This is a genomic window from Pseudomonas sp. MWU16-30323 (assembly GCF_020515595.1).
In the GTDB taxonomy this organism is placed as follows: Bacteria; Pseudomonadota; Gammaproteobacteria; order Pseudomonadales; family Pseudomonadaceae; genus Aquipseudomonas; species Aquipseudomonas yamanorum.
In genome coordinates this window covers 1-96,688 of the sequence record NZ_JAIWYM010000024.1, presented here as the reverse complement: position 1 = coordinate 96,688, position 96,688 = coordinate 1, and the positions used below count along the sequence as shown (strand labels likewise).

At 62.1% G+C, this 96,688-nt stretch carries 67 protein-coding genes; 30 read left to right on the top strand and 37 right to left on the bottom strand.

What is annotated here, in order from left to right:
• The first annotated feature begins 254 nt into the window (after positions 1-254).
• The 4 genes from LIY45_RS23250 to LIY45_RS23235 all read left to right on the top strand — a co-directional run bounded on the left by LIY45_RS23250 (position 255) and on the right by LIY45_RS23235 (position 28,053).
• Complete coding sequence (locus LIY45_RS23250) at positions 255-13,184, top strand: non-ribosomal peptide synthetase (protein WP_226477741.1); 12,930 nt, start codon at positions 255-257, stop codon at positions 13,182-13,184.
• On the top strand, positions 13,181-24,598 hold the full coding sequence (locus LIY45_RS23245) for a non-ribosomal peptide synthetase (RefSeq protein ID WP_226477740.1): 11,418 nt from the start codon (positions 13,181-13,183) through the stop codon (positions 24,596-24,598). The genes LIY45_RS23250 and LIY45_RS23245 overlap by 4 nt, the downstream gene beginning before the upstream one ends.
• A 341-nt stretch (positions 24,599-24,939) precedes the next feature.
• A complete protein-coding gene (gene macA / locus LIY45_RS23240; RefSeq protein WP_226477739.1) occupies positions 24,940-26,091 on the top strand; it encodes a macrolide transporter subunit MacA in 1,152 nt (383 codons plus the stop codon).
• Between the two features lie 3 nt (positions 26,092-26,094).
• Positions 26,095-28,053: a MacB family efflux pump subunit gene (locus LIY45_RS23235; RefSeq protein WP_226477738.1), complete on the top strand. Its 1,959-nt coding sequence runs from the start codon at positions 26,095-26,097 to the stop codon at positions 28,051-28,053.
• Positions 28,054-28,178: 125 nt separating this feature from the next.
• Here LIY45_RS23235 and LIY45_RS23230 read toward each other — a convergent pair whose 3' ends face one another.
• Together LIY45_RS23230 and LIY45_RS23225 are read right to left on the bottom strand one after the other, a co-directional pair.
• Positions 28,179-28,880 carry a helix-turn-helix transcriptional regulator gene (locus LIY45_RS23230; protein ID WP_226477737.1) on the bottom strand — a complete coding sequence of 234 codons (702 nt, stop codon included), beginning with the start codon at positions 28,878-28,880 and terminating at the stop codon, positions 28,179-28,181.
• A 185-nt stretch (positions 28,881-29,065) separates the two neighbouring features.
• Positions 29,066-30,310: a methionine gamma-lyase gene (locus LIY45_RS23225; protein WP_226477736.1), complete on the bottom strand. Its 1,245-nt coding sequence runs from the start codon at positions 30,308-30,310 to the stop codon at positions 29,066-29,068.
• 124 nt (positions 30,311-30,434) lie between these two features.
• Between LIY45_RS23225 and LIY45_RS23220 the strand changes: the two genes are divergently transcribed.
• From LIY45_RS23220 to LIY45_RS23190, 7 genes are all read left to right on the top strand, one after another.
• Positions 30,435-30,905 (top strand): Lrp/AsnC family transcriptional regulator, encoded by a 471-nt coding sequence (locus LIY45_RS23220; RefSeq protein WP_017479794.1) that lies wholly within the window; start codon positions 30,435-30,437, stop codon positions 30,903-30,905.
• Between the two features lie 878 nt (positions 30,906-31,783).
• Positions 31,784-33,013, top strand: a complete 1,230-nt coding sequence (gene fmdA, locus LIY45_RS23215) for a formamidase (RefSeq protein ID WP_226477735.1) — start codon at positions 31,784-31,786, stop codon at positions 33,011-33,013.
• A gap of 2 nt (positions 33,014-33,015) precedes the next feature.
• Entirely contained in the window at positions 33,016-33,363 is a 348-nt protein-coding gene (locus LIY45_RS23210) for a zinc ribbon domain-containing protein (RefSeq protein ID WP_226477734.1), read from the top strand.
• A 15-nt stretch (positions 33,364-33,378) separates the two neighbouring features.
• On the top strand, positions 33,379-34,422 hold the full coding sequence (locus LIY45_RS23205) for an aliphatic amidase (RefSeq protein WP_226477733.1): 1,044 nt from the start codon (positions 33,379-33,381) through the stop codon (positions 34,420-34,422).
• Between the two features lie 3 nt (positions 34,423-34,425).
• Positions 34,426-35,382, top strand: coding sequence for an AAA family ATPase (locus LIY45_RS23200; protein WP_226477732.1), 957 nt, complete (start codon positions 34,426-34,428; stop codon positions 35,380-35,382).
• A 50-nt stretch (positions 35,383-35,432) separates the two neighbouring features.
• On the top strand, positions 35,433-35,996 hold the full coding sequence (locus LIY45_RS23195; RefSeq protein ID WP_226477731.1) for a DUF2239 family protein: 564 nt from the start codon (positions 35,433-35,435) through the stop codon (positions 35,994-35,996).
• A 22-nt stretch (positions 35,997-36,018) separates the two neighbouring features.
• A complete protein-coding gene (locus LIY45_RS23190) occupies positions 36,019-37,374 on the top strand; it encodes an MATE family efflux transporter (protein ID WP_017479799.1) in 1,356 nt (451 codons plus the stop codon).
• 306 nt (positions 37,375-37,680) lie between these two features.
• Here the strand turns inward: LIY45_RS23190 and LIY45_RS23185 are convergent, their stop codons facing one another.
• The 4 genes from LIY45_RS23185 to LIY45_RS23170 form a co-directional block, all read right to left on the bottom strand.
• The gene (locus LIY45_RS23185) at positions 37,681-38,373 is read right to left on the bottom strand and encodes a serine hydrolase family protein (protein ID WP_226477730.1); all 693 of its coding nucleotides are present in this window, start codon (positions 38,371-38,373) and stop codon (positions 37,681-37,683) included.
• A 67-nt stretch (positions 38,374-38,440) separates the two neighbouring features.
• Entirely contained in the window at positions 38,441-39,097 is a 657-nt protein-coding gene (locus tag LIY45_RS23180; RefSeq protein WP_226477729.1) for a YbhB/YbcL family Raf kinase inhibitor-like protein, read from the bottom strand.
• Positions 39,098-39,218: 121 nt separating this feature from the next.
• Positions 39,219-40,118 carry a LysR family transcriptional regulator gene (locus LIY45_RS23175; protein WP_226477728.1) on the bottom strand — a complete coding sequence of 300 codons (900 nt, stop codon included), beginning with the start codon at positions 40,116-40,118 and terminating at the stop codon, positions 39,219-39,221.
• 117 nt (positions 40,119-40,235) lie between these two features.
• On the bottom strand, positions 40,236-41,006 hold the full coding sequence (locus LIY45_RS23170) for a helix-turn-helix transcriptional regulator (RefSeq protein ID WP_226477727.1): 771 nt from the start codon (positions 41,004-41,006) through the stop codon (positions 40,236-40,238).
• 116 nt (positions 41,007-41,122) lie between these two features.
• On the opposite strand from LIY45_RS23170, the gene LIY45_RS23165 reads away from it, so the two are divergent.
• Positions 41,123-42,007, top strand: a complete 885-nt coding sequence (locus tag LIY45_RS23165; RefSeq protein WP_226477726.1) for an EamA family transporter — start codon at positions 41,123-41,125, stop codon at positions 42,005-42,007.
• Here LIY45_RS23165 and LIY45_RS23160 read toward each other — a convergent pair.
• The gene (locus tag LIY45_RS23160) at positions 41,985-42,542 is read right to left on the bottom strand and encodes a GNAT family N-acetyltransferase (protein ID WP_177036032.1); all 558 of its coding nucleotides are present in this window, start codon (positions 42,540-42,542) and stop codon (positions 41,985-41,987) included. The two genes, LIY45_RS23165 and LIY45_RS23160, sit on opposite strands and share 23 nt — an antisense overlap.
• Before the next feature lie 146 nt (positions 42,543-42,688).
• On the opposite strand from LIY45_RS23160, the gene LIY45_RS23155 reads away from it, so the two are divergent.
• The 5 genes from LIY45_RS23155 (at position 42,689) to LIY45_RS23135 (ending at position 49,432) form a co-directional block, all read left to right on the top strand.
• Complete coding sequence (locus LIY45_RS23155) at positions 42,689-43,189, top strand: sigma-70 family RNA polymerase sigma factor (protein WP_226477725.1); 501 nt, start codon at positions 42,689-42,691, stop codon at positions 43,187-43,189.
• 32 nt (positions 43,190-43,221) lie between these two features.
• Entirely contained in the window at positions 43,222-44,196 is a 975-nt protein-coding gene (locus LIY45_RS23150; RefSeq protein ID WP_226477742.1) for a FecR family protein, read from the top strand.
• A gap of 96 nt (positions 44,197-44,292) precedes the next feature.
• Positions 44,293-46,698 carry a TonB-dependent receptor gene (locus tag LIY45_RS23145; RefSeq protein ID WP_226477724.1) on the top strand — a complete coding sequence of 802 codons (2,406 nt, stop codon included), beginning with the start codon at positions 44,293-44,295 and terminating at the stop codon, positions 46,696-46,698.
• Between the two features lie 216 nt (positions 46,699-46,914).
• Entirely contained in the window at positions 46,915-47,898 is a 984-nt protein-coding gene (locus LIY45_RS23140) for a type III secretion protein (protein WP_226477723.1), read from the top strand.
• A gap of 919 nt (positions 47,899-48,817) precedes the next feature.
• Positions 48,818-49,432 carry a type III secretion effector protein gene (locus tag LIY45_RS23135; RefSeq protein WP_226477722.1) on the top strand — a complete coding sequence of 205 codons (615 nt, stop codon included), beginning with the start codon at positions 48,818-48,820 and terminating at the stop codon, positions 49,430-49,432.
• Between the two features lie 45 nt (positions 49,433-49,477).
• On the opposite strand, the gene LIY45_RS23130 is transcribed toward LIY45_RS23135, so the two are convergent.
• Both LIY45_RS23130 and LIY45_RS23125 read right to left on the bottom strand, forming a co-directional pair.
• A complete protein-coding gene (locus LIY45_RS23130; protein ID WP_017476180.1) occupies positions 49,478-50,629 on the bottom strand; it encodes an MFS transporter in 1,152 nt (383 codons plus the stop codon).
• Positions 50,630-50,907: 278 nt separating this feature from the next.
• Positions 50,908-51,153, bottom strand: a complete 246-nt coding sequence (locus tag LIY45_RS23125) for a hypothetical protein (protein ID WP_226477721.1) — start codon at positions 51,151-51,153, stop codon at positions 50,908-50,910.
• 92 nt (positions 51,154-51,245) lie between these two features.
• On the opposite strand from LIY45_RS23125, the gene LIY45_RS23120 reads away from it, so the two are divergent.
• A complete protein-coding gene (locus tag LIY45_RS23120) occupies positions 51,246-52,067 on the top strand; it encodes a helix-turn-helix transcriptional regulator (protein ID WP_226477720.1) in 822 nt (273 codons plus the stop codon).
• Here the strand turns inward: LIY45_RS23120 and fucP are convergent.
• The 7 genes from fucP to LIY45_RS23085 are packed head-to-tail and all read right to left on the bottom strand — an operon-like array spanning position 52,009 to position 58,206.
• Complete coding sequence (gene fucP, locus LIY45_RS23115) at positions 52,009-53,229, bottom strand: L-fucose:H+ symporter permease (protein WP_226477719.1); 1,221 nt, start codon at positions 53,227-53,229, stop codon at positions 52,009-52,011. The genes LIY45_RS23120 and fucP overlap by 59 nt on opposite strands.
• Before the next feature lie 51 nt (positions 53,230-53,280).
• Positions 53,281-53,628 (bottom strand): L-rhamnose mutarotase, encoded by a 348-nt coding sequence (locus tag LIY45_RS23110; protein WP_226477718.1) that lies wholly within the window; start codon positions 53,626-53,628, stop codon positions 53,281-53,283.
• Complete coding sequence (locus LIY45_RS23105; RefSeq protein ID WP_226477717.1) at positions 53,625-54,398, bottom strand: SDR family oxidoreductase; 774 nt, start codon at positions 54,396-54,398, stop codon at positions 53,625-53,627. Before LIY45_RS23105 ends, LIY45_RS23110 begins: the two co-directional genes overlap by 4 nt.
• Positions 54,395-55,255 (bottom strand): amidohydrolase family protein, encoded by an 861-nt coding sequence (locus LIY45_RS23100; protein WP_226477716.1) that lies wholly within the window; start codon positions 55,253-55,255, stop codon positions 54,395-54,397. Before LIY45_RS23100 ends, LIY45_RS23105 begins: the two co-directional genes overlap by 4 nt.
• A gap of 38 nt (positions 55,256-55,293) precedes the next feature.
• The gene (locus tag LIY45_RS23095) at positions 55,294-56,571 is read right to left on the bottom strand and encodes an L-fuconate dehydratase (protein WP_226477715.1); all 1,278 of its coding nucleotides are present in this window, start codon (positions 56,569-56,571) and stop codon (positions 55,294-55,296) included.
• A 20-nt stretch (positions 56,572-56,591) separates the two neighbouring features.
• Positions 56,592-57,437, bottom strand: a complete 846-nt coding sequence (locus tag LIY45_RS23090) for an ureidoglycolate lyase (protein ID WP_226477714.1) — start codon at positions 57,435-57,437, stop codon at positions 56,592-56,594.
• A gap of 28 nt (positions 57,438-57,465) precedes the next feature.
• Positions 57,466-58,206, bottom strand: coding sequence for an SDR family oxidoreductase (locus tag LIY45_RS23085; RefSeq protein WP_226477713.1), 741 nt, complete (start codon positions 58,204-58,206; stop codon positions 57,466-57,468).
• A gap of 234 nt (positions 58,207-58,440) precedes the next feature.
• On the opposite strand from LIY45_RS23085, the gene LIY45_RS23080 reads away from it, so the two are divergent.
• From LIY45_RS23080 to LIY45_RS23055, 6 genes are all read left to right on the top strand, one after another.
• A complete protein-coding gene (locus LIY45_RS23080; RefSeq protein ID WP_017476170.1) occupies positions 58,441-59,202 on the top strand; it encodes a FadR/GntR family transcriptional regulator in 762 nt (253 codons plus the stop codon).
• Complete coding sequence (locus LIY45_RS23075; RefSeq protein ID WP_226477712.1) at positions 59,199-60,188, top strand: diaminopimelate epimerase; 990 nt, start codon at positions 59,199-59,201, stop codon at positions 60,186-60,188. Before LIY45_RS23080 ends, LIY45_RS23075 begins: the two co-directional genes overlap by 4 nt.
• Before the next feature lie 311 nt (positions 60,189-60,499).
• Entirely contained in the window at positions 60,500-62,542 is a 2,043-nt protein-coding gene (gene tssI / locus LIY45_RS23070; protein WP_226477711.1) for a type VI secretion system tip protein TssI/VgrG, read from the top strand.
• Positions 62,542-63,384: a DUF4123 domain-containing protein gene (locus tag LIY45_RS23065; protein WP_226477710.1), complete on the top strand. Its 843-nt coding sequence runs from the start codon at positions 62,542-62,544 to the stop codon at positions 63,382-63,384. Before tssI ends, LIY45_RS23065 begins: the two co-directional genes overlap by 1 nt.
• Before the next feature lie 7 nt (positions 63,385-63,391).
• The gene (locus LIY45_RS23060; RefSeq protein WP_017476166.1) at positions 63,392-64,015 is read left to right on the top strand and encodes a hypothetical protein; all 624 of its coding nucleotides are present in this window, start codon (positions 63,392-63,394) and stop codon (positions 64,013-64,015) included.
• Between the two features lie 25 nt (positions 64,016-64,040).
• Entirely contained in the window at positions 64,041-66,191 is a 2,151-nt protein-coding gene (locus LIY45_RS23055; RefSeq protein ID WP_226477709.1) for a lipase family protein, read from the top strand.
• Between the two features lie 2 nt (positions 66,192-66,193).
• Here the strand turns inward: LIY45_RS23055 and codA are convergent, their stop codons facing one another.
• The 6 genes from codA to LIY45_RS23025 form a co-directional block, all read right to left on the bottom strand.
• Positions 66,194-67,429 carry a cytosine deaminase gene (gene codA, locus LIY45_RS23050; protein ID WP_017476162.1) on the bottom strand — a complete coding sequence of 412 codons (1,236 nt, stop codon included), beginning with the start codon at positions 67,427-67,429 and terminating at the stop codon, positions 66,194-66,196.
• 27 nt (positions 67,430-67,456) lie between these two features.
• Positions 67,457-68,674, bottom strand: coding sequence for a PucR family transcriptional regulator ligand-binding domain-containing protein (locus LIY45_RS23045; protein WP_226477708.1), 1,218 nt, complete (start codon positions 68,672-68,674; stop codon positions 67,457-67,459).
• Positions 68,671-69,939 (bottom strand): cytosine permease, encoded by a 1,269-nt coding sequence (codB, locus tag LIY45_RS23040; RefSeq protein WP_226477707.1) that lies wholly within the window; start codon positions 69,937-69,939, stop codon positions 68,671-68,673. The genes LIY45_RS23045 and codB overlap by 4 nt, the downstream gene beginning before the upstream one ends.
• A gap of 202 nt (positions 69,940-70,141) precedes the next feature.
• Positions 70,142-70,765, bottom strand: coding sequence for an NUDIX hydrolase (locus LIY45_RS23035; RefSeq protein WP_017476159.1), 624 nt, complete (start codon positions 70,763-70,765; stop codon positions 70,142-70,144).
• Between the two features lie 103 nt (positions 70,766-70,868).
• A complete protein-coding gene (gene queD / locus LIY45_RS23030; RefSeq protein WP_003190259.1) occupies positions 70,869-71,225 on the bottom strand; it encodes a 6-carboxytetrahydropterin synthase QueD in 357 nt (118 codons plus the stop codon).
• A gap of 77 nt (positions 71,226-71,302) precedes the next feature.
• Positions 71,303-72,382, bottom strand: a complete 1,080-nt coding sequence (locus LIY45_RS23025) for a patatin-like phospholipase family protein (protein WP_226477706.1) — start codon at positions 72,380-72,382, stop codon at positions 71,303-71,305.
• A gap of 159 nt (positions 72,383-72,541) precedes the next feature.
• Between LIY45_RS23025 and LIY45_RS23020 the strand changes: the two genes are divergently transcribed.
• Genes LIY45_RS23020 through LIY45_RS23005 form a run of 4 tightly spaced genes read left to right on the top strand, consistent with a single transcriptional unit; the run spans position 72,542 to position 75,154 of the window.
• Positions 72,542-72,850, top strand: a complete 309-nt coding sequence (locus tag LIY45_RS23020) for a PepSY domain-containing protein (protein ID WP_008432789.1) — start codon at positions 72,542-72,544, stop codon at positions 72,848-72,850.
• Complete coding sequence (locus LIY45_RS23015; RefSeq protein WP_063031437.1) at positions 72,850-73,173, top strand: PepSY domain-containing protein; 324 nt, start codon at positions 72,850-72,852, stop codon at positions 73,171-73,173. The genes LIY45_RS23020 and LIY45_RS23015 overlap by 1 nt, the downstream gene beginning before the upstream one ends.
• Positions 73,173-73,841 (top strand): response regulator transcription factor, encoded by a 669-nt coding sequence (locus tag LIY45_RS23010; protein WP_017476155.1) that lies wholly within the window; start codon positions 73,173-73,175, stop codon positions 73,839-73,841. Before LIY45_RS23015 ends, LIY45_RS23010 begins: the two co-directional genes overlap by 1 nt.
• On the top strand, positions 73,838-75,154 hold the full coding sequence (locus LIY45_RS23005) for a sensor histidine kinase (protein WP_226477705.1): 1,317 nt from the start codon (positions 73,838-73,840) through the stop codon (positions 75,152-75,154). Before LIY45_RS23010 ends, LIY45_RS23005 begins: the two co-directional genes overlap by 4 nt.
• Positions 75,155-75,196: 42 nt before the next feature.
• Here the strand turns inward: LIY45_RS23005 and LIY45_RS23000 are convergent, their stop codons facing one another.
• Positions 75,197-77,344, bottom strand: coding sequence for a methyl-accepting chemotaxis protein (locus LIY45_RS23000; RefSeq protein ID WP_226477704.1), 2,148 nt, complete (start codon positions 77,342-77,344; stop codon positions 75,197-75,199).
• A 247-nt stretch (positions 77,345-77,591) separates the two neighbouring features.
• On the opposite strand from LIY45_RS23000, the gene LIY45_RS22995 reads away from it, so the two are divergent.
• The gene (locus LIY45_RS22995) at positions 77,592-78,911 is read left to right on the top strand and encodes a Na+/H+ antiporter NhaC family protein (protein ID WP_167410187.1); all 1,320 of its coding nucleotides are present in this window, start codon (positions 77,592-77,594) and stop codon (positions 78,909-78,911) included.
• Between the two features lie 70 nt (positions 78,912-78,981).
• The gene (locus tag LIY45_RS22990; RefSeq protein WP_017476151.1) at positions 78,982-80,661 is read left to right on the top strand and encodes a methyl-accepting chemotaxis protein; all 1,680 of its coding nucleotides are present in this window, start codon (positions 78,982-78,984) and stop codon (positions 80,659-80,661) included.
• Between the two features lie 60 nt (positions 80,662-80,721).
• On the opposite strand, the gene LIY45_RS22985 is transcribed toward LIY45_RS22990, so the two are convergent.
• The 14 genes from LIY45_RS22985 to LIY45_RS22920 all read right to left on the bottom strand — a co-directional run bounded on the left by LIY45_RS22985 (position 80,722) and on the right by LIY45_RS22920 (position 96,248).
• Positions 80,722-81,036 carry a transcriptional regulator gene (locus tag LIY45_RS22985; protein ID WP_226477703.1) on the bottom strand — a complete coding sequence of 105 codons (315 nt, stop codon included), beginning with the start codon at positions 81,034-81,036 and terminating at the stop codon, positions 80,722-80,724.
• 263 nt (positions 81,037-81,299) lie between these two features.
• Positions 81,300-82,763 carry an NADH-quinone oxidoreductase subunit NuoN gene (gene nuoN, locus LIY45_RS22980; protein WP_017476148.1) on the bottom strand — a complete coding sequence of 488 codons (1,464 nt, stop codon included), beginning with the start codon at positions 82,761-82,763 and terminating at the stop codon, positions 81,300-81,302.
• 7 nt (positions 82,764-82,770) lie between these two features.
• Positions 82,771-84,303: an NADH-quinone oxidoreductase subunit M gene (gene nuoM / locus LIY45_RS22975; RefSeq protein ID WP_017476147.1), complete on the bottom strand. Its 1,533-nt coding sequence runs from the start codon at positions 84,301-84,303 to the stop codon at positions 82,771-82,773.
• 49 nt (positions 84,304-84,352) lie between these two features.
• Positions 84,353-86,206 carry an NADH-quinone oxidoreductase subunit L gene (gene nuoL / locus LIY45_RS22970; RefSeq protein ID WP_003219559.1) on the bottom strand — a complete coding sequence of 618 codons (1,854 nt, stop codon included), beginning with the start codon at positions 86,204-86,206 and terminating at the stop codon, positions 84,353-84,355.
• On the bottom strand, positions 86,203-86,511 hold the full coding sequence (gene nuoK / locus LIY45_RS22965; RefSeq protein WP_003219560.1) for an NADH-quinone oxidoreductase subunit NuoK: 309 nt from the start codon (positions 86,509-86,511) through the stop codon (positions 86,203-86,205). The genes nuoL and nuoK overlap by 4 nt, the downstream gene beginning before the upstream one ends.
• Positions 86,512-86,513: 2 nt before the next feature.
• Positions 86,514-87,017, bottom strand: a complete 504-nt coding sequence (nuoJ, locus tag LIY45_RS22960; protein WP_017476146.1) for an NADH-quinone oxidoreductase subunit J — start codon at positions 87,015-87,017, stop codon at positions 86,514-86,516.
• A gap of 9 nt (positions 87,018-87,026) precedes the next feature.
• Positions 87,027-87,575 carry an NADH-quinone oxidoreductase subunit NuoI gene (nuoI, locus tag LIY45_RS22955; RefSeq protein WP_003174725.1) on the bottom strand — a complete coding sequence of 183 codons (549 nt, stop codon included), beginning with the start codon at positions 87,573-87,575 and terminating at the stop codon, positions 87,027-87,029.
• Between the two features lie 11 nt (positions 87,576-87,586).
• On the bottom strand, positions 87,587-88,594 hold the full coding sequence (nuoH, locus tag LIY45_RS22950) for an NADH-quinone oxidoreductase subunit NuoH (RefSeq protein ID WP_003219563.1): 1,008 nt from the start codon (positions 88,592-88,594) through the stop codon (positions 87,587-87,589).
• On the bottom strand, positions 88,591-91,305 hold the full coding sequence (gene nuoG, locus LIY45_RS22945; protein WP_226477702.1) for an NADH-quinone oxidoreductase subunit NuoG: 2,715 nt from the start codon (positions 91,303-91,305) through the stop codon (positions 88,591-88,593). The genes nuoH and nuoG overlap by 4 nt, the downstream gene beginning before the upstream one ends.
• A gap of 135 nt (positions 91,306-91,440) precedes the next feature.
• Positions 91,441-92,796, bottom strand: a complete 1,356-nt coding sequence (gene nuoF, locus LIY45_RS22940) for an NADH-quinone oxidoreductase subunit NuoF (protein WP_093198717.1) — start codon at positions 92,794-92,796, stop codon at positions 91,441-91,443.
• Positions 92,793-93,290, bottom strand: a complete 498-nt coding sequence (gene nuoE, locus LIY45_RS22935) for an NADH-quinone oxidoreductase subunit NuoE (protein ID WP_003219568.1) — start codon at positions 93,288-93,290, stop codon at positions 92,793-92,795. Before nuoE ends, nuoF begins: the two co-directional genes overlap by 4 nt.
• Positions 93,291-93,292: 2 nt before the next feature.
• Positions 93,293-95,077, bottom strand: coding sequence for an NADH-quinone oxidoreductase subunit C/D (gene nuoC, locus LIY45_RS22930; RefSeq protein ID WP_003219570.1), 1,785 nt, complete (start codon positions 95,075-95,077; stop codon positions 93,293-93,295).
• Between the two features lie 72 nt (positions 95,078-95,149).
• A complete protein-coding gene (locus LIY45_RS22925; RefSeq protein ID WP_003219572.1) occupies positions 95,150-95,824 on the bottom strand; it encodes an NADH-quinone oxidoreductase subunit B in 675 nt (224 codons plus the stop codon).
• Between the two features lie 10 nt (positions 95,825-95,834).
• Positions 95,835-96,248, bottom strand: coding sequence for an NADH-quinone oxidoreductase subunit A (locus LIY45_RS22920; protein ID WP_003219575.1), 414 nt, complete (start codon positions 96,246-96,248; stop codon positions 95,835-95,837).
• Positions 96,249-96,688 lie beyond the last annotated feature (440 nt).

The window sequence follows — 96,688 nt, the reverse complement described above, 5'->3', positions numbered from 1 at the left end:
GTTACCTAAATAATGGATATGCCCCCCATCCAACCCACTCCAACAAATACGAAAGTTCCCCAACGCCAGCCGCTTTGTCCCCGCTTCCCATGTCACCCCCCACCCCCCGAATCCTCTAATTTCCCAACCCTGCGGGACGCCATCCGATCCTCGACCGCGCCCGCGCTTTAAGCCGGGCCTCCCAGGCACTTACGCGACAGCTGAAAACGGACTTTCTCCTCAACCGTATCCGACTCAAAAAAGCAGGTTACCCCATGCAGTTCAGCAAACTACTGGCAGCTCTTTCCACCCACCCGATCCGCCTGCAAATGGACGAAGGCGACCTGATCATCCTGGGTGACGACGACGCGCTGGATGACGCCCTATGGGACCAACTGATCGCCCACAAACCCCAACTGCTCGACCTCGTCGCCCAACACGGCGGCGACTGGCTCAGCCCGGCTTATCGCATCACCCCGGACATGCTGCCCCTGGTCAACCTCGACCAACCCGCCATCGACCGCATCGTCGCCAGCATCCCCGGCGGGGCGGCGAATGTGCAAGACATCTACCCCCTGGCGCCACTCCAGGAAGGCATGCTCTACCACCACCTGTCAGCCCACCAGGGCGACCCCTATGTGCTGCACGCCCAGTTCGTGTTCGACAGCCGCGCCCGTCTTGAAACTTTCGCCCAGGCCCTGCAATGGGTCATCGACCGCCACGACATCCTGCGCACCTCGATGGCCTGGGAACGCCTGGACGAACCCCTGCAAGTGGTCTGGCGCAAAGCCTCCCTGGTCTGCGAAGAAGCCCGCCTCGATGGCGATGCAATGACCCAACTGCAAGCCCTCTACGATGCGCGCAACTACCGCATGGACCTCGGCCAGGCCCCACTGCTGCGCCTGGTGTTCGCCGAAGACCCGCGCAACCAGCGCGTGGTCGCCATGCTGCTGTTCCACCACACCATCCTCGACCACACCGCCCTTGACGTAGTGCGCCGTGAAATCCAATTGCACCTCGCCGGCCAGACCGAACAGGCCGGCGCTCCGGTACCGTTTCGCAACTACATCGCCCAGGTTCGCCACGGCGTCAGCGAACAGGCTCACGAAGCGTTCTTCCGCGAAATGCTCGCCGACATCGATGAACCGACCCTGCCGTTCGGCCTCCAGGATGTGCAGGGTGACGGCCATGGCATCGATGAAGCCCGGATCGCCGTCGACAGCGATTTGAGCCGTCGCCTGAGGACCCAGGCCAGACCGTTGGGTGTCAGCCCCGCCAGCGTGATGCACCTGGCACTGGCCCAGGTGCTGGGCAAGGTCTCCGCTCGCGAGTCCGTGGTATTTGGCAGCGTGATGCTCGGTCGTATGGGCGCGGGCGAGGGCTCCGACCAGGCCCTGGGCATGTTCATCAACACCCTGCCGCTGCGGGTGGACGTGGGCGAGCAAAGCGTGCGCGACGGGGTACAAACCACCCATAAACGCCTGACCGAATTGCTCAACCACGAACACGCCTCCCTGGCCCTGGCCCAGCGTTGCAGCGGTGTGGCCGCACCCACGCCGTTGTTCAGTGCGATCCTCAACTACCGTCACAGCGATGCCTCGGACACCCAGGCGGTGATCGACATCGCCGAAGGCATCCAGGTGCTGGGCGCCGAAGAGCGCACCAACTACCCGTTGACGGTCAACGTTGATGACCTGGGCGAGGGCTTTGCCTTTACCGTGATGGTGGATGCCTCCATCGGCGCGGCACGTATCGCCGATTACCTGCACACCGCCCTGGACAACCTGGTACTGGCCCTGGAGCAAACGCCAGATGCAGCGTTGCACAGCCTGGGCATCCTGCCTGCCGCCGAACGCCAGCATCTGCTGCACGGCCTCAACGCCTGCACCCAGCACTACGCCGATTCAGCCCTGATTCACCAGCAAGTCGAAGCCCAGGCCGCCAGCCATCCCGAGGCCATCGCGCTGCGCTTTGAACACCAACATCTGAGTTACCGCGAGCTCAACGAACGCGCCAATCAGGTTGCGCACGGCCTGCTCAAGCATGGCATTCGCCCCGACGACCGGGTGGCGATCTGCGTCGAGCGCGGCCTGGAAATGATCATCGGCCTGCTGGGGATTCTCAAGGCCGGGGCGGGCTATGTGCCAATCGATCCGGCCTACCCCCAGGAGCGCATCGCCTACACCCTGCAAGACAGCGCGCCGCTGGCGGTGCTGGTGCAGGGCAACACCCGTCATCTGGTGGGCGATGTCACGTCGATCGACCTCAACAGCCTGCAACACGAGCCCATCGTTAATCCGAATGTTGCGATCAGCCCGTCCAGCCTCGCCTATGTGATCTACACCTCCGGCTCCACCGGCTTGCCCAAGGGAGTGATGATCGAACACCGCAACGTCGCGCGGTTGTTCAGTGCCACCGAGCACTGGTTCAAGTTCAACGCCAGTGATACCTGGGCGCTGTTCCACTCGTTTGCCTTTGACTTCTCCGTGTGGGAAATCTGGGGCGCACTGATGCACGGCGGGCAGTTGCTGGTGGTGCCGCAACTGGTCAGCCGCTCACCGGACGAGTGCTATGCACTGCTCTGTGAAGCCGGTGTGAGCATCCTCAACCAGACGCCGAGCGCGTTCCGCCAATTGATCGCGGCACAGGGCCGCAGCCAGCAACTGCATTCCCTGCGCCAGGTCATCTTCGGCGGTGAAGCCCTGGAACCAGGCATTCTCAAACCGTGGTACGCCCGGGTGACCAACTCGGGTACGCGGCTGGTCAACATGTACGGCATCACCGAAACCACCGTGCACGTGACCTATCGTGCCCTGGAGGCGGCGGACGCGCAGCGGGTGGGCGTGAGCCCGATTGGCGTGCGCATTCCGGATTTGCAGTTGTACGTGCTGGACGCCCGCCGCGAGCCGGTGCCGAGCGGTGTGGTCGGTGAGTTGTACGTCGGCGGCGCCGGCGTGGCGCGGGGTTATCTCAACCGTGATGAGCTGACCGCCGAACGTTTTCTGGCGGACCCCGTCACCGGCCTGCGCCTGTACAAGACCGGAGACCTCGGCCGGCTGCTGGCCGACGGCAGTGTCGAGTACCTGGGGCGCAACGACGACCAGGTGAAGATTCGCGGTTTCCGTATCGAACTGGGGGAAATCGAAGCGCGCCTGGCCAGCTGTGAAGGCGTGCGTGAGGCCGTGGTGATTGCCCGCGAAGACGAGCCGGGCGACAAGCGCCTGGTGGCCTACGTGATTGCCCAGCCTGATCACCTGCCCACCGCCGCCGAGCTGCGGGACCACCTGTTGCTGTCCCTGGCCGAATACATGGTGCCCAGCGCCTTTGTGCTGCTGGACGCGTTCCCGCTCACCACCAACGGCAAGCTCGACCGCAAGGCCTTGCCGGCACCCGATGCCGACGCCCTGGCCCGTCGTGGTTATGAAGCGCCACAAGGCGCGGTGGAAACCGCGATTGCCAGCCTTTGGCAAGACCTGCTGAAAATCGACCGGGTCGGGCGCCAGGACAACTTTTTCGAACTGGGTGGCCACTCCTTGCTGGCGGTCAAGCTGATGGAGCGCATGCGCCAGCTGGAGCTGAGTGCCGATGTGCGGGTGCTGTTCGGCCAGCCGACCTTGGCTGCGCTGGCCGCTGCGGTGGGCGGGCAGCAGGAAGTGCAGGTCCCGGCCAACCTGATCAGCGACGCGACCCGGCACATCACCCCCGACATGCTGCCGCTGGTGGACCTCGACCAGCAGGCCATCGACCATATCGTCGCCAGCGTGCCCGGCGGTATCGGTAACGTGCAGGACATCTACGGCCTGGCCCCGTTGCAGGCCGGCATCCTCTATCACCACCTGGCGACCACCGAAGGCGATCCCTATGTGTTGCAGGTGCAGTTCAGCTTCAGCGGCCATGAGCCGGTCGAGGCGTTTATCCGTGCGCTGCAAAGCGTGATCGAGCGCAACGATATTCTGCGCACCGGCATCATGTGGGAAGGCCTGGACGAGCCGGTGCAAGTGGTACTGCGCCAGGCACTGCTGGTGGTTGAGCAGGTCGACGTGGATCCACACAACGACGTTCTGGCACAACTGCAAGCACGCTTCGACCCGCGCCACTATCGCCTCGACCTGTCCCGTGCCTCGCTGATGCGCTTTGCCTACGCCGAGGATCAGGGCCGTCATGTCGGCATCCTGCTGCTACACCACATCCTGCTGGACCACACCGCGTTGCAGGTGCTGGTGGAAGAAATGAGCGCCAGCCTCGCAGGCCAAACCGGTTTGCTGCCGGACGCCGTGCAATACCGCAACTACGTGGCCCAGGCGCGTCTCGGTGTGAGCGCTGCGCAGCATGAAGCGTTCTTCAGCGAGATGCTCGGCGATATCGACGAGCCGACCCTGGCCTTCGGTTTGCACGACGTGAATCGTGACGGTAGCGGTGTGCGCGAAGCTCACTTGCCCGTGGACCCGGCCCTCAGCCTCGGCCTGCGTGAGCAAGCCCGCCAGCTCGGTGTCAGCGCCGCCAGCCTGGTGCACTTGGCATGGGCGCAAGTCCTCGGCCAGGTATCGGGCCAGGACGAGGTGGTATTCGGCACGGTATTGCTGGGCCGTATGCAAGGCGGCGAGGGCGCCGACCGGGCGCTGGGGATGTTCATCAATACCTTGCCGCTGCGGGTCAGCGTCGGCGCGGTGAGTGTGCAGGGCGGCGTGCGCGCCACCCATGCGCGGCTGGCACAGTTGCTGGGGCATGAGCATGCGTCCTTGTCCCTGGCCCAGCGTTGCAGTGGCGTGTCCGGTGCGCTGCCGCTGTTCAGCACCTTGCTCAACTACCGCCACAGTGCCCCGGGCGAAGCGCCAGGCGCCCGCCCGTTCGCCGACGCCGGGATCGAAATCCTCAGCTCCGAAGAACGCAGCAACTACCCGCTGGTGCTGAACGTCGACGACCTCGGTGTGGGTTTTGCGCTGACGGTGCAAGGCGTGGCCGAGGTGGATGTGCAGCGTGTCGGCGACTACATGCTCGGTGCCTTGCGCAACCTGGTGACGGCGCTGCAACAGGCGCCGACGACGCCGCTGCATCAAGTGTCGATCCTGCCGCCTGCCGAGCGGCATCAAGTGTTGGTGGGTTTCAACGCCACCGCCCGCGACTACCCGGCCGGGAAAACCGTTCACGCTCTCTTCGAAGCCCAGGCCCTGGCCAACCCGGAAACCGTGGCGGTGGTGCACGGCCATGCGTCGCTGAGTTACCGCGATCTCAACCTGCGGGCCAATCGCCTGGCCCACTATTTGATCGATCAAGGCGTGAAGCCGGGGGACAACGTGGTCATCGCGCTGCCACGCTCCATCGACCTGTTGGTCAGCCAGTTGGCGATCCTCAAGTGTGCGGCGGTCTATGTGCCGCTGGACATCAATGCGCCTGAAGAGCGCCAGGCGTTCATGGTGCAGGACAGCCATGCCAAACACGTGCTGAATGACCTCGCTGCGCTGAACCTCGGGACGCAGCCTGCGCATAACCCGAACCTCGCCCAGTCGGCGGAAAGCGTGGCGTACATCATGTACACCTCCGGTTCCACCGGGGCGCCCAAGGGGGTGCAGGTTCCCCATCGCGCCGTCTCCCGATTGGTGATCAACAACGGCTACGCCGACTTCAATCACCGTGACCGTGTGGCCTTCGCCTCGAACCCGGCGTTCGACGCCAGCACCCTCGACGTGTGGGCGCCACTGCTTAATGGCGGCTGCGTGGTGGTGGTCGAGCACGCCACCTTGCTGTCCCAGGCCGCTTTCGCCGCCCTGTTGCAGGAGCAATCCGTCAGCGTGTTGTGGATGACGGCGGGGCTGTTCCACCAATACGCCGATGGGTTGATGCCGATGTTCCGCCAGCTGCGCTACCTGATCGTCGGCGGCGATGTGCTCGACCCGCAGGTGATCGGCCGGGTGCTTGAGCACGGCGCGCCGCAGCATCTGCTGAACGGCTACGGCCCCACCGAAGCCACCACGTTTTCCACCACCTTCGAGATCACGTCAGTGGGTGAGGGCGGTATTCCGATTGGCCGACCCATTGGCAACAGCCGTGCCTACGTGCTGGATGCGCGGCAGCAGCCGGTGCCGCTGGGCGTCGTCGGCGAGCTGTACATCGGTGGCGCGGGCGTGGCCAAGGGGTACCTGAACCAGCCGCAACTGACCGCCGAGAAGTTTATCGTCGACCCGTTCGGCGACGGCCTGCTGTACCGCACCGGCGACCTGGCGAGTTGGCAGGCGGACGGTACCTTGCTGTACCAGGGCCGCAACGACCATCAGCTGAAAATCCGCGGTTTCCGTATCGAGCCCGGTGAAATCGAAAGCTGCCTGGCCAGCTATTCCGGTGTGAGAGACACGGTGGTGCTGGCCCGCGAAGATGAACCCGGCGACAAGCGCCTGGTGGCGTACTACACCGCCCAGGCGCCGCTGAGCATTGAAGCGTTGCGTGCGCACCTGCAAAGCCGGCTGCCGGACTACATGGTGCCGTCGGCCTATGTCTGGCTGGAACTGTTGCCGCTGACCGCCAATGGCAAGCTGGACCGCAAGGGCCTGCCGGCGCCGGATCAGGCGTCGCTGCTCAGCCGTGGTTTCGAAGCCCCCGAGGGTGAGGTGGAAACCCTGCTGGCGCAGATCTGGCAGGACGTATTGAAGGTCGAGCGGGTCGGGCGCTTTGATCACTTCTTTGAGCTGGGCGGCCATTCATTGCTGGCGGTAAGCCTGATCGAACGCATGCGCCAGGCTGGCCTGAGCGCCGATGTGCGGGTGTTGTTCAATCAGCCAAGCCTGGCGGCGTTGGCGGCCGCGGTGGGCAGTGGCCGGGAAATCGTGGTGCCGGCCAACGGCATTGCGCCGGATTGCCAACGCATCACGCCGTCGATGCTGACCCTGGTCACGCTGGATCAAGCGGCCATCGACCGTATTGTGGCCACGGTGCCCGGCGGTGCGGCCAACGTGCAGGACATCTACCCGCTGGCCCCGCTGCAGGAAGGCATTCTTTACCACCACATCAGCGCCGAACAGGGCGACCCGTACCTGCTGCAATCGCGCATGGCGTTTGACAGCGTCGAGCGGTTGCAGGCCTTCATGGGCGCACTGCAAAAAGTCGTGGCGCGCCACGATATCCTGCGCACCAGCGTGGTGTGGGAAGGCTTGGACAGCCCGGTGCAAGTGGTGTGGCGTCATGCCGAGTTGGTCGTACAACACATCCCGCTGGCCCCGGCCGATGGCGACGTGATCGAACAACTGCACGCACGCTTCGATGCCCGCCACTATCGCCTGGACATCACCCAGGCACCGCTGTTGCGCATGGTGTATGCGCAGGACCCGGCCAACCAACGGGTCGCGGCGATCCTGCTGTTCCATCACCTGGCGCTGGACCACACCGCCATGGAAGTGGTCGGCCAGGAAATGCGTGCGTTCCTGTTCAACCAGGCCGATGACTTGCCGGTTGCGGCACCGTTCCGTAACTACGTGGCCCAGGCCCGCCTGGGTGTCAGCGCCCCGGAGCACGAGCAGTTCTTCCGTGACATGCTCGCCGATATTGACGAGCCCACGCTGCCCTTTGGCGTGCAGGATGTGCAGGGCGATGGTCGGGATATCGAAGAGGCCGAGTTGCCCGTCGATGCAGGGCTGGCGCTGCGGATTCGTGAACAGGCGCGGCAACTGGGGGTCAGCGCTGCGAGCCTGATGCACTTGGCCTGGGGCCAGGTGCTCGGCCTCGCGTCGGGCCGTCAGGACGTGGTATTCGGCACCGTATTGATGGGCCGCATGCAAGCCGGCGAAGGCGCCGACCGGGCGCTGGGCATGTTCATCAACACCTTGCCGCTGCGGGTCGAGGTGGGCGCCAGTACGGTACGTGCCGGGGTCAAGGCGACTCACGCCCGGCTCAGCGCGTTGCTGGGTCATGAGCATGCATCCCTGGCGCTGGCCCAGCGTTGCAGCGGCGTGCCGACCTCGATGCCGTTGTTCAGTGCCTTGCTCAACTACCGCCACAGCACCCCGGGCGAAATGGCCCGCGATGGCCACGGCATCTGGGAAGGTGTGCAGTTGCTGGGTGGCGAAGAGCGCAGCAATTACCCGCTGACCTTGAGCGTGGACGACCTGGGCACAGGCTTCGGCCTGACGGTGCTGGCCCTGCAGTCCATCGGTGCGCAGCGCCTGTGCGACTTCATGCACAGTGCGTTGGAGCAACTGGTGGACGCCCTTGAGCAAATGCCGGAAACGCCGCTGAATCAGTTGCCGGTACTGCCTGCTGCCGAGCGGGAAAAACTCCTGCGTACCTTCAATGCCACCGCCCGCGAGTACCCGCAAGGGCACACCTTGCACGCAGCTTTCGAGGCCCAGGCCGAGCGCCTGCCGCAAGCGATTGCGCTGAGCCAGGACGGTCAGCAGTTGACGTACCAACAGCTCAACCAACGCGCCAACCAGTTGGCTCATCACCTGCTGGCGTTGGGCGTGCAGCCCGACGACCGCGTGGCGATCTGCTGCCGACGCGGGCCGCAGATGCTGGTGGGCCTGCTGGCGATTCTCAAGTCGGGTGCGGCCTACGTCCCGGTAGACCCGGCTTATCCGGCCGAGCGCATCGCTTACCTGCTGCAAGACAGTGCCCCGGTCGCGGTACTGGCCGAGGAAAGCACCCGTGGCGTGCTCGGTGATGTGGCCATCGTCGACCTGCATGGCGCGTATGCCGGTGAGAGCAATCCCCAGATCGCCAGCCTGACTCCGGCGAACCTCGCCTACGTGATCTACACCTCCGGCTCCACCGGCCAGCCCAAAGGGGTGATGGTGGAACACCGCACCGTGGAAAACCTGGTGCATTGGCACTGCGAAGCCTTTGACCTGCACGCCCATAGCCACACCAGCAGCGTGGCCGGTTTCGGCTTTGATGCCATGGCCTGGGAAGTCTGGCCGGCGTTGTGCGTGGGGGCGACCTTGCACCTGCCACCGGCCCAGGTGGGCAATGAAAACATCGACGAACTGCTGGCCTGGTGGCTGGCGCAACCGCTGGAGGTGAGCTTCCTGCCGACGCCGGTGGCCGAGTACGCCTTCAGCCAGGATCTTGAACACCCAAGCCTGCGCACCCTGTTGATCGGCGGCGATCGCCTGCGCCAGTTCAACCAGGAGCGCCGTTTCGCGGTGATCAACAACTATGGCCCCACCGAAGCCACGGTGGTCGCCACCTCTGGCCGCGTGTACACCGGTCAGCCGCTGCATATCGGCAAGCCGATGGCCAATGCCACGGTGTACCTGCTTGACGAGCAACAACGTCCGGTGCCGGTGGGTGTGGCAGGCGAGTTGTATGTGGGCGGTCGCGGCGTGGCCCGTGGGTATTTGAATCGCCCGGACTTGACCGCCGAACGCTTCCTCGATGACCCGTTCAACCCGGGCCGCCTGTACCGCACCGGCGACCTGGCGCGCTGGCTGCCGGATGGGAATATTGAATACTTGGGCCGCAACGACGACCAGGTAAAAGTCCGGGGTGTGCGCATCGAGCTGGGGGAAATCGAAACCCGCCTGGCCGCCGTCGACGGTGTCAAGGAAGCCGTGGTGCTGGTGCGCGACGGCCGCTTGGTCGCCTGGTTCACCGAACAAAAACCGCTGGATATCGAAACCCTGCGCGCCGAGCTGCACAGCCAACTGCCCGAGGCCATGGTGCCGGTGGCCTACGTGAAGCTCGACAGCTGGCCCCTGACCGCCAACGGCAAGCTCGACCGCAAGGCCCTGCCGGCGCCGGATCAGGCCGCCATGCTCAGTCGTGAATACGAAGCGCCACAAGGCGAAGTCGAAACCACCCTGGCGCAGATGTGGGCCGAGGTGTTGCAGGTGGAACAAGTGGGTCGTCATGACCACTTCTTTGAGCTGGGTGGCCATTCATTGCTGGCGGTGAGTCTGATCGAGCGCATGCGCCAGGTCGGCCTGAGCGCCGATGTGCGGGTGCTGTTCAGTCAGCCGACATTGGCCGCTTTGGCGGCGGCGGTGGGCAGTGGCCGGGAAGTGCCGGTGCCGGTCAATGGCATTGCTGCCGATTGCCAGCGCATCACGCCTTCGATGCTGTCGCTGGTGGAGCTGGATCAGCCGACCATCGACCAGATCGTCGCCAGCGTGCCAGGCGGCGCCGCCAACGTGCAGGACATTTATCCGCTGGCGCCGTTGCAGGAAGGGATTTTCTACCACCACATCAGTGCGCAGCAGGGTGATCCGTACCTGCTGCAATCGCACCTGGCGTTTGACAGCCTCGAGCGTTTGCAGGCGTTTGCCCGGGCGTTGCAGTCGGTGATCAACCGCCACGATATCTTGCGCACCGGCGTGGTCTGGGAAGGCTTGCAACAGCCACTGCAAGTGGTATGGCGCCAGGCTGAGCTGTCGGTGCAGGCGGTGCAGGCGGTGCAGGTGGGCACCGGTGATGTGCTGGCGCAGCTGCATCGTCAGTTTGATCCTCGTCACTACCGTGTGCCGATGTCCCAGGCCCCGCTGGTGCGCCTGGTGTATGCCGAAGATCCGCGCCAGCAGCGGGTGGTAGCGATTCTGCTGTTCCACCATATCGCCCTCGACCACACGGCGCTGGACGGCGTGCGTCACGAGATGCAAGCCAGCCTGCTGGGCCAGCCCGAAATCACCGACGAAGCCACGCCGTACCGCAATTACGTGGCCCAGGCCCGACTGGGGGTGACTGAGCAGGAGCACGAAGCGTTCTTCCGCGAGATGCTGGGGGATATCCATGAGCCTACGTTGCCGTTCGGCCTTCAGGATGTGCAGGGCGATGGCAGTGCCATCGAAGAAGCCTGTGAAGCGTTATCACCGGCCTTGACCCAGCGCCTGCGCACTCAGGCACGGTTGCTGGGGGTCAGCGCTGCCAGCATGTTCCACCTTGCCTGGGCGCAGGTGTTGGCCTGCACTTCGAGCCAGGACACCGTGGTGTTTGGCACCGTGTTGCTGGGCCGTATGCAGGGCGGCAAGGGCAGCGACCGGGCGTTAGGGATGTTCATCAATACCTTGCCGTTGCGGGTGGATGTCGGCGGCATCGGTGCGCGTGCGGCGGTAAAGGCGACCCATGCGCGCCTGACCGCGCTGTTGGGGCATGAGCATGCCTCCCTGGCGCTGGCCCAGCGTTGCAGTGGAGTGGCGGCGCCGTTGCCGTTGTTCAGCGCCATGCTCAACTATCGCCACAGCGACAGCCAGCAAGCGGCGGTGTCCCCGGCCTGGCAGGGGATCGAAACCCTGGCCAGTGAGGAACGCACTAACTACCCGCTGACCTTGAACGTGGATGACCAGGGCGACGGATTCCGGTTGACCGCGATGACCCCCGCGCAAATTGGCGCGCAGCGTATTTGCGGTTATATGCAGGCGGCGTTGCACGGGCTGGTGGAAGCGCTGGAGCAATCCCCGCAATTGCCGCTGGATCGCCTGTCGATCCTCGGCCCGCAGGAGCGCGAGCAACTGCTGTTAGGGTTCAACGCCACCGAGGTTGCCTACAACCTCGATCAGACCCTTCACGGCCTGTTCGAAGCCCAGGTTGAACGCACCCCCGATGCGCTGGCGGTGAAAGCGGGTGATCAACACCTGAGCTACCGCGAACTGAACGCGCGCGCCAATCAGTTGGCCCATCATCTGCGTGACCTTGGGGTACAGCCGGATTCGCGGGTAGCGATGTGTGTGGAGCGTGGCCTGGAGATGGTCATCGGCCTGTTCGCCATTCTCAAGGCCGGTGGTGGTTATGTACCGCTGGACCCGGCGTATCCGCTGGAGCGAATCGCCTACATGCTGCAAGACAGCGCGCCGGCGGCGGTGCTGGTGCAGGGCGAAATCCGTTCGCTGCTGGGGGATGTGGCGGTACCCGTGGTGGATCTGGACCGGAACACCTGGGAGCACCAGCCGCTGTCCAACCCACACGTCGACGGGCTGACCCCGCAGCATCAGGCCTACGTGATCTACACCTCCGGTTCCACCGGCCAGCCCAAGGGTGTGATCAACGAGCATGCAGGCGTGGTCAACCGCTTGCTGTGGATGCAGGACGCCTACGGCCTGACCGCCAGCGACGCGGTCTTGCAGAAGACCCCGTTCAGCTTTGACGTGTCGGTGTGGGAATTCTTCTGGCCCCTGTTCACCGGGGCCCGGTTGGTCATGGCGCGCCCTGGCGGGCACAAGGACCCGGCCTACCTGTGCGAGGTGATCGAAGCTGAACAGATCACCACCTTGCACTTCGTACCGTCGATGCTCGACGTGTTCCTGGCCCACGGCGATGTCAGCCAGAGCGCCGGGCTGTTGCGGGTGATGTGCAGCGGTGAGGCCTTGCCCGGCAGCCTGGTGCGACGCTTCAAGCAGCAGTTGCCAGGCATCGGTTTGTACAACCTCTATGGCCCGACCGAAGCGGCGGTGGATGTGACCGCGTGGAACTGCGCAAGGCCCCTGGTGCCGGACAACACGCCTATCGGCAAACCGATTGCCAATACCCGTATGTACCTGCTGGACGCCCGGTTGCAGCCGGTGCCCTTGGGCGTGGTCGGCGAGCTGTTCATCGGTGGTGTTCAGGTCGCTCGCGGCTACCTGCACCGTCCTGAACTCACCGCCGAACGCTTCCTCAAGGACCCGTTCACTGCTGGCCGCATGTACCGCACCGGCGACGTCGGGCGCTACCTGCCGGATGGCAATATCGAGTACCTGGGCCGCAATGACGACCAGGTGAAAATCCGTGGCCTGCGCATCGAGCTGGGGGAAATCCAGGCGCGGCTGACCGAATACCCGCAAGTCAATGAAGCGGCGGTGTTGGCCCGGGACGAGCGCCTGGTGGCGTACTACACCGGCGTGCAGGCGGATATCGAACAGTTGCGAGCCCACCTGCTGTCGCGTTTGCCGGACTTCATGGTGCCGGCGGTATTCGTGCACCTGGCGGCCTTGCCGTTGAGCCCCAACGGCAAACTCGACCGCAAGGCGCTGCCGGCGCCAGGTGTGGAGTCGCTGATCGTGCGCGAGTACGAAGCCCCGGTGGGCGACACGGAAATCACCCTGGCGCGCTTGTGGGCCGAACTGCTGAAAGTGGAGCGGGTCGGGCGCCATGACAATTTCTTCGAACTGGGCGGGCACTCGCTGCTGGCCGTCAGCTTGATCGGGCGCTTGCGTCAGGAAGGCATGGAAGCCGATGTGCGGGGGCTGTTCGAACAGCCGACCCTGGCGGGCTACGCCGCAATTACCGAACGAATGGAGATCGTCCTGTGAGCATCATTGAACTGTTGGCGACACTCAAGGCCAAGGATGTACAACTGGCGCTCAAGGGCGATCAGTTGTCGGTGCAGGGCAACAAACAGGCCCTGAGTGACCCGGCATTGGTGGCCTCGCTGCGGGAACACAAGCCGGCGCTGATCGAGCTGATCAAGGCCGGAGAGTACTCGGCCACCAAGGCCGGTGAAGTCGAAGTGCCGGCCAATGGCATTCCCGCAGGCGCCCAGCGGATTACGCCAGCGATGCTGACGCTGTCGAGCCTGAGCCAGGCCTCGATTGACCGCATCATCGAGACCGTCGACGGCGGCGCGGCCAACGTGCAGGACATCTACCCGCTGGCCCCGCTGCAGGAAGGCATTCTTTATCACCATGTGAGTGCCGAACACGGCGACCCCTACGTCATGCAGTCGCAGTTCGCCTTCGACAGCCTTGAGCGTTTCAAGGGGTTTGCCCAGGCGTTGCAGGGCGTGATGGACCGTCATGACATCCTGCGCACCGCCGTGATCTGGGAGGGCCTGGAAGAGCCTTCGCAAGTGGTATGGCGCGCGGCGCGATTGCCGGTGCAACGGATTGAACTGAACCCCGCCGACGGGGATATCGCGACCCAGTTGCATGGCCTGTTTGATGGCCGTCACTACCGCCTGGACGTCACCCGTGCACCGCTGGTGCGCCTGGTAGGCGCCTGGGACGAAGCCCGGCAGCGCATGGTTGCCTTGCTGCTGTTCCACCACATGGCCCTGGACCACAGCGCCCTGGACGTGGTGCGCCACGAAATGCAGGCCTACTTGCAGGGCCACGGGGATCGGTTGGGCCAGGCGGTGCCGTTTCGCAACTACGTGGCCCAGGCACGCCTGGGGATCAGCGAGCAGCAACACGAAGCGTTCTTTCGCGAAATGCTCGGGGACATCACTGAGCCGACCTTGCCGTTTGGTTTGCAGGATGTGCAGGGCGATGGCCAGGAGATTGCCGAAGTCGACTGGCCGTTGCCGCCAGCGCTCAATCAACGCTTGCGGGCCCAGGCACGGCAGTTGGGGGTGAGTGCCGCCAGCCTGTTCCATATGGGCTGGGCGCAGGTATTGAGTGCCTTGGCAGGCAAGGCGCAGGTGGTGTTCGGCACCGTCTTGATGGGCCGCATGCAGGGCGGGCACGCCACGGACCGGGCCCTGGGCATTTTCATCAATACCTTGCCGTTTCGCGTGGATGTCGGCGCCGAGACGGTGCGTGCCGGGGTCAAGGCCACGCACGCCCGGCTGACCACCTTGCTGCGTCATGAACACGCCGCCCTGGCCCTGGCCCAGCGTTGCAGCGGGGTGGCGGCGCCGACGCCGCTGTTCAGCGCATTGCTCAACTATCGCCACAGTGGCTCGGGCACCAGCACCGACGCGGCGGCGGCCTGGCAGGGCATCGAGATCTTGAGCTCCGAGGAGCGCACCAACTACCCGCTGACCTTGAGTGTCGATGACCTGGGAGACGGGTTTATCCTGCGCTTGTTGGCGAGTACCCAGGTCGATCCGCAGGCTGTTTGTGGTTATGTGCAAACGGCCCTGGAAAACCTGGTACAGGCGCTGGAACAGGCGCCCGACACTCCGTTGAATCTTCTGTCGGTGTTGCCCGAGGCTGAGCAGCGGCACCTGCTGGAGCACCTTAACGCGACAGCGGCCGACTTCCCCCAAGGCACCACCCTGCACGGGCGTATCGAAGCGCAGACGTCGCTGACCCCGGACGCGGTGGCTGCGGTGTATCAAGGCCGTCAGCTGACCTACGGCGAATTGAACCAACAAGCCAACCTGCTGGCCCATCACCTGCTGGCCCTGGGGGTAAAACCCGACGACCGTGTGGCCATCGTCGCCCGGCGCGGGCTGGACACCCTGGCCGGATTGCTGGCGATCCTCAAGGCCGGTGCCTGCTACGTACCGGTGGACCCGTCGCACCCGGCCGAGCGCCTGAGCTACCTCCTCAGCGACAGCGCCCCGGTCGCGGTGCTGACGCAACACGCCCTGCTGGAGCGCCTGCCTGCACTCGACGTGCCGGTGATCAACCTGGACCGTTTTACCTGGCATCACCATACGGCCAGCAACCCGCACGTCGCTGTCACACCGTCCAACCTGGCCTACGTGATCTACACCTCCGGCTCCACCGGCCTGCCCAAAGGCGTGATGGTGGAACACCACACCGTGGCCAACCTGGTGGACTGGCATTGCACCGCGTTTGACCTGTGCGCCGGCCGGCATACCGCCAGCGTTGCCGGTTTCGGCTTTGACGCGATGGCCTGGGAAGTCTGGCCGGCCCTGTGCGTGGGCGCGACCTTGCACCTGCCGCCGGCCCACGACGGCTCTGAAGACATCGACGCGCTGCTGGACTGGTGGCGCGCGCAACCGCTGGACGTGTGTTTCCTGCCCACGCCGGTGGCCGAATATGCCTTCAGCCAGCACATCGAACACCCGACCCTGCGCACCTTGCTGATTGGCGGCGACCGCCTGCGCCAGTTCACCCGGGCCCAGCGTTTCGAGGTGATCAACAACTACGGCCCCACCGAAGCCACGGTGGTCGCCACCTCCGGGCGGATTGAGCCCGGTCAGCCGTTGCACATCGGCAAGCCCATTGCCAATGCCACGGTTTACCTGCTGGACGAACAGCAGCGCCCGGTGCCCTTGGGGGTTGCCGGTGAACTGTATGTGGGCGGCAAGGGCGTGGCGCGGGGTTATCTCAACCGTCCGGAAATGACCGCCGAACGCTTCCTGGATGACCCTTTCAACCCCGGCCGCCTGTACCGTACCGGCGACCTGGCGCGCTGGTTGCCGGACGGGAACATTGAGTACCTGGGCCGCAACGACGACCAGGTGAAAATCCGTGGCGTGCGCATCGAACTGGGAGAAATCGAAACCCGCCTCAACCAGTTGCCCGGTCTCCAGGAAGTGGTGGTGCTGGCCCGTGAAGACCAGCCCGGCCAGCCCCGGCTGGTGGCTTACTTCACCGAAAACCCGCAGTTCGATGCCCTCGATGTGGGCGATATTCGTGCGCATCTGGTGGCCCACCTGCCGGACTACATGGTCCCGGTGGCCTACGTAAAACTCGATGCATTGCCCCTGACCGCCAACGGCAAGCTGGACCGCAAGGCCCTGCCAAAGCCGGACCTGGCCGCCGTCTTCACTCGCGAGTACGAAGCGCCTCATGGCGATATCGAAACCGTCCTCGCGCAGATTTGGGCCGACGTGTTGCAGGTGGAACGCGTGGGGCGCCAGGATCATTTCTTTGAGTTGGGCGGCCATTCGTTGCTGGCCATGCGCATGGTGTCCCAGGTTCGCCAGCGCCTTGGGGTTGATCTGGCGCTGGGGGAACTGTTCGCCAATGCCGAACTGGCCGCCGTGGCGCAAGTGCTTGCCCAGGCCGGGCGCAGTACCTTGCCGGATATCCTGCCGGCGGCGCGGGACACGGCGTTGCCGTTGTCGTTTGCCCAGCAACGCCTGTGGTTTCTGGCGCTGATGGAGGGTGCCAACACCGCCTACAACATTCCTATCGGCCTGCGCTTGCGTGGGCAGTTGCACGTCGACGCGCTGCAACGGGCCCTGGCGCGGATCGTTGCGCGGCATGAAACCTTGCGCAGCCGTTTCGCCCAGCAGGATGACGACGCCCAGGTGCTGATCGTGCCGCCTGAAGAGGTGATGCCCCTGCAAGTGCAGGACCTGCGCCGCCACCCCGAAGCACAGCAGGTGCTGGACGCGTTGATCCAGGGCGAAGCCTCGGCGCCCTTCGATTTGCAGCGCGGCCCGCTGTTGCGCGGGCGCCTGGTGATCATGGCCGACGATCACCACGTGTTGCTGTTGACTATCCACCACATCGTGTCCGATGGCTGGTCCATGGGCGTGCTGACCCGCGAACTGATGGCGCTGTACCAAGCCTTCAGCCGTGGTGAGGCTGACCCATTGCCGCCATTGCCGATCCAGTACAGCGACTTCGCCGTGTGGCAGCGCCTGTGGCTCAGCGGCGAAGTGCTGCATCGCCAGAGCAGCTATTGGCAGCAAACCCTGGCCGGTGCGCCGGCGTTGCTGATGTTGCCGACCGACCGCCCGCGTCCGGCCCAGCAGGACTACGCCGGCAGCAGCGTTGACGTGCGCCTGGATGAGCGCCTGACCGCCGGGCTCAAGGCCCTCAGCCAGCGCCACGGCACCACGCTGTACATGGTGATGATGACGGCGTGGGCCTCGTTGCTCGCGCGTTTGGCCGGGCAGGAGGAAGTGGTGATCGGTTCCCCCGTCGCCAACCGCCAGCGGGCCGAGGTGGAAGGCTTGATCGGGTTGTTCGTCAACACCCTGGCGGTGCGCATCGATACCTCGGGCGAGTTGAGTGCCGAGGCGCTGCTGGCGCGGGTCAAGGGGCTGGCCCTGGACGCCCAGGCTCATCAGGATTTGCCGTTTGAGCAGGTGGTGGAAATCACCCGGCCATTGCGCAGCCTGGCCCATAGCCCGCTGTTCCAGACAATGTTGACCTGGCAGGACAGTGACGCGCCGGTACTGGCCCTGGGCGATCTGAGCCTTGAAGGGATTGTGGAGGACAGTCACTTTGCCAAGTTTGACCTGTCCCTGAACCTCGGCGAGACCCGGGGAGAAATTCGCGGCACCCTGGAATACGCCATCGCGTTGTTTGATGAGTCGACCATGCAGCGTTACGTCGGCTATTTCACCCGCGTGCTGCAGGCCATGGTGGATAACGATCAGGCGGTACTGGAACAGGCTGACTTGCTGGACGATCAGGAGCGCCAGCACCTGCTGTTCGACTTCAACGACACCGCCGTCGACTACAACCTAGACCAGACGCTGCACGGTATGTTCGAAGCCCAGGTTGCGCGAACGCCGGATGCGCTTGCGGTGAAGGCAGGCTCGGAGTGCCTGAGTTATCGCGAGCTGAACGAACGGGCCAATCAGTTGGCGCACCATCTGCGTGAGCTGGGTGTACAGCCGGATTCGCGGGTGGCGATTTGCGTCGAGCGCGGCCTGGAGATGGTCGTCGGCCTGTTCGCGATCCTCAAGGCGGGCGGCGGTTATGTGCCGCTGGACCCGGCGTATCCGCTGGAGCGTATCGCCTACATGCTGCAAGACAGCGCACCGGCCGCCGTGCTGGTGCAGGGCGAAACCCGTTCTCTGCTGGGCGACGTGACGGTGCCGGTGGTGGACCTGGACCTGAACACCTGGCAGCACCAGGCAACGTCCAACCCACGAGTGGATGGGCTGACCGCGCAGCATCAGGCCTACGTGATCTACACCTCGGGTTCCACCGGCCAACCGAAGGGCGTGATCAACGAGCACGCAGGCGTGGTCAACCGCCTGCTGTGGATGCAGGACGAGTACGGGCTGACTGCCCAGGACAGGGTGTTGCAGAAAACCCCGTTCAGCTTCGATGTGTCGGTGTGGGAGTTTTTCTGGCCGCTGTTCACCGGCGCCCGGTTGGTGATGGCGCGTCCAGGCGGGCATAAAGACCCGGCCTACCTGTGTGATGTGATCGAGTCCGAGCAGATCACCACACTGCACTTTGTGCCTTCGATGTTGGACGTGTTCCTGGCCCACGGCGACGTCAGCCAGAGCGCCGGGCTGGTGCGGGTGATGTGCAGCGGCGAAGCGTTGCCCGGCAGCCTGGTGCGCCGTTTCAAACAGCAGTTGCCGGGCATCGGTTTGTACAACCTCTACGGCCCGACGGAAGCGGCGGTGGACGTGACGGCGTGGGATTGCGCCGGGCCTGTCACGCCGGACAACACCCCCATCGGCAAGCCGATCGCCAACACCCGCATGTACCTGCTGGACGGGCAGTTGCAGCCGGTGCCATTGGGCGTGGTGGGCGAGTTGTTCATCGGTGGCGTGCAAGTGGCGCGGGGTTACTTGCACCGCCCTGAGCTGACGGCCGAACGCTTCCTCAAGGACCCGTTCAGCGACGGCCGGATGTACCGCACCGGCGACGTCGGGCGCTACCTGCCGGAGGGCACCATCGAGTATTTGGGCCGCAACGATGACCAGGTAAAAATCCGTGGGCTGCGCATCGAGCTGGGTGAGATTCAGGCGCGACTGCTGCAATACCCGCAGATCAACGAAGCCGCCGTGGTGGCCCGCGATTCACGGCTGGTGGCTTACTACACCGGCGTGCAGGCCGACATCGATGCCCTGCGCAACCACCTGCTGGAGCAATTGCCGGACTACATGGTACCGGCGACCTTCATGCACCTGGAGGCCTTGCCCCTGAGTCCCAACGGCAAGCTCGACCGCAAGGCATTGCCGGTACCGGGCCTGGAATCGGTGATCGCCCGGGAATACGTCGCGCCCGTGGGTGAAACCGAAATCACCCTGGCCGGCCTCTGGGCTGATTTGCTCAAGGTGGAGCAGGTGGGGCGGCATGACAACTTCTTCGAGCTGGGCGGCCACTCGCTGCTGGCCGCCAGCCTGATCGGCCGCATGCGCCGGGTCGGGTTGTCGGCGGATGTGAAAGTGTTGTTTGGCCAGCCCACGCTGGCTGCGTTGGCGGCTGCCGTGGGGGGTGGGCGCGAAGTGGTGGTGCCGGCCAATGGGATTGCTGCGGATTGCACGCGGATCACCCCGGACATGCTGACGCTGGTGAGCCTGGAGCAACCCGCCATCGACCGCCTTGTCGCGAGCATTCCCGGCGGCGCGGCCAACGTGCAGGACATCTACCCGCTGGCGCCGTTGCAGGCCGGGATCCTGTATCACCATCGCGCAGTGCAACAGGGTGACGCGTACCTGTTGCAGGCGCAGTTCGCCTTCGCCAGCCTTGAACGCGTTGAAGCGTTTGCCCAGGCGTTGCAGGCGGTGATCGAGCGGCAGGACATCCTGCGCTCGTCGATGCACTGGGACGGGCTGGAAGAACCGGTGCAAGTGGTGTGGCGCCGGGCGTCGTTGCAGGTCGAGGCGATTCAGGCGACGGGCAATGTGCTGGAGCACTTGCAGGCGCGCTTCCATCAGCACCGGCTGGACCTGGGGCAGGCGCCGTTGATGCGCCTGGTGTACGCCGAGGACCCGGCCAACCAACGGGTGGTTGCGTTGTTGCTGTTCCATCATCTGGTGATGGACCACGTGGCGCTGGAAGTCCTGCAGCACGAGATGCAAGCCTGTCTGTTGGGCCGTCGCGAGCAGTTGGGTGCGGCGGTGCCGTATCGCAACTATGTGGCGCAGACGCGCTTGGGCATGCGTGAGGACGAGCACGAAGCCTTCTTCCGCGAGATGCTCGGGGAGATTGATGAGCCGACGCTGGCGTTGAATGCACCGGGTGAAGCACAGCAGGCACGCCTGAGCGTTGACCCGCTGCTGAGCGGGCGCCTGCGCACCCTGGCGCGTCACCTTGGGGTCAGTGCGGCGAGCCTGATGCACCTGGCTTGGGCGCAGGTATTGGGCAAGGTTTCCGGCCGTGAGCAGGTGGTGTTCGGTACCGTGTTGCTGGGCCGGTTGCAGGGCGGTGAAGGCGCCGAGCGCGCATTGGGCGTGTTCATCAATACCTTGCCGCTGCGGATCGACCTGGGTGAGCGCACGGTGCACGCGGCGCTGATGGCGACCCATGCCAGCCTGACCCAACTGCTCAGTCACGAGCATGCGCCACTGGCCCTGGCTCAGCGTTGCAGCGGGCTGCCGGCCAATACACCGCTGTTCAGCGTGCTGTTCAACTATCGGCACAGTGCGCCGCACGCTGGTGGGGTGGCTGAAGCCTGGCAGGGCATGCAAGTGCTCAAGGCCGAGGAACGCACCAACTTTGCACTGTCCCTGAGTGTCGACGACCTGGGTGACGGGTTTGGCTTTGATGTCATGGGGCAGGGCGCGCTACGCCTCTGTGAGTACCTGCATGTCGCCCTGGAACACCTGGTGCAGGCCCTGGAGCAAAATGCAGCGGGCCCAATCAGCCAACTGTCGATTCTGCCGCCGGCGGAGCGTGAAAAACTGCGGGTGGAGTTCAACGCCACCCAACGGGAGTTCCCTCGCGAACATACCGTGCAGCGCCTGTTCGAAGCCCAGGCCCAGGCGCGCCCGAGCGCCATCGCTGTGGTGCATGGCGAGGACAGCCTGACTTACGGTGCGCTGAACACCCGTGCCAACCAACTGGCCCATCACCTGCGCACCCTGGGCGTGCAGCCCGGCGACCACGTGGCGATCCTGCTGCCGCGCTCGATTGACCTGCTGCTCAGTCAACTGGCAATCCTGAAATGCGCGGCGGCCTACGTGCCGCTGGACATCAACGCCCCGGCCGAGCGCCAGGCCTTTATGGTTCAGGACAGCGGCGCGGTCTGGCTGCTGACCCACAGCAGCGAGTCCGTCGAGTACCCGGCCCGACGTATCGACCTCGACACCCTGGCGCTGGACCCGCAACCGAGCCACAACCCGGACCTGTCGCAGGCCTCGGAGCGCGTGGCGTACATCATGTACACCTCCGGCTCCACCGGCACCCCCAAAGGCGTGCTGGTACCGCACCGGGGCATTACGCGGCTGGTGATCAATAACGGCTACGCCGATTTCAACGCCCACGACCGCGTGGCGTTCGCCTCCAACCCGGCGTTCGACGCGAGCACCATGGACGTGTGGGGGCCGCTGCTCAACGGCGGCCAGGTGCTGGTGATCGACCCTGCCACCTTGCTCGACCCGGGTGCGTTTGGTCGTGCATTGAAGGCGGGCGAGGCTACGGTCCTGTTCGTCACTACCGCGCTGTTCAACCAGTACGTGCAGCTGATTCCCGACGCGTTGGCCGGGCTGCGCATCCTGTTGTGCGGCGGCGAACGGGCGGACCCGTCGGCATTCCGCAGCCTGCTCGCCCGGGCGCCGGCGCTGCGTCTGGTGCACTGCTACGGCCCGACGGAAACCACCACCTACGCCACCACCTATGAAGTGCAGGCGATCGCCGCCGATGCTGAAAGCGTGCCGATCGGCAGGCCGATTTCCAACACGCAGATTCACGTGCTGGACGCGCACCTGCAGCCGGTGCCGCTGGGTGTGGTCGGGGAAATCTGCATTGGCGGGCACGGCGTGGCCAAGGGGTATCTGAACCGGCCGGAGCTGACGGCCGAAAAATTCGTCGATGACCCGTTTGGCGATGGTTTGCTCTACCGCACCGGCGACCTTGGGCGCTGGTCGGCGGACGGGTTGCTGGAATGCATCGGGCGTAATGACGACCAGGTGAAGATCCGTGGTTTCCGCATCGAGTTGGGTGAGATCGAAGCGCGCCTGGCGACCTGCAGCGGCATCAAGGATGTGGTGGTGCTGGCACGAGAAGATGCCCCAGGGGACAAGCGCCTGGTGGCGTACTACACCGGCGAGCCGCTCGCCGTTGACGTTCTGCGCAGCCATCTGCTGCAGCACCTGCCGGACTACATGGTGCCCTCGGCCTATGTGCCGCTGGAAAAAATGCCCCTGACGGCCAACGGCAAAGTCGACCGCAAGGCCCTGCCGGTGCCCGCGATGGAAGCGCGGGTAAGCCGTGTGTTTGAAGCCCCGGCCAATGAACTGGAACAGACCCTGGCCCGCCTCTGGGGCGAAGTGTTGAGGTTGGAGCAGGTCGGTCGGCACGACAGTTTCTTTGAACTGGGTGGGCATTCGTTGCTGGCGATCCGGCTGGTCAACCTGATGGAAGAGGCGGGGCTTGAAGTGTCGTTGGCCGAGCTGTTCCAGCATGCCAGCGTCGCTTCGGTCGCCTCGATGCTGGGTCAGCGTACGACGCGGGAAGACGACAGCTCGCTGATCACCGTGCGCGCCAGCGGCAGCCAGCCGCCATTGTTCCTGGTGCATGAATTCAGCGGCATGGACGTGTATTTCCCGGCGCTGGGCCGGCATCTGCCGGGGGATTACCCGATCTACGGCTTGCCCGGTGCGCCCCTCGGTGAACCGCAGTTGCAGACCATGGAAGGCCTGGCGGCGCGGCTGGTGGGGATCATTCGGTCGGTGCAGCCCCATGGGCCGTATCGGCTGGCGGGTTGGTCGTTCGGCGGGGTGTTGGCCTATGAAGTGGCGATGCAACTGCAGGGTCTGGACGAGCCGGTGGCGTTCCTCGGGTTGATCGACAGCTACGTGCCGCGCATGACCGACCAGGGCAAGGCGCGTTGGGCCGGACCGGATGCCCTCAAGCGGCATTTGCTGTTGCAGTGCATGGCGTATTGGAAGGCACAGGGAGGTGTGGATGAGTTGGCGAGCCTTGAGCAACTGGAAGCGCAGATTGGACAGCTGGATTTTGCTGGGCTGTTGCAACGCTGCCGCGATCGGCATTTGTTGTACGCGCAGATGGCGGCGGCTTCGGACGCGGACTTGTTGAGTTTTATCGAGCGGGAAGTCGGGCATGGGCACGCGCTGGCGCATTACAGCCTGTTCCCGATGCCGTTGGCGGTGCACCTGTTCAGCGCCGCAGAGCGGCCGACGGAGCTGTCGCGGCGCAGCCTGGATTTGGGTTGGGATGAAGCGTTGGCCCCTGGGCAACTGCGCCAGGTTGAAGTGCCGGGGGATCACCAGAGCATGATGCAGGCACCGCATATCCAGGCGTTGGGGCAGGCGCTGGGTGAGGCCCTGGCCTTGAGTGAGGCGCCGAGTGTTGCGGTGCATCAGCCGTTGTTACGGATCCAGAGTGGCCGCGCCGGGCATGCGCCGATTTTCTGTGTGCCGGGGGCGGGGGATAGCGTGACCGGGTTTGTGGGGTTGACCGAGGCGCTGGGCCGGGACTGGCCGATCTTTGGCTTGCAGCCCCGTGGGCTGGATGGAGAAGCGGTGCCACACAGCCAGGTCGAGGCGGCGGCGCGCTGTTATTTGCAGGCCTTGGAGCAGGAATGTCCTTCGGGGCCGGTGCATCTGGTTGGGCATTCGTTTGGCGGCTGGGTGGTATTTGAGATGGCGACGCGGTTACAGGCCCAGGGGCGTGAGGTGGCGTCGTTGACGTTGATCGACAGCGAGGCGCCCGGCGGGAATGGGGTGGTGGGACGGCCCTATACCACGACGGCGGCGTTGTTGCGGCTGATTGAGTCGATGCAGGTGGCTTCGGGTAAGTCCCTGGGGATTGATGCGGTGGATTTTGCCGGGAGGGATGAGGTGGAGCAGCGGCGGTTGTTGCATGGGGGGATGGTGGGGGTTGGGTTGTTGCCGGCGCGGTCTTCGGTCGAGGCGATGGATGGGCCGGCGCGCACGTATGCGTCGGCGTTGCGTACGGTTTATCGGCCTGGTCGGCGGTATGAAGGGGTGGTGCGGTTGGTGTTGGCGGAGGACCCGACCCTGGACGCGGCGGGGAATCAGCGGGAGCAGGGGTTGATGGTTGAGGGGTGGCGCCAGTGCACCGGGTCGTTGGAGGTGTGGTATGGGCCGGGGAATCATTTTTCGCTGCTCAAGGCGCCCAACGTCTTTAGTTTGGCGGCTTGGTGGCGGGATGGGGTTGTGGTTGGGGAGCGGGTTTTGTGAGGGCTTTTGATGGTGTACATATCCGTTGCTGCGGTAACGGCTACTTAGGGTTCCGCTCTTACAGCGGGTCACTTTTGGCAAACGTCTGTAGGAGCGAGCTTGCTCGCGAAAAACCTGAGGGCGCCGCGTTCATTCAGGATGCCCACGTCATGGTTAACGACCTTCGCGAGCAAGCCCGCTCCCACATTTGGACCGTGCCCGCTTTAGCTTTCGATCTTAGGCGCCCCGTTAAACCACGCTGGCCGCTGCAAGAGCGGAACCATAGGTAGCCGTTACCCAAAAAACGGATATGTACTCCGAGCCAAAAGCCGGACCCATTTCAACACCTCTTATGGTCATTTATGGAAAAGTCAAAGTATCGAAAAGCAGGATTGGCCCTGGTGTTGACCGTCGCAGCGGGCCTGATTATCTACACCGTGCAGGCCCCGGCAGACGCGCCGCAATACCTGACCGCCACCGCCGAACGCAGTGACATCGAAAACGCTGTCCTGGCCACCGGCTTGCTCGAAGGCGTCAAGCAGGTCGACGTCGGCGCCCAGGTCTCCGGCCAGCTCAAGTCCTTGAAGGTAAAGGTCGGCGACAAGGTCAAGAAGGGCCAATGGCTCGCCGAAATCGACCCGTTGATCCTGCAAAACACCCTGCGCAAAGCCGAGGTCGACGAAGAAAACCTCCAGGCCCAACGCCGCGCCACCGCGGCGCAACTCAAGGAAACCAAATCCGTCTACGAACGCTACCAGGGCCTGCAAGAGGACGAATCCGTGTCCCGCCAGGACTTCGAAACCGCCGAGTCCAACTACGAAGTGCAACGCGCCAACCTGATGTCCCTCGACGCCCAGATCAAAAGCGCCCACATCCAGATCGACACCGCCAAGATCAACCTGGCCTACACCCGCATCGTCGCGCCGATCGATGGCGACGTGGTGGGCATCGTCACCCAGGAAGGCCAGACCGTGATCGCCAGCCAACTGGCGCCGGTCCTGCTCAAGCTCGCCGACCTCGACACCATGACCGTCAAGGCCCAGGTCTCCGAGGCCGACGTGATCCACATCAGCCCCGGCCAGCAGGTGTACTTCACCATCCTTGGCGAGGCCGACAAACGCTACTACGCCAAACTGCGTGGCACTGAACCTGCGCCGCAAAACTTTCTCGAAACCCAGACCGCCGGCACCCCAAAACAAAATACCGCGGTGTTCTATAACGCCCTGTTCGACGTGCCCAACCCCGACCACCGCCTGCGCATCGCCATGACCGCCCAGGTGCGGATCGTGCTCGACACCGCCAAGGCCGCACTGACCGTGCCGGTGGCCGCACTCGGCCCGCGCAATGCCGACGGCAGCTTCCCGGTGCGGGTGCTGGACGCCAAGGGCAAGGCCAACACGCGGCAGGTGCAGACCGGCATCAACAACAACGTCAAGGTGCAGATCCTCGATGGCCTGGCCGAAGGCGACAAGGTGGTGATCGGCGATGCATCGCCCGCCGTGGCGGGGGGCTGATTGATGACTCAGCCACTGCTGGAGCTTAAAGGCATCGTCCGCAGTTTCATGGCCGGCGACCGCGAATTCATTGCCCTCAAGGGCATCGACCTGACCATCTACGCCGGGGAAATGGTGGCGATCACCGGGGCCTCGGGTTCGGGTAAATCTACCCTGATGAACATCCTCGGTGGCCTCGACTACGCCACCGCCGGCAGCTACAAGATCAATGGCATCGAAACCCGCACCCTGGGGGATGAGCAACTGGCCGAACTGCGCCGCGACTACTTCGGTTTTATCTTTCAGCGTTACCACTTGCTGGCGCACTTGAGCGCGTTGCACAACGTGGAAATGCCGGCGATTTATGCCGGTACGCCGGAAACCGCCAGGCACAGTCGGGCAGGGGAGTTGCTGGCACGCCTGGGTTTGTCGGGGCATTTGACCCATCGGCCGAGCCAGCTTTCCGGCGGCCAGCAACAGCGGGTGAGTATCGCCCGGGCCTTGATGAATGGCGGCGAAGTGATCCTCGCCGACGAGCCCACCGGGGCCCTCGATACCCATAGCGGCAAGGAAGTGATGCGCATCCTGGCCGAGCTGCATGCCGCCGGGCACACGGTGATCATCGTCACCCATGACCCGAAAGTCGCGGCCAATGCCCAGCGGATCATTGAGGTGCGCGATGGCGAGATTGTCAGTGACCGCGCCAATCAGAGCGTCGGCCTCGACCTGCCCACCGAAGCGCCCATCGAGCCCAAGCACAGCGGTGCGCGCAAATTGGTGGCGAGCCTCGGGCTGTTCAAGGAGGCCTTCAACATGGCCTGGGTTGCGCTGATTTCCCATCGCATGCGCACCTTGCTGACCATGCTCGGCATTGTCATCGGCATCACCTCGGTGGTGTCGATCTCGGCCATCGGTGAAGGTGCCAAGCGCTATGTGCTCAAGGACATCCAGGCCATTGGCAGCAACACCATCGACATCTTTCCCGGCAAGAGTTTCGGTGACAGCCGCGCCTCGGCCATCGAGACATTGTTGCCGTCGGATGTGGAGGCGCTGAACCAGCTGTATTACGTCGACAGCGCCACGCCGGTGGTGGGGCGCAACCTGTTATTGCGCTACGGCAACATCGACCTGGATGCCCAGGTCAATGGCGTCAGCGACCGCTACTTCCAGGTCAAGGGCCTGAAGCTCGAAGCCGGGATAACCTTCAGCGAAAGCGACGCCCGGCGCCAGGCCCAGGTGGTGGTGATCGACCACAACACGCGCCATCGGTTGTTCGGGCCCGGGGTGGATCCGTTGGGCCAGGTGATCCTGGTGGGCAGCCTGCCGTGCACGGTGATCGGGGTGACGGCGGACAATAAAAACATGTTCGCCGCCAGCAAGGCGTTGAACGTGTGGGTGCCGTATGAGACGGCAGCGGGGCGGCTGTTGGGCCAGCGTCATCTGGACAGCATCACCGTGCGCATCAAGGACGGCCAGCCGAGCAAGGTGGTGGAAGAGAACGTCACCAAGCTGATGTTGCAGCGCCACGGCACCAAGGATTTCTTTACCAACAACCTCGACAGCATCATGCAGACGGTGCAGAAAACCAGCCGTTCCCTGGCGCTGCTGTTGTCGTTGATTGCGGTGATTTCGTTGTTGGTGGGGGGCATCGGGGTGATGAATATCATGCTGGTGTCGGTGACCGAGCGCACCCGTGAGATCGGGATTCGCATGGCGGTGGGCGCGCGGCAATCGGATATTCGCCAGCAGTTCCTGGTAGAAGCGGTGATGGTCTGCCTGATTGGCGGGATGATCGGCATATCGCTGTCATTCGCCATTGGCTATCTGTTTTCGTTGTTTGTGAAAGAGTGGGAAATGGTGTTTTCCCTGGGGTCGGTGGTGACGGCGTTTGCGTGTTCGACGTTGATCGGGATTGTGTTCGGGTTTGTGCCGGCGAGGAATGCGGCGCGGCTGGATCCGATTGAAGCCCTGGCCCGGGATTAATCTGGATAGATGATCAAAATGTGGGAGCTGGCTTGCCTGCGATGGCGGTATGTCAGCTTATAGGTATGCTGGCTGACACACCGCCATCGCGGGCAAGCCCGCTCCCACATGTGTCCTGCGGTGTTCTAGAGCGTTGCGTTTTCTTCTGTGGCGTACATCCAGCGCATCAACGAATGCCGGCCACTGATGCCCATCTTGATCGCCGCCCGCTTGAGGTAGCTCTCGATGGTGTTGACCTTCAGCGCCAACTGCTCCGCCAGTTCCGGCGCGGTACGCCCGGCCAGCAACCCCACGCACACCTCCAGCTCACGGCTGGACAGGGCCAACCCCGATTGCGCGAGGCGTTCTTCGAAGCGTCGGCGCAAGGTGTCGATGCCGGGTTGCTGCGGCGCTTCACTGTCGGGGCCGCTGGGGTGCAGGGCGCTGATGTGCTTTTCAACCATCGGCAGCAGCAAGGAGGAGAAGTCTTGCAGGATGATCCGTTCCTGCTGGGAAAAGCTTTCGGAGGGGTTCGAGCGATACACCGACAGCACGTAGCTGACGTCATCCTTGCGCCGGGTCAGGTGCAGCTGTGCGGCGGCCTGGGCTTCGTCGAGCCCGGGCACCGTGTCGGTGTACACCGGGCTGATCCCCAGCATTCGCGAGCTGCCGGCCTTGCGCGGCGCGTGTTCCCTTGGACTCACGGGCATTTGGGTGATGTGCGTGGCGTCGACTGCCAGTTGGGTGAGGATCAGGTCATGCAGCATGCGCGGGAAATGTCGGCTGCCGGTGCTGGCGATGACCTTGCCAATGTGGGGGAACAGGTGTGAGTTCATCATTTCATCCATGAGTTTCAAGGAGGGCGGCGTACAGGGCAGTGATCTCCATGACTGCCGCCTCGTATGCTAGTACAGGCTTTCGCAAACGGGCCAATGAATGGATCAAATTTTTTGCAGTGCAGGGCGCAACGGGAAAAGCCCGACCTTTTCAGGCCGGGCTATTGGTAAACGTCGCGCCTGGTTGTGAATTTACCTCAAGCGTGATGAACGTTTTGCTGCACAACCCTGGATTTCGGTTTCAGGGCACAGGCGTGCAGTGCCTGCTCAACGTCCGCCAACAGATCGGCGACATCCTCAAGACCCGCCGAGAGCCGCACCAGTCCTTCGGAAATCCCGTGGTGGGCGCGTTGTTCCGGGGTGTAGGTGGAGTGGGTCATGCTGGCCGGGTGCTGGGCCAGTGACTCGGCATCCCCCAGGCTCACTGCCCGGGTGAACAGCTTGAGGGCATTCATGAAACGCCGGCCCATCTCGATGCCGCCCTTGAGTTCAAACGCGATCATGCCGCCGGATTGTTTCATCTGCCGGGCGGCCAATTCGTATTGGGGGAAGGAGCGCAAGCCGGGGTAGGTCACCCATTCCACCAGGGGATGAGCCTGCAAGGCTTCGGCGATGGCCAGGGCGTTGCTGCAATGACGGTCCATGCGCAGGGCCAGGGTCTTGAGGCCGCGCATCAGCAGGGCCGCGTCCTGGGGCGACATCACCGCGCCGGTCAGGTCCTTGAGCCCTTGCAGGCGAATGCGCTGGGCTAGGGCCTGGCTGCTGACGGCGATACCGGCAGTGATATCGCCGTGGCCGCTGAGGTATTTGGTGGCCGAGTGCACCACCACGTCGGCGCCCATTTCCAGCGGGCGTTGCAGGTAGGGCGTGCAGTAGGTGTTGTCCACCACCACGGTGATGCCGGGTTGTTGGTGGGCGATGTTGGCGACGGCGGCGATATCCACCAGTTGCAGGTTGGGGTTGGCCGGGGTCTCGAAATAGATCATGCGCGTGGCCGGGTTGATGGCCTCGCGCAGGGCGACCAGGTCGGTGAGGTCGACGTGGCGGACCTTGATGCCGAACTCGCCGATGCCGTGATGCAGCAGGGCGAAGGTGCAGCCGTAGAGGGTCTGGCTGACGATGATTTCGTCACCGGGGCGCAACAGGGTCCAGAACGTCGCGGCAATCGCGCCCATGCCGGAGCTGAAGGCTACGGCGGCTTCGCCGTTTTCCAGGGTGGCCATGCGCGATTCCAGCAGGGCCAGGGTGGGGTTGGAGATGCGGGTGTAGAAGTGCCCGTTTTCTTCACCGGCAAAGCAGGCGGCACCGTATTCGGCGGTGGGGAAGGCGAAGGTGGCCGACAGGTAGATCGGTGGCACGAGAGCGCCGTGGTGGTCCTGTGGGTCGTAGCCGTGGTGGATGGCACGGGTGGAAAAGCCGAACGTATTGTGTTTATTTTTCATGGTCGGACGCTCCTTATTTCCTACAATGCTATGCTTATAACGGCGGCCGAACGTTCCATAGTTTGCTGGGAAAACCCGGTAGATTGGGATGAAAAACAATAAAAATGACGTTTTGAGGCAAGATATGCCCATTCATCTGGATCGGACTGACAAGGCACTTTTAAACGCCTTGCAGGGCAATGCGCGGTTGACGGTGGCGGAGTTGGCGGAGCGGGTGTCGCTGACCACTTCGCCATGTTGGCGGCGGGTGAAGAACCTCGAGGACAGCGGGGTGATCGGGGGGTATCAGGCGATCCTGTCACCCAAGGCGCTGGGGTACGGGGTGACGGCGTTTGTCAGCATCATGATGGACACGCACTCGCGCGAAGTGGCCCGGGCGTTTGAGCAAAGGTTGCTGGAGATTCCCGAGATTGTGGCGTGTCATAACGTTTCGGGGCGGTATGATTTTTTGTTGGAAGTGGTGGCGAAGGATCTGGAGTCGTTTGGGGAGTTTGCCCGGGAGGTGTTGCAGGGGTTGCCGTGTGTTAAGGAGATTTACTCCAGTTTCTCGTACAAGTCGGTTCGGCCGTTGCGGGTGATTCCGCTTCCTGAGTGATTGACGGTGTACATATCCGTTGCTTCGGTAACGGCCACCTATGGTTCCGCTCTTACAGCGGGTCACTTTTGGCAAACGCCCGGAATGCCGGCCCAGCCAAAAGTAACCAAAAGGTCTTTGCCCCACCACTCGGTGCCTCGCTTAGGCTCGGCATGCCCGCACTCCGGCCCGATTCCGCGGGCCGCTCCACCGTGCCTACTTGCGGCCATCGTGGTTAACGGGGCCCGCAGATCAAAATCAAAAGCAAGAGCACAGCGGCCTACCGGCCGGCTTGAGTGTTAAAAGCAGAGGCAAGATCCAGAGCGAAAACAAAGCTGCTTTTCTGTGGGAGCTGGCTTGCCTGCGATGCAGACACCTCGGTGCATCAGGTACACCCAGTTGATGCTATCGCAGGCAAGCCAGCTCCCACATTTGACCGTGCCCGCTTTAGATTTTGATTTTGCTCTTCAACACTCAAGCCGGCCGGTAGGCCGCTGTGCTTTTGCTTTTGATCTTGATCTTAGGCGCCCCGTTAAACCACGCTGGCCGAACGCAGGCTTTGGAGCGTGGGTAACCCGGCAGGACGCCGGGTTAGCCGCGCTGGGCCAAGGATGGCCCATCGCGGCGGCCCACGGTCCAAAGCCGGAGTGAGGGCACACCGAGCCTAGGCGAGGTGCCGAGTGGTGGGGCAAGAGCGTTTTGCTTACTTTTGCGCTTTTCAAAAGTGAGCCGCTGTAAGAGCGGAACCCTAAGTGGCCGTTACCTAAATAACGGATATGCCCCCAACCCCAACCCCAACCCCAACCCCAAAGCCACATACGTCATCCAACGTATTCCCCGCCCAACCCCATCCCCGCGAGACTGCTCCCGACAGCCAAGCCACCTCCGGGAGCACCTCGATGACCGACACCCTGATCAAAGTCGACCTCAACCAACCCGTCACCGAAAACGAGCAAATCCACAACCGTTGGCACCCGGACATCCCGATGGCCTGTTGGGTCAAACCCGGCGATGACTTCATCCTCGAAACCTACGACTGGACCGCCGGCGCCATCAAGAACAACGACGACGCCAGCGACGTGCGCGACGTCGACCTCTCCACCGTGCATTACCTTTCCGGCCCAGTGGGCGTAAACGGCGCCGAACCCGGCGACCTGCTGGTGGTCGACCTGCTCGACATCGGCGCCAAAGCCGACTCCCAGTGGGGTTTCAACGGCTTCTTCTCCCGCCAGAACGGCGGCGGCTTCCTCACCGACCACTTCCCCAGCGCGCAAAAAGCCATCTGGGATTTCAAGGGCATGTTCACCAGCTCTCGACACATCCCGGGCGTGAACTTCGCCGGCCTGATCCACCCTGGCCTGATCGGCTGCCTGCCCGACCCGGTGATGCTCGCCGACTGGAACCGTCGCGAGCAGGAACTGATCGACACCAACCCGACCCGCGTCCCACCCCTGGCCAACGCCCCGCTGGCCGCCACCGCACACATGGGCAAACTCAAGGGCGCGGCCCGTGACGACGCCGCCGCCACCGGCGCCCGGACCGTGCCGCCCCGTGAGCATGGCGGCAACTGCGATATCAAGGATCTGTCCCGCGGTTCGAAGATCTATTTCCCGGTGTACGTCAACGGCGCCGGCCTGTCGGTGGGGGACTTGCACTTCAGCCAGGGCGACGGCGAAATCACTTTTTGCGGCGCCATCGAAATGGCCGGCTGGGTGCACATGAAGGTCGAGCTGATCAAGGGCGGCATGGCCAAGTACGGGATCAAAAACCCGGTGTTCAAGCCAAGCCCGATCACCCCGAACTACAAGAACTACCTGATCTTCGAAGGCATCTCCGTCGACGAACAGGGGCAGCAGCACTACCTGGACGTCAATGTCGCGTACCGCCAGGCCTGCCTGAATGCGATCAACTACCTGACCAAGTTCGGCTACTCGCCGGCCCAGGGTTATGCGTTGCTCGGCTCGGCGCCGGTGCAGGGGCATATCAGCGGCGTGGTGGACATCCCCAACGCTTGCGCGACGTTGTGGCTGCCCACCGAAATCTTCGAGTTCGACATCAACCCCAACGCTAACGGCCCGACCCGATTCCTCGACGGCAGCATCGACCTGCCCATCGCACCGGACCTGTAGCCATGCCGACCTATGAATATGCCTGTGAGTCCTGCGGCACCTTCACGATGCTGCGGCCCATGGCCCAGCGTCACGAACCCAGCCAGTGCCCGTATTGCGACGGCCCGGGCGGGCAGTTGCTGCTGTCGGCACCGGCGCTGACCACGCTGTCGGCCAATCAGCGCAAGGCGATTGCCGGTAACGAGCGCAGCGCCCATGCGCCGCAAACCGTCGGCGAGTATCAGGAGGCGCGCAAGCACCCGGCGGGCTGCAGTTGCTGTGGCACCCGCAAGCCGGTGGTGCCAAGCAAGGCCAACCCGCTGGGGCTCAAGACCAGGACCGGGCCACGGCCCTGGATGATCAGTCACTGACCGAGGAGATTTGCAATGCGCCATGGCGACATATCCAGCAGCCCGGACACGGTCGGCGTTGCTGTCGTGAACTACAAGATGCCGCGCCTGCACAGCAAGGCCGAGGTCATCGATAACGCGAAGAAGATTGCCGAGATCATTGTCGGCATGAAGCAGGGTTTGCCCGGCATGGACCTGGTGGTGTTCCCCGAATACAGCACCATGGGGATCATGTACGACCACGACGAGATGATGGCCACCGCCGCGAGCATTCCCGGCGAAGAGACGGCGATCTTCTCGGCGGCCTGTCGCCAGGCGAATACCTGGGGCGTGTTTTCCCTGACTGGTGAGCGCCATGAAGAGCATCCCCACAAGGCGCCGTACAACACGCTGGTGTTGATCAACAACCTGGGAGCGATCGTCCAGCGCTATCGCAAGTGCATTCCGTGGTGCCCGATCGAGGGTTGGTACCCGGGCGACCGCACCTATGTATGCGACGGGCCCAAGGGCATGAAGGTCAGCCTGATCATCTGCGACGATGGCAACTACCCGGAGATCTGGCGCGACTGTGCAATGAAAGGCGCCGAGCTGATCGTGCGTTGCCAGGGCTATATGTACCCGGCCAAGGAGCAGCAGGTGCAGATGTCCAAGAGCATGGCCTGGGCAAACAACTGCTACGTGGCGGTGGCGAATGCGGCGGGGTTCGACGGGGTGTATTCGTACTTCGGGCACTCGGCGATCATTGGTTTTGATGGCCGCACCCTGGGGGAGTGCGGCGAAGAGGAAATGGGCATTCAGTACGCCCAGCTGTCGGTGTCGCAGATCCGCGATGCGCGGGCCAATGATCAGTCGCAGAACCATCTGTTCAAGCTGCTGCACCGTGGCTACACCGGCATGCACGCTTCGGGCGACGGGGACAAGGGCGTGGCGGATTGTCCGTTCGAGTTCTATCGCACCTGGGTGCTGGACGCGCAAAAGGCCCGGGAAACTGTCGAGGCATTTACCCGCAGCACCGTCGGTGTCGCCGAATGCCCGGTGGGGCAGTTGCCCCATGGCGGTAAAGAAAAAACGGCGGGTTGAGGCATGCGGTTTACCTTTGAACCGGCTCAGGTCATGGCCTTGCTACGCAGCCGCATCGTTGGCCAGGACGCGGCCCTGGCCCAGGTGGAAGGCTTGCTCAAGGTGGTCAAGGCCGATATCGGCGAGCGCGAGCGGCCGTTGAGCGTCAACCTGTTCATGGGGCCGACCGGGGTCGGCAAGACGGAAATCGTCCGACTGCTGGCGCAGGCCTTGCACGGGCGTGCCGACGGGTTCTGCCGCATCGACATGCACACCCTGGCCCAGGAGCATTACGCCGCGGCCTTGACCGGGGCGCCGCCGGGTTACGTCGGCAGCAAGGAAGGCATCAGCCTGTTCAACAGCGAACTGATCCAGGGCAGCTATAGCCGCCCCGGCATCGTGTTGTTCGACGAGTTGGAAAAGGCCAGCCAGGAAGTGGTGCGCAGCCTGTTGGGCATTCTTGAAAACGGCCAACTGACGCTGGCGGGTGGCGCTCGCACGCTGGACTTTCGCAACAGCCTGATCTTCATGACCAGCAATATCGGCGCGCAACAGGCGCGTCGCCATCGACAGCGATTTACCCCGTTGCGCTGGTTGAGACGCGGGGAGGCGGCGGTGTTGGAGGACGCCTTGCACAGTCACTTCGAGCCGGAGTTTCTCAATCGCATCGACCGTATCCTGATGTTCGAGCCCATCGACCATCAATGGCTTGAAGCGCTGCTTGAGGTGGAACTCGGCAAACTCAATCAACGCCTGGCGACGCAGCAGCGGTCACTGGTGCTGGATGAGTCGGCACGGGCGTGGTTGTGCCGCGACCATGACGTACGCTTTGGTGCCCGCGCCTTGGGCCGCCGATTGCGGGTGGAACTTGAGCCGGCGATTGCCGAATGCGTATTGCGCGACCCGGGTGTGGGCCCCATGGGCGCGACTGTCGACAGTGATCGTTTGGTGGTTTCGCAACAAGCGGCTTGCAACAAATAAATTCCAGGCTAATATAACCCGGGTAAAACAATATATTCCGGGTAAAAGTCATGAGCGCATCACACTGCACCGCCTTCCTTGGCCACCAACGCGTGGCCGCCGGCTCTTATGCCGATGTCGCCAAAAAACTGAAAAACCTCGACCTGTCGACGGGCAGCTTGCTGGTGTTCGATGACGCCAGCGGCGTTCAAGTCGACTATCCCTGGCCCGCCGGTTACGCACCGCAGCAACCGACCGTCGCGGTGACCGAGGCCGACGTGCCGGCGTCACCTACCGTAGGCCGACCGAAGCTGGGGGTGGTCGCCCGTGAAGTGACCCTGCTGCCACGGCATTGGGAGTGGCTGGGGCAACAACGCGGCGGCGCCTCGGCGGCCTTGCGCCGGCTGGTGGATGAAGCGCGCAATGCCCATGCCGAGCACGATGAGCGACGCCAGGCCAAGGAATCCAGCTATCGTTTCATGAGCGCCCTGGGCGGCGACCTGCCGGGTTTCGAAGAGGCCTCGCGGGCGTTGTTTGCCCAGGACGGCGCCGACTTTTCCAACAAGATTGCGCACTGGCCAGTGGATGTGAAGTTGTACCTGGCCTGGTTGTCACGCAACGCTTTCCCTGCCTAATTGCATTGAGATCCGAACCTTCATGGAAGTCACCCAGCAACGACCGTTGTGGCAGATCTACCTGATCTTTCTGGCACCCATGGTGCTGTCCAATTTCCTCCAGAGCTTTTCCGGCACGCTGAACGGTATCTACGTCGGGCAGATGCTCGGTACCCAGGCGTTGGCGGCGGTGTCGGGGATGTTCCCCATCGTGTTCTTCTTCATCGCCCTGGTGATCGGCCTGGGGGCGGGCGCTTCGGTGTTGATTGGCCAGGCGTGGGGGGCCCAGGAAACCTCGATGGTCAAGTCGATCACCGGCGCCACCCTGACCCTCGGCGCCCTGATCGGGGTGATCGCGGCGGTGCTGGGCAGCGTGTTTGCCCGCCCGGCGATGCAGGCCCTGGGCACACCGGTGGATGTGCTGGATGACGCGGTGGGTTACGCGCAGATGATGATGCTGATCATGCCGCTGTTGCTGGTGTTCATCCTGTTCACCCAGCTGCTGCGGGGCGTGAGTGACACGGTGTCGCCGTTGCTGGCGCTGATGGTCTCGACCGCCGTGGGCCTGGTGCTGACCCCGGCACTGATCAAGGGCTGGCTGGGTTTGCCGCCGATGGGCATTCAGAGCGCGGTACTGGCAGGGCTGGTGGGTAACGCCCTGGCGATGACGTTTCTGGTGCTGCGCCTGCGCCATAAAAACCACGTGATGGCGCCGGATCGCGAGTTGATGGCGGCATTGCGACTGGACCGGGCGATCCTTGGCAAAGTGCTGCGTATCGGCTTGCCGACCGGGTTGCAGATGGTGGTGCTGTCGCTGTCGGAGTTGGTGATTCTGGCGCTGGTCAACAGCCATGGTTCCCAGGCGACGGCGGCGTATGGGGCGGTGACACAGATCGTCAACTATGTGCAGTTTCCGGCGTTGTCGATTGCCATCACCGCGTCGATTCTGGGGGCGCAGGCGATCGGGGCGGGGCGGCTGGAGCGGATTGGGCCGATCCTGCGCACGGGGATTTTGATCAACTTGTGCCTGACGGGTGGGTTGATTGTGTTGGGGTATGGGTTGTCGCACTGGTTGCTCGGTTTGTTCATTACTGACGTGGATGCGCGGGTCAAGGCTGAGCACCTGCTGCATATCATGCTCTGGAGCATTTTGGTGTTTGGCTTCCAGGCGGTGGTGGGCGGGATCATGCGGGCCAGCGGCGTGGTGCTGGTACCCGTGGGGATTTCGATCGTGTGCGTGTTGGGGGTGGAGTTGCCGGTGGCTTATCTGCTGAATGCGCGGTTTGGGCTGGAGGGGGTGTGGATGGCGTTTCCGGTGACGTATCTGGCGATGTTGGGGTTGCAGACGGCGTATTACCGGTTGGTTTGGCGGCATAAGCAGATCAAGCGGTTGGTGTGAGTTTGGGCGGATTGAGTCCATATCTGTTGCTGCGGTTCTGGTTGCTTAGGGCGCTGCGGCGGCACGGCGTGCGGGCACACCGCGCCCAAGGTCAAGCCCACCTCGTTTTCGCACCTTGGCTTATTTGAAGTGGGTATCGGCGATCGGCATGATGCTCGCCACACGCCAGCCATCCTTGCCCATGACCAGCGTCTGGCTGATCAGGAAGGTGCTGTCGGTAGGTGTTTCCGTTCTGGACATTCCCGGTACCACCTCGCGGTCGCCGCCGCCGATGAGGACTGTGTCAAATAGGGGCCTCCGTTTGATTCAGTGGTCGACAGATAACGTCCGGCGCGTCGGATCCCGCAGTGCGAGTTTTTGTCGCTGGCGTTCCTCGAGAAAAAACACCAGTTGCTCACAGGTCCTCGGGGCTGTGTCGATCACATGGCCGCCGTCATGCTCCAGGACCAGTGGGCGGGTGAACAGCGCCGCCACGTTATAGGAAAAACGCTGGGGAACAACAAAGTCTGTGCGGCCTATAACGTGAACCGATGGCAGGTCAAAGCTGGATTTGGATTCGTACAGCGACTGCAGCACCGGATCGTTGGCCAGGAAGCCACCGATCATGATCGCGAAGTCAAAGGCCAGGGGGAATTGTGCGCCTGGCCTCGCGTCTGGGGCGCGTAATCCCACCAGCAAGGCGGTCAATGCCGCTCCCTGGCTGAAGCCGAGTACGCCATCAAAGGGGCCCTGTGTACGAAAGGTTTCAAGCACCCAATCATAGGTGGTGGCCCAGCCTTGGTAATCCACTAGGGCCTGACCGACCCCGGGGCCGGTTTTTTGAGTCGAATGTTCCACCGCATGCCACCAGCCAAAATCGCCGTGGCTCAAACTCGGAGCGTCGACGTAAATGAACTCGGCCACGTGTTCCAGGTGTTGCTGCAGGAGGTGCATCTGACGGGCCAGGACCTTGGCGCTGCCGTGGTAACCATGCAAGCAGAGAATGCGCAGTTTTTTCATGATGAGTATCCAGGGGCGCGCACCGGGCTTGGAGTTGACCCGGTGAGTGCCATTTATTCAGAAGGTATCAGTGGCCGTAGCGTGCGACGAAGCTGGCTTTACCCAGCACTTTTTCGCCCAGGCCTCTGTTCAGGATGTACCCGTGCAGTGCCGCGCTGCCGGTGCGCGGAATGCCGCTTGCGGCTTCGACGTCCTCGACTGCCAGGGCATAGGCGCTGAAGATATAGGTGTGAGGTTTGTCACCCACCGGCGGGCAAGGACCACCGTAGTTGCCGTTGCCGCCGGTTACGCCGGTGTCGGTAAAGTCATTGACGCCGTTGAAGGCCGGCGCCGGAAGTTTTGCTGGCGTATTTCCTGCGCCTTGGGGCAAGCCCTTGGCTGACGCCGGAATGTTGTAAACCGTCCAGTGCCAGAAACCGCTGCCGGTCGGTTCATCCTGGTCCAGTACTTGTATGGCGATGGAGCGCGTGCCCGCAGGCAGGTTCGACCATTCGAGGGCAGGCGAGACGTTGCCTCCGGTGCAACCAAAGCCGTTCAAGACGTGGGTGTTGGCGAAGGTCCCGGACTTGAGGTCCGGGCTCGTCAAGGTAAAGGTCGACGCCGCCGAGGCGGCCCCGGTAAAGGCTCCCGCCAGCAGGATGCCGATCAGCGCGGCCCCACTGGGGATTGCGCGTAACCAGCGGGCAGGAGAGACAGTTTCAAGTTCGGATGTTCTTCGGTTCATCTATGTAGCACCTTGTTGTTTGGAGCGCTCAAGGTACTGAGGGGGGGAAGGCTCGCCCAGTTGTCGGGCTGCATGAGATTCTTGTGGAAAGTGCTGGAATGGGTGGCGTGAAAAATGCCTGCTATTGATCGCGTATGTGTTGCTTCATGAAGTCGATAAAGGCCCGAACCCGCTTCGGCACATAGTCGCGAGAGGGGTAGAGCAGCCAAAGTGTATTGTCGAAGTGGGTGGGGGTCGCTTCATGACCGGGGAACAGGTCCACCAGGCGACCTGCCGCCAAATCTTCCCTGACCAGCCAGTCCGGCAGCAGGGCGGGCCCGTGGCCGTCCAACGCCGCGCGGTGCAGGGTCAGAGAGTTGGAGACCACCAGCCAGCCGTCCACATCGACTTCTTCCACGTGGCCAGTGGTATCGCGCAGTTTCCAGGAGGAACGATAACCGTGCACCGAACAGCGCAGGCAGTCTCGTTGTTGCAGGTCCGACGGCATTCGGGGCTGGCCGTGCTGGCGGACGTAGTCGGGGCTGGCACAGATGTGGTAACGGATTTTCGCAAGGCGCGTACCGATCATCGAAGTGTCGGTATCCTGGCGCAGGCGCAGGGCTACATCGACCCGCTCGTTGACCAGGTCCACCAGGGTGTCGGTCAGCAATAAATCGATCTCCAGGGACGGATGCGCCGCCCGCAGTTCGGGCAGTAGCGGCATGATTACCGTATAACCGAAGGTCACCGAGGCGGTGACCCGGACGACGCCGGCCGTGTTGCCGGCGAGATCGCGGGCTTCATCGGCCGCTTGCTGCAGGTTCTGCAATAGCTTGCTGGCATAGTCGTGATAGATCTTGCCGGCCTCGGTCACCACCAGGCGGCGGGTGGTGCGCTCAAAGAGCCTGAACGCCAAGTCCCTTTCCAGCGCCGAGACGGCCCGGGTGACGGCTGACGGGTCGATGTCCAGCTTGCGTGCGGCGGCGGCAAAGCTGCCTTGTTGCACGACCTCGACGAATAGCTTGAGGTGTTCTGTGTCCACGGTGATGACCTGCTGATGATTATGCGGATCCTATATTCAGGCACCGTGGGGTAGCAATCGCCGCGACGAGTGATCGTTTGGGGCTGCGTACCCGGACGGCTGGAATGCGGGGAGCACTCAGCGCTGGGTGAAATAACGACTCGGCACCTCACCCAACACACGCTTGAACACCGTCGCAAACGCACTTGGGCTGCTATACCCCAAATCCAGCGCCACCCTGGTCACCGGTTCCCCATTGCCCAGCCGCACAATCCCCGCCAGCAGGCAGGCTTGCTGGCGCCACTGCAGGTAACTGATGCCGGTAGCCTGACGAAACTGCCGGGTAAAGGTCCGGCGGCTCATGCCGGCGTTGAGCGCCATGGCATCAATGCTGATTTCCAGCGAAGGCTCGGCCAGAAACCCTTCGCAAGCTTTCGCCAAGCGCGGCTCGGCAGGCAACGGCGCACTGAGCGGCAGCACCGGCATCTGGGCGATCTCGTGCAGCAGCAAGCCCATCAAATAGCTATCGCGGCCACCCATCGCATAACGCGCAGGCACCTCCACGGCCTTCTCCAGCAACTGCCCGAGCAGCGGCGACACGTCCAGCACCTGGCACGCTTGCGGCAACTCCAGCCGCCGCGCCGCCTGTGGGCGAATGTAGGTGTTGAGCATCGTCACCGGCCCGCGCATCAGCATGGCGTGGGACACATGTGGCGGCACCCAGATCGCGCGGCGGGGCGGCACGACCCAGTTACCGGTAGCGGTGTAGACCGTGATGACGCCCCGGCTGGCATACGCAAACTGGCCGCGTGGGTGCGCGTGGTCGGGGAACAACTGGCCGTCGGCATAGTCGATGGCGGTCACGACCACGTCGCGGGGGGTGTTTTCGTAGGGATGAATATCGGGCATGGCCTGATTCTAGCCTTTGTTGACCCACAATCGCAGGCGGGCCATCGCGGTTTGCGAAAAAATCTGCCGGATGCACGGCCTCTTGTCGTGCCAACCAGCAAATGGACCCCGTCACCATGAAGCACAAACACCTGTTACTGGCCGTCCTGGTGACGGCCGTGTGGGGATTCAACTTCCCCATTACCAAGCTGGGCCTGGCCGAGATCAACCCATTGTTGCTGACGGCCCTGCGTTTCACCCTGGCTGCGTTGCCTTGGGTGTTTCTGGTAAAACGACCCCAGGTGGCGGTGAAGTGGCTGGCGGCCTACGGCTTGATCTTCGGGGTGGCGATGTGGGCCTTGATCAACCTCGGGATCGCCATGGGTGTGCCGCCCGGCAGCGCGTCATTGCTGATCCAGTTCAGCGCATTTTTCACCCTGGGCTGGGGCGTGCTGCTGTTTCGTGAAAGCCTGTCCCTGCCGCAATTGATCAGCGTGGCGCTGGCGGCCATGGGCTTGGTGGGCATGCTGTTGGGTGTGCAGGGGGCGGCGACGATGCTGGGGTTTGCCCTGGTGCTGTTCAGTGCGCTGGCCTGGAGCATTGGCAATATCATCATCAAGGTCTCCGGGGTGCGGGAGATCTTTGCCTTCGTGGTCTGGGCCAGCCTGTTTGCACCGCTGCCGCTGGTGCTGTTGACGTGGCTGCTGGACGGCCCGCAAGCCTTTATCGCCTTGCCTGCTCAGTTGAACCGCGTGGCGTTGTTCTCGCTGGCGTTTCAGGTGTATGGCGCGACGCACTTCTGTTATTGGGGCTGGAACCTGCTGCTGCGCGAGTACCCGGTTTCCCGGGTGGCGCCCCTGTCACTGCTGATCCCGGTGTTTGGCGTCGTCAGCTCAATGCTGATTCTGGGGGAGCGCCCCGGGGTTTCCCAGTGGCAGGCCATGGGCTTGATTCTGTTGGCCTTGATCGTGGGAATGAAGAAGGGACGCCCGTTGTGGGTCAGGCAGGGCGGTCACGCTTGAGCAGGCCATACAGCGCGCTGTCCGAGATCTCATCGCCGACCACCCAGCGCTCGCGCAACAGGCCTTCGCGCACAAAACCCAGGCGCTCGAGCAATCTTGCGGAGCCCAGGTTGCGTGGGTCGATATCGGCTTCAAGGCGGCGCAGCCCGACGGTGTTGAAGCCGTGGTCGATCACGGCGCGGGCCGCCTCGCTCATGTAGCCCTTGCCCCAATGCTGGCGGTTCAGGGTGAAGCCGATTTCGGCACGACCGCATTGCTCATCCACATTGAACAGGTCGCAACTGCCGATCACCTCGCCGGTGGTCAGCAACTCCACCATGCACACCAGGTCTTCACCGGCAATCGAGGCTTCCATCAGTTGGCCGAAGCGTTCAACGGCCTGCTCGGCGCGGGTCATGGTGGGAAAGGAAAAGTAGCGCATGGCTTCGGGATCGGACCAGATGGCAAACAGCGCGCGCCAATCATCCTGATGGGGAGGGCGCAGGCCCAGGCGCTCGGTGGTGAGGAGAAAGGGGGCGAAAAAGGGCAGGGTCATAAGGTGCTCGTCCGTGAAAGTCACGGGCGAATGCTGCCGGGATTGGGCGGGTTGTACAAGGGTCAAGGAAAGAGGACGACGGGAAGCAATTGCTCCACTTAATAGGAAGCATTACTATTCACGCCCCGCCTCCCCAGTGCACCCAGATGACTCCTCAGCCGCCCCGCAGAACAGGCTTTTTCGAGCACTATGAAGAGTTGATCGGGACCTGGACGCGCCGCCTGAGAAACCGTCAGCAGGCCGAGGACCTGGCCCACGACACTTTTGTACGGGTGCTTGAGTCCGCGCCCGGCGCGGTTGAGCAACCTCGTGCCTATCTGCATCAAACGGCGCGCAATATCGCCGTTGACGCCTATCGCCGCGAAGACCGTCGGGAGGCGATGGCGCTGGAGGCCTTTGATCAGCGTTCGCCCCACAGTGGCGACCCGGAGCATTTCATGCACGCGATCCAGCTGGCGGACTCCATCGAGCGAGCCTTGGCCGAGTTGCCGGTTAATTGCCGCAAGATTTTCATCTGGCAAAAGATCGAAGGCCTGACCCAGCAGGAAATCGCCGAGCGCCTGGGCCTGTCTAAAAACATGGTGGAAAAGTATATGATCCGCACCCTGCGGCATCTACGTGACCGCCTGGACGCGATGGCCCCATGACCCATGCCCGCTTTGAAACAGGACCTTCCATGATGGATACCCGTGAGTGCGCCTGCGGCAGTGCGACGGCCCGCGATGAGGCGGCGCAGTGGTTTGTGCGTGTGCAGGACAGCCCGTTGAGCGTCGAAGAACGCGAGCGTTTTGATGCCTGGCGTGCGGAGCATGCCGAGCACCAGTACGAATTTGATGTGCTGCAGGGTTTGTGGAGCGCCACTGACCTGGTGCCCAAGGCGCGCTTGCAGGCGTTGTGCGATGCCCCAGAACCGCGTGCGAAGCGCCGGCCAGTGCTGCGCTATGGGGCGGCGGCGAGTGTGCTGGCGGTGGCCCTGGGCCTTGGGTTGTTCAGTGGCCTGGATCATCCGGCGACGTACAACGCCGAGTTCAGCACCGCGCTGGGGGAGCGCCGGCAGGTGGCGCTGCCCGACGGCTCGCTGATGGATTTGAACAGCCGCAGTGTGGTGGCGGTGCATTACGTAAAAGGGCAGCGCGGCATCGAACTCAAGCAGGGCGAGGCGATGTTCAGTGTCGAGCATGACAGCAGCCGGCCCTTTGTGGTGTCGGCCGGGGCAGGGCAGGTGACGGTCACCGGTACGCGTTTCGACGTGCGCCGCGATGACGACCAGACCCGTGTGGTGGTCGAGGCCGGTACGGTCAAGGTGCAAGGGCGCACATCCGATGCCATCGTGATGCTTACGGCCGGCCGGGGCACCCATGTGGATACCCAAGGCCACGTGGCGGCTGCCTACGCCGTCAACCCCGAAGAACTGACGGCCTGGCGCACCGGCAAGCTGGTGTTCAACAACGCCACCCTCGGCGAAGTGGTCCGGGAAGTCTCGCGTTACCGCGAGCAACCCTTGCGGGTCAGTGCACCTGCGGTGAGCAACCTGCGGTTGACCAGTGTGTTCAAATCCACCGACACCGATGCCTTGCTCAAGGCCTTGCCGCATATTCTTCCGGTGGCCTTGCGCACCTTGCCCGACGGTAGCCAGGAAATAATTTCACGATAGATTCAGGTTTTTTCCGAGTTCTTCGTCTTCTTGTGCAACTGCAACTGGTTTGCATTAACAGCCGCACTCTCTTGCGATCACAGGACGCCGTTCGACGTGAAAAAACTCGCCGTGAAAAACAATAAGTCATCCCGTTGGGCACCCTTCGCCCTGGCACTGGCCGTCAGCGCCGCACTGCCGGCAGCCTATGCTGACGACGCGATTCATATCCAGGCCCAGTCCCTGGGGGCGGCCTTGAGCCAGCTGGGTCAACAGACGTCGCTGCAAGTGTTTTTCAGCCCCGACATGGTGGCCGGCAAACAAGCCCCGGCCGTCGACGGCAAGCTGTCGCCAGAACAAGCCCTGCGCCAATTGCTGCAAGGCAGCGGCCTGGATTACCAGATCGACGCCGGCTCTGTGACCTTGCGCCCGCTGGGTAAAGGCACCGGCGAAGCAGGTTCGCCGCTGGAGCTGGGTGCCACCGACATCAAGGTGGTGGGCGACTGGCTGGGCGATGCAAATGCCGAAGTGGTGCAGAACCACCCCGGCGCGCGCACCGTGGTACGTCGTGAGGCCATGGTGGAGCAGGGCGCGATGAACGTCGGTGATGTGCTGCGGCGCATTCCCGGCGTGCAGGTGCAGGAAGCCAACGGCACCGGTGGCAGCGATATTTCCCTTAACGTCGGCGTGCGCGGGCTGACCTCACGCCTGTCACCACGTTCCACGGTATTGATCGATGGCGTTCCGGCGGCATTCGCCCCTTACGGTCAACCGCAGTTGTCGATGGCGCCGATTTCCTCGGGCAACCTGGACAGCATCGACGTAGTGCGCGGCGCGGGCTCCGTGCGTTATGGGCCACAGAACGTCGGCGGAGTGATCAACTTTGTGACCCGCGCCATTCCGGAAAAATTCTCCGGTGAAGTCGGCACCACCCTGGAGACGGCGGCCCATGGCGGCTGGAAGCATATTGAAAACGCTTTCATCGGCGGCACCGCCGACAACGGTATCGGTGCTGCGTTGCTGTATTCCGGGACCAAGGGCGATGGTTACCGCGATCGCAACAACGGCAACGACATCGACGACGTGATCTTCAAGACCCATTGGGCGCCGACTGATCAAGACGATTTCTCGCTGAACTTCCACTACTACGACGCCAGCGCCGACATGCCCGGCGGCCTGACCCAGAAGCAGTACGACGCCAACCCGTATCAATCGGTGCGTGACTGGGACAACTTCAATGGCCGGCGCAAGGATATGTCCTTCAAGTACATCCGGCAGATCGACGACCGCACCCAGGCTGAAGTGTTGACGTACTACTCCGACAGTTTTCGCGGCAGCAACATTGCCAACCGCGACCTGAAAACCCTGGGTTCCTACCCGCGCACCTACTACACCTTCGGCATCGAGCCGCGGGTGTCCCACGTGTTTGACCTGGGGCCGAGCACCCAGGAGGTCAGCGTCGGTTATCGCTACCTCAAGGAAGGCATGCACGAGCAGGCCACCAGCCTGGCGCTGGTCAATAACGTGCCGACGCCGGTGGGCCAGAATGACGGCCACGTGTACCAGGACCGTACCGGCGGCACCGAGGCCAACTCGTTCTACATCGATAACAAGATTGATATCGGCAAGTGGACCGTTACCCCGGGCATTCGCTTTGAGCAGATCCGCACCGAATGGCACGACCGACCGGTAGTCGCCCTGAATGGCACCACGGTCCAGGAGAAACGTCGCGAGATTCACAACAACGAACCGCTGCCGGCCCTGAGCGTGATGTACCACCTCTCCGATGCCTGGAAACTGTTCGCCAACTACGAAACGTCCTTCGGCAGCCTGCAGTACTTCCAGCTGGGCCAGGGCGGTAATGGCGACCAGACCGCGAACGGCCTGAACCCGGAAAAAGCCAAGACCTACGAAATCGGTACCCGTTACAACGACGACGTCTGGGGCGGTGAAGTGACGTTGTTCTACATCGACTTCTCGGACGAGTTGCAATACGTCAGCAACGATGTGGGCTGGACCAACCTCGGCGCCACCAAGCACGAAGGCATCGAAGCGTCGGCCCATTACGACCTGTCGAACCTGGACCCGCGCCTGGACGGCCTGACCGCCAACGCCGGCTTCACCTACACCAAGGCCACCTCCGAAGGCGACGTTGCCTTCAAGGGCCGCGACTTGCCGCTGTACTCCCGTGAAGTGGCCACCCTGGGGCTGCGTTACGACATCAACCACTGGACCCACAACCTGGACGTCTACGCCCAGTCCGGCCAGCGTGCGCCGGGCACCGGCACGACTTACATCACTCAGCCGACCGCCGATGGCCAGTACGGGGACATTCCTGGCTATGTCTCGGTGAACGTGCGCAGCGGTTATGACTTCGGCGCGCAGTTGTCGAACCTGAAGCTGGGCGTCGGCGTTAAAAACGTGTTCAACCAGGAGCACTACACCCGCTCCAGCGACAACAACTCGGGGATTTACCTGGGCGAGCCCCGCACGTTCTTTGTGCAGGCCAGCGTCGGGTTCTGATACCCGGGTATCGGTACTGCTGTGTGGTGAGGGACAAGCGCCCTCGCCACCGCCTTTCTTCCTACTGTTCTGCGCACGATTTTCTGCGTCCGCAGGAACTCAATCCGACAGGTCTACCACACAAGGAGGTGCCCACTTTCCGTGGGATACCTTGTATCGTCGAGGTGTCTTTGAGACGGGAGTGAATCGTGTCAATACGCCGAACTGGAGATACCTATGTCGGTCACTGTATCCAACCCATCTGTTGCCAACCCCTCTGATAACGCCGCGCCGCGCAATCCTGATGCAGCCACATCGACGCTGCCACGCTCACTTCCCGGGCAGGGGGCGATCCACATCAGTTTCATTGCGCCACAAAATGGCGCCGGCCCGGTGTACTCGAATTGGCCGACGACGCAGAGCCCGATGGATCCCCGTGGCGCCGCCAACAGCTCATTCCCGGCGTCCCATCCAAACTCGTTCCTGGGCGGGCTGATCGGACAGCTTCAGAGCTTTCTGCACAAGCTGCAGTCGATGTTCAATCCCTTCCGGCCCGGCCCCGGTTATGGTCGTCCTGACCCTTTCAATCCGCACAGGCCTAATCCGGGGTACTGCCGTCCGCCACAACCCGGCATCGGCATTCCGAAGCCGGTCAGGCCTGATCCGGATTTTTCCGACCGCAACCACGACACGCTCAGCCAGATGCTCAGGGACAACTTCGGTGCGTTCACGGCGCCGGGCAAGTCCTACATCACGAAAGAAAGTCTGGAGCAGATCGCGGGTAAATCGATGACCGGTCACCCGGCCACGGATCGAAATATTGCCCTGGCCCAGGCGTTGCTCAAACGCCCGGAACTGATGGATGCCCTTGACCGAGAGGGCAAGACCGGCAGGTTGGACGGCCGGATTACCCTGGCGGATGTCAATGCAGTCATTCGCTCCGACAGCCCGTTGAAATACCAGACCGACAAACAGCTCGCCGAACAGATGCTGGAGAAATTCAATGCCCTGAAAGGCAGTTTCCGGAAAAACTCCATCAGTATCAACGATTTGAAAAGCTTGGCCGCATCGCAATTCACGGGGGACCCGAAGCGGGACCCACTGATCGAGTTGGCCAGGGAAGTCACTCAGCGCTCAAGTTTATTGACGCTGATGGATGCCCTTGACCGCCGGTATGACGGCGAGATCGGCAAGGACGCCCTGCGCTGGCTGTCTCGCTGAGCCTGTTTTACCCCGATCACGCCGCGACCCTTTCGCGGCGTGATGACCTGTCTTGATCAATCCGCTGCTTTTACTTTCCCAGCGAGGGCTTAGACATGACATCAACGTCGTTTGGGTCACGCAATCCTGGCCCCCCGTCAGCCTGCAATCCGCCGGCTGATTGTGATGTTTTGCCGCAGGCTATAAATCGCGAGCAGGGTGCCGAAGCCCGGCGAGTGAAGAACTTCACCGGGCAGCACAAATTTCAGGCCCCGGCGGCTGACGACTTCATCAAAGGCATGTTGCCTCACGGGCAGTTGCCTGCCTCCCACGCGTCTGGGTTATGCCCGTTTCGCGCGGTGATGGGCGCTATGGTCGCAGCGATCAAAGGCCTTTGGCAGGAGACGAAACCGACCTCGCCAGGGGCTCGAAAAGCCGACTGATTCTTCGGTTTTTACATGTTGTCATTGGAACACTTCTCTATCGCGGAACCATTGCCACCGGCACACCACACACCTTTGGCCTGTTTTCACATCAGCGACACGGCGATTGCCGGCGTGATGACCAGGTCAATGTGGAACCGGAAAAGGGTGGAAATGAATCATGAAAATCAACGGTGGGTCGGTCTGCCAGCAGCTCGGTGCTTCATCCTGTATTGCCCCGGCACTGGACGACAGTGCACGGGCAATTCACGTCGCTTCAAGTGAGCCCGGTGAGGCTGCCCGAAAGCACAGCAATCAATCCGGCGGGGCGCCTGTCCGGTCATCAGGCTATCGGCCTCCTTTGCGGGGAGAGAGTCACTGCAGGAGTTTGCTGCAACACCTGGGGCTTCAGAACGATGTGGCCAGTCGCCCCCGTGGGCCCAATCCCTACATTCGTTTGCCGGATAGCGATTTGGTGAGCGCGGCGAATGCCCAATTTTCTATGCTGAAAAAACTCCATGAGAGCTGACGGACTGAAGCTGGCTTCACTGCAACGAATCGCCAGTAAAAAACTCGGCGCCAGCCGGGAGGCCGACAGCGCTATCCTGCTCGCCAAGGCGATCGTCCAGCGTCCGCGGCTGATCGATGCGATCCTCGACCAGGACGGCTACATCACCCGGGAAAGCCTGGCACAGGCCGAAAACGTCGTGTTCGGCAACAGCGATCCCAGTGCCTTCAGCCCGGACCCTTTCCATGCCAAGAGCAACGCCGAGCTTGTCCAGGTATTCAAGGCGATGTTTAGCGAGTTGCGTGACAGGTCCCGGGACCGTAAGGGCTTCTTTGAATACATCGGCTACGTCAATATCGAGTTGCTGGTTGCCATGAGCAAGGACCCCGACGAACTCGACAGCCAGGGTAAACCCGTCCTGGACCCCGCCTCTGGGCTGGCGCGAAAAAAATACGATGAACAGCAGGTGTATATGGCGAAGAATATTGTGGACCGGCCCGGGTTATTGCAGTCCCTGAAAAACGCCCACGGCAGTGGTCGGCGTATTTTTGGCAGCCATCATCAAGAGGGTTGGCTCAGTAACAAAACCCTTGATCGCTGGCTCGAGCACAATAAAACCAGATAGTCCGGGGTAACGCCTCAACGAATGAGGCGTTATGGGGTTGTCCCGTCAAACCCGCACTATTTTCCCGCTGATCGCCACACCGATCAGCAGCACGGCAATCAGCACAAAGGCTGTGCTCAGGCTGCTGCCATGGGCGATAAAGCCGATCACCGCAGGGCCGGCGAGAATGCCGGTGTAACCCAGGGTGGTGATGGCGGGCACGGCAATGTGTTCCGGCATGACGGTCTGCTTGCCGACGGCGGTGTACAGCACCGGTACGATATTCGAACACCCGGCACCTACCAGGGCATACCCCAGCAAGGCGGTTTCCCACGCAGGAAACAGCGTCGCCAGCAACATACCGGCCGCTGCAAGAGCGCCACCGAACACGATCACCCGGGTCGCCCCCAGGCGGCGAACAATCCTGTCACCTGTAAGGCGCCCGACGGTCATCGTCAAGGCAAAGGCTGCGTAGCCAAGGCCTGCATAGGCTTCGTCAAGGCCGCGCTCGGCACTCAGGAATACTGCGCTCCAATCCAGCACGGCGCCTTCGGCGAGAAACACGATGCAGCACAGGCAACCGATAAACAGCACCACGCCGTGGGGCACGGCAAAGGCCGGCCCGGAGCTTTCGCTGCCGTAGGGCAGCAAGTGTGGCCCGGCCTTGAGCAAGGCCACCGCGATGACAACGATGACGGCGAGGGTGGCCTGCAACGGCGATAACCCCAACCCCAGCAACCCGCTGACCCCCGCCGCACCGACAATCCCGCCCAGGCTGAACAGCCCGTGAAAGCCCGACATCATGGTCTTGCCGCTGGCTCGTTCGACCATCACCGCTTGGAGGTTGACCGTGGAGTCCACCGTGCCAAGGCCGGCGCCAAATACAAACAGCGCAGCCATCAGCAGCGGAACCGAGGTGACGGTGGCGAGCATCGGCAGGCCCAGGCAGATCAGGATTGTCCCGCCGGTGGCCACTCGCCGGATGCCAAAGCGAGAGGCCAGGGCCCCTGCGACCGGCATCGCGATCATCGACCCTACGCCGAGGCACAGCAGCAACAGGCCCAGGGTGCCCTCATTGAGTTGAGCACGGGCCTTGGCATAAGGCACCAGCGGTGCCCAGGCGGCGATGCCGAAACCTGCGATAAAAAACGCGATGCGGGTGGACATTTGTTCCAGCCGCCCGGGTACCACGGGCGCTGGGGTGCTGATGGCGGTCATGACAAATCCTTGGTTTTGCGTTCAACGAACGATGTGCAGCGCAACATCCTTGCACATCAGGCCGTATCGAGCGAGCCGGGTTCCCTTGGCATGCCTGAACACAGCGCCAACAATTTTTTCCAGGAGCATGGAACGCGATTGGCCGTCCCAACCACTATCAGCCTGTAGGACGAGTAATCGTCTGTTGTGCGAGGTGGTCTGGAAGGTGCGTAATCCCCGCGAGAACTGGCGAACCCCGGGATTCTTGTGGTGGATTACCACCTTCCAGGCCGACCCTCTCACTTCAGCAGCCGGGCCAGCTCGGTATCCCGCACCTGCAACACCTCAAACAAACCCAGGGCTTGCAATGCGGGGAGGGCCTCCAGCATGTCCTGTTCGGCCAGCAATCGCTGTTCGCCCGGAGTGGCCGGATCGCACCAGGTTCTGGCGTTGGCGAGGAATGCCCCCACCGTACCTTTGCGCACTGTCACGCCATTGAATTGGCCTTGGTCGAGATGATCGGGAAGCAAGTCTTCTGCACGCATGACGGAGTCCTCAATGAATGAATCCGCAGTCTAGGCGCACACATGTGGTTACACTGCCTTATTCGGGTCATTCAATACGGTAAAGCTGCCATATGCCACCCACCCTCGTATCACCTCAACTCGCCAATGCAATCGGCGGTCCCTTGCTGGTGGCAACGTTGCGTAGCAGCCCCGTCGAGCGCACCACCGCGCCCCATCAGCATGCCCGGGGTCAGCTGCTTGGGGCCCAGCGCGGTTTGCTGTCGGTCCGGGCGGCGCACCAGCACTGGGTGGTGCCTGCTACTCACGCGGTGTGGATCGTGCCTGATTGCTCCCACTCCCTGCGTTCCCACGGGCCGTTTGATGGCTGGAGTGTGTATGTCGACCCTCAGGTGTGTGCGGGTCTGCCGCAACAGACATGTGTTATCGCCACGTCGGCCTTGTTACTGGAGGCTGTCAGACGCGCAGCAACCTGGACCGAGCCGCTGCTGGCGCCGCCACAGGCGCGAATTGCCCAGGTGATCCTTGATGAAATCGCCGGCTTGCCCCAGGAGCCATTTGGCTTGCCGCTGCCCCAGGACCCGCGGCTGTTGCGCATCGCCCAGGCGCTGGCCGACGACCCGAGCGACAACCGCCTGCTGGAGCAATGGGCGCAGTGGGCCAGCGTATCCCCGCGTACGCTGGCCCGGCGGTTTGTCGCCGAGACCGGGTTCACCTTCAGCCAATGGCGCCAGCGTGCGCGGTTGTTGCGCGCCTTGGAGTTACTGGCGGCGCACGCACCGGTCACCCGGGTTGCGCTGGACCTGGGTTATGAAAACGTCAGTGCCTTTATTGCCATGTTCCGGCGCACGTTTGGGACGACGCCGGGGCGGTACTTCATGGATGGCGCAACCGACTACGGGCATACACCGCTACCACCACGAAACAGCCCATAGGCAACAAATAAGCCAGCGCCACCGTGCTGTTATCCGCCACCTTGCCCATCAAGTAGGGCATCAGGGCGCCGCCGACAATCGCCATGATCATGAACGAACTGCCGCGCTTGGTATGCGGCCCGAGGTTTTTCACGCCCATGGCAAACAGCGTCGGGAACATGATCGACATAAAGAAGAACACCGCAATCAGCGCGATCACCGAGAGGCCTTCCAGGCCTATCACCACCAGCGCACACAGCGCGATATTGATCAGCGCATACATCAGCAGCAGCTTTTGCGCGCTGACCCGCCCCATCAACCAGGTGCTGAAAAAACGCCCGAACATGAAGGCTAGCATCGCGATCGACAGCAGGTAAGCCGCTTGCTGACTGCCCATCTGTGCCCAGTGCTCGGTGACGTAATTGATGAAAAATGCCCCGACCCCGACCTGGGCCGCCACGTAGAAAAACTGCGTGATCACCCCACCCACAAACTCCGGATACTGCCACAGCCCCTTGCCGGCCACCGGTTGCAGTGCTTGCTCCTGGGCGCGCAGATCTGGCAGCGGTGTGCGGGCGATCAACAGCGCCACCAGCAACACCAGCACGGCGATCACCACGTAGGTGGTTTGCAGCGAACTCATGTCCGAGGCCGGCGTACTGCCGGCGCTGAAGAACATCGCGCCGCCAATCAGCGGGCCGAAGAACTGACCAAGGCCGTTGAAGGATTGCGCAAGGTTCAACCGCCGCTCGGCGCCCTGGGGTTCGCCCAGCACCGTGGCATACGGGTTGGCGGCAGTTTCCAGGCAGCCCAGGCCGCAGGCGATGACGAACAGCGCGAACAGGAAAAATGGAAAACTCGCCGCGGCCGCCGCCGGCATGAACAGCAAGGCGCCTGCTGCATACAGGCACAAGCCCAACAGGATCCCGGCTTTGTAGCCGTGACGGTCCATCAGCAGCCCCGCTGGCAGGGCGATCAGGAAATACGCGCCGAAATACGCACCTTGCAACAGCCCGGACTGGGCCTTGCTGACGTGCAGCACTTCCTGGAAGTGCTTGTTCAGGACGTCCAGCAAACCGTAGGACAAGCCCCAAAGGAAGAACAGACTGGTCACCAGCATCAGTGCCCAGCGATAGGTCGGCACCGCGCGGGTGCCAGGCAGGTGTGTGTCTTTGCTTAACATGACGCTTCTCCTGTTGTTTTTATGGGATCAAGGCGTGCGATGCAGCGGGTACTAGGTTTGGTCGGTGAGGCTGAAAATCTGCGTCAGCGGCTGCCATTTGCCGCCAGGATCAGTCCACGGTGTGGGCGCCTGGAAGCGCCACATCAGGGTTTCCCAGGCTTGCACTTCAGGGTTGGCGCGTGCGGCGTGGTCCAGCCCGTCGAAGCTGAACCCGGCTGCAGTGTCCATGACCATGAACAGCCGCGTGCCCAGGCGCCAGATCTGCATCTCGAGGATGTGCTGGCTGCGCAGATGTTCGGCCACGGCAGGCCAGATGCGTTGATGCAACTGCTGGTACTCGTCGATCAATGCCACATCGTCGACCAGGTCCAGGGCCAGGCAGTAACGTTGGCCGCTCATGTCAGCGCTCGGTCCAGATGGGTGTAGCCACCGTCCACCACCAGCCATTGCCCGGTGGTGTGGGACGCGCGGGGTGAGAGCAGGAACAGCACGCTGTCGGCGATCTCCTCGGGGGTGGTCATCCGTTTGCCCAAGGGGATTTTTTCGACGATGGCGGCGAGCTTGGCTTCGGGGTTATCGAAGCCATCGATCCAGCGCTGGTACAACGGCGTCAGCACCTCGGCAGGCACCACCGCATTGACCCGGATGCCGAACGCCAGCAAGGACGCCGCCCATTCCCGAGTCAGGGACAACTGCGCACCTTTGGCGGCGGTATAACCGCTGGTGCCTCCCTGGCCGGTGAGGGCCGTCTTGGAGCTGATATTCACGATCGCCCCGCGACTGGCCTTGAGGGCGTCGAGGCACAAATGGGTCATCAAGTAGTAGTGAATCAGGTTCTTTTCCAGGGACTCGACAAAGGCGGCACGCCCGGCGTCCAGCCCCACACCGTCGTTGACGCCGGCGTTGTTCACCAGGCCATCGATGCGCCCGAAGCGTTGTTGCACTTCGTTGACGGCCGCGCGGCAGGCGTCTTCATCGCGCAACTCGACGCGGATGAAGTGGCTTTGGCCTTGCTGTTCAAGCTCAGCCGCGAAGGCCGGCGACAAGGGTTGATGACCGAAAATCACCGGGATCGCGCCTTCGGCAATCAGTCCCAGGGAGATGGCGGCGCCAATCCCCGAGCCACCGCCGGTGACGATGATCACGCGGTCCTGCAAATGCAGATTCATGGGCAGTTTCCTTCAAGGTGGTAGACCCGCTGGGCGGTACCGCCCCAGATGGCCTGCTGTTCTTTGGGTGACAGTGAGCCGAGGGTCTGCTGCAGCAATTGGCAGGTGCCCTGGTATTCGCCGGCCAGCAGGCACACCGGCCAGTCAGAGCCGAACATCAAGCGCTCGGCGCCGAACAGTTCCAGTGCCAGTTCGATGTAAGGGCGCAGGGCTCGGGCGTTGCGTTGCTCGGGCCCGGCTTCGGTAAGCAGGCCCGACAGCTTGCAGCTGACGTGGGGCAGGGCGGCCAGGGACGCCAGGTGTTCGGCCCAACCGGCCGGGCCGTTGGCGATGTCGGGCTTGCCCAGGTGATCCAGCACTAGATGATGCTGGTCGTGGCGCTGGCACAGGGCGGTGGCGGCGTCGAGGTCGGCGCAACGGATCAGCACCTCATAGACGTAGCCTTGTTGCTGCAGGTGCTGCAGGCCACGGGAGAATCCCGGGTCAGCCATGAAACTGGCAGGCGTGGGTTCGTCCTGAATCTGATGCCGAAAGCCCTTGAGTCTCGGCGCGTCGCGCCACTGTTCCAGGTGATGTTCCAGGGTTGGGTCGCACAGGTCGACCCAGCCGACGACGCCGAGTATCCACGGGTACTGCCGCGCCATTTCCAGCAGCACATCGGTTTCCTGCTCGCCGGCGCGGGCCTGCACGGCAATGCAGCCATCCAGGCCGGCAGCGTCGAGCAGCGGCCGCAAATCCTGTGGGAGAAAGTCCCGCCGCAGGTCAGCCTCAGCCGCACCGATCCACGGATAATCAGCAGCCCGGTAGCGCCAGAAATGCTGGTGCGCATCGAGCCTCAGAGGTGATGGGGACGACATTATTATTGTGCTCCGTCCAATCAAAGGTGTGCTTCAGGTCACGGCCGGTGGCGGTATTGCTCCCGGGACGCGGCTTTCATCTGGATCGAGAACCCCGGTGCCTTGGGCGGTAGATAGGCCGCGCCGCGCACCACGCAAGGTTCCTCGAAATGCTCATGCAAGTGGTCGACATACTCAATCACCCGGCCGTCGTGGGTGCCGGCGATGCACAGGTAATCGATCATCGACAAATGCTGCACGTACTCGCAAAGCCCAACGCCGCCAGCGTGCGGGCAAACCGGCAGGCCATATTTGGCCGCCATCAGCATCACTGCCAGCACCTCGTTCACCCCACCCAGGCGGCAGGCGTCAATCTGCACCACATCGATCGCTTCGCGCATGATCAGCTGCTTGAACATGATCCGGTTCTGGCACATCTCGCCGGTGGCGACCTTGACCGGCGCTACACCGAGGCGAATCTTGCGATGGCCTTCGATGTCATCAGGGCTGGTGGGCTCCTCGATAAACCACGGCTTGGCAAACGCCAATTCGCGCACCCAATCGATGGCGGTGTCGACTTCCCACACCTGGTTGGCATCGATCATCAGTTGGCGGTCCGGGCCCAGTACTTCGCGGGCGATGCGCACGCGGCGCAGGTCGTCCTGCAAGTCGTGGCCGACCTTGAGCTTGACGTGGTTGAACCCGGCATCCACCGCTTCCTGGCACAGCCTGCGCAGCTTTTCGTCGCCATAACCGAGCCAGCCGGCCGAGGTGGTGTAGCAGGGGTAGCCATTGGCTTGCAGGTCGGCCATGCGCTCAGCCTTGCCTTCGGCGCGTTGGCGCAGCAAGGCCAGGGCTTCGCTGGAGGTGATGCAGTCGGTGATGTAGCGGAAGTCGATGCACCGCACCAACTGTTCCGGGCTCATGTCGGCCACCAGGCGCCATAGGGGTTTTCCTTCGGCCTTGGCCCACAAATCCCACGCGGCGTTGACGATCGCGCCGGTGGCCAGGTGGATGGCGCCCTTGTCCGGGCCGATCCAGCGCAACTGGCTGTCGCTGGTGACATGCCGCCAGAAACGGCCCATGTCTTCGGCGATCCATTCCAGGGTCAAGCCCACCAGCAGCGGCTGCATGGCCTGGATTGCGGCGCAGCAGATCTCGTTGCCACGGCCGATGGTGAAGGTCAGGCCATGGCCTTCAAGGGCCGGGTTGTCGGTCTGCAAAATCACATAGGCGGCCGAGTAGTCCGGGTCCGGGTTCATGGCGTCGGAACCGTCCAGGGACTGGGACGTAGGAAAGCGGATATCTTCGACGCGAATCGCGGTAATGGTGGTCATGAACGGCTCCTTGGTTCTTGTCAGGCGTCGACCGTGATCTGGTTCTGTTCGCCTAGGCCTTCGATGCCCAGGCGAATCTTTTGCCCAGGCTTGAGGTAGACCGGCGTGGGCTTGATCCCCAGGCCGACACCGGGCGGGGTGCCGGTGGAAATCACATCCCCCGGTTGCAGGCTCATGAACTGGCTGAGGTAGCTGATCAATTTGGGAATCTGGAAAATCATCGTGCGGGTATTGCCGTTCTGGTAGCGATGGCCGTCGACTTCCAGCCAGATCGACAGTTGGTGCGGGTCAGCGATTTCATCCTGGCTGACCAGCCACGGTCCCAGCGGGCCGAAGGTGTCGCAGCCTTTGCCCTTGTCCCAGGTGCCGCCGCGTTCCAGCTGGAATTCGCGTTCGGAGACGTCGTTGATCACGCAGTAGCCGGCCACGTGCTGCATGGCCTGGCTTTCGTCGATATAACGACCGCCCTGGCCGATCACCACCCCCAGTTCGACTTCCCAGTCGGTCTTGGTGGAGTGGCGGGGGATTTCGATGTTGTCGTTGGGGCCGACAATGGCGCTGGTCCATTTGTTAAAGATGATCGGTTCTTCAGGGATCGGTGCGCCGGTTTCGGCGGCGTGATCGGCGTAGTTCAGGCCGATGCAGATGAATTTTCCTACTTGGCCGACACAGGCGCCCAAACGCGGATTGCCCGGCACCAGAGGCAGGCTCGCGGGGTCGAGTTCTTGCAGGCGAGCGAGGTTTTGCGGGAGCAGGGCGTCACCGGCGACATCGCCGATGTGAGCGGACAAATCACGCAGACGTCCATCAGCGTCCAGCAAGGCCGGACGTTCCTGACCTTTTTCACCATAGCGCAGCAATTTCATGAGCAATCCTCTTATTAGAAGTGGGCGGTCAGTTGCTCCAGCCGCCGTCAATAATCTGGGTGGTGCCGGTGGTAAACGCGCTGGCATCGGAGCCAAGGTACAGCGCCAACTGGGCGATTTCCTGGGGCGTGCCCAGGCGTCCCATCGGCTGGCGGGCGGTGAAGGCGGCGTACACCTCATCCTGCTGGCGGCCTTCGCGACGGGCTTGTTCGACGATGCGTTGCTGCAGCGAAGGGGACTCCACGGTCCCGGGGCAAATGGCGTTGCAGCGAATGCGTTGGGTGACAAAATCTGCCGCGACGGATTTGGTCAGGCCGATGACGGCGGCCTTGCTGGCGCAGTAGGCAAAGCGGTTGGGCACGCCCTTGAGGCTGGAGGCCACCGACGACATATTGATGATCGAACCGCCGCCCGCCGCCAGCATTCCCGGCAGAAACGCGCGGATCATGCGATACATGGCGGTGACGTTCAGGTCCAGGGCAAACGTCCAGTCGCTTTCCGGGCATTCAAGAATATTGCCGGCGTGCACCACGCCTGCGCAGTTGAACAGCACGTCGAGCGGGCCGATTTCGGCAGCAAGGCGTTGGATCGCGCTGGCGTCGGTGACGTCGAGCAAGACCGTTTGCGTGCCCGACAAGTCAGCGAGCGCCTGTTGATTGATGTCGGCTGCAATCACTTCGGCGCCGGCCGCCAGATAGGCTTCGACGCTGGCGCGGCCAATGCCCTGGGCGGCAGCGGTGATCAGCACGCGTTTACCGGTGAGGTCCATGACAGACTCCCTTGATTGTTCTTATTGGCTCAATGGTCAGGCCATTGAGGGCGTGAAACGCCTGCATCTGCGGCATAGCGAACTGTGGTGGGTTTGCTATGATCAGCACACTGGAAACGATCCAATGGTCAGGCCATTGATCCAATTTTTAGCATGGGTCTTCCCGGTCAACAAGCGGCTTTTTCGCGGGTTGATCACCTGGACCGTGCCGTGCATGAATCGAGCTGAGCCTAGATGCCATTTCAAGTGATTGATAACCAACGTCTTTATCGACAAATTGCCGACCAGTTGCGGGCGTTGATCGACAGCGGAGAATTTCCGCCGGGCAGTCGTCTGCCGGCTGAGCGCGAGCTGGCCAAGCTGCTGGGCGTGAGTCGCGCCTCCGTTCGCGAAGCGATGATTGCCCTGGAGGTGATCGGGCTGGTGGACGTGCGAGTGGGCAACGGCGTGCTGGTGTGCGAACCGGTGCAACCGAAAGTCAGCCAGGAACCGGTAATGGCCCAGGCCACCCGGGATCAATGGAAAGAGTTCGACCCGGAACTCAACCTGCACGTCGATTTCAACGCCGAGATTCCGCCGTTTTCCCTGCTCCAGGCCCGGCGCCTGATTGAGCCGGAAGCCGCCGCGCTGGCGGCCAAACACGCCACTGACGAGGAACTCGCGGGTATCCGCGAGGCGTTCGAGCGTAACGTGCAGGACAACCGCGAAGGCTCCCATACCCACCCGGGCGATCGCCTGTTTCACATTCGCATCGCCCAGGCTTCGGGCAATCCGGCCTATGCGCTGATGATTGCGCACCTGCTGGGGCATCGCTACGGCAGCATGTTCCAGCGGTTACAGGCGCATTACACCTCGGACGACATGCCCCATCGCTCGGAAGACGAGCACCGCAAGATCCTTGATGCACTGGAACAACGAGACGCGGAAGGTGCACGACAGGCCATGCGCAAGCACCTGGAAGAGGTGGTACGGATCTTTATGCGGACGGCGCAATGACCCTGTTCTACGACGCTCGCGGGAATATCTACGGGGTGGTAAGCCCGGCGCAGTTACGCCACAAGGGTATCGACGTGCCGGGCCGCGCCGACTTGGCCGCTGGCACCCGGGGTGCTTGGGCATTGGCGGCCATTGCCGCCGAGTGCGGTTGGGGTGAGTTGCCGCGCCCGGCAGAGGTCAAGGCGCATCGTTGTGACGGTTTGTTGGTGGGGCCGTTTCAGGCCGTGCCGCCCTTTGACCTGTTGATCGTCAACACTGACGGCTCCCTGGCCGAACGCAGTGGCAATGGCCTGACGATTTTTGCCCAGTCATTGACCGACCAGGGATTGATGGCGCAAGGCTGTGAGTTGCGTGTGCATCACGACAAGACGGACGCACTGTCTCCAGTGGTTACGCGGGTTGAGCCTGCGGAGTACGAACAGGTCCAGGGCTTCTGGCTGGCGTTGGGGCGACCCGAATTCGGGCCTGTGGCGGTAGGGGCGGTTGGTGTGGCGGTCGTGTCGCTTGAGGGGACCGAGGTGAGCCAGGTTTTGCCACTGGCTGCGCTCAACCCCGAGTGGAATCACAGCCAGTTTGTGCGTGTGGGCAATCCTCACTGTGTGACGCTGGTACAGGACGCGTCAGTGTTGCCGGACAACGCGCAGATGCATCGGCCAGCGTTGTTTGATCCGCTGAGAGCGATTGCTTTTGCACCACCTGCCGGGGCCGGCCAACCTTGTATTTCCGGGGTCAACCTGCAATGGGTCGCCCGGGATTCAGGCAACCGCGTGATCGCACGGGTGTTTGAGCGTGGTGAGGGACCGACGGCGTCCTCCGGGACCAGCGCCAGTGCGGTGGCATGTGCCGCGTGGTCTGTAGGATGGGTGACGACAGGTGAGGTGGCGGTGGTGATGCCGGGCGGTACGGCACCGGTGCGGTTGCAAGCAGAGGCGGGTGAGTTGTTGAGCGTTAGCCTGTTCGGGACTGCGCGGCTGCAGGAAGTTTGAAAGACGCAGTGGCTGGCTTAATTATCTTTGTCAGTCGCTTCTCTATAAACAGGCGGTCCTAGTGAATGGCGGTGTAAGAGTATTCCTGTTAGTGAGTACTGGCTGTTTAACTGCATTTCTGTAATTGATAAAAGACCCTTCCAATATCGATGTGCGAATCTTCTTTTTTATTTTGAAGCGGCCGAATTTCGCCTGAAATCGCTAGTATTCCTGGGGTTCAGGCACTTTTTATCGGCTTCGAATTGGGTGGCTTTCTCTGCGTTTTGTGGAAGAGCCATTTCAGCTCGACAATGAATGGCGGGTAACAACGGATGTTCAACACGCTTGTTTCGTCACGCTTCAAACTGATCGTCGCAGGAATAAAACAGGAACTTCAGGTACTGGCGTTTAAAGGCAGCGAAAGTATCGATCAGCCTTTTTTCATTGAAGTGCAGTGGGTCAGTGAAAACCCCGGCCTTGATCTGGAGAAGCTGCTTCATCAACCGGCCTATCTGGATTTTGGTGAACCGGGTGAAGGCCTTCACGGGCAGATCTATGCCATTGGCCGGGAAGACCCGGGCCGGCGGCTGACCCGCTACCACCTGACCCTTGCTCCGCGTCTGGCGTATCTGGCCCATCGTTGCGACCAGCGGATTTTCCAGCAGCGCAGCGTGCCGCAGATCATCGCGGCGGTGCTTGAACAGCACGGTATTTTCGCCGATGCCTATGCCTTTGAATTGGGGCCGGTGGTGTACCCGCCACGTACGTTCTGTGTGCAATACGCGGAAACCGATCTGCATTTTATCCAGCGGCTGTGCGAGGAAGAGGGCATCCACTACCACTTTCGCCACAGTCTGGACGGCCATGTACTGGTGTTTGGTGATGATCAGACGGTGTTCCGTCGTTTGCCGACGCAGCACTATTGTGCGGCCGGTGGCCCAACTGCCGGCGCACTGGTAATCCAGCGTTTTGATGTGCGCCTGGCCACGCGCAGCACTCAGGTTGTCCGGCGCGACCATGACTTCGAGCATCCATCATTGCGCTTGCAGGAGCAGGCCGGTTCTTCCCCGGCACTTGAGGACTATCAATATCCAGCGGGGTTCACGGGGCACCTGCGAGGTTCGCAGTTGGCCCGACGGAGCCTGGAACGTCATCAGCGGGGCCGTCATCGGGCGTTGGGTCGCAGTGATCAGCCGGCTTTGCGCAGTGGGCATTTCCTGGAACTGCGCGACCACCCGGACCTCTCCTGCAATGACTTGTGGTTGATCACCAGCGTGCGCCACGAAGGCTATCAACCGCAGGTGCTGGAGGAGGCGGTGGTGGATGTCGAGGCATTCCAAGGCTATCGCAATCGATTTACCGCCACGCCCTGGCGTGCCGCTCACCGCCCACCGATCACGCACCCCAAACCGCGTATCAGCGGCAGCCAGACCGCAATCGTCACCGGCCCCGAGGGTGAGGACGTGCATTGCGACGCACACGGGCGGGTGAAAATTCGCTTTCACTGGGACCGGCTGGACAAGAACGACGAGAAGAGCAGTTGTTGGGTGCGGGTGGCAACCGGCTGGGCGGGTGACAGCTTTGGCGCGGTGATGATCCCGCGCGTGGGCATGGAGGTATTGGTGACGTTCCTCGAAGGTGATCCGGACCGGCCAGTGATCAATGGTTGCCTGCCTAACACGTTGCAACCGGTTGCCTATCCGTTGCCGCAACACAAGACCCGCAGCGTTCTGCGCAGCCGCAGTTCCCCAGGCGGGGCGGGGGCCAACGAGCTGCACCTCGAGGACCGTAGCGGCCAGGAACTCATCTACCTGCGCGCCCAACGCGACCTGGAACAGCAGGTAGGCCACGACAGTCGGCTGGAAGTCGTGGGCGAACGTCGGGAAACCATCCAAGGCTTGAGTACGACCACCCTGGGAGACGAGGACCACCGCAGCATCGCCGGCGACCGCAAGGTTCGGCTTGGGGCTGATGATCACTTGCAGGTGCAGGGCAACAGCCAGACGCATGTCGGCCAGACCCTGGTGATCGAAGCGGGGCAACAGGTCCATCTCAAAGCGGGCGCCAACCTGGTTATCGATGCCGGTGCGCAGTTGAGCTTCAAGGCGGGTGGTGAGCATTTGCTGATACAGGCCGGAGGGATTTTCAGCAGTCGGCCGATCACGTTGGGCGGTGTGCCTGCCGGGACTCGTACAGCCAACCCAGTGGGACCGGGTGACGTGGCTGCTTCGTCCGCCTTTGTAGCGGATGGGCCGAAGGTTTCGGTTATCCAAGGCGCAGTCATGGAGCTGGCCAGAAGACTGGATGCGGACTTCTGTCCAGTGTGCGAGCGCTGCCGTGAAGGCCTGTGCGAATTCACGGGGAGGGCGGCTTGATGGAGATCGCGCCTGGCCAGTGGATGGCTGAACAGCAGCAGGCAGGGCGCCGGCTTTGCCTGGTTCTACAGGGTGAAAGCGATGCGCGCGGCCTACTGCTGGCGACACGCACGGTGGCTGAGTATTGCAGCCTCTATGGCGAAACCGTCGCATCGGAAATGGCGGCGGATGGTCCGATGCTCCTGTTGCTCGACCATGTCAACGAACCCGGATTGGTGGGTTTGTTGCAAAACCCTCAGCGTAACTGGGGATGGTTGGGCAGCCTGCCTGGTGATGATTTATCGGGTGTTACCCGGCACTGGCGCGAGAGGTTGGTGGTGGGGGCGACGGGCAGTCAGGCGCTGTACCGCTTCCACGATAACCGCACCTTGGCGCGGGCCTTGGTTCACCTGCCTGCTCAGGACTGGCCTGTTTTTCTCGGGCCGCTGATCAGCGTGTGTTACTGGCAGGGTGAGCGTTGGTGCTGTGTCGATAACCCGGCTCCGGGGTCATATCCGGTGCCCGATCCTGCGCCGTGGCTGGAGGTGCCGAACCCACAGGCAGGCGCGATTCTGCAGGCCAACATCCTGCGTTATCTGCTGGCTGAGTACAGCGAGGCGCTCAGTCAACTGGCTGAATTTCAGAACCCGAGAATCTGGCTGGAACAGGTGCTGGAGCAAGCGCGGGCTTGGCAATGGGACAGGCCGGAACAGCTGGAGTTTTTGGTCGTGCGGCGGTTGGTGGAAGCCACAGGGGACGTGCTTATTCGATGGCAGCCGATGCGGGGGGAAGTGGCTGAGGATCATTTTCAGCGGGTGGTTGGGGAGTGGCGTCGGGTGGAGCGGGAGCAGCAGGATGCGTAGAGGATTTATGTTGAGCGTGTGGCGAGGTTTGCTCGTTTGTGGGGGGCTGGCTGTTTCTGGCTGTGCGATGAAACCGGCGGACAGTTTCACCCTGGAAGTCGATTTGCCGGCGAATTACAGACTCAGAGGCGATGCAACTTACGTCCCCGCAACAGGTGAGACTTGCACTTTACGATGGCGTCCAGGTGATCTGCCAGAGATCAAGATATTCGATGCTCTCGAGAAGCCGGCGGCGAATCGGGTGAGCTTTGAGTTGCCTCTGACGGAGAGGGTGAATGGGTGTCCGTTAGTGCTGCGTTACATGACGTTTGATGTCTATGCGAAGTCGGCTGAGCACTTGGCGGATGGCGGGGGGGATTTTGCGTTTGTCGGTGTGCATGATTGGGTGGAACCCAATATGTCTCGAATGCCGGGGCCAGGCACTTTGGAGGTACCGGGAACGTGTCAGTGGTTACTCAGGCCAGCAGGGCCAACGCAGACGACTGATAACGTATTTCAATGCAACTTGGTGGATGCAAAAGGACTGCCGCCAACGACAGCAACGGGCGGCCGCGTGCAGCGTAACGAGCTGAACGGTAAAACGGTGCGGGTCGTGTTTGGGGAATCTGATGAGGAGCGTACTTATCTTTAACTTTACTGAATAAGGAGATTCAGCGATGGCTTTTACAGAATGGAAACAACCTTTTTTTAGCGAAAAAATGCCGGCTTGTGCAGTGCGTAGATGTTGGCTGAGTTTTTGTCTTGTGGACGAATCAGGTGACGGAAATGCTTATGGAGGTCTTGCGTACAAGGTTTTTGACAGCACGGGTCAACAATATGCAGGTCGTTTGGATGGGAACGGTTTCGCAAAGTTGGACAACCCATATCGAGGGCCTGTGGTTCTGATCTTCGATGCTCCATATGAAATGAGCGGGGATTACTACGAAACGTTGCAAAGGCGTGGTTGTTGTCCACTACCTATCACCGAACTTCAGGTCCGAGCTGAACAGACGCGTTTCTCATGTGTAAACGGGGAGCGCGTCGAGCGAAATCCGGCACGGCGGGAAACAGGCAATTTCTACCAAGTCGAGGTCAGCGACTTGGTCTTGCACACTGCTCATTTGCCTCCCTTGGCGCCCAGAACCCATCAACCACCGCGACATGCGCTCCGAATGTTGGCTGAACTTGGATTCGGACCACCTCAGCCTAAGCTGACAGGGCTAGTTTTATTTCCTGACCTGCACACAGTGCTGGAGGTACGGCCGCTGCGCGCGTTACGCCCGTTGTTGTCGGTTGAAGACCAGTTCTGTGCTTTGAACCTTTATCAGCTGGCACTTATGGCCACGTTGAGTTATTGCGATTTTGGGCAAGAACCGTCGACTCCGCCGATGGATCAGGTCAGTTTTCCCGTGGAACCGAGTGTTGGCAATATTTTTTCCGAAAAACTGTCGGGCTATCAGGAGGCCTGGAAGTTCGATTCCGACCAGGTGGAACACTTTTATCCCGTGTATGAAGACGTGCCGTACTCTCAACGATTCGAGGTCGTACCTTTTGATCCTGAGTTGTATGAGCAAAATCGACCGGAGCAGGGAGAGGGCCAGGTCCACCCAGCGAAGCTCCATTTTTTTGATGACGAGGAGAATGGCACTGACACTCAGGCGTTTATCAGCCATCACGACAATGTGATCCTGATCGCAGTACGGGGAACTGCAAGCCCTTCCGATGGGCTACGGGACGCAAATGCCCACCAAGTCGCTTTTGTCGATGGTGTTGGTAAGGCTCATGAGGGCTTTTATGGCGCGTATCGGGCGATGCGTGATTTTGCGCTGCATTACCTCGACCGATTCTACATAGGCCAACGCATCATAATATGTGGCCATAGTCTCGGCGGCGCCATAGCGCTGCTACTGGCAGAATCTCTTCGGCGAATTCCAGGTTACGACCGTAACGTCCTTCTTTACACCTATGGCGCTCCCCGCGCCGCCGACTCTGAATTCACTGACGGTGCTTCATCCTTGGTGCATCACCGCATTGTCAACCATAACGACCCGGTACCTAGCGTCCCGGCACCTTGGATGAACACAACCGCAAAAGTCTGGATTCCCGGGCTCGTTGCCCTGTTCAGCAATCCTGCGCCGGGAGGCTTGCTGTTCGCGCTTGGCTTGGTTCGCCTGGGCGGCAACCCCTATCAGCACCATGGCGCGCAGCAGCATTTCATGCCGATTTCTTTGCCCGACGGCACGCAGTCTTCGATAGTGTGGAACCCTGGCTGTGAGTCGATCGAAGAAGCCGCATGCAATCGCGCGATTCAACTCAGCGGTGACATGCCAGACCGCGCAAACCTGATCAACCAGCTAGTCCAATACAAACAGCACTTTATGACCGTGAGCTACATCCCAGCGGCCTGGGCGACGCTACGTCGTTGGCAGCAAACCGTGGACGTCGATGGAACACTGGTGACTGCGAGTGAATTTGAACTGATTGAAAGAGCCCTGATCACCATGCGGCAACAATTACGGGACAAAAAGCGCGAACTGGACCGTCGTCGCCCGGCCAATCAGCGCGGTTATGAAGATATTCAGGCCTTGAGCATCGAAGCTGATCGTCTGCAAAGTAGTCGCGACCGCCTGGCAACCCTCCGCTGGCGCCACCTCCAGGCCCGCGACGTCTATGGCAGCCACGCTTCATCCCCCACCCTGCAATCCAGCCTGAAACGCTGGTTCGCTCATCCGCAAAACCGCGAACTCACCCAGGTGGCAAGCATCCCGCCACAACCGGATGACGGCTGGGGAAAGCCGCAAACCCTCGACATCGACTCAATCACCTGAGCCTACAAAAACTCCACCTGCGCCGGTCGGCGTTTCATCAACACCTTGCCTCCACGAATCGAATACAACGGCAATCCCTGGCTGCGGATAACTTCATAGTCGCTGTCCGCAGACAGGATCAACAGGTTCGCCGGACGTCCCGGTTCCAGGCCATAACGATCCCCCAAGGCCATGGCCTTGGCGCTGTTGTCGGTGACCAAGTCGAGGGCGCTTTGCAGGTTGCGGTAGCCGAGCATGTGGCAGATATGCAGTCCGGCTTCCAGCACCCGCAGGATGTTGCCGTTACCCAGTGGATACCAAGGGTCGACGATGGAGTCCTGGCCGAAGCAGACGTTCATGCCGGCCTCCAGCAGTTCGTTGACCCGGGTCACGCCGCGGCGTTTGGGGAAGGTGTCGAAGCGGCCCTGCAGGTGGATGCTTTCGGTGGGGCAGGAGACAAAGCTGATGCCCGAATGCCCCAGCAGGCGGAAGAGCTTGGCGCAGTAGGCATTGTCGTACGAGCCCATGGCTGTGGTGTGGCTGGCGGTCACGCGTGCGCCCATGTCGCGGCTGCGGGCTTCTTCGGCCAGCACTTCGAGGAAGCGCGAGTGCGGGTCGTCGGTTTCGTCGCAGTGCACGTCTACCAGGCAACCAGTGCGCTCGGCCAGGTCCATCAGGAACTTCACCGAACTCACTCCCTGGTCGCGGGTGTATTCAAAGTGCGGGATGCCGCCGATCACGTCGGCGCCCAGGCGAATAGCCTCTTCCATCAACGCGCGGCCATTGCGGTAGGACTCGATGCCTTCCTGGGGGAAGGCGACGATTTGCAGGTCGATCAGGTGGCCGCTTTCCTCGCGCACTTCAAGCATGGCCTTGAGTGCGGTGAGGTCCGGGTCGGTGACGTCGACATGGGTGCGCACATGCTGGATGCCATGGGCGGCCAGGGTCTGGATGGTTTTCTTGGCGCGAGTCTTGGTGTCTTCCAGGGTGATGGTGGCCTTGCGTTCGCCCCAGCACTCGATGCCTTCAAACAGTGTGCCGCTCATGTTCCAGCGGGGTTCGCCAGCGGTCAGGGTGGCGTCGAGGTGGATGTGCGGCTCGACGAAGGGCGGTACCACCAGGTTGCCGGCGGCGTCCAGGTCGTCGGGGCCGGCTATGGGAGCAGCGCCTTGTTGGGTGATGCTGGCGATCCGGCCGTGTTCCAGGTGCAGATCATGCAGGCCTTCACGGTTGCGCAGGCGGGCGTTGATGATGTGCATGGGCAAGTTCCTCTTGGCAAAAAACAGTCAGGCAGACAGCCGCCAGATCATCAGCGCGATGCCGATGTCCAGGCGGTCATAAGCATTGTCCAGGCTCAGGCCGCACAGGGCTTCGATGCGCTGGACGCGGTGCGTCAGGGTGTTGCGGTGAACCGCCAGCCGCTGGGCGGCGGCCACAAGGTTACCATTCTCGTGGAACCAGGCTTCCAGGGTCGGCATCAGGCTTGGGCCGTGGTGCAGGTCATGCCGCAACAGCGGCCCCAGGCGTTCGTTGAGAAACTGGTCGAGCAGGGCGCGATCACGCACGCCGCTGAGCAACTTGAGTACCCCCAACTCATCGTAGACGCACAGCCCGGCGCGCTCACTGAACCGTCGTGCAGCGGTCAACGCCTGACGTGCCTCATCCAGGGCCTGGGCCAGGCGCGCGGGTGGGTGCGCAGCAGCACTCAGGCCGATAAACAGTTTCAAGGGGGCCAGGCGCAGGTTCAGTGCTTTCAACCAACCGGCCAACAATGGGCGGTTGGCCAATGCCGCACCCGCGTCCATCGCCGGCAACAGCAACGTCCATTGCCCGGCACGCCCCAGCACGGGCAGGCGCGATGGGTGCTGCGCAGAAAACTGGCGCAGACGCCGGGTAATGGCATCGTGCTGACGGGCAAGCTGTGCCTCTACCACCGGCGCTTCGCCTTGGGCAAACAGTGCATCGCTGCCGTCCAGTTGCAGCTGGACGACCTGCCAATGTCCGGCCAACGGCATGTCCAGCTGCGCAGCGCGGTGCAGCAGCAAATCCAGGGATTGGTAATCACCGGCCAGCAGGCGCTCCAGCACATCGTGTCGCGAGCGCCCCAACTGCTGCGACTGGATCAACGCCGACCCGATGGCCTGGGTCACCAGCACCATCTTCAACGAGTACGGCTGTTCGATCAGCGGCATGCCCGCCGCTTGTGCCGCTTCCAGCAGACGTTGGGGAATCGCCTGGATATAGTCCGGTCCCGTGAGGATCACCAGGCCGGCGACCAGGCGCTGACAGGCTTCGTCCAGCAGCACCAACAGATTGGCCTCATCCCGTGGGTGATTGATGCCGGTGACAAACACCAGTTCGCCCCCCAGCACCCATTCGGCGATGCCGCTGTTTTCTGCGACATAGGGCCAGCGCACCGTGTTCTCCAGGCCGGCTTCCCCGGCTCGCAGGCACATCGACTCAAGGCCAGGCAAGGCCAACACATCGGCGATGGTCAGGCTCATGCCTGGACGTCAGCCAAAGGTGCCCGCACCCGCAGCACACTGGTCAGCACGATGTAGGTCAGTGACGCCGCCACAATCCCCACCAGTGGAGCAACCCACGGCGAATGAAAGGCCAGCACCGTGCCCACGGCATAGGCGATCAGTCCTGGCCAGTTGAAGGCCGGCAGGCGCGTATCGGCCAGGCGCGGATAGTGGCCACGGTAGCGATAGAAAAAGTCCGCCATGATCACCCCGCCAATCGGTGGAATCACCGTGCCCAGCAGGATCAGGTAGGGCACCAGCATGTCGTACATGCCCAGCAGCGCCAGCAGGGTGCCGATCACCGCGCCGGCCAGGGTCACCGTTTTGCGGCGCTTGGTGCGCAGCAGGTTGCAGCCGGCAACGGCGAAGTTGTAGATGGTGTTGTCCTGGGTGCTCCAGATATTCAGGAGCAACATGGCCATGGCCGCCATGGCAAAACCTTGCAGCAGCAACACCTCGACCACGTCGGGCTGCTGGTAGACGATGGCGCCGTAGGCACCGATCAGCACCATCAAGCCATTGCCGATAAAGAAGCCGATCAGGCTGGCCAGCACCGCGACCTTGGCCGAACGCGAGAAGCGCGTCCAGTTGGTGGCCTGGGTCGCGCCGCTGACGAAGGTGCCGAACACCAGCGTGATGGCGGTGGACATGTCCAGCTCTCCGGTGGGAACCACGGCCAGCAGCCCGTCCAGTCCGCCGACCTTTACCGTGGCGACCCACATCGACAGAAACAGCAAAATGCCCATGGCCGGCACGGCGATGTAGGACAGAATCTCCAACCCGCGATAGCCCACGTAGGCCGTCGCACAGAACATCATGCCAAACAGCACCATCAACCCCAGTACGCTGCCCTGGCTTAACTCGAAATATTTGCCCAGCACCACAGCAGCGGTGGCGGTGCCCCAGGCGTACCAGCCGATCTGGGTGAAACCGAGGATCAAGTCGCTCAACTTGCTGCCCACTTCACCGAAGCAGAAGCGCCCCATCAGTACCGAGTTCAAACCGCTCTTGAACGCGATGTAACCCAAGCCTGCGGCGTAGATACCCAACAGCAGGTTACCCAGGGCCACGACGCCGAGCATCTGGGTAAAGCTGAAGGCCACCCCCAGCTTGCCGCCGGCGAACATGGTCGCGGTAAAAAAGGTAAAGCCCAGCAGCACCATGGCGGTGGAGGCCAGGCCTTTGCGGGCATGCATGGGCACCTCGCTGAGAGGGTAGTCATTGCCCGGTTCGTTCTGCGTCATGTGCCGTTCTCCCTGAATGAGTGACGCAGGCCTATTGCACCCGTCGTGCCAAGTGCAAGGCAGTGACAGGCGCACGGTCAGTACTGTGCAGGTTGCACAGTATTTATAGCCAAACAGGGGGGGCGCGCAGGAGGGATTGGTCTTTCTGCCCAGTCAGGCGCGAAAGCGGTGCAGCGGTGATACAAATTGGATCATCGGTTATTCAATCGAACAGGGTGTGAGTGGTCTCGCCGCGATGAAATGCAAAGGCGGCCTCAAGGTCGCTTTCAATGGTGCGGCCGCGGGACAACGGCGGCAGGTCGTCGAGGCTGAAGAACCCGACTTCCGTGGTTTCGAACCCCGCTGCTGGCGCCAGTTGATCAACCCGTTCGCACAGAAAGTAGAGTTTGTAGAAATCCCTGATATCGGGCCGGTACAAGCCTTTGGCCTTATGGGTGACGCTGTACAGCGCCCTCGCGGTGACGGTCAGTCCGGCCTCTTCGCGGATCTCCTTGATGATGTTTTCAGCGGCCGACAAACCAATATCCGCATAACCACCAGGCAACGCCCAGCAGCCATCCGTCAGCTCGCGCACCAACAGGATCCGGTCGCCCTCAATCACCGCGCCCCGCACATCAATCATGGGCGTTGAATAGCGCTTGGCAAAATCCGGCACCAGCCCGGTGATGCGCTCCAGCGGCACCTCGCCCAATTGCGCCAGCATGCTGTGGGCAATCTGGGCGATTTCCTCGAGGCGCTCGCGCTCGAAGTCATCGGTGCAGAAGTGCAGCCCCGTGGAGGCCAATGCTTGCAAGCGCTTGGCCTGGGCCAGCCAGGTGTTTTCCATGAAGGTTCCTTCAATGGCGGCGATATCATCGAGAGGCCCTGACTGTAAGGGACTCATCGGCATAAAAAAACCACCGCAAGGGTGGTTTTTTTACATCACCGGCTTATTCGCCGCGGTAGATGCAGCCGCTGGTGCAGGTCTCATGGATGCGAATCGCGCTGAGTTCCGGCAACAACGGTTTCAACTCATTCCAGATCCACTTGGCCAGCACTTCGCTGGTGGGGTTTTCAAGGCCCGGGATGTCGTTGAGGTAGTTGTGGTCGAGGCGCTCGTAGAGCGGCTTGAAAATCGCCTTGATCTCCGAGAAGTCACGGATCCAGCCGGTGTGCGGGTCGAGGTCGCCGCTGAGGTGGATCGCCACCTTGAACGAATGGCCATGCAGGCGCCCGCATTTGTGGCCTTCCGGAACGTGGGGCAGGCGGTGGGCGGACTCGAAGGTAAACTCTTTGAAGATTTCCACAGGGTTTTTCAGCTCGGTGAGGTGTCTGGCAGGCGGCGAGTTTAACAGTTTGTGACCTCGCCGCGCACACCGCTTGATCAGAGGGCCAGCAGGCGTTCGCCCAATTGCCCGTTGTCGGCCAGTTGCAGAAACTCGTCACCCAGCCGCTGGCTTTCGCTCATTGCGGTTTGCCAGTATTTGTTGCGGCCCGGGTCATCCCCCATGAAACGCTTGAAGTCGCTGCGGTCCGGCAGTTTGCCGTGGGGCAGGCGGGCCAGGTATTCCTTCGACGGTGCCAGCAGCAATACATCCTGCAAGCCCTGTTGATTGGCGCGGCGCCACGGCAAGCCTTTATCGAACCAGCCAGGAATGACCCGGTCGGTGAAGTGCGGGTACAGCACGATGTCATCGCCGTGGTAGGGCAGGTCGAGGTGATAGTCCAGCAGGCCGCCATCGCGGTAGGTGCCAGCACCGGCGCCGGGCAGGTCGCGCACGCCTTGCATCACCATGGGGATCGAGCCCGACGCCAGCAGCGCCTGGCGCAGGTTGCCCGGTTCCAGATTCAGGAAACGCGACGGGAAATCCTCCAGCGCATGCAGCGGGGGCGCCTGGCGTGGGTCGTGGACGATCAGCCGTTCGAAGTGCCGGGACAACCGCGCGCGGCCCCGCAGGTTGTCGGCGATCACCGAGGACAGCCCCAAACCGAGGCGACCGCGATGATCGTCGGCGAGCAGGCCATGGCTTTTGACCACCATGATGTTCAGCCGGTAGTTCGGGTTGTCGAGCACCCGGGCATCGCGGCCGGCCAGCAAGTCATCGAGCATGCGCACGCAGCTCTGGCTGACTTCAGCCATGGTCACGCCTTTGGCAAAGCTTTGTTCGTTGTACAGCCGGCCCAGGTCGAGCAGGCCTTGCACCGGGTCGGGCAGGCACGCACTGGCAAACCGCCAGGAACCAATCGAGGCGCCGATCAGTGCACGTTCACGTGGCGCCCGGGGCAGCCAGTCACCAAACACCGCCAGATCCAGACCCTGGATGCCCAGCGCCTTGGGCCCGCCGGCAGCGCCGGGAAGGATGCCGACGTCCGCAGGCGCAAGCCCCTGCTCACGAATGCGTGTGAAGGCGCGTTTACCGGCCTTGAGGGTCAGGGCGGGGAACTTCATGTGGATAGCAGTCATACCGGTCTCATCGACAGCGAGCGGGGCAGTATAGGAAATCTTGCGCGGTTGCAGGCAAAGGTATTGCGCAGAATTGCCATGGTGGCAATTCAGTTTCAGTTAAGTTGGATCCAGTACCGTGAGCCCCGTAGGCAAAATATCCTGAAACGGAGACTCACCATGAAAACCCTCACAGCCTTGATCGCCAGCAGTATCATCGCCCTCACCGCAGGCGTCGCCCAGGCTCGCGACCTGGGGCCGGACGAAGCACTGAAGTTGCGCGACGCTGGTACCATTGTGTCTTTCGAGAAGCTCAATGCCATCGCACTGGCCAAACATCCCGGCGCCACCGTGCATGAAACCGAGCTTGAAGAGGAATACGGCAAGTACCTTTATCAGGTGGAACTGCGCGACGCCCAGGGCGTTGAGTGGGACCTGGAATTGGACGCTGTGACCGGGGCCGTCCTCAAGGATCATCAGGATACGTAATGAAGGTAAATCTACGCACCAGCGTTCAAGTGGCGCTGGTGCTCCTGGCATTTTGCTCAGGCCTGGCCGCGCGGGACCTGGGCCAGGATGAAGCGCTGCGCCTGCGCCAGAAGGGCGTCATTGCGCCGCTTGAGCACCTTCTGGGCCCGGCTTTCGAGCGCTACCCGGGTGCCAAGTTGCTGGACGCCGAGCTTGAAGAGCACAAGGATCGACCTGTGCGCTATATCTATGAAATCGAACTGTTGACGGTGGAAGGCGTGGTGCGCGAGATCGAACTTGATGCCAACACCGGTGAACTGCTCAAAGACAAGGAAGACGACTGATGCGCCTGCTCCTGGTGGAAGACCACGTCCCCCTGGCCGATGAGCTGATGGCTGGGCTCAACCGTCAGGGCTATGCCGTGGATTGGCTGGCGGACGGGCGTGATGCGGTGTATCAGGGGCGCAGCGAGCCCTACGACCTGATCATCCTTGACCTCGGTCTGCCGGGTTTGCCCGGGCTTGAAGTGTTGACACAGTGGCGTGCCGCCGGCCTGGCCACACCGGTGCTGATCCTCACTGCCCGCGACTCCTGGGCCGAGCGCATCGAAGGGCTCAAGGCGGGTGCCGACGATTACCTGAGCAAACCGTTCCATCCCGAAGAACTGCACCTGCGTATCCAGGCCTTACTGCGCCGTTCCCATGGCCAGGCCAATCAGCCGACCTTGCAGGCCGCCGGCTTGCATTTGGATGAGGGCCGCCAGTGTGTGATGCGTGATGGCGAGGAGATCCAACTGACCGCCGCCGAATTTCGGCTGTTGCGTTACTTCATGCTGCACCCCGAGCAAATCCTTTCAAAAAGCCACTTGGCCGAACATTTGTACGATGGCGAGACCGAACGTGATTCCAATGTGCTGGAGGTCCACGTCAATCACCTGCGCCGCAAGTTGGGTCGCAGCGTGATCGAGACCCGGCGCGGGCAGGGTTACCGTTTCGGCGCCAGCCCTGCATGAAGTCGATCCAGCGGCGCCTGAGCCTGGGGCTGATCAGCGTCATGGTGATCGTCGGCCTGGTGCTGGCGCAAACCAGCCTGTGGCTGTTCGAAATGGGCCTGCAACGCTACCTGGAATCGGGCTTGCGCAACGACAGTGAAAACCTGCTGGTGGCATTGGTGCGTGGGCCTGCGGGGGTGCAACTGGATGAGCAGCGATTGTCTCCTGCGTACCAGCGTCCGTTTTCCGGGCACTATTTCCGTATTGATTTTGCCGACACCCATTGGCGTTCCCGCTCGCTATGGGACCAGGAATTGCCGCAACTGCCTCACGCCGGGCTCAAGGGCAACCTGCAGTTGGGGCCGGAAGGCCAGCAGTTGCTGGTACTGCGTTCGGACTACAAGCGCTTTGGCCAATCGATTTCCATCAGCGTGGCCCAGGACTACACCCCGGTCAGGGAAAGCTTTCGCCTGATGCGCCAGATCGGCCTGGTGCTGGGGCTGGCGGCGCTGTTGCTGATCCTGATCCTGCAACGGGTCACCGTGCGTCGCGCCTTGCGCCCGCTGGAGACCGCGCGCAACCAGATCGCGCAACTGCAGCAAGGCCAGCGTTCGCAACTGGACACCCAGGTGCCGGTGGAACTGGAGCCGCTGGTGGCGCAGATCAACCATTTGCTGGCCCACACCGAGGACAGCCTCAAGCGCTCGCGCAATGCCCTGGGCAATCTCGGCCATGCCTTGAAAACCCCGTTGGCAGTGTTGCTGAGTGTGGCATCCAGTGAGCAGCTCAAGGACCATCCGCAACTGAGCAAGCTGCTGCGTGAACAGTTGGAGCAGGTGCAACAACGGCTTAATCGCGAACTCAATCGTGCGCGCCTGGCCGGCGAGACGTTGCCGGGTGCCTTGTTTGATTGCGATGCTGAATTGCCGGGGTTACTGGCGACCCTGAACATGATCCATGGCGAACACCTGGATTTGACTTACCGCGTACCGCCCGGTTTGCAGTTGCCGTGGGACCGTGAAGACTTGCTGGAACTGTTGGGTAACCTGCTGGACAACGCCTGCAAATGGGCGGACGCGGAAATTGTGTTGAGCATCAGTGAAACCCCGGAAGGCTTTCGGCTGGTGGTGGAAGATGATGGGCCGGGGATTCCCGAGCATCAGCGCGACCAGGTATTCAGCCGAGGCACACGGCTGGATGAGCAGACTGACGGGCATGGTCTGGGGCTGGGTATTGTGCGGGATATCGTAGAGGTGTGGGGCGGGGTACTGCGGCTTGAAGAAAGCGAACTTGGTGGTTTAACGGTAGTCATCGACTTGCCACGTCGCCACTAGCAGGGAGGTGAAGAAGCAAGCTTCTTCACCTCCGGCGTGTCATCAAACCCTGAACTGGTCCATCAGGCTCTGCTGTTGATTCGCCAAGCTGTTCAACGCCTGGCTGACCCGCGCCGACTCATTCGCCTGCTCGGACAACGACTCCGTCACATCGCGAATCGTCGCTACGTTGTTGTTGATCTCCTCGGCCACCGCGCTTTGCTCTTCGGCGGCACTGGCGATCTGCAGGTTCATGTCGCTGATCACCGTCACCGCCTCGTCGATCTGGCGCAAGGCGGTCACGGCCTGGCCCACCTGTTCGACGCTGCCCTGGGCCTGGCGATGGCTGTTGCTCATGGAACCGACCACTTCCTGGGTACCGCTTTGCAACTGCTCGATCACCAGGCGGGTTTCTTCAACCGACTCCTGGGTACGTCGCGCCAGGTTGCGCACTTCATCGGCGACCACCGCAAAACCGCGACCGGCTTCACCCGCACGGGCAGCTTCGATGGCCGCGTTCAGTGCCAGCAGGTTGGTTTGCTCGGCGATTGCACGAATCACTTCCAGTACCGAGCCGATCTTCTCGCTGTTGGCGGCCAGCCCTTCCACCTGGGTCATCGCGGTGCTCATGTCCGCCGCCAAGTGGCCAATGCTGGTGGTGGTGCGGTCGATCACGGTCAAGCCTTCACGGGTGGCCTGGTCGGCATCGCGGGCGGCCTGGGCGGCTTGCGCTGCACTGCGGGCAACGTCCTGGGCGGTGGCGCTCATTTCGTGGGAGGCGGTGGCCACCTGGTCGACCTGGCGGTATTGCTGCTCCATGCCGGCACTGGTTTCAGTGGCAATCGCCGCCGACTGGTCGGCGGTGCCACGGGCGTCCTGCACCGAGCGTTTGACCTGGGCAATGATCGGCTGCAGCTTGTCGAGGAAGCGGTTGAACCAGCCGGCCAACTCGCCGAGTTCGTCGTGTTTGTCGTAGGCCAGGCGCCGGGTCAGATCGCCTTCGCCACTGGCAATGTCTTCCAGCATGCGCGCCACGCCGAGAATCGGCCGGGTTACGCTGCGGGCCATCAGCCACACCAGCAACAGGCCGACGATTGCTGCCAGCAGGCCCAGGCTCAGTTCCAGCAGAGTGCCTTTAGCGTTGTCGGCATCCAGTTTGGACTTCAGGGCTTCAGCCGGGGCGACCAGGACTTTTTCCGGTACATCCAGCAGAACGCCCCACGGCTTGCCATCGGGGATCGGCTGGAACGGCGCCAGCACCTTGAGTTGATGGTCGGTGCGCACGCTGCGGGTCTGGGTGCTGGTGGAAAGCGAACTGATCAGCTGCGCGCCGTTGGCCGTGTCGACGGCGTCCAGGCGCTGGGCGAGTTTGCCGGCGTCCGGGCTGTAGCCCGCCAGCAGGCCCACCGGGCTGATGATGCTGACGCTGGTCTGGCCGTCATAGAGTTTCTGGCTGGCGCCCTGGCTGACGGCTTGCAGGCTGTTGAGGTTGATGTCCACCGACAGCGAGGCGATGACTTTGCCGTTGACCATCAGAGGGAAGACGATGCTGGTCATCAGCACCTTTTGCCCGTCGATCACATAGAAGTACGGCTCGATCACGCACGGCTTCAGGGTGGTGCGCGGGCAGGTGAACCAGGCGTTGGCTTTTTCGCCGCTGGGTCCGACGCTGGTGTCGGACATGTCGCTTTCGGGCAGCGACATGGACGTCAGCTTGCCGGCAGTCGGCTGCGACCAGTACAGCGCAAAACGGCCTTTGTCGTTGCTGCCCAGCTCTTGCTGGTTGGCGAACAACTCGTCCTTGCCGTCCAGTGCGTTGGCCTCGAACACCAGGGACAGGCCCAGCAGTTCCGGATTGGCTTGCAGCGCGGCCTTGACCTGGCGGGTCAGGTCTTCGCGCAGGTCGAAGGCATCCAGGAAGCGTTTCTCCGCCTGTTCGCGCAGGAACAGCACCTGCCGGGAAAAACCGTGGCCGTATTGATAGGCGTCCATGAACTGCTGGCGAATGCCCAAGGCCTGGACTTCACCCTGGGCTTCAATGCGGGCCTGGGCGGCTTCGTCGAGCATTTCCATGCTGGAAGCCTTGACCAGTTCGGAGCTCTGCGCCATGCGGTACAGCGAGAGACCTACCAGCAAGGTCACGATGCCCAGCAGGCAAAGACCGGCCAGCAGGGTAATTTTCCATTGAATGGACAGCTGTCTGAGCGACATGGAGCCTTCCTTAACTTTCGATACGACAAAGACGATCTGCCTGTATCGGCCGCTCGGGAATTTTCTTTATTCAAACGATCAATTTAAACTCGTTTGCGACGCCGTTCTTTGACATGCCCGCCCACCTGCTGCAAAGTGCGCGCCCTCTAATAAAACGCCTTTAAAACCTGGTTTGCGGCAGCCGTTCCCGACAGCAGCCCGGGCAGGTGCGTGCTTTTTTTAGTTTTTCTGTCTTGAGGTAACGATGATTAATGCAGTAATCGCCGCGGTCGGCACGATGCTGGTGCTCAGCCTGTCCCGCGTGCATGTGGTGATCGCGATCATTGTCGGCGCCCTGGTGGGTGGCCTGACCGGCGGCCTGGGTATCGATGCAACGCTCAAGGCGTTCAACAGCGGGCTGGGTGGCGGTGCGACGGTGGCGTTGTCCTACGCGCTGCTGGGCGCGTTCGCCGTGGCGATTGCCAAATCCGGCCTGGCCCATGCGCTGGCGGACAAAGCCCTGCTGCTGGTGGATCGCCAGGAAGCCACGGGCGGCAGTCACGTCAAATGGTTGCTGATCGGCCTGCTCTGGGTAGTGGCCATCGCCTCCCAGAACATCCTGCCGATCCATATCGCGTTTATCCCGTTGCTGGTACCGCCGCTTTTATATGTGCTGACCAAGCTGCAGCTGGACCGTCGGCTGATCGCCTGCGTCATGACCTTCGGCCTGATCACGCCCTACATGTTCCTGCCGGTGGGCTTCGGCAATATCTTCCTGAATCAGATCCTGCTGGCCAACGTGGCCAAGAGCGGCGTCGACATCAGCCACGTCAACGTCACCCACGCCATGGGCCTCCCGGCGCTGGGCATGGTGGTCGGCCTGCTGGTGGCGGTGTTTATCAGCTACCGCAAGAAGCGCGTGTACGACCTGGAGAAAATCGAGCGGGTCGAGCAGGTGGCGGTGCAATACAACCCGCTGACCCTGCTGGTGGCCGGCCTGGCGATTGCGGCGGCGTTCATTATCCAGCTGTGGCTGGACTCGATGATCATTGGCGCCCTGGCCGGGTTCCTGATCTTTTCGGTGTCGGGCATCGTGCGCTGGCGCGACACCGATGACCTGTTCACCGAAGGCATGAAGATGATGGCGATGATCGGCTTCATCATGATCGCCTCGTCCGGCTTTGCCGAAGTGCTCAAGGCCACCGGTGAAGTGCAGACACTCGTGCAAGCCTCCGCGGCGTTTATCGGCCATAGCCGTGGTGTGGGCGCGTTGCTGATGCTGCTGGTGGGGTTGCTGGTGACCATGGGTATCGGCTCGTCGTTTTCCACGGTGCCGATCCTGGCGGCGATCTTTGTGCCGTTGTGCGTGCAGTTGGGCTTCAGCCCGTTGGCGATCGTGTGCATCGTCGGCACGGCCGGGGCATTGGGCGATGCCGGCTCTCCCGCGTCGGACTCCACCCTGGGCCCGACTTCGGGTTTGAACATCGACGGCCAGCATCACCATATCTGGGACACCGTGGTGCCGACCTTCCTGCACTACAACATTCCGCTGCTGGCGTTTGGCTGGTTTGCCGCGATGACGCTCTGACGGGATTGTCCTACAGATTTATTGTAACTAGCCGTTAACCTCTTAAGTCGTCCCTTAAGAGAGAAGAGCCATGCGTCTGAGTCTAAAGGCCAAAGTACTGTCCCTTGCTGTCCTGCCCGTGTTGTTGTTTGCCGTGATCATCAGCCTGACCACGGTGTGGATCCTTCAGGAGCAGGCCCGCAACGAGGTCGAAGAAACCCGTCAGAACCTGCTCAACGACGCCAAGACCACCTTGCGCGGTTACGTCGAGGTGGCCATGACCACCATCAAGCCGCTGTACGACGCTGCCGCCCAGGGCGACACGGCGGCGCGGGCACAGGTGGTCAAGCTGCTGTCCAACACCAGCTACGGCAAGGACGGTTATTTCTTCGGCTACGACTCCGAGACCATTCGCCTGTTCAAGGGCAACAGCCCGGACGGCGTCGGCAAAAGCTTCAAGGACAATCGCGACCCGAATGGCGTCTACGTCAACCGCGACCTGGTGAAAGTCGGCAAGGATGGCACCCACTACCTGCAATACAGCTCGACGCAGCCCGGCCAGACCGAACTGGTGCCCAAGCTCGGCTACACCGAATACCTGCCCAAGTGGGACATGGTGATTGGTACGTCGGTGAACCTGGACGGTATCGACGCCCAGGTCGCCGAGGTTCAGGCCAAGGTGGAGAAACGCATGGAAGGCGTGGTGCTGAGCATCATCGGGATTGCCGTGGTGGTGCTGCTGGTGATCGCCGCCGTGGGCATGCTGGTGGCCAATACCATCCTGCGGCCGTTGCACCTGATGAAGATCAACCTCGACGACATCGCGGCCGGTGAGGGTGACCTGACCCGCCGCCTGGCCATCACCAGCCAGGACGAGCTGGGGGAACTGGCCGGTTCGTTCAACCGCTTTGTCGACAAGATCCACGGCCTGGTGCGCCAGATCACTGAAATGACCTCCCAGCTTACCGGCCTGGTGAGCCAGGTCGCCGAGCAAGCCAATCGCTCGGAAAAAGCCATGGAACGCCAGCGTCACGAGACGGACCAGGTGGCGACTGCGATCAACGAAATGTCTTCCGCTGCCCATGAAGTAGCGCGCAGTGCCCAAGGCGCGGCGGTTGCAGCGCAGCAGACTGACGCCGAAGGCCAGGCCGCGAAAAAAGTCGTGGATGGCAGCATCGCGCAGATTCACGCGCTGGTGAACGACATCCGCACCAGCGGCGTGTCCCTGGACAGCTTGCAGCAGGACGTTTCCTCGATTGTCAGCGTGCTGGGGGTAATCCGCTCGATTGCCGAGCAGACCAACTTGCTCGCCCTCAACGCCGCGATTGAAGCCGCGCGGGCAGGGGAGGCCGGCCGTGGTTTCGCCGTGGTCGCCGACGAAGTGCGGGCGCTGGCCAGCCGCACCCAGCAAAGCACCCAGGAAATCCAGGGCATGATCGACCGCCTGCAAAAAGGCACCGAAGCCGCCGTGGAATCCATGCGTCGCTCCAGTGATGCCGGTGACGGCACTTCAGCCCAGGCCAACGAAGCCGGTGCGTCCCTGGACACCATGGCGCAGTTGATCGGCACCATCAACTCGATGAACGCGCAGATCGCCAGCGCGGCTGAGGAGCAAACCGCCGTGGCCGAAGAGATCAACCGCAGCGTGCATCAGATCGCAGTAGCGGTGGACAGCGTGGCCGATGAAACCCAGCAGGGCGCCCAGACCTCCCGCAGCCTGGCGGACCTTGGGCAGCGGTTGGGGCAGTTGGTGGGGCAGTTCAGGATTTGATTGCAGGCTTTCGCCCATCGGCAACGTCCTGTTGCCGATGGGCTTGGCGGGGTTGATCGATCAGGTCAACAGCGCCAAACGTTCCACCGTCTCCGGAAACTTCGCCACCAGCCGAATCAAGGTTGCCGCCTGAGCATTGGGTTTTGCTCGGCCTTGCTCCCAGTTTTCCAGGGTCCGGGTATTGGTGCGCAGGTACATCGCAAATACCGAGCGCGACAGATTGAGTTGTTGGCGCACAGCAATCACTTCGTCGGCAGTGAGCGGTGCCAGTTTGTTCAACTGCACCTTGTGGCTACGCAACGTTACCTTGCCTTCTCGTTCATCTGCCAGCGCGTCGAGGCCTTCGACCAGTTCGGAAAAGATGTCACGTTTCATGGGTATGCCTACGTAGATTGCGTATAGGACGGCAACTCTACGGTGGCGCTTGAGAGGGCGATATCAGTAGAGATTGTGTGTGGGGTCAGACAACTCCGCCGTTTCTGTAGGAGCGAGCTTGCTCGCGAAAAACTGAAAAGCGCTGCGTTGTTTCAGATACCCCGCGTCATCGTTAACGACCATCGCGAGCAAGCTTGCACCTACAGTGGAAAGCAAAACGGCGCCCGAAGGCGCCGTTTTGTTTACTGCATCTAACTAAGCGATCAACCCGCCATCACCGCATGCTGCACCAGGGTGAGCAACGGTTGTGGGTACACACCCAGGAAGAACGCCAGCAGGGCGATTGCCAGCAGCATCACGCCGCCCGCTTTCTGTTCCCAGTGCAACTCGGCGTCCACACGGCGCAGGTTTGGCTCGATCAGGTACAAGGTCACCATCACACGCAGGTAGTAGAAAACGCCGATGGCGCTGCCCAGTACCAGGGAAGCAACCAGCCACCATTCGTGCGCTTCAACACCGGTGGCCACGATATAGAACTTGCCGATGAAGCCAGCGGTCAGCGGGATACCGGCCAGGGACAGCATCATCACGGTCAGCACGGCAGTCAGGTACGGGCGGCGCCAGAACAGGCCGCGGTATTCGTACAGGGCGTCGGCGTCACGGCCTTTGTAAGGCGAGGACATCAGGGTGATCACACCGAAGGCACCGAGGCTGGTGATCACGTAGGTGACCAGGTACACGCCGATGGCTTCCATCGCCAGGCCCTTGCTCGCCACCAGGGCGATCAGCAGGTAACCGAAGTGCGCGATGGACGAATAACCCAGCAGACGCTTGAGGTTGTTCTGGGTCAGCGCCAGCAGGTTGCCGAACAGGATCGAGGCGATGGCGATGATGGTCAGCACGTTGCTGAGTACACCGGTGTTGGCCGCAGGGGAGATCTGGAACAGACGCACCATCACCGCAAACACCGCGACTTTCGACGCGGTGGCCAGGAACGCGGCTACCGGCGCCGGGGCGCCTTCGTACACGTCCGGGGTCCACAGGTGGAATGGCACCAGCGACAGTTTGAACGCCAGGCCGATGAGCATCATGGCCAGGCCCAACTGGGCGATGGGCGCAGGGCTGCCGGAAGCTGCCAGGGCGTGACCGATACCGCTGAAGCTCAGGCTGCCGGCTTCTGCGTAGAGCAGGGCCATACCGAACAACAGGAACGCGGAGCCTGCGGCCGACAGCACCATGTACTTGATACCGGCTTCCAGGGAACGCTTGTTGAAGAAGGCATACGCCACCAGGCCGTAGACCGGGATCGACAGCAGTTCCAGGCCGATGAACAAGCCGGCCAGGTGCTGTGCGCTGACCAGCACGATACCGCCGGTTGCAGCCAGCAGGATCAGCAGGTACAGCTCTTCGCGGTTGCCCGGGTAACCCGTGCCGCCTTCGCCGAGGTAGGCGTGGGCGAGGGTGACGCAGGCCAGGGTGGCCACGAGGATCAACGCGATATACAGCAGCGCGAAGTCATCGACCATCAACAGCGGCGTGACCGCCAGCGGTGCGACCTTGAGTGCCGGGATAATCGACAGCAAGGCCAGGTTCAAACCTGCCACGGAAATCAGGAAGGTCTGTGAGTGGTTGCGGCGCCATGCGATCGCCAGCATCACCACCACAACGGTGAGGCTGGAGATCAGCAGCGGCGCAAGCGCGATAAAGTGTTGGATCGTGAATTCCATAGCGCTCTTACCGGGCCGAAGCGAGTTGAGTGAAGGCGGTGCTGAACCATTGCTGCACGCCATGCATCGTTGCGGCAGAGGTATCCAGGAACGGTTGCGGGTACACGCCGATGAACACCAGCAGTACCGCAAGGCCGAGCACCATGATCAGTTCGCGACCGTCCATGCCGTGCAGCACGGTGTCGGACTTGGCCGGACCGAAGTACGCGCGGTGGATCATGATCAGCGAGTAGACCGAACCGAACACCAGGCCGGAGGTAGCGATTGCGCTGATCCACGGTGTATGCACGAAGGCACCCATCAGGATCAGGAACTCGCCGATGAAGTTACCGGTACCCGGCAAGCCCAGGGACGCGGCGGCGAAGAACAGGCTGATGGCCGGCAGGTAGGCGATACGTGACCATACGCCACCCATTTCACGCATGTCCCGGGTGTGCAGGCGCTCGTACAACTGGCCGCTGAGGATAAACAGTGCCGCTGCCGACACACCGTGCGCCAGCATCTGGATCACCGCGCCTTGCAGTGCCAGTTGGCTGCCAGAATAGATGCCGATCAGTACGAAACCCATGTGGGAAACGGACGAGAAGGCAATCAGACGCTTGATGTCGGTTTGGGCGAAGGCCAGGAACGCACCGTAGAAGATCCCGATCAGACCGAGGGTCATGGCGATCGGCGCAAACTCGGCCGAGGCATTCGGGAACAGCGGCAGGGCGAAACGCAGCAGGCCGTAGGCCGCCGTCTTCAGCAGGATACCGGCCAGGTCCACAGAACCTGCGGTCGGTGCCTGGGCGTGAGCGTCAGGCAACCAGGAGTGGAACGGCACCACCGGCAGCTTCACCGCGAACGCGATGAAGAAGCCCAGCATCAGGATGTACTCGGTGGTCAGGGACATCTTGGTTTTCAACAGGTCGGCGTAGTTGAACGTGATCACGCCCGTGCTGTTGAAGTTGACCAGTACCAGACCCAGGATCGCCACCAACATGATCAGGCCGGAGGCCTGGGTGAAGATGAAGAACTTGGTCGCCGCGTAGATCCGGGTTTTCTTGCCGTCCGAAGAACTGTGACCCCAGAGCGCGATGAGGAAGTACATCGGCACCAGCATCATTTCCCAGAAGAAGAAGAACATGAACAGGTCGAGGGCGAGGAACACGCCGACAACACCGCCCAGGATCCACATCAGGTTCAGGTGGAAGAAGCCCACGTGACGCTGGATCTCTTTCCAGGAGCAGAGTACCGAGAGGATACCCAGCAGGCCGGTCAGCAGGATCATCAACAGCGACAGGCCGTCGAGGGCCAGGTGCACGTTGATGCCGAAGCGCTGGATCCACACGTGCTTGAATTCAAGCGCGAAGGTTGGATCGACACCCGGTGCCGGAGCAAATGAATAGTCACCGTGGGCCCACAGCCAGAGGCCGAGCGCAAGTTCCAGGGACATGGTCAGCAACGCAATCCAGCGGGGGAGGGTGGCGCCGAAGCGTTCACCCATCCAGCAGAGCAGGCCGCCGATAAAAGGGATCAGGATTAGCCAGGGCAGAATCATGACGGGCTCGTTTCCTTTCGCAAGTTCGCAAAGTTCGCAATGTGCATAGTCAGACCGCGACCACGATGATGGCACCGATTACCAGGACGGCACCGGCCGCCATGGAAGCTGCATACCAGCGCAATTGGCCTGTCTCGCTGCGGCTCAGGGCGGTGTGACCGGCCTTGGCGGCGCGCGGGATCAAACCGATGGTCTGGTCGAGCGGGTCTTTGCGCAGAACGTGGCTGATCGCAAGGTACGGCTTGACGAACAGTTTGTCGTAGATCCAGTCGAAGCCCCAGGCAGCGAACCACCAGGCCGAAAGGAAGCGGCCAATGCCGCTGTTGGCGATGGCGGTGACGAAGCGGCGCTTGCCGAGGAACAGCAAGGCGGCCAACAGGATGCCGGCGATGGCAATGGCACCCGAGGCGATTTCCAGGCTGTGCTTGGCTGCACCACCGGCATGACCGGCACTTTCCGGCAGAACACCGGCCAGAGGCGGGGTGATCATGGCGCCGACGAAGGTCGACAGGATGATCAGCACCGACAGTGGCAGCCAGTGGGAAATGCCATGGCCTGCGTGGGCTTCAGTCTTGGCTTCACCGTGGAAGGTGATGAAGATCAGGCGGAAGGTGTACAGCGAGGTCATGAACGCACCCACCAGGCCGGCGTATAGCAGGCCGTGGTTACCGCTGGCAAAGGCTTCCCAGAGGATTTCGTCTTTGGAGTAGAAACCTGCGGTCACCAGTGGCAGGGCCGACAAGGCCGCACCGCCGACGATGAAGCTGGCGTAGGCCAACGGCAGTTTCTTCCACAGGCCGCCCATCTTGAAGATGTTCTGCTCGTGGTGGCAGGCAACGATCACCGCACCGGAAGCAAGGAACAGCAGGGCCTTGAAGAAGGCGTGGGTCATCAGGTGGAAGATCGCGCCGTCCCAGGCACCGACGCCCAGGGCCAGGAACATATAGCCGATCTGGCTCATGGTCGAGTAGGCGAGGATGCGCTTGATGTCGGTCTGGACCAGGGCAGCAAAACCTGCCAGTACCAGGGTCACGCCACCTACCAGGCCCACCAGATGCAGAATCTCTGGCGCCAGGGTGAACAGGCCGTGGGTACGGGCAATCAGGTAGACACCGGCGGTCACCATGGTGGCGGCGTGGATCAGTGCCGAAACCGGGGTAGGACCGGCCATCGCATCCGCCAACCAGGTTTGCAGCGGCAGTTGCGCGGATTTACCCACAGCGCCGCCCAGCAGCATCAGGGTCGCCAGGGTGATCCAGAAGTCGCCGACCTGGAATTTCTGCGGTGCCAGCACCAGCAGTTCCTGGATGTTCAGCGTGCCCACCTGTTGGAACAGGATGAACAGGCCGATGGCCATGAACACGTCGCCGATCCGGGTCACGATAAAGGCTTTGAGTGCGGCGTTACCGTTGTTGCGGTTGCTGTAGTAGAAACCGATCAACAGGTACGAGCACAGGCCCACGCCTTCCCAGCCGAAGTACAGGAACAACAGGTTATCGCCCAGCACCAGGAACAGCATGCTCGCGATAAACAGGTTGGTGTAGGCGAAGAAGCGCGAGTAACCGGCTTCACCGCGCATGTACCAGGACGCGAACAGGTGGATCAGGAAGCCCACACCCACCACCACGCCGAGCATGGTGATCGACAGGCCGTCGACGTAGAGGGCGAAGTTGGGCTTGAAGCCCTCCACGGACATCCACTGCCACAGCACCAGGGTGTAGTGACCGCCTTCAGGCGGCGCAACGTTGAATTGCCAGATGACGTAGGCGGCAACAATCGCCGACAGGCCAATGGAGCCCACGCCCACCAGGGCCGAGAGGTTTTCCGACCAGCGTCCACGGGAGAACGACAGCAGCAGGAAACCGATCAGGGGAAATACGAAAGTCAGAAAGATCATGTTCATCCGCGCATCTCACTGGCAGCGTCGATATCAAGCGTGTGGAAGCGACGATACAGTTGCAGCAGGATCGCCAGGCCAATACTGGCCTCGGCGGCTGCCAGGCTGATCACCAGGATGAACATCACTTGTCCATCCGGCTGGCCCCAACGGCTACCGGCCACGATGAACGCGAGTGCCGCGGCGTTCATCATGATTTCCAGGCTCATCAACACGAACAGAATGTTGCGGCGGACCATCAGGCCGACCAGGCCAAGGCAGAACAGGATGCCGGCGACCGCCAGACCATGCTCCAAAGGGATAGCAGGCATCGTCATTGCTCCTTGGCTTCGTTGCGGCCCAAGTGGAAGGCGGTGATGGCTGCAGCGAGCAGCAGCATCGAAGCCAGTTCGACCACCAGCAGGTACGGGCCGAACAGGCTGATGCCCACGGCTTTCGCGTCTACGGTGGTGTGGCCGATGGCCTGGCCGCTCTGGTGAGCGAACAGCACATACAGCAGTTCAGCCAGCAGCAGGGCTGCCAGGATCACCGGGCCGAGCCAGATGCCGGGCTTGAGCCAGACGCGTTCCTGGGCGACCGAGGCCGGCCCCAGGTTGAGCATCATCACCACAAACACGAACAGCACCATGATGGCGCCGGCGTAGGCGATCACTTCCAGCACACCGGCGAACGGTGCGCCGAGGCTGAAGAAGGTCATGGCCACGGCGATCAGCGAAATGATCAGGTAGAGCAGGGCGTGCACGGGGTTAGTGTTGGTGATCACGCGAAGCGTGGACACCACTGCAATACCCGATGCGAAATAGAAAGCGAATTCCATCTTTCTTCCTTAAGGCAGCAAGCTCTTCACGTTGATCGGCTCGGCTTCGTTTTGTGCGGCGCCTTTCGGCTTACCGGCAACGGCCATACCTGCAACACGATAGAAGTTGTAATCAGGGTTTTTACCGGGACCAGAGATCAGCAGATCTTCTTTCTCGTACACCAGGTCCTGACGTTTGAACTCGGCCATCTCGAAATCCGGTGTCAGCTGGATCGCGGTGGTCGGGCAAGCTTCCTCGCAGAGGCCGCAGAAAATGCAGCGCGAGAAGTTGATGCGGAAGAAGTCCGGGTACCAGCGACCGTCTTCGGTTTCAGCTTTCTGCAGCGAGATGCAACCCACGGGGCATGCCACGGCACACAGGTTACAGGCCACGCAGCGCTCTTCGCCGTCGGGGTCGCGGGTCAGGACAATGCGGCCGCGATAACGCGGCGGCAGGTACACCGCCTCTTCCGGGTATTGCAGGGTGTCGCGTTTGCGAAAGCCGTGACCGAACACCATCACCAGGCTTCGCAACTGGGTACCGGTACCCTTAACGATGTCGCCAATATATTTGAACATGGGTCAAATCCTCACTGAACCGCGCCCGCTGGCGTGTTCAACAACACAACGGCAGCAGTCACCAGCAAATTGATCAGGGTCAGCGGCAGGCAGAATCGCCAGCTGAAATCCATCACCTGGTCATACCGTGGACGCGGGATGGAAGCGCGCAGCAGGATGAACAACATGATGAAGAACGCGGTCTTCAGGAAGAACCAGAAGAACGCCAGCTGCGGCAGGATGCCGAACGGGCCGTGCCAGCCGCCGAAGAACAGCGTGACCAGCAGGGCCGAGATCAAGATGATGCCGATGTACTCACCTACGAAGAACATGCCCCATTTCATGCCGGCGTATTCAATGTGGTAACCGTCGGCCAGTTCCTGTTCCGCTTCCGGCTGGTCGAACGGGTGACGGTGAGTCACGGCGACGCCAGCGATGAAGAAGGTACAGAAGCCAAAGAACTGCGGAATGATGAACCACAGGTTCTGCGCCTGGTACTCGACGATGTCGCGCATGTTGAACGAGCCCACCTGCACCACGATGCCCATCAGCGCGAGGCCCATGAACACTTCGTAGGACACGGTCTGGGCCGAGGCCCGCAAGCTGCCCAGGAGGGCGAACTTGTTGTTGCTCGACCAACCGGCGAACAGCACCGCGTAGACCGACAGGCCGGCCATGGCGAAGAAGAACAGCAAGCCGATGTTCAGGTCCGCCACGCCCCAGGTCGGGGTGATCGGGATGATTGCGAAGGCAATCAGCAAGGCGCTCATGGCCACGACCGGTGCCAGGGTGAAGATCACCTTGTCGGCAAACGGCGGGGTCCAGTCTTCCTTGAAGAACATTTTCAGCATGTCGGCGGCGATCTGGAACATACCAAACGGGCCAACGCGGTTCGGACCGTAACGGTCCTGCCACCAGCCCAGCAGGCGACGTTCGACGAAGCTGAGCAAGGCGCCCGCCACGACCACGGCCAACAGGATCACGATGGCCTTGACCACCGCGATGATCACGTCGATCACTTCAGGGGTGAACCAGGTCATTGAGCTGCCTCCTGCAGACCGTCAACGGTGAGGCCGAAGATCGCCGGAGGAATCCCCGCGAGGCCTTTTGGCAATGCAACCAGGCCAGCCCCCAACTCTTCGTTGATGCGCAGCGGCAGACGCAGGGTCTTGCCGGCGACGTTCACGCTGAGCAGGGCACCGTCGTTGACGCCCAGGCGGTCGGCTTCGGACTTGGCTACGGACACGTAGGCGGCCGGAATGCGCTCTTGTACCGGCGCGGCTTTGGAAGAGGTTTCTTCGCTGCCGAACAGGTGGAAGAACGGCACAACCTGCCAGGTACCCTGGGCCGGGTTGAACGGACGCGGAACATTGGCGAACCAGTTCAGCGAGTCACCGGTGCTTTCGATCAGGCGGGTGCCCGGGTCGCCAGCGCGGATGTGACCACCGACTTCGTCCTGGAACTTGTTCCAGGCTTGCGGCGAGTTCCAGCCCGGCGACCAGGCAAATGGCACCTGCTGACGTGGCTCGACCGAACCCGAGTAACCTTCCATGGAGAAGGCGAACGCGGTGTCGTTGTCTTGTGGCGTACGAGGCTCATGCACGCTGATGTCAGCACGCATGGCGGTACGGCCGGAGTAACGCAGCGGTTCACGGGCCAGTTTCATGCCCTTGATGCGGAACGAGGCAGACGGTGCCGCGTCGACGATGCGTGCCAGTTGCGGTGCGGCTGCGGCTGTGGCGGCAGTCACGTGGTCGAGTTGGGTCCAGTCGATCGGCTGGTTCAGCAGGGTAGCGCGCAGGGCATGCAGCCAGCGCCAGCCTTCGTGAACCAGGATGCTGGCGTCCATGTACTTCGGATCGAACACCTGGAAGAAGCGCTGGGCGCGGCCTTCCTGGCTGACCAGGGTACCGTCGCCTTCAGCAAAGCTGGCGGCGGGCAGTACCAGGTGGGCGCGGTCGCTGGTGGCGGTTTTCTGGTGGTCGGCAACGATCACCACTTTGGCCGCGTTCAGCGCTGCGTCGACCTTGGCCGAATCAGTGCGGGTGTACAGGTCGTTTTCCAGCACCACGATCGCATCGGCGCTGCCATCGGTCACGGCTTGCAGGGCGGCGTCCAGGGACTCGCCACCGAGCATGGCCAGGCCAAGGCTGTTGGCCTCTGGCACGATCAGGCTGATGGAACCGTTCTTGTCGCGCAGCTTCAAGGCTTTGGCAATGTTGGCAGCGGCTTCGATCAGCGCCTTGGAACCCAGCGAGGTACCGGCAATGATCAATGGACGCTTGGCGGCCAGCAGGGCGTCAGCAATACGCTGGGCCAGTTCAACGGCTTCAGCGTCCAGGCCTTCAACGGCAGGCGCGCTGGCGTCGAGGGCGTGGGCCACGGCGAAACCGATGCGGGCCAGGTCGTCAGGCGCGGCGTGTACGCATTCTTCAGCGATGTCGTCGAGCTTGGTTTCAGCCAGGCTGGCGATAAACAGCGGGTTCAGCGCGTGCTGGCCGATGTTTTTCACCGCGGCGTCGAGCCAAGGTTGGACGCGCATGGCGTCGGCCATGTCTTCGGCCTTGCCTTTTACCGACTGGCGCAGGGACAGGGCCACGCGTGCAGCGGTTTGGGTCAGGTCTTCACCGAGGACGAAGATCGCGTCGTGGTCTTCGATGTCGCGCATGTTCGGAACCGGCAGCGGGCTGTCGTTCAGCACTTGCAGCACCAGGCGGATACGCTCCAGCTCACCGGCTTCGATACCGGAGTAGAAGTGCTCGGCACCTACCAGCTCACGCAACGCGTAGTTGCTTTCGAGGCTGGCGCGGGGCGAACCGATACCGACAATGTTGCGACCGCGCAGCAGGTCAGCGGCTTTATCCAGTGCTTCGTCGAGGCTCAGTTTGGCCCCGTCGGCCAACAGTGGCTGACGTGGGCGGTCTTCGCGGTTGACGTAGCCATAGCCGAAACGGCCACGGTCGCACAGGAAGTACTGGTTGACCGAACCGTTGAAGCGGTTTTCGATCCGACGCAGTTCGCCGTAGCGCTCGCCCGGGGAGATGTTGCAACCGCTGGAGCAGCCATGGCAGATGCTCGGCGAGAACTGCATGTCCCACTTACGGTTGTAGCGCTCGGAGTGAGTCTTGTCGGTGAACACACCTGTCGGGCAGACCTCGGTGAGGTTGCCGGAGAACTCGCTTTCGAGGGTGCCGTCTTCAACGCGACCGAAGTACACGTTGTCGTGGGCACCGAACACACCGAGGTCGGTACCGCCGGCGTAGTCCTTATAGAAGCGCACGCAGCGATAGCAAGCGATGCAGCGGTTCATCTCGTGGGAAATGAACGGGCCCAGTTGCTGGTTCTGGTGGGTACGCTTGGTGAAGCGATACCGGCGCTCGTTGTGGCCGGTCATCACGGTCATGTCTTGCAGGTGGCAGTGGCCACCTTCCTCACACACAGGGCAGTCGTGCGGGTGGTTGGTCATCAGCCATTCGACGACGCTGGCGCGAAACACTTTCGCTTCTTCGTCTTCGATGGAAATCCAGCTGCCGTCGGTGGCAGGGGTCATGCAGGACATCACGATACGACCACGGGTGTCGTTCTCGTCGGTGTACTGCTTGACCGCGCACTGGCGGCAAGCGCCAACGCTGCCAAGGGCGGGGTGCCAGCAGAAATATGGAATGTCGAGGCCTAGCGACAGACACGCCTGTAACAGGTTGTCTGCCCCATCGACTTCGAGCTCTTTGCCGTCTACGTGGATAGTGGCCATGGTTCAAAGTTCTTCGTTGGCCCGGTGTCAGCGGGCGTGGCTAATGGAATCTTGTTATTCATATGCATCAACACAGCCTTGAAGGCGTCAGCACATGAGAAGGCGAAGGGCACGGACCCTTCGCCTTTTTAAGCGTTACGCGCCGACAACAATCGGCCTTGCCAGAGGCGGGACGGCGGCGCTGGTAGGCGCGATGCCGGCTTCGAACTCCGAGCGGAAGTATTTGATCGCGCTGCCCAATGGCTCCACGGCGCCCGGTGCGTGAGCACAGAAGGTCTTGCCTGGGCCGAGGAAACCGACCAGACCCAGCAGGGTCTCGATGTCACCCTCGCGGCCTTCGCCGTTTTCCAGGGCCATCAGCAGCTTGACGCTCCATGGCAAACCGTCGCGGCACGGGGTGCAGAAACCACAGGACTCGCGGGAGAAGAACTGCTCCATGTTGCGCAGCAACGACACCATGTTCACGGTGTTGTCCACGGCCATGGCCAGGCCGGTACCCATACGGGTGCCCACCTTGCCGATGCCGCCGGCGTACATTTGTGCGTCGAGGTGCTCAGGCAACAGGAAGCCGGTACCGGCGCCGCCTGGCTGCCAGGCCTTGAGGGTGTAGCCGTCGCGCATGCCGCCGGCGTAGTCCTCGAACAGCTCCCGTGCGGTCACGCCGAAAGGCAGTTCCCACAGGCCCGGGTTCTTGACCTTGCCGGAGAAGCCCATGAGCTTGGTGCCCATGTCTTCGCTGCCTGCGCGGGCCAACGATTTGTACCACTCCACGCCGTCGCCGATGATTGCCGGCACGTTGCACAGGGTTTCAACGTTGTTCACGCAGGTCGGCTTGCCCCACACGCCCACGGCGGCAGGGAAGGGCGGCTTGGAGCGCGGGTTGGCGCGGCGGCCTTCGAGGGAGTTGATCAGTGCGGTTTCTTCACCGCAGATGTAACGCCCGGCGCCGGTGTGCACGAACAGTTCGAAGTCGAAACCCGAACCGAGGATGTTTTTACCCAGCAGGCCGGCTGCCTTGGCTTCTTCCACGGCACGGGTGAGGTGCTTGGCGGCGGTGGTGTACTCGCCACGCAGGAAGATGTAGCCACGGTAGGTTTTCAGTGCTCGAGCACTGATCAGCATGCCTTCGATCAGCAGATGGGGCAGTTGCTCCATCAGCATGCGGTCTTTCCAGGTGTTCGGCTCCATTTCATCCGCGTTGCACAGCAGGTAGCGGATGTTGATGGATTCGTCTTTCGGCATCAGGCCCCACTTGACCCCGGTGGGGAAGCCTGCACCGCCGCGGCCCTTAAGGCCTGCGTCTTTCACGGTCTGGACGATGTCGTCCTGGGCCATGTCGGCAAAGGCTTTGCGCGCGGCCGCGTAACCGTTCTTGGCCTGGTACTCGTCGAGCCAAACGGCTTCGCCGTCGTCACGCAGGCGCCAGGTCAGCGGGTGAGTCTCAGCCGTGCGCTTGATGCGGTTGGCAGGACCGAAGGAAGTCAGGGTCATGGGTAGCCCTCGAGCAATTGGGTGACGCCAGCAGGCTGCACGTCACCGAATGTGTCGTCGTCGATCATCAACGCCGGCGCCTTGTCACAGTTGCCCAGGCAGCACACCGGCAGCAGCGTGAAGCGGCCATCCGGAGTGGTTTGGCCCAGGCCGATGCCCAGCTTGCTCTGGATCTCGCTGACCACGGACTCGTGGCCACCGATGTAGCAGACCATGCTGTCGCACACGCGAATGATGTGGCGGCCAACCGGCTGGCGGAAGATCTGGCTGTAGAACGTCGCCACGCCTTCAACGTCGCTGGCGGGGATGCCGAGGATCTCGCCGATGGCGTAGAGGGCGCCGTCGGGCACCCAGCCACGTTCCTTCTGGACGATCTTCAAGGCTTCGATCGACGCCGCGCGCGGGTCTTCGTAGTGATGCAGCTCGTGCTCGATGGCCGAGCGCTCGGTTTCACTCAAGGTGAAACGGTCTGTCTGGATAAGCGTGCTATTCATGCTTAGCGGTCCACGTCGGCCATAACGAAATCGATACTACCCAGGTACGCAATCAAGTCCGCGACCATTTCACCTTTGATCACCGAAGGGATCTGCTGCAGGTGCGGGAAGCTTGGCGTACGAATCCGGGTGCGGTAGCTCATGGTGCCGCCATCGCTCGTCAGGTAATAACTGTTGATACCCTTGGTCGCTTCGATCATCTGGAAGGACTCGTTGGCCGGCATCACCGGGCCCCACGAAACTTGCAGGAAGTGCGTGATCAGGGTTTCGATGTGTTGCAGCGTGCGCTCTTTCGGCGGCGGCGTGGTCAGCGGGTGATCCGCCTTGTACGGGCCTTCCGGCATGTTGCGCATGCACTGTTCGATGATCTTCAGGCTCTGGCGCATTTCTTCGACGCGCACGATGCAGCGGTCGTAGGCATCGCCGTTGGCCGCCAGCGGGACTTCGAATTCGAAGTTCTGGTAGCCGGAGTACGGGCGCGCCTTGCGCAGGTCGAAATCGCAACCGGTGGAACGCAGGCCAGCACCGGTGACGCCCCATTCCAGGGCCTCTTTGGTGTTGTACTGGGCGACGCCGATGGTCCGGCCCTTGAGGATGCTGTTGTCCAGGGCGGCTTTCTGGTACTCGTCCAGGCGCTTGGGCATCCAGTCGATGAATTCCTTGACCAGGCGTTCCCAGCCACGTGGCAGGTCGTGTGCGACACCGCCGATGCGGTACCAGGCCGGGTGCAGGCGGAAGCCGGTGATGGCTTCGATGACCTTGTACGCACGCTGACGGTCGGTGAAGGTGAAGAACACCGGGGTCATGGCGCCGACGTCCTGGATATAGGTACCCAGGAACAGCAGGTGGCTGGTGATCCGGAAGAACTCGGCCATCATGATGCGGATGGTGTCGACCTTGTCCGGCACCTTGATGCCAGCCAGCTTCTCGACCGAGAGCACGTACGGCAGGTTGTTCATCACGCCGCCGAGGTAGTCGATACGGTCGGTGTACGGAATGAAGCTATGCCACGACTGACGCTCGGCCATCTTCTCGGCACCACGGTGGTGGTAGCCGATGTCTGGCACGCAGTCGACGATTTCTTCGCCGTCCAGTTGCAGGATGATGCGGAAGGCACCGTGAGCCGAAGGGTGGTTCGGGCCCAAGTTGAGGAACATGTAGTCCTCGTTGGTGCCGGAGCGCTTCATGCCCCAGTCTTCCGGACGGAAGCGTGCAGCCTCTTCTTCAAGCTGTTGCTTGGCGAGGGTCAGGCTGAATGGATCGAATTCGGTGGCGCGGGCAGGGAAGTCCTTGCGCAGCGGGTGACCTTCCCAGGTCGGCGGCATCATGATGCGCGACAGGTGCGGGTGGCCCGGGAAATCGATGCCGAACATGTCCCACACTTCACGCTCGTACCAGTTGGCGTTGGGCCAGATACCGGTCACGGTCGGAACGCTCAGGTCGCTCTCGGAGAGGGCCACCTTGATCATCACGTCGCTGTTACGTTCCAGGGACATCAGGTGATAGAACACGGTGAAATCGGCGCCGCTCGGCAGTCCCTGGCGCTTGGTACGCAGGCGCTCGTCCACGCCATGCAGGTCATAGAGCATGACGTACGGCTTGGGCAGGTTGCGCAGGAAGCTCAGGACTTCGACGAGCCTGGCACGCGCCACCCACAGCACCGGCATACCGGTGCGTGTGGCCTGGGCGGTGAAGGCGTCAGGGCCAAAACGGTTATTGAGTTCGACGACCACATCCTGGTCGTCTGCCTTATAAGGCGGGATGTACAGAGCACTGCCTGTAGTCATGGTTTTTTATCGCTTTCGGTCAACGTAAAGAATGAAGCCAGGTTTTCGTTCTATAAAAGAAGCGGTTCTGGATCAGACTTCGTCGGGGCTGCGCAGGTTGGTTACCTGAATACGCTGTTCGCGGCGCTGTTCCTTTTGTGACGGCATCTCGGCGCGATATACGCCTTGATCTCCGACAACCCAGGAAAGTGGGCGACGCTCCTTGCCAATCGATTCCTGCAACAGCATCAAGCCTTGCAGGAATGCTTCAGGGCGGGGCGGGCAGCCAGGCACGTAGACGTCCACGGGCAGGAACTTGTCCACCCCCTGAACCACGGAGTAGATGTCGTACATGCCACCGGAGTTGGCGCACGAACCCATGGAGATAACCCACTTTGGCTCGAGCATTTGCTCGTAGAGACGCTGAATGATCGGCGCCATCTTGATAAAGCAGGTACCGGCGATAACCATGAAATCCGCCTGGCGCGGCGATGCCCGGATAACTTCGGCGCCAAAGCGCGCGATGTCGTGGGGCGCCGTGAAGGCGGTGGTCATTTCCACGTAGCAGCAGGACAGACCGAAGTTGTACGGCCACAGGGAGTTCTTACGTCCCCAGTTGACCGCGCCACTCAGCACGTCTTCCAGCTTGCCCATGTAGATGTTTTTGTGGACTTGGTCTTCTAACGGATCGGAAACGGTTTCCCGTTCGCCGATGGGGTACTGCTCGTTAGGAGCATCCGGGTCGATCCTGGTGAGATTGTATTGCATCGCCAAAGCCTCATTGTTTCAGCTTCGCTTGCCGCTTACGACGAGCTTCCGGAGCCCAGTCAAGGGCGCCCACTCGGAATAGGTAGACAAGGCCTGCCAACAGAATTGCTATGAAAACGAGGGCTTCGACGAATCCGGTCCAGCCGCTTTCGCGGACGGACACAGACCAGGCAAAGAGAAAAAGGGCTTCGATATCGAAGATCACGAAGAGCATCGCGACCAGATAGAATTTGGCTGAGAGCCGCAAGCGGGCGCCACCTGTAGGCAGCATGCCGGACTCGAACGGTTCATTTTTGCTGCGGCCCCAGGCTTTTGACCCGAGGAGGCTGGAGACACCGAGCATGAAGGCGCAGAGGCCGACAACACCGAGGAGGAAAATGGCAAAGCCCCAGTTGTGGGCCATGAGTCCTGTCGCTTCGGTCATGCTGGAAATCCTTAACAGAGAGCAAAGGTCTCTGAGCTCGAAAAAGTAACGATGCAGTGACGATATGTCGCAGCGCAATCAATCGCGGTGATTTTATGGCTAAACACCGGGCAAGTAAAATTCCTATAGCGAAATTATTCGATGGAATAAGGACATAGTGCACCTTCTTGGGGCTGTAGCCCTTGTGGGGCGGGCATTAGCGGGCATTTCACCAATTATGTTTTGTTTAAGCTGTAAAGAAGTTTTCATGCTCTAAATGATAATGAATATTGTTTGCGTGGGTTTTAAACAGCTGTTCGGGGTTTAACGGGGGAAGTTGCTGTTACTTGTGTGGGTGGTGTTAGTTGGTAAGGCGGATCTTTTAACTGACTTTGGGGGCGCGGATACCGCTCTGGATCAATGTTTTGGTCGAAATTTGGTTGTGGGGGGGCGTAGGGGGC

Excerpts from the sequence above, each read along its gene's own strand:
- LIY45_RS23250 (WP_226477741.1), top strand. The coding sequence starts at position 255 with ATGCAGTTCAGCAAACTACTGGCAGCTCTTTCCACCCACCCGATCCGC.
- macA (WP_226477739.1), top strand. The coding sequence starts at position 24,940 with ATGGAAAAGTCAAAGTATCGAAAAGCAGGATTGGCCCTGGTGTTGACC.
- LIY45_RS23235 (WP_226477738.1), top strand. The coding sequence starts at position 26,095 with ATGACTCAGCCACTGCTGGAGCTTAAAGGCATCGTCCGCAGTTTCATG.
- LIY45_RS23230 (WP_226477737.1), bottom strand. The coding sequence starts at position 28,880 with ATGGATGAAATGATGAACTCACACCTGTTCCCCCACATTGGCAAGGTC.
- LIY45_RS23225 (WP_226477736.1), bottom strand. The coding sequence starts at position 30,310 with ATGAAAAATAAACACAATACGTTCGGCTTTTCCACCCGTGCCATCCAC.
- LIY45_RS23220 (WP_017479794.1), top strand. The coding sequence starts at position 30,435 with ATGCCCATTCATCTGGATCGGACTGACAAGGCACTTTTAAACGCCTTG.
- fmdA (WP_226477735.1), top strand. The coding sequence starts at position 31,784 with ATGACCGACACCCTGATCAAAGTCGACCTCAACCAACCCGTCACCGAA.
- LIY45_RS23210 (WP_226477734.1), top strand. The coding sequence starts at position 33,016 with ATGCCGACCTATGAATATGCCTGTGAGTCCTGCGGCACCTTCACGATG.
- LIY45_RS23205 (WP_226477733.1), top strand. The coding sequence starts at position 33,379 with ATGCGCCATGGCGACATATCCAGCAGCCCGGACACGGTCGGCGTTGCT.
- LIY45_RS23200 (WP_226477732.1), top strand. The coding sequence starts at position 34,426 with ATGCGGTTTACCTTTGAACCGGCTCAGGTCATGGCCTTGCTACGCAGC.
- LIY45_RS23195 (WP_226477731.1), top strand. The coding sequence starts at position 35,433 with ATGAGCGCATCACACTGCACCGCCTTCCTTGGCCACCAACGCGTGGCC.
- LIY45_RS23190 (WP_017479799.1), top strand. The coding sequence starts at position 36,019 with ATGGAAGTCACCCAGCAACGACCGTTGTGGCAGATCTACCTGATCTTT.
- LIY45_RS23185 (WP_226477730.1), bottom strand. The coding sequence starts at position 38,373 with ATGAAAAAACTGCGCATTCTCTGCTTGCATGGTTACCACGGCAGCGCC.
- LIY45_RS23180 (WP_226477729.1), bottom strand. The coding sequence starts at position 39,097 with ATGAACCGAAGAACATCCGAACTTGAAACTGTCTCTCCTGCCCGCTGG.
- LIY45_RS23170 (WP_226477727.1), bottom strand. The coding sequence starts at position 41,006 with ATGCCCGATATTCATCCCTACGAAAACACCCCCCGCGACGTGGTCGTG.
- LIY45_RS23165 (WP_226477726.1), top strand. The coding sequence starts at position 41,123 with ATGAAGCACAAACACCTGTTACTGGCCGTCCTGGTGACGGCCGTGTGG.
- LIY45_RS23160 (WP_177036032.1), bottom strand. The coding sequence starts at position 42,542 with ATGACCCTGCCCTTTTTCGCCCCCTTTCTCCTCACCACCGAGCGCCTG.
- LIY45_RS23155 (WP_226477725.1), top strand. The coding sequence starts at position 42,689 with ATGACTCCTCAGCCGCCCCGCAGAACAGGCTTTTTCGAGCACTATGAA.
- LIY45_RS23150 (WP_226477742.1), top strand. The coding sequence starts at position 43,222 with ATGGATACCCGTGAGTGCGCCTGCGGCAGTGCGACGGCCCGCGATGAG.
- LIY45_RS23140 (WP_226477723.1), top strand. The coding sequence starts at position 46,915 with ATGTCGGTCACTGTATCCAACCCATCTGTTGCCAACCCCTCTGATAAC.
- LIY45_RS23135 (WP_226477722.1), top strand. The coding sequence starts at position 48,818 with ATGAGAGCTGACGGACTGAAGCTGGCTTCACTGCAACGAATCGCCAGT.
- LIY45_RS23130 (WP_017476180.1), bottom strand. The coding sequence starts at position 50,629 with ATGACCGCCATCAGCACCCCAGCGCCCGTGGTACCCGGGCGGCTGGAA.
- LIY45_RS23125 (WP_226477721.1), bottom strand. The coding sequence starts at position 51,153 with ATGCGTGCAGAAGACTTGCTTCCCGATCATCTCGACCAAGGCCAATTC.
- LIY45_RS23120 (WP_226477720.1), top strand. The coding sequence starts at position 51,246 with ATGCCACCCACCCTCGTATCACCTCAACTCGCCAATGCAATCGGCGGT.
- fucP (WP_226477719.1), bottom strand. The coding sequence starts at position 53,229 with ATGTTAAGCAAAGACACACACCTGCCTGGCACCCGCGCGGTGCCGACC.
- LIY45_RS23110 (WP_226477718.1), bottom strand. The coding sequence starts at position 53,628 with ATGAGCGGCCAACGTTACTGCCTGGCCCTGGACCTGGTCGACGATGTG.
- LIY45_RS23105 (WP_226477717.1), bottom strand. The coding sequence starts at position 54,398 with ATGAATCTGCATTTGCAGGACCGCGTGATCATCGTCACCGGCGGTGGC.
- LIY45_RS23100 (WP_226477716.1), bottom strand. The coding sequence starts at position 55,255 with ATGTCGTCCCCATCACCTCTGAGGCTCGATGCGCACCAGCATTTCTGG.
- LIY45_RS23095 (WP_226477715.1), bottom strand. The coding sequence starts at position 56,571 with ATGACCACCATTACCGCGATTCGCGTCGAAGATATCCGCTTTCCTACG.
- LIY45_RS23090 (WP_226477714.1), bottom strand. The coding sequence starts at position 57,437 with ATGAAATTGCTGCGCTATGGTGAAAAAGGTCAGGAACGTCCGGCCTTG.
- LIY45_RS23085 (WP_226477713.1), bottom strand. The coding sequence starts at position 58,206 with ATGGACCTCACCGGTAAACGCGTGCTGATCACCGCTGCCGCCCAGGGC.
- LIY45_RS23080 (WP_017476170.1), top strand. The coding sequence starts at position 58,441 with ATGCCATTTCAAGTGATTGATAACCAACGTCTTTATCGACAAATTGCC.
- LIY45_RS23075 (WP_226477712.1), top strand. The coding sequence starts at position 59,199 with ATGACCCTGTTCTACGACGCTCGCGGGAATATCTACGGGGTGGTAAGC.
- tssI (WP_226477711.1), top strand. The coding sequence starts at position 60,500 with ATGTTCAACACGCTTGTTTCGTCACGCTTCAAACTGATCGTCGCAGGA.
- LIY45_RS23065 (WP_226477710.1), top strand. The coding sequence starts at position 62,542 with ATGGAGATCGCGCCTGGCCAGTGGATGGCTGAACAGCAGCAGGCAGGG.
- LIY45_RS23060 (WP_017476166.1), top strand. The coding sequence starts at position 63,392 with ATGTTGAGCGTGTGGCGAGGTTTGCTCGTTTGTGGGGGGCTGGCTGTT.
- LIY45_RS23055 (WP_226477709.1), top strand. The coding sequence starts at position 64,041 with ATGGCTTTTACAGAATGGAAACAACCTTTTTTTAGCGAAAAAATGCCG.
- codA (WP_017476162.1), bottom strand. The coding sequence starts at position 67,429 with ATGCACATCATCAACGCCCGCCTGCGCAACCGTGAAGGCCTGCATGAT.
- LIY45_RS23045 (WP_226477708.1), bottom strand. The coding sequence starts at position 68,674 with ATGAGCCTGACCATCGCCGATGTGTTGGCCTTGCCTGGCCTTGAGTCG.
- codB (WP_226477707.1), bottom strand. The coding sequence starts at position 69,939 with ATGACGCAGAACGAACCGGGCAATGACTACCCTCTCAGCGAGGTGCCC.
- LIY45_RS23035 (WP_017476159.1), bottom strand. The coding sequence starts at position 70,765 with ATGGAAAACACCTGGCTGGCCCAGGCCAAGCGCTTGCAAGCATTGGCC.
- LIY45_RS23025 (WP_226477706.1), bottom strand. The coding sequence starts at position 72,382 with ATGACTGCTATCCACATGAAGTTCCCCGCCCTGACCCTCAAGGCCGGT.
- LIY45_RS23020 (WP_008432789.1), top strand. The coding sequence starts at position 72,542 with ATGAAAACCCTCACAGCCTTGATCGCCAGCAGTATCATCGCCCTCACC.
- LIY45_RS23015 (WP_063031437.1), top strand. The coding sequence starts at position 72,850 with ATGAAGGTAAATCTACGCACCAGCGTTCAAGTGGCGCTGGTGCTCCTG.
- LIY45_RS23010 (WP_017476155.1), top strand. The coding sequence starts at position 73,173 with ATGCGCCTGCTCCTGGTGGAAGACCACGTCCCCCTGGCCGATGAGCTG.
- LIY45_RS23005 (WP_226477705.1), top strand. The coding sequence starts at position 73,838 with ATGAAGTCGATCCAGCGGCGCCTGAGCCTGGGGCTGATCAGCGTCATG.
- LIY45_RS23000 (WP_226477704.1), bottom strand. The coding sequence starts at position 77,344 with ATGTCGCTCAGACAGCTGTCCATTCAATGGAAAATTACCCTGCTGGCC.
- LIY45_RS22990 (WP_017476151.1), top strand. The coding sequence starts at position 78,982 with ATGCGTCTGAGTCTAAAGGCCAAAGTACTGTCCCTTGCTGTCCTGCCC.
- LIY45_RS22985 (WP_226477703.1), bottom strand. The coding sequence starts at position 81,036 with ATGAAACGTGACATCTTTTCCGAACTGGTCGAAGGCCTCGACGCGCTG.
- nuoN (WP_017476148.1), bottom strand. The coding sequence starts at position 82,763 with ATGGAATTCACGATCCAACACTTTATCGCGCTTGCGCCGCTGCTGATC.
- nuoM (WP_017476147.1), bottom strand. The coding sequence starts at position 84,303 with ATGATTCTGCCCTGGCTAATCCTGATCCCTTTTATCGGCGGCCTGCTC.
- nuoL (WP_003219559.1), bottom strand. The coding sequence starts at position 86,206 with ATGAACATGATCTTTCTGACTTTCGTATTTCCCCTGATCGGTTTCCTG.
- nuoK (WP_003219560.1), bottom strand. The coding sequence starts at position 86,511 with ATGCCTGCTATCCCTTTGGAGCATGGTCTGGCGGTCGCCGGCATCCTG.
- nuoJ (WP_017476146.1), bottom strand. The coding sequence starts at position 87,017 with ATGGAATTCGCTTTCTATTTCGCATCGGGTATTGCAGTGGTGTCCACG.
- nuoI (WP_003174725.1), bottom strand. The coding sequence starts at position 87,575 with ATGTTCAAATATATTGGCGACATCGTTAAGGGTACCGGTACCCAGTTG.
- nuoH (WP_003219563.1), bottom strand. The coding sequence starts at position 88,594 with ATGACCTGGTTCACCCCTGAAGTGATCGACGTGATCATCGCGGTGGTC.
- nuoG (WP_226477702.1), bottom strand. The coding sequence starts at position 91,305 with ATGGCCACTATCCACGTAGACGGCAAAGAGCTCGAAGTCGATGGGGCA.
- nuoF (WP_093198717.1), bottom strand. The coding sequence starts at position 92,796 with ATGACCCTGACTTCCTTCGGTCCTGCCAACCGCATCAAGCGCACGGCT.
- nuoE (WP_003219568.1), bottom strand. The coding sequence starts at position 93,290 with ATGAATAGCACGCTTATCCAGACAGACCGTTTCACCTTGAGTGAAACC.
- nuoC (WP_003219570.1), bottom strand. The coding sequence starts at position 95,077 with ATGACTACAGGCAGTGCTCTGTACATCCCGCCTTATAAGGCAGACGAC.
- LIY45_RS22925 (WP_003219572.1), bottom strand. The coding sequence starts at position 95,824 with ATGCAATACAATCTCACCAGGATCGACCCGGATGCTCCTAACGAGCAG.
- LIY45_RS22920 (WP_003219575.1), bottom strand. The coding sequence starts at position 96,248 with ATGACCGAAGCGACAGGACTCATGGCCCACAACTGGGGCTTTGCCATT.